We start from the raw sequence: 82,285 nt of genomic DNA, 5'->3' as shown, positions 1-82,285 counted from the left end.
GGTCCTGCGCGGCGGCGGTAATGCTGATGAGCGTGATGCCGGTGAGTCATCTAGATGACTCACCGGCATCACGCTCATCAGGTGGTGTCGCCGTCGGTCGCCTGGCGTGGCGGTCGCGAAGACGCGCGGCGTGGCACTGCGTGAGCCGGTTAAGGCCGGCCCGCCTGGTCGAGGACCAGGCGGGCCGGATCACTGCGTCAGCGCTTCGGGGTCAGCACCGAATCGGCGCCAACCCGAAGTTCTCCACCGTGGGAGTGGTGGTGCTGATCTTCGTCTGACGGGTCTGGGGCTTCCAGCCGTCCTTGGCGACGATCAACGTGAGCGGGTTGTTCCGGCGGTCCATCCAGTAGGCGTAGTTGCCGGCGGCGTCGGTCGCGAAGGTGAACGACATCGCCCACGAGTCGACCTGCACCACCGCACCGGCGATCGGCGCGGTCGCGCCCGCGCAGCTCGTCCCGGTCACCGTACCCATCAGCTTGCCCCAGGTCTTCGGGGGCGTCACGATCATGGTCACCGCCACCGGCGGCACCGAGTACGGCGTGTTCTCCCGGATCGTGACTCCGGCCGAGTAGGTGCCCGGCTGGTCCACGTTCGCGGTCAACCCGACGGTGACCGTGACCTTCTCCCCCGGCGCGAGGGTGGCCGTGGTCTTGTCGATCGTCATCCAGCTGACGTCGGCCGCCGCCTCGGCGCACCCCTCGAAGCCCGGCAGCGCCTCGCTGTCCGGCGCCGCGTCGAAGCTGCCGGACGAGCCACCGATCTTGTAGAAGCCACACGCCGCGCCACCCCGGTACCGGGCGGTGTTGGCGTTCGGCAGGTTCGACCACGAGCTGGTGGCCGGGTCGAAGGCGAAACCGGCGTTGGTGATGGCGCCGCCCTGCGAACCGCCCACGACCAGCAGCTTGCCGCTGGCCACCGCGTACGAGCTGGCCCAGTTGTCGGTCGGCGCGTCCGCGATCGCGGTCCAGGTGTTGGCGCCCGGGTCGTAGGCGTAACTGGCCTTCTGCGCCGCGGTGCCGTCGTTGCCACCCGTGCAGTAGAGGACGCCGTCGATCCCGCCGCAGGAGGCGAAGGCCACCGACTTCGGGTAGTTGGCCACCGTCTCCCAGGTGTCGGTGCCGGGGGTGTAGCGGACCACGGTGTTCGACATCGGCACGCAGGCCGCGGTCGTGCACCCGCCCACGGCGTAGAGCTTGCCGTCGACGACCGCCTGCCCGGCCGCGGCCCGTGGCGCGGGGTTGTCGGCCAGCTCGGTCCAGGTGTTGGCCGCCGGGTCGTACGACCAGGTAGCGGCGTCCGGACCGGAGTCGCCCCAACCGCCCGTTGCGATGATCTTCCCACCGACCACGCCGACGGTCAGCGCGTTGCGGGCGCCGGGAAGGTCGGCGGCAGCCGTCCAGGCCTGCGCGACCGGGTCGTAGGCGTAGGTCTTCGCGGTGGAGGCGGTTCCGTCACCACCACCGATCGAGTACACCTTGCCGTCCAGGGTGACCACCCGGTTGTCCATGATGTTGCCCGGGTAGTCGGCGATGTCGGTCCACGGCGCGGCCTGCGGACCGGCCGCCGCGGGCGTCGCCGTCGCCGCCTTGCCGGACGACCTGGCCGCGACCGACGTCGGGACCGTCAGCCGTTGCTCGGCCGCACCAGCCGCGCCGAGCGCCTGCTGCCGGGTCACCCGCGAGCCGTCGGCCCGCAGCAACTCGAAGCCGTCGTCCCGCTCACCGAAGGCGACCTCCACGGGCGCGCCGCCCGTGTTGGTCACGGTGAACGTCCTGGTCGCCTTGCCGCTGGGCATCTGGAGCGTCGCGCTCAGCGCGGCGGGTGCCACCGACAGGCGGCCGGCCGCGAGGACGAAGTTCGCGGTCGTCGCCCAGTCAGGCTCGACGTCGACCTGCTTGCTCTGGCTGACGTAGCTGCCGGCCGTCGCGGTGAACTTGTGGGTACCGGTGAGCGTCGAGTAGATCCAGTAGAACCCGTCCGGCAGCCCCGGGTCGTCCGGGGTCGCCACGGTCACCGCCTTCTCGGCGGGCCGGTCGTTGCTGGTGACGGTGGCGCCGTTGAGGTAGCTGTCGTCGTTCTTGTCGCGGACGTTGCCCACGACCAGGCCGCCGTCGACCGGCACGCAGGTGACCTGGCTGCCGATCAGGACGTTGTCGACCTCCCACCACCAGTCGTACTTGGCGTCGTAGTAGTGGAACCGCACCTGGACCTGCGACTTGCCGGCCGCCTGCGGGATCGGGATCTCGGTGAGCTTCGGTCCCCGGACGTCGGTCTCCTGCCGCAGGACGTTCGTCCAGGTGGCGCCCCCGTCGATGCTCAGGTCGACATCGGCGGTGTCGTCGTTGAGCTGGTTGAAGTCCTGGTTGAACCGGATGACCGGGGCGCTGACGGCGGTCAGGTCGACAACCGGGCTGACCAGGGAGCTGTCCTGGGTCTTGCCCGCGCCGTAGTCGTCACTGTCGATCATCGCGAAGTTGCCGGCGCCACCGGTCAGGTTGCCCCGGCCACCGTCGTCGGTGAACTTCCACACCTGGCCGCCGCCGACGTTGTCCACCACCGACCAACCGGCCGGGGTGGTCGTCGCGTCGAAGGTCTCGTACTCGCCGTCGGAGCCGAACGTGTAGCCGGGGGCTGTCGTGCACCTGGTGGTGTCCACCGGCACCGCGACGTTGGCCGTCACGTTGCGGGTGCCGACCACGACCTCCTTGGTGACCTTCTGGTAGCCCGGGTACTGCACCTCGTACGTCAGGGTGTACGTCTGCCCGGCCGGCACCGTGATGCTGTAGCGGCCGTTCGACGGGGTCGTGTAGTCGTACACGCCCGCCGGGCCGCTCACGGTCACCTTCGCGTATAGCGGCCAGCCGTGGCCGGAGCCGTCGGTGACCGAGCCGGTGACGTTGACGCGCGGCACCGCCGTCAGGGCGACGTCGAGCGTCGTGGTCGTGCGGTTGGTGACCGTCGCCGTCTTCGTGGCGCTGCCGTATCCGAACGCGGACACGACGACCTGGTAGTCACCGGTCGGGAGGAGGGTCGAGTACGTGCCGTCGGCGCCCGTGGTGATCTCGCGCGAGGTCGGGCCGGTGAGCGTCAGGGTCGCGCCGGCGATCGGGGCGCCGGTGGCCGCGTCGGTGACCGTGCCGGCCAGGGTGCCGACGTCGCCGGTGGGGGCGGCGTTGAGCAGCGCGAGGGCGTCCAGCCGGCCCTCACCCCAGACGTTGTTGTCCGCGGCGGTGCCACCGCACTGGTCGTCGGCCTTGTCGATCGCGGTGCCGTTGAGCAGCGCGCGCGTCGCGTCGACGTCACCGACCAGCGAGGGTGCCGCCGAGTACAGCAGGGCGATCGCGCCCACCAGGTGCGGTGCGGCCATTGACGTGCCGCTGGCGGTGCCGTACCCGTTGCCGGGGACGCTCGACCGGACGTTCACGCCGGGCGCGGAGATGTTGGGCTTGATCTCGCCGTTCTGCCCGACGCCCCGGGCCGAGAAGCTGGCGATGTTGTTGTTGACGTCGTACGCGCCCGCCGAGTAGTTGCTGGCCAGGCTTCCCGGCGAACCGCTGGTCTGGCACGCCGGTCCGCTGTTGCCGTTGGAGAACACCCCGAAGATGCCCGAGGCGGCCCAGGCCAGGGTCACGTCCTCCATGAACGGCTCGTTGGACGGCAGTCGGGTGCCCCACGAGTTGTTGATGATGTTGGGGCGCTTGCTGGCGTCCGGGTTCTGGCCGTTCGAGTCGGTCGGCTCGAGCATCCACTGACCGGATTCGATCAGCGCCTCGTCGGTGGGGCAGCAGCCGTTCGCCGCGATCCACTTGACGCCGGGCGCGACACCGATCTGGTTCGCGCCGGCGGAGCCGGCCATGGTGCCCATGGTGTGCGTACCGTGGCCGTCGTCGTCGCAGGGCGCGCCGTCGCACGTCCCGGCGGCGTCGAACCAGTTGTAGTCGTGGTCGAACGTGCCGTCGCCGTTGTTGCCACGGTAGGAGTTCACCAGGGCCGGGTGGTCGTACTGCACACCGCTGTCGATGCTCGCGATGGTGACGCCCTCGCCGGTGACGCCGTACTGGGACCAGACGTCGTCGGCGTTGATGTTGGCGACGCCCCACTCGACCGCGTTGACGGTCTTCTCGTCGGTCCCCTTGGTCAGTTTCGGCAGCTCGTAGGCGACCGGGGCGTAGAGGCCCTCGACCTCGCTGCGGGCGGCGAACTGCTGGGCCATCGCCAGGGAGCCGCTGTTCACCTTGATGGCGTTGGTGGCCCAGAAGCTCTGGTACTTCGTACCGGAGCTGTCGAGTTCGGCGCGGACCTTGCTCTGGCTCCCGGCGGCGCTGTCCCGCAGCGCCTGCGCCACGGCCGCGCCCCGCTTGGTCCAGTCCTTGATGGCGCTGGCCTTGCTCAGGTCCGCGCGGTCCTTGAACCGAATCCAGAAGTCCCCTGCGCTCTTGGCCTCGAACTGCTTGGCGAGTTCCGGCCGGATCTTGTCCCCGACGGCGGTACCCGTCGAGCCGGGCGCGGCCTGCGCCCCGGAGCCGAAGCTGGCCAGGCACGTGGCGGCGAGGACCAGCGCCGCGCCGGCGCTTACCGCCGATCTGGCCGTGCGTCTCCATTGTGGACGTCTGAACATCGGTGCCGCCTTCCTCAGAACGACCCAGGGGTGTACGTGGGCCATGGTGGGAAGTGCACGAGATCCACTCGACGGAACCGAGCGAACGGACCCCTTCATGCCTCCCCCATGCACCGCGCGGGTCACGCCGGTTGCCCGAGTGGACACTATGATCGAGAGGAAAGGACGATCAAGAACTTGCTGTGAGCATCTTGTCGCTACCGGTTGCCCTGCTGGTGACGCGCTTGCCAAACATTGTCAGGACCATGACGATAGGTGGGCAGGGATGCCCATCGATTCCAGGCGGTGCGGTGGCGGAGACCGACGACGCGGCGTTGGACGGGGGCGACCCGGCCGACGAGGAGTTTCCGCTGCTGATCGCGGTAACGCCGTCACCGCGCGAGCGCATTCGACTCGCGGAGCGGCTCGACGGCGTCGCGCCGCTGCTGCTGGTGGCCGACCTCGACGAGCTGCGCCGGCTGATCGGAGCGCCGCAGCAGCGGACCGGGCCGCCGAGCGAGCCGTCGCCGGGTCGTCCGCCGACGGCCGAGTCCCACCCCGCCCTGGTCGTCGACTCGGCCCGCTCCACCGCCCGCTACGCGGCGCGCGAGGTCGGCCTGACCCGGTTGGAACATGACCTGCTGATCTGCCTCACCACCGAGCCGGTCCGGGTGTGGAGCTACGCCGAGCTGCACCGGTCGGTGTGGCACGACGAGGGGCGCGCGCAGCGGGCGGACGTCCAGTCCCTGGTGAAGCGGCTGCGGCGCAAGCTGGTGGTCCTCGGCACCGGCGCCACGATCGAAGTGGTCCGTGGCGTCGGGCTGCGGCTCACCGACCGGCAGGACCCGCGGATCGGGCGTGCCTGACTGCCGCCTGATTCAGGCAGTTCGTCAGCACGGGCCGACCGCCACGGCCCGGGTCAGCGTGTTTTCCCGTATCCGGGAGGAGCGCCGTACGGGCACGTAACGTGAACTACAGCCGATCAACGGCGAACGCCGGACGCGCCCGCCGCCTGCCCGCTCAGCCGCAGGAGGTGAGAGTTCCATGCTGTCGGTATTCGATCCCCGGCACACCGTCGCTCCCCCGGGATACAGCCGCTGGCTCATCCCGACCGCGGCGTTGGCCGTGCACGTGTGCATCGGTCAGGTCTACGCGACGAGCGTCTACAAGAACTCGCTCATCGCGCACTTCGACGCGAGCCAGACGGCGATCGGGGCGATCTTCAGCATCGCCATCGTCATGCTGGGATCGTCGGCGGCGGTGGGCGGCCGGTGGGTGGAGCGCAACGGCCCGCGCCGGGCGATGTTCGTCTCCGCCTGCTTCTGGGCCACCGGCTTCCTGGTCGGCGCGCTCGGCATCGCGACCCAGCAACTCTGGCTGCTCTACCTCGGCTACGGCGTCATCGGCGGCATCGGACTGGGCATCGGCTACATCTCGCCCGTCTCCACGCTGATCAAGTGGTTCCCGGACCGGCCGGGACTCGCCACCGGCCTGGCGATCATGGGGTTCGGCGGTGGCGCTCTGGTCGCCGGTCCACTCGCGCGCCAACTGCTGTCGCTCTACGACCCCGACTACAACCCGGCCAACCCGGCGGCGGTGGCGTCCGGGTCCGCCCTCGTGGGACTGTTCGTCACGTTCGGCATCGGCTACTTCGTGATCATGATGTTCGGTCCGTTCAACGTGCGGGTGCCACCGCCCGACTGGCGGCCCGCCGGGTTCGACCCCGATCGGGTCGCGGCCCGACCGCTGGTGACGAGGGCGAGCGTCTCCGCGTCCAACGCCGTACGCACCCGCTCGTTCTGGCTGCTGTGGATCGTGCTGTTCTGCAACGTCACGGCGGGCATCGGCATCCTGGAGCAGGCCAGCCCGATGATTCAGGACTTCTTCCGGGACAACGGGTCCACCGCCGTGTCGGTGTCGGCGGCGGCCGGCTTCGTGGGTGTGCTGTCGCTGTTCAACATGGCCGGCCGGTTCGTCTGGTCGACGACGTCCGACGTGATCGGCCGCAAGCCGATCTACCTGGTCTACCTCGGTGTCGGCATGGTGCTCTACGCGCTGCTAGCGGTGGCCGGGCACGCGGCGACGGCGCTCTTCGTACTGATCGCCGCTCTGATCATCTCCTTCTACGGCGGCGGCTTCGCCACCATGCCCGCGTACCTGCGGGATCTGTTCGGGACCTTCCAGGTCGGCGCCATCCACGGGCGGTTGCTGACCGCCTGGTCGGCGGCGGGCATCGCCGGCCCGCTGATCGTCAACCGGATCCTCGACACCCAGGGCAAGCCCGGGACGCTCACCGCGTCGGCGTACCGGCCCGCTCTGTTCACCATGGTCGGCGTGCTCGCCATCGGCTTCGTCGCCAACCTGCTGGTCCGTGCCGTCCCCGACCGGTTCCACGAGCCGGACCGGGGGTCGGCCTCGCCCGTGGCCCGGGCGAGCGTCACCGAGCCGGTCGCCCTCGGCCCGCAGAGCACACCACCCGTGCCCGAACACGTCGGCGATCAGACCGGGCGGCTCTGGCTGTCGTGGCTGCTCGTCGCGGTGCTGCTCGGCTACGGCATCGTCGAGACCGTCAGCACGGCCGCGAAGCTCTTCACCGGCTGAGGCGGCCGGAGCGGCCGGCGCTCACCGCGCGGGGCGGTCAGCGCCGGCCGGCGCCGGCGAGGCGTTCCCGCTGGGGTACGACCGTGTATCTCGGATCGCGCGCGGACACCGATCCGGCCTCGAAGATCCCGAACCGGGTGGCCACCGACGAGGCCACCAGGGCCGCGCCGGAGAGCACCGACAGGAACCGGCTACGTCGGGAGAGCAGCGCGGCGACCGCGCCAACGCTGATCAACACGTTGCCCGCCCGGACCAGGCGACCGCTGTGACCGCTGCGGTAGGGCTCGCCCGTGACCGGCAGCCGCTCCATCCGGTGACCACCGACCAGCTTGAGGGCCGCGCCGGCGACGGCGAGCCGGCGCAGCGGGGCGGTCTGGGCGGGGGGCGCCACGATGAGGCCGACCCCGGCGGCCGCGACGAGCGCGCTGCCGCCGAAGACGAACGGCAGATCGGGGTACGCGTCGTGCCAGGCCGGTACGGCGGTGTCGGCGAGCAGGACCCCGGTGTACGTGGCCAGTGCCGGAGCGGTGGCCGCCGCGGCGAGACCGGCGATGTCACCGACGCCGGGCGCCAGCCGACGGGCGAGGCCCAGCACACCGTGCCGTGGCAGCCGTGGCGCGAGTTCGGCGACCGCGGCCACCCCGGCGGCCGGGCCGAACGCGGTGAGGATCCAGGTGCCCATCGACATGGGCGAGGTCGGTTTGGCGACCCGGAGCATGTGGTGGAACCGCGCCGGCCGACCGAGGTCGTGCACCAGCAGGTACGCGCTGGCGAGGGTGCCGCCGAGAGCCGTCCAGCGGCCCACCCGGCGCAACTCGGGACGTCCGGTCAGTTGGGCGCCCGCGCCGATCAGGGCGCCGCCGGCGGCGAGGCCCCCGGTGAACAGGTATCCGGCGATGTCGCGCTTCCACACCGGCGCCTTGAGGATCGGCCGACCGTAGTAGGAGCTGAAGTCGGCCGGTGGCACGGTCAGCTGCTCGCGCGTCATGACCGCCTGCCGAGGAACGCGCCAACCGTGACGGCGGCCATCGTCAGGGCGGCGATGCCGGCGTGTTTCCACATGGCCGGTAGGTCCCGGGTCGTCACCACCGGGTCCGGCGGCAGCCCGTACACCTCCGGCTCGTCCAGCAGCAGGAAGAACGCCCCGTCACCACCCACACCATCGTCCGGGTCGTGCCCGTACAAGCGGGCCTCGGGAACACCCCGGCCGTGCAACGTCGCCACCCGCACCGCCGCCCGCTCCCGCAACTCGTCGAGGGGCCCGTACTGGATCGACTCCGTCGGACACGCCTGCGCACACGCCGGCGTCATCCCCACACCCAGACGGTCGTAACACAACGTGCACTTCCACGCCCGACCATCACCCTTACGCTGATCAATCACCCCGTACGGACACGCCGAAATGCAGTACCCACACCCATTACAGATGTCCTCCTGCACCACCACCGTCCCGAACTCCGTCCGGAACAACGACCCCGTCGGACACACATCCAAACAAGCCGCATGCGTGCAGTGCTTACACACATCCGACATCATCAACCACCGAAAATCCGACCGACCCTCCGCGCCAGAACCACGCCCCGGCGGCTGCGCCCCCGGCATACCCAGGAACTCCGGGCCGCCCGACATGCGGGTCGCCGCAGCGGGCTCGCCAGGTGCCAGACCCGGGTCGGTGCCGGTGTCGGCGGCGGTCCGCGCCCCGACGGCCGCCGTCGCCGGGCTGACCGCCGGCCCGTCCGGGTACCCGGCGAACGCCGGGGTGGTCCCACCGAGTGGGCGCGGCTGCTCCACGAACGCCACATGCCGCCACGAGTTCGCCGTCAACGCACCCGTGTTGTCATACGACATCCCCAACAGATCCAGACCACTTCCCGGGACGTCGTTCCACTCCTTGCACGCCACCTCACACGCCTTACACCCGATACACACACTCGTATCGGTGAAGAACCCCATCCGCTGCGGCGCGTCCACATAACCCGCGTCCGGCGCCGGATCGAGCGGCCCGTACAGGGCGTTGGCATGCGGCATCGCTCAGTCCTCCTGGTCGCTGCTGCTGTCGGCGACGTCGGTCGTGACCAGCGGCGGATAGCGGTGGCTCAGGTTGCCCGACCGTCGCCGGTAGTCCAGGACAAGATCCAGCAGGTCCTGTCCTCTCGGTCGCCGGCCGGGCCGTACGTCGCACGTGCCGACCTTGCTCTCCTGGATGAGGACGTTGGGGTCGAGGGTGATGCCGAACAGGTCGTTGGCCGAGTCGCCGGTCACCAGACCCTCGAACCCGAAGTGGTACGGCAGCCACACCTGGTGCAGGATCCGACCGTCAACCCGCAGGGGTGTCACGCGGTCGGTCACCAGGACCCGTGCCTCGATGGCCGCGCGGGTGGTGACCAGGTGCGCCCAACCCAGGTGAGTCAGTCCCCGGTGCGCGGCCAGCTCGGGCGACACCTCGACGAACATCTCCGGTTGCAGCTCGGCGAGGTGCGGCACGGTCCGGCTCATGCCGCCGGCCGTGTGGTGCTCGGTGAGCCGGCTGACCGTGAAGACGTACGGGAAGACGTCGCTGTGCTGCTCCGGTGGGCTCGGGTTGAGGTTGTTGATCGGATGGATGTAGACCTTGCGGGTCGGGTTGGCCTGCTGGCGGTAGAGCGGGTTACGCACCGGCGACTCGACCGGCTCGTAGTGGGTGGGCAGCGGCCCGTCCAGGACGCCGCTGGGCGCGTACAGCCAACCCTTGCCGTCGCCCTGGAGGATGAACGGGTCGTCGCCCGCGATGCCCGCGACGCCCGAGGTGTTCGGCGGGGGCCGGTACGAGGGCGCCTTGGTCTTCTCGAAGTCCGGCACGTCGTAGCCGGTCCACTCGGATTTCTCCGCGTCCCACCAGACGTACTTCTTGCGTTCGCTCCACGGGCGGCCGTCCGGGTCGGCGGAGGCACGGTTGTAGAGGATGCGCCGGTTCGACGGCCAGGCCCAACCCCATTCGGGCGCCACCAGGGACTGTTCCGCGCCGGGCTTGCGGCGGGCGGCCTGGTTGACGCCGTCGGCGTACACCCCCGTGTAGATCCAGCAGCCCCCCGCCGTGGAGCCGTCGTCCTTCATCTCCGTGTAGCTCGCCAACGGTCGGCCGGTCGTCACGTCGTACCCGTTGATCTCGCGCAGCACCGACTCGGCGCTGGGCTCCGCGTGCGGACCGTGCGTGGGGTAGTCCCAGGTGAGGTCGAGCAGCGCCCGGTCGCGCGGTCGGGTCGAGCGCGCGAGGCGTTCCCGGATGATGCGACCGAGGTGGTAGAAGAACCACAGCTCGGAGCGGGCGTCGCCCGGCGGCTCGACGGCCTTCTCCCGCCACTGCAACAGCCGCTGGGTCTGCGTGAACGTGCCCTCCTTCTCCACGTGCGACGCGACGGGCAGGAAGAACACCTCGGTGCGGCACTCCCGCGGCACGATCTCGCCCGTCTCGATCTCCGGACCGTTCTTCCAGAAGGTCGCGCTCTCGATCATGAACAGGTCCCGCACGACCAGCCAGTCGAGGTTCGCCATGCCCAGGCGCTGCGCCCGGCCGTGCGCGGACCCGACGGCCGGGTTCTGACCGAGCAGGAAGTACCCCTTGATCTTCCCGTCGATCATGTCCAATACCTGCTGGTACGTGCCGTGGTCGCCGGTCATCCGGGGCAGGTGGCCGTAGCAGTAGTCGTTCTCGGCGGTGGCCGCGTCACCCCAGTACGCCTTGAGCAGGTTCACCCCGTAGGCGCGCGCGTTGCCCCAGAAGCCCTTCTGCTCTGGATGGGCGATGCTGCCGATCCACTCGTCGAGGGTCGGGTGGTCGGCGTGGTGAGGCATGGGCAGGTAGCCGGGCAGCAGGTTGAACAGGGTCGGGATGTCGGTCGAGCCCTGGATGCTCGCGTGCCCGCGCAACGCCATGACCCCGCCACCCGGACGGCCCACGTTGCCCAGCAGGAGCTGGATGATCGCCCCGGCACGGATGTACTGCACGCCCACGCTGTGCTGCGTCCAACCCACCGAATAGACAAGCATCCCGGTGCGTTCCCGGCCCGAGTTCTCCGTCCACGCCCGCGCCAGCTCCAGGAACTTCTCCTGGGGAATACCGCAGACCCGCTCCACCATCTCCGGCGTGTAGCGGGCATAGTGCCGCTTGAGGATCTGATAGACGCAGCGCGGATGGTGCAACGTCTCGTCCCGCTGGGTCTGCCCACCCACCGGCGCACCGTGCGACTCGTGCTCCAGCCCCGCCGCCGTCTCCCGCTGCGTCTCGGTGTCCCGGGTGGAGATGTTCTCCGGGGCGCCCTCGTACTGCCAACTGCTCTGGTCGTAGCTGGCGTTGGCCTCGACGAAGCCGGAGAAGAGCCCGTGCAGGTCCTCGGTGTCCTGGAAGTCGTCGGTCACGATGGTGGCGGCGTTGGTGTAGGCGAGGACGTACTCGCGGAAGTCCAACTCGTTGTCGAGGATGTACCGGATCACCCCACCCAACAACGCGATGTCCGTCCCCGCCCGGATCGGCAGGTACGCGTCCGCCACCGCGCTCGTGCGCGTGAACCGCGGGTCGACGTGGAACACCTTCGCGCCCCGACGCTTGGCCTCCATCACCCACTGGAAACCGACCGGATGCGCCTCGGCCATGTTCGAACCCTGGATGATGATCACGTCGGAGTTCGACAGGTCCTGCTGGTACTGGGTGGCGCCGCCGCGACCGAAGCTGGCCCCCAGACCGGGGACGGTGGCGGAGTGTCAAATACGCGCCTGGTTCTCGATCTGCAACGCCCCCATCGCCGTGAACAACTTCTTGATGAGGTAGTTCTCCTCGTTGTCCAGCGTCGCCCCACCCAGGCTGGAAATCCCCAGCGTCCGGTGCAACGGCCGGCCCTGCTCGTCCACGTCCTCCCAGGTCTCGTCCCGGGCGGCCAGGACCCGGTCCGCGATCATGTTGAGCGCCGTGTCGAGGTCCAGGTCCTCCCACTCGGTGCCGTACGGACGGCGGTAGCGGACCGTCGTCTGGCGCAGCGGACTCGTCACCAGGCTCTTGCTCGCGGACCCCTTGGGACACAACCGACCGCGCGAGATCGGACTGTCCGGGTCACCCTCGATCTGCGTGACCTGCCCGTCGGCGACGAAGACCCGCTGACCGCACCCCACCGCGCAGTACGGACACACCGACCGCGCGACACTCTCGGCGGTCTCGGTGCGGGCGGTCAGCGACCGGGATCGGGCCGACTTGGCGGCGGCGCCGCGACCGAGCGGGTCGGTGCCGCTGAGCTGGCGATAGAGCGGCCAGCTCTCGATCCAGCGGCGCACCCCCATCGCTGCACCTTCCCGACGAAAGACCCAAAATATGAATACTCCGACAGTAGCTGAGCGGACGGGCCCGCCGCAGCGAGATCAGCAGAACGATGCCTCCCCCGGCCGGGTCACGGCGGCCGAGGGAGGCATGGTGGACGGGGTCGTCGACTACGGATGCCCGGCGGCCAGATGGTCGCCGAAGGTCCGGTAGCGGCGCAGCTCCCAGAGCAGCCAGCCGATGCTCACGATCGCCACGGCGACGAAGACGAACGAACCGGTGAAGGTGTCCCAGAGCGTGTGCAGGACGACGACGCCCACGAAGGTGCCCAGGAACCCGAACAGGCGGCGGACGCTCGGGGTGGCCAGCAGCGCCCACAGCGCGCCGGCGGTCAACCCGGTCCAGGCGGTGTGCCCGGCGGGCGCGGTCAGCCCCCGGATGAACAGGGTCTGCTCCACCGCGCCGATGTTGCCCTTCGAGCTGAGCAGGGCGGTGAAGGCGTACCCCATCGTCTCCAGCGCGGCGAAGCCCATGCCGGCCGCCACGCCGATGACCAGACCGTCGGACGGCACCCGACGGCGATGCTGGGCCAGGGCCGTGAACAACAGCACCACGGGGACGATCAGCTTGGCCGACTCCTCGATCAGCGCCACGAACAGCATGGGCAGCCCACCGAGGCCGCGCAGGGTGTCGTACTCCAGGGTGCCGGCCACCACCGTGCCGATCACCCCACCGAAGAACGCCGACGTCACCAGCACCGACGCCGGCACCTGCCACCGCCCGGTACGGGCCTGGGCGAACGTCAGGAACGTCAGGGGCGCCAGGGTCGCGCCGAGCAGGATCAGCGCCGGCACGAAGTTCGGATTCTGGGTGCGGACCAGGGTCCGCAGCACCGCCACGTAGAGGATCAGCCCGACAAGGAGGACACCGACCCACGCCCACCGGCGAGAACGATCACGCATACCGGGGAGTCTGGCGGATCCAGGTTACGAAGACCAGCGCGGGTGCTGAGATGACTGCGATGAATCGCCACGCACCGCAGCGGCCACTGCTGCGCGACCGGACGGCTCCGAAGCAGCCGGCGTTCATCGAGCTCTTCTTCGACCTGGTGTACGTCTTCGCCCTGACCCAGCTCACTCACCTGCTGGTCAACGACCTCACTCTCAAGGGTGGGTTCGAGGCGCTCGTGCTGCTGCTGGCGCTGTGGTGGGTCTGGATCCTGACGGCGTGGATGACCGACCAGTTCGATCCGCAGCACGCGTCGGTCCAGTGGTACGTCGTGCTGGTCATGTTCGGCGTCTTCCTGATGGCCATCCAGGTGCCCGAGGGATTCCACGGCAACGGCCCGTTCTTCGCCGCCACCTTCGCCCTCATCAATTTCGGGCGCTTCCTGTTCGTCATACGGGCGGCCCGCAAGACGCCCGTTCTGAACCATGTGCTGCGGGCCCGGTTCTGGTCCCTGATCTCGACGCTGCTGTGGATCCCCGGAGCATTCGTCGACGGTTGGGCCCGCGGCATCCTGTGGCTGGGGGCGCTGACCGTGGACTACGTCGCGGCGGCACTGCGCTGGCCCACCCCGAGCCGGCTCGGACACGAGCGGGGAGCGGCCCTGGAGATCACCGCCACCCACATCGCCGAGCGTTACCGGCAGGTCTTCATCATCGCGCTCGGCGAGATCGTCCTGGCCATGGGCATGACCTTCACCGCCACCAGTTCCTACGGGTTCACGCCCCGTCGTACCGTGGCGCTCGTCCTCGCCTTCGCCAGCGCCGCGCTCATGTGGCGGCTCTACATCTACCAGGCGGGGAGCCAGCTCGGGCCAGCCATCAACGCCGCCCGCGATCCCCACCGGCTCAGCCAGTGGTCGGCGTACGCCCACATGACCATGGTCGCCGGGACCCTCCTCGCGGCGGTCGGCTTCACGCTGGCCATGGACCGACCCGCCGCCCACACGCCAGCGCCCTGGAGCGTCGGCATCATTGGCGGTCCCGCCCTGTTCCTGCTGGGCCGCGTCGGCTTCGAATACGTGATCTTCGGCCGGGTGACCGTACCCCGGTTGATCGCCATCCTCGTGCTGGCCGCCCTGTCTCCCGTTGCGGTCCACCTGCCGCCGGAGGTGCCATTGGCCTTCACGACGCTCGTCCTCGCGGCGCTCGCCGCCGAGGACACGGCGCGCGGCCGGCGCAGCCCTCCGAACCAGGCGATGCCACCCGCCTGACAGCGGCCCACCGTCCACCGCAAGCCCTGCCGGTCACGGTCACGGCGGACGCGGTGGGCAGCAGAGCGGAAGAGCAGCGTGACAGGAGTCGGGCAGGGTGAAATGGTCTCGTGGTGGCCACCTACGACGTCGCCCTCGTTCTGCTCGTCGATCCGTCCGGAGCCGTGCTCATGCAGCATCGCGATGAGCACGCGCCCGTCTCGCCGAACCAGTGGAGCCTTCCTGGCGGCCACGTTGAGCCCGGCGAGTCGCCCGAGCAGGCGGCCCGCCGCGAGCTGCTGGAGGAGACGGGCCTGACAGCCGGTGAGCTGCACCTGCTGTGGAGCGGTCCACGTCCGTACGAGGCCGCTTTTCCCCACACCGTGACGGTGCACGTGTTCCGTGGCGCCACCACCGCGCGGCAGAAGGACGTGGTGCTTGGCGAGGGGCAGGCCATGGTCTTCGTGCCGCGCGACGAGGTGTTCGATCGTGAGCTGGCGGTCTCGACCGTGGCGGCGCTGTCGATGCACCTCGGGGACGCCTGATCCAGGGTTCGGCCAGGCATCCCCGAGGCTCTGGAACGGTGCTCAGCGCTCGCGGCGCAGCACGGTGAACGCGCCTGCCTCGACGGCTTCCACCTCCTTGAAGCGAAAGTCGGCCCGCGCCCCGGGCGCGAACAGTCGCTCGCCCGCACCGACGATCGTCGGGAACGTGATCAGCCGGTACTCGTCGATCACGTCCGCGGCCGCCAGCGTCCGGACCAAACTCAGGCTGCCGATCACCACGACGTCGCGCCGCGTCCGCTCGTCCGCCGCCCAGGCCACCGGGTCGCCGTCGATCGGGGCCGAGTTTGACCAGGCCGCCGCGTCGATGCCGGTGGTGGTCGCCACCCGCTTGGGCACGGCGTTCATCAGCGAGGCGTAGCCTCCATCGCGTTTCGGCCACAGTTGGGCGAAGTGCTCCCAGGTGCGCCGGCCGTAGAGCTGGACGCCCTGCTCCATCCGGGCGCCGAGGCGGAACTTGTCGTCGCTGACCGGCCCTGGCCCGTACCGGAACGCCCACCCACCGTGGTCGGTGCCCCAGCGCCCGTCCGGGTCGGAGACCACGCCGTCCAGCGTGGCGAACTGAATGACGATGATGTCGCCCATGCGGATTCCTCCCGCCGTGGCGGTCCACCGCGGACCGCTCCTACCGCACACCTACCGACGCCGCGCCCCGAACTCATCGGCCTCGGCTGGGAAATCTCGACGGTGGTGCGGCGTACGCTCTGCGGCGTGGTCGAGGCGGCGGCGCAGGACCGGGACGAACGGTACGAGGCGTACCGCGCCGATCTGCTGGCGCACTGCTACCGGATGCTCGGATCCGTCGACGAGGCCGAGGACCTCGTGCAGGAGACGCTGCTGCGCGCCTGGCGGGCGACCGACCGGTACGACCCGCAGCTGTCGTCGCCGCGTACCTGGTTGCACCGGATCGCGACGAACGTCTGCCTCACGGCGCTGGCGGGACGCGCGCGCAGGCCGCTGCCGAGCGGGTTGGACCCGGCCGGCGATCCGGAAGCCCCGCTGCTCCCCCGCCTCGACATCCCCTGGTTGCAGCCGTTCCCCGATTCGCGGCTCGGCGATCCCGCCGACGCCGTTGAGCAGCGGGCGGGTCTGCGGCTCGCCCTGGTCGCGGCGCTGCAACTGCTGCCCGCTCGGCAACGCGCGGTGCTGGTGCTGCGGGAGGTGCTGCAACTGTCGGCCGTGGAGGTGACGCAGATCCTCGGCGGCAGTGTGGCTTCGGTGAACAGCGGTCTGCAGCGGGCCCGAGCGACGCTGCGGGCCGCCGGTCCGACGCTGGAGGAGTTACGCGAGCCGGCCGACCCCGACGAACGTGCCGTGGTCGAGCGCTATCTGGCGGCGTTCGAGGCCGCTGATGTGCCCGGTCTGGCCCGCCTACTCGCCGACGACGTCGTGTTGGAAATGCCTCCGGTGGCGCTCTGGCTCGCCGGCAGATCGCACTATCAGCGTTTCCTGGAACGCGTCTTCGGCATGCGGGGGACGGGGTGGCATCTTCTGCCGGTGGCGGCGAACAGCTCCACGGCCCTGGCGGCCTACGCGCCCGACCCGGACACCGGTCGCGTCCGCGCGCACTCGCTCCAACTCTTCAGCGTGACGGACGGCCTGATCCGGCGATGCGTGACGTTCGTCGACCCGGCGCTGTTCGGCCTCTTCGGACTCCCGCCGAGCCTGCCCTGCCGTGCACCGGTGCGGCAGGGGCATCGGCCGACGACGGACAGCGGCGCCCGCGGTTGATCGTTACGATCTCCGCCCATGCGTCGCCTCGCTCCACCCCTGGCACTGGTCCTCCTGCTCGGCGTCTCCGCCTGCACCTCGAAGCCCTCGAAGCCGGCGGAGTTCACGAAGGTCGCCCTGACCGTCTTCCTGGAACACGACATCACGGCGGACCGGAAGACCACCGTGGAACAGCGGCTGAGGTCGATGCCCAGCGTCGAACAGGTGACGTTCGAGAACCGCGAGCGGGCGTACGCGCGAGAGAAGGAGGCGCTGAAGGACAGCCCCGACCTGTTGGCGGAGATCAAACCGGAGTACCTGCCGGAACTGTTCCACGCCACGGTCACCGACGCGCCGATCGCCGAGGCGGTCGAGCTGGTGATGGCCGACGTCGCGGGCGTCACGGATGTCGTCCTCAAGGTCGCGGACGTCGATCCCCTGCCCTCGCGGATCGGCATCGTCGTCCGGGTGAAGCCGACCGTGACCGACGGGCAGCGGACCGCCGTGGAGCAGGCGGTACGGGCGCTGCCGACCGCTCGGTCGATCGCCTTCGAGGACCGGGCCGCCGCGTACGAACGTCTGCGTGAGCGCTGCCAGGGCAAGGGCGACCTGACCACGCAGCTCGATCCGCAGATGGGACACGAGTCCTGGCGGTTCGAGATGCCCTTGGACAAGAAGGGCGCGGGAGTGTCCGAGCTGAGGAAACTCGACGGCGTCGACACCGTGCAGCTCGTCCCGCTGGCGATGCTGTAGCCACGTGCCTCCCTCGACAAGGCTGCGAAATGGGTTGTTGGTGTGGCGACGCGGGCCTACCGTCGTGGGGCACTTCCCGGTGCGCAGGCAACGGCTACTTCCGCTTCAAACGGGGAGACGTAGGTTCAAATCCTACCGCCACTTCGGGTGGCGTCGACCAGCGGCCTAGGTCACCTTGGCCCGCGAGGGCCGGTCGCCGTCGCCGCTTCGATCTCGGGAGGTGCGCTCGCCGCACGCCCGGTGCGACGGATACGGCTACTTCTGGTAACGGCCCGGCAAGGGCCTGCGGTTCGAACCCGCGAAGCCGTGTCCACCTTTGATCTCGGGCGTGCGGCGCGTACGCAGGGCGCTCGTAACGTGATCACAAACTCCGTTGCCCGCCCGGCGCCACCGCCGCTACGGTCGTGACCGCACTTCCCGGTGCGTAGGCGACGGTTACATCTGGAGGGGTTCCGGCCCCGGTGAAGGACCTCCGTCGCCGACCTCGATCTCGGGAAGCGCGACCACACGCACACCCGGTGCGCAGGCAACGGTTACTTCGGGATCCGCAGATGGGGGTTCGAATCCCCCGACACCTTCGGGTGGGTAGTTCAACGGACAGAACGGCGGACTGTTCCGTGGCCGACTCTGATCTCGGGTGTGCGCGGTGGTGGCGCCTTCTCGGCCGACCGACGTGGGGGACGTCATGGCCAAGTTCAACCTCAAGCCGCGCACGAGCCAGCAGCGGCCGGTGACCACCGAGGGCGCCCCCGGTTTCGTCCGTGAGCCGCGCCTCGAACTGTTCCTTCTCGGTGTCTCGAACATGGTTGGCGAGGCCACCTTCTACGAGGGCTCCACCGATCGGGACGCTCGTTTCCGGGACCTGGTCGCCACCGTCGCCGTCGCTGATCCCGACTGGTTCGGCCGGTTCGTGTCGTGGCTGCGGACGGGCGCGATGATGCGCTCGGCGTCCGTGGTGGCGGCCGTCGAGGGCGCCCGCGCCCAGGTGGCGGCCGGCATACCGGGTTCGCGCGCGGTCGTCGACGCCGCGTTGCAGCGTGCCGACGAGCCGGGCGAGGCGCTCGCGTACTGGCTGGCTCGTCACGGCCGGGCACTGCCCAAGCCGGTGAAGCGGGGCATCGCCGACGCGGCGGTCCGGCTCTACACCGAGCGGAGCCTGCTCAAGTACGACTCCGTCGGCCGCCAGGTGCGCTTCGGTGACGTCATCGACCTGACCCACCCCACCGCCAGGGACGAGCGACAGGGTGACCTGTTCCGGCACGCGCTGGATCGGCGGCACCACCGGGACAACCCGGTCCCGGAGTCCCTGCGGATGCTGAGGGCGCGGGACGCGCTCATGGCGATGCCGGTCGAGCAGCGCGGGGAGGTCTCCGACCGGGCCGTGCTGGACGAGGCGGGTATGACGTGGGAGGCCCTGGCCGGCTGGCGACAGCGGGCGATGGACGCGGCCGCGTGGGAGTCCGTCATCCCGACGATGGGCTACCTGGCGCTGCTGCGTAACCTGCGCAACTTCGACCAGGCCGGGGTCGGCGACGCCGTCGCGGAGACGGTGGCGGCCACGCTCTCCGACCCGGCGCGGGTGGCGACTTCGCGGGTACTGCCGATGCGCTTCCTGTCGGCGTACAACGCGGCACCGAGCCTGCGCTGGGCGTACCCGCTGGAGAAGGCCTTGCAGCACGCCCTCGCGAACGTTCCCGCCCTGGACGGACGGACGCTGATCCTCATCGACACGTCCGGCTCGATGGAGAGCGCGTTCAGCAAGGACGGCACGCTGCGCTGCTGGGACGCCGCCACGGTGTTCGGTCTCGCGCTGGCCGCCCGCGCGCAGGCGGCCACCGTGGTGTCGTTCTCCGATCACAGCCGGGTGTTCCCCTCGGTGGCGGGCGAGTCGGTCCTCGCGGCGGTGCGGCGGTTCAGGGAGGGCGGCTACTTCCTCGGCCGGGGAACCGACACCGAGAAGGCGGTCCGGGAGCACTTCGGCGCACACGACCGGCTGATCATCCTCACCGACGAGCAGGCGCACTGGCACGGGTCGGCGGATGTGGCCGCGTCGGTGCCGGCGGAGGTGCCCGTGTACACCTGGAACCTGGCCGGATACCGGGTCGGGCACACATCGACGGCGACCAGGCGACACACGTTCGGCGGGCTGTCCGACGCGGCGTTCGCGATGATCCCGCTGATCGAGGCCGGGTCCGACGAGCAGTGGCCCTTCTGATTCGCGCCGCGCGGGGGCACGACTGCCCCGCGGCGCGAATCAGGGCAGGAACTCGCCGGTCAGGGCGATGAGGGCGCGGGCTGCGGCGCCGACCGGGCGGTCCACGGGCGTGGCCAGCGACGCGGTCCAGTCCAGGTCGGCGTCGGTGACGGTCAGGGTGCGGACTCCGGGAGCGTCGGCGACGACGAAGCGGGGCAGCAGGGCGATACCGAGACCGTGCCGGACGTGGTCGGCGCCGGTGGCGATGTCGGGGATCTCGATGGTGACGCGCCGGGACAGGCCGGCGGTGGCGAACGCCCGGTCGGTCACGGTGCGGTTGCCGTAGCCGATCGGAGAGTCGATGAAGTCGAGACCGGCGAGGTCGCGCAGCGACACCGCCTCGTTCGCGGCGAGCGGGTGACCGTCCGGCACAACGAGGTCGATCACCGACCGGGCCAGCTCGGTGAGGTGGATCTGCGCCGGTGGCGTGCCGGGCAGCGAGACGAAGGCGAGGTCGAGTCGGCGCTCGGTGAGCGCGTCGATGAGCCCCTGGGAGCCGGACGGCGCGACGCTGGTGTGCAGCAGCACTCCGGGGTGCCGGCGGTGGAACTCGCCGAGCAGGGCCGGCAGGTGCAGGAGCCTGATCGAGGTCATGGTGCCGATGCGCAGGGTGCCCCGGAGGCCGCCGTGCACCTCGGCGACCGCGTCGCGGGCGTCGCGGGCCGCGTCGAGGGCGATGCGGGCGCGCGGCAGCAGCGCGACGCCGGCGTCGGTCAGGAGTACGCGTTTGGAGTTGCGGTCCAGCAGGGGTGCGCCCAGTTCACGTTCGAGCGTCTTCACGGCCGCCGAGACGGCGGACTGGACGACGTGCAGGCGGGCGGCGGCGCGGGTGAAGTTCTGCTCCTCGGCCACCGCGACGAAGTACTCGAGCTGACGCAGTTCCACGCCCCAAGTATCACTCGCAGCGATGGTGACTAGCGTCAACTTTCGTTGGACGTGATGATCGAGTGGGGTGACAGTGGGCTCATGTCGTCAACGACCCTGCCCTCCCGTCGGCCCGTCGCCCCGGCTGGCCCCGGCGAAGGATCATCCCGCCACGGCCGTGGCTTCTGGGCGATCGCCCTGGCGTTCCTCACCGCGATGGCGTTCTGCACCGTTCCGTCCCCGCTGTACCCGCTCTACATGGCGCGGGACGGCTTCTCCACGTTCACGGTCACGATCGTGTTCGCGGCGTACGCGGTGGGTGTGGTGATCAGCCTGCTGCTCGCCGGGCACGTGTCGGACTGGGTCGGCCGCAAGAAGATCCTCATCCCGGCGCTGGCCCTGGAACTGGTCGCCGCCGCGCTGTTCCTGGGCGACGCGTCCCTGCCGGTGCTGCTGGTCGCCCGCCTGGTGAGCGGGCTGGGCATCGGCATGATCACCGCGACCGCGACCGCGTACCTCCAGGAGTTGCACGCGGCGCACCGCCCCGGCGCGTCCCGGCAGCGCTTCGAGGTGGTCTCCACCGCCGCGAACATCGGCGGCCTCGGCGTCGGCGCGCTGGTCGCGGGCGTCCTCGCCCAGTACGTCGACGCGCCGCTGCGCACCCCGTACCTGGTGTTCGCCGTGCTGCTGGCCGTCAGCCTCGTGGCGGTCGCGGCGACACCGGAGACCGTGTTGGAGCGGCCGGTCCGGCCCACCTACCGGCCGCAGCGGATCAGCGCCGACCACGGCGACCCCGCCGGGTACGTGGCGGCGACCGCCGCCGGCTTCGCGTCGTTCGCCGTGTTCGGCCTGTTCACCTCCGTGGCGCCGGGCTTCGTCGCCGGCGCCCTGCACCTGCCGTCGCGGGCGCTGGCCGGCGCGGTCGTGTTCGCCGTGTTCGGCGGCGCGGCCGTGGCGCAGAGCCTCACCACCCGGCTGCCCGCCCCGGCGAAGGTACGGCTCGGGTTGCTGGCGCAGGCCGTCGGCGTGCCCGTCGTGCTGGTGGGGATGCACACCGCGAGCCTGACCGCGTTCCTGCTCGGTGGCGTGCTCGCCGGCGTCGGCGCGGGTGTGCTGTTCAAGGCCTCCGTCGGCACGGTCGCGGCGATGGCCGCGCCGGCCCGGCGCGGTGAGGCCCTGGCCGGGCTGTTCCTCATCGCCTACCTCGGGATGAGCCTGCCGGCCCTCGGCATCGGGATCGCCACCCGCACGGTCAGCACGATCACGGCCATGAACTGGTTCACCGGCCTGCTTCTCGTCCTGCTGGCCGGCGTGACGGCGCTGTTCCGCCGCAGCTCCGCGAGCCGCTGACCGGACCGGGGCCGGGCCGGGCCCGGCCCGGTCCGCCGCGTCACCGTGGATCGGACCAGAACGGTTCCAGCAGGGCCGGGTCCGCGACATAGGCCGCCACCTGGGTACGCTCCGACTCCGTCAACGTGAGCGCGCGCAGCCGGGCCCCCCACTCGGGCACCCGGTCGGTCTTGCCCAGCGCCACCGACAACTCAACGAGCGCGGCCAGCGCCATCGCCTGCTCGACCACCGGGGCGTCCTCGGCACGGCGGCGCATCCCCGAGTCGAGCGCCCGGTAGGCGGCCCGGTCGTCGGTCTTGAACTCGCGCAGGATCCGCGCGTTGTCCAGCACCCGGGCCAGCCCCTGCAGCTCGGACGACCCGCCGTACTCCACGTCCTTCGGCTCGTCGCGGCGGATGAAGACGATGGTGTTGCCCGACGGGTCGACGATGCTGAACCGCGACGCTCCCGCCCGGAAGCGGGTCATCCGGGGCAGGCCCTTGACGAGCACCTTGCCGTACACGCGGCGCATCGCGTCGGCGAACGCCGCGTGGTACGGCGCGACCGCGTCGACCATGACCAGGGCGCCGCCGGACTGCTCCCGGGCCGGGTCGAGGTCCTTCGGCGCGGGGCCGTAGTGCAGGTCGAACCCGCTGAACCGGAACGCCAGATAGACGTACGGTCGCAGTTGCTCGTAGGTCACCTCGAAACCGAGGGCCCGCCAGAACGCCAGGGTCTCCTCGGGCGCTGGGCAGGGCAGCAGCGGCACGGTGGCCTCGTTCGGCTGGACACGGTCCTCGCTGGTCGTCACGGTCACTCCCCCGGTCGGCAGGCCGGCCATTGTGCCAGCATCGGCGGCGGATCGCGCCCGATCTCACCTCCTACCCAGGGAGGAGGCGGGCTCCGACCCGGGGCCGCGACCGGGGCCCGAGGTCGGACGCGTACGGCACGGGCGGCCACGAGCATCTACAGGCATGACTACCGTTCTGCGCCGGGCGGCGCGCTGGAACCGCCCGCTGACCCTCTTCGTGGCCGCGTCAGCGGTGCTCGCCGTCGTCGCCGCCGTCGGCGTCCTCGTCGACCCCCGCGTCCTCACCGGGGCGCCGATCTGGCTCAAGCCGTTCAAGTTCGCGGTCTCCTTCGTCGTCTACGGCGCGACGCTCGCGTGGATGCTGTCGCTGCTGCCGCGTCGCAGCCGGGCCGCGGAGTGGGCGGCGGCGACCATCGTCGCGCTGGCGCTGGTGGAGATGGTGGTGATCGTCGCTCAGGTGATCCGGGGTACGACCAGCCACTTCAACGACACCACCGCGCTGAACGCGATCCTCTTCGCGGTGATGGGCGCAGCGATCATGGTGCTGTTCGTCGCGCACCTCGTCCTCGCGGTCGTCCTGCTGATCCGGCGGATTCCCGACCGGGTCGCCGCGACCGCCGTCGGGTGGGGGCTCGGCCTGTCCCTGCTCGGTATGCTCGCGGCCGTGCCGATGGTGCTTCCGACGCAGGACCCGGGCATCGAGGGCGTCTCCGGGGCGCACAGCGTGGGCGTGGCCGACGGTGGGCCGGGGCTGCCCGTGGTCGGTTGGAGCACCACCGGCGGCGACCTGCGGATCGGGCACTTCGTGGGGCTGCACGCCCTGCAGGCCCTGCCGCTCCTGGCGATCCTGCTGACCCGGTACGCGTCCCGGCTCGACGCGCGTACCCGCGTCCGGCTGCTGGTCGTCGCGGGCACGGCGTACGGCGTACTCACTCTGGTGTTGACCTGGCAGGCCCTGCGCGGGCAGCCGCTGCTGCGCCCGGATGCCCTCACCCTGGCCGTCGTCGCGGCCCTGGCGGTCGCGACGGCGACCGCCACCGCCCTGGTGCTCGCGCGCCGCCGCCCGGAGCTGGCGCTCGCGGCATGACCGGGGCGCTGTTCTCGCTGACGTTCGCGCTGGCCGCGCCGTTCTGGGCGCTGATGATCCTGCTGCCACGCTGGTCGTGGACGGCCCGGATCGTCGGCTCGCCGCTGATCGTGCTGCCGGTCGTGGTGATCTACGCGCTGCTGGTGGTGCCGGCGTTCGGCACGGTGCTGCCCGCCGTCGCGTCGCCGACCCTCGACGGGGTGCGCGACCTGCTCGGCACACCCGACGGCGCGGCGGCGGGCTGGGCGCACATGATCGCGTTCGACCTGTTCGTGGGCCGCTGGGCGTGGTTGGACAGCCGGGAACGGGGGGTACCGGCGCTGGTCATGGCCCCGGTGCTGCTGCTGACCATCCTGCTCGGGCCGCTCGGCCTGACCGCCTACCTGGGCGTACGGGCCAGGTGGCGGCGGCCGGCGGTCGCAGCCGTCGACACCGGGCACCTAGGCTGACGAGCGTGGCGTGGTGGGGGCGGCTGTTCGACGCGCGGGACGCGCGCGGGCGGATGCTGCTGCTCGACCTCAGCGGATTGGGCTACCTGCTCTTCGTGCCCCACTCCGCTTCCGTGCCCTCGCCGACACAGTGGACCCTCGCGGTGGCCGCGTTCGCCGTGGCGGTCGTGGCGTACCGCCGGCCGGTGGTCAACCTGGTGGCGCAGACGGCGTTGCTGGCGGTCGCGATCTGCCTCGTCGACGACGTCACCATCAACCAGGTGGGCGCGAGTTGGGCTCTGCTCGAGGTCACCATGCTCGCGGGTCGCGCCCGCACGATCTGGCTGGCGGCCGGGCTGCTGACCGTGGTCGACCTGACCACCAGCATCGGTGCCCCGCTGCGCCAGGTCGGCTCCGGCGTCGTCGGTCTGGGCCTGGAGGTCGGCGTCCCGGTGCTGCTCGGCCTGGTCATCCGGGCCAACCGGGAGGTGGGCCGGCAGGCGTTGGAGCGGGCGCTCGCCGAGCAGCGACGCCGCGAGTCGGAGGGCCGGGCGGCGCGCGCCGACGAGCGCGCGGCCATCGCCCGCGAGCTGCACGACGTCGTCGCCCACCACGTGGCGTCGATGGTGCTGCGGGTCGGTGTGGCCCGGCACGTCCTGACCGACCTCGATCCGCGGGTGGACGAGGTGTTCGACGACGTGCACGGCACGGGCACCGCGGCGCTGTCGGAGCTGCGCCGGCTGGTCGCGGTGCTGCGCGACCCCGACGGGGTACGCGGCGACGCCGCGCTGACCGCGATCGAGCCCGCGGCGCTCCCCTCGGCGCTCGGCGCCGCCGTCGACCGGGCCCGCCAGAGCGGCATCACCGTGGAGGCCGACGTCGACGCGGCGATCGGCTCACTCGACGCGGTACGGGGTCTGGCGGTGCTGCGGCTGACCCAGGAGGCGTTGACCAATGTGGCCCGCCACGCGGGGACGTCCGCGCGGGCACGCCTGGTGGTGGCGGTCCGCGACGGGGCCGTGCACTGGGAGGTCACCGACGACGGGGGTGGTGTCGACGGCGACCGCACGTCGACGGCGGTGCCGGCCGGCGGCGGTCACGGCGTCACCGGGATGACCGAACGCGTCGAGGTCCTCGGCGGCCGGCTGGAGGCGGGTCCGACCGGTACGGGCTGGCGGGTGCGTACCGTCCTGCCGAACACCCTGCCCACGCCGGCTCCCCGGGCCCGCGCGGCCCCGCCCGGAACACCCACCCGGAGGCCGGCGTGATCCGTGTCCTGCTCGTCGACGACCAGCACCTCATCCGGGCGGGCCTGCGCATGCTGTGCGACGCGCAGACCGACATCGAGGTCGTCGGCGAGGCCGACAACGGCCGCGAGGCGGTCACCCTCGCGGCGCGGCTCGTCCCCGACGTCGTCGTCATGGACCTGCGCATGCCGGGCGTCGACGGGATCACCGCGACCGGGCGCATCCTCGCCGAACGTCCCGCCACCCGGGTGCTGGTGCTGACCACGTTCGGCGACGACGACCACCTTTACCCCGCCCTGAGCGCCGGCGCGTGCGGTTTCCTGCTCAAGGACGCGCCGCCGGCCGAGCTGTTGGACGGCATCCGGCGGGCCGCCGCGGGCGACAGCCCGTTCAGCCCGGAGGTGCTGCACCGCCTCGTCCAACGCGCGGTGCGGGCCCGCGTCACGCCGCCCCGGCAGCATGACGGGCTCACCGCCCGCGAGCAGGACGTGCTGACCCTGGTCGCCGAGGGCCTGTCCAACACCGAGATCGCCGAGCGGCTCCACATCGGCGTGACCACCGTCAAGACCCACATCACGAGCCTCATGACCAAGACCGACAGCCCCAACCGGGTACGCCTCGCGCTGTTCGCGCGCGGCGCCTGACCGGCGTCTCCTACCGGCCGCAGGCGTAGCCCTGCATGCCCCTCGGGTTCGCGCCCGCGGCGAGCACTCCGGTGGCCGGGTCCCGGGACACGGCGCAGAGCCGACCGAGGCTCCACGCGTCGGCGAGCCGCACCTCGTGCCCGTACGCCCGCAGGGCCGTCACCACGGCGGCGTCGAGCCGGTCCTCCACCAGCAGCACGCCGGGCTCGCGGTCGCGGGGGTAGAACGACGACGGCACGCCGAGGCTGTGCCAGGCGGGCGCGTCGATGGCCTGCTGGAGGTGCTGGCCGCCGACGAGGTGGCGCAGCAGGAAGGGCAGCTGCCACTGGTCCTGCTGGTCGCCGCCGGGCGTGCCGCACGCCAGGACGGGTTGCCCGTCGCGCAGCACCAGGGTCGGGCTGAGCGTGGTGCGTGGCCGGCGGCCCGGGGCGAGCGACGCGGGCAGTCCCTCCTGAAGCCAGCACATCTGCAACCGGCTGCCCAGCGGGAACCCGAGCTCGGGGATCGTGGGTGAACTCTGCAACCACCCACCGCTCGGCGTCGCGGAGATCATGTTGCCCCACCTGTCGACGACGTCGACGTGGCAGGTGTCGCCCCGGGTGACCCCGTCGGACCGTACCGTCGGCTCGCCCGTGGTGGGGTCCGGCACGTCGGCCCGGTGGGTGACGCCCGACCGCAGGTGGTCCGGCAGACGCGGTTGGGCACCGCCGGGGCTTCCGGGTCGCAGCTCGCTCGACGCGCGGTCCCCGATCAGGGCCGCCCGGTCCCGCGCGTACGCCGGGTCGAGCAGCGCCGGGGCGGGCACGTCGGCGCTGTCGCCGTACCACGCCTCGCGGTCGGCGAACGCGAGCGTCAACGCCTCGGCCTGGGCGTGGATGCCGGCGGCGGTGGCCGTGTCGTACGCGCCGTCGTCGTCGAGCGCGTCGAGCACGGCGAGGGTCTGCAGCAGCACCGGGCCTTGGCCCCAGAAGCCGGTCTTGGCGACCGTCCAGCCCTGCCAGTCGAGGGTGGTCGGCGTCTCCCAGGTCGCCGAGAACGCGGCCAGGTCGTCGCCGGTGACCAGCCCGGCGTGTGCGCGTCCGCTGGAGTCGCGGAACGGCCGTCGGCTGAACGCGTCGATCGCCTCGGCCACGAAGCCCGTGCCCCAGGCTCGGCGGGCCGCCTCGATCTGCGCCTCCCGGTCCCCGCCGGCCGTCTGCCCCGCCTCGACGAGTCGGCGCAGTGTGCACGCGTACACCGGGTTGGCGAACCGCTCCCCCGCGACCGGCGGCCGGCCGCCGCGCAGCCAGAGCTGGGCGGAGGTGGGCCAGTGCTCCTCGAACAGCGATCGCACGGCCGCCACCGTCGCGCCGACCGCGCCCACCAGGGGGTGGCCGGCGGCGGCGTAGCCGATCGCCGGTTCCAGGACGTCGGCGAGGGAGAGCGTGCCATGGTCGCGCAGCAGCAGGAGCCACGCGTCCACCGCGCCGGGCACGGCCGCCGCGAGCGGGCCGGCGCCCGGGACGAGGTCCAGGCCGAGCGACCGGAAGTGGGCGATCGTCGCGCCGGCCGGCGCGGGGCCCTGCCCGCACAGCACCGTCGGACGCGGATCCCGGGCGGTGGCGACGATCGCCGGCACCTCACCGGCCGGGCCGTTGAGGTGGGGTTCGACGACGTGCAGGACGAACCCGGCGGTCACCGCGGCGTCGAACGCGTTGCCGCCGCGTTCGAGGATTCCCATCGCCGACTGGCTGGCGAGCCAGTGCGTCGACGACACCATGCCGAAGGTGCCCTGCAGGGTCGGTCGGGTGGTGAACGACATGACAACACCTCACTGGGGGCCGGGAGGCGGCCCTCGGCGGCCGCCTCCCAGCGGGCAATGTTAGGCCGCGTTGTACGCCTGGGCGGTCACGGTGGCCTTGCGGGGCAGGCCCGGCCGGGCCGGCCAGGAGATCCGCACCTGACGCGTCTCCCCGGGCAGCAGCCAGAGATAGTTGTCGTCGAAGCGGGCCGGAAGGATCCGCTTCCCGTGCTCGTCGCGCACGGCGAGCCGGACCATGGCGGCGACCGTACGGCCCTGGTTGCGGACCGTCGTGGTGACGGTGTTCCGGCCGTCCACGATGCGTGCGGTACTCGTCGACGTCGACAGTCGCGCGCCCGCCAGGGTGGTGAGCGCCCGCATCTGCTCGGCCTTGTCGTAGCGCCAGTAGGTGTTCTCCGCGAGCAGCCGGTCCCGGCCGTCGCGCAGCTCCAATCGGACCAGGTGCAGCCCACCGCCGTCCGCCGACGCCACGGCGAACGCGGGCGTCGTCGACGAGCGCGGCACGTCCACCCGCTGACGCTGCGCGGCGCCCAGCGACCGGCCGTTGAGGTCGTACCGGCGGGCGGTGACCGTCACGCCGGTGAGCGCGGCCGTGGTGTGGTTGACCACCCGCGTCTGCCAGGTGCCCGGGTCGGCCTGGACGTGCACCGGCTCGCACCCCTTGCGGGCACCGAAGTAGGCGCCGTTGACGTCCAGGTCGTAGTCGTACGTCTGCCAGACCGTGCTGTGCCACGCCGGGTGCGACATCCACAGCAGCAGGCCGGTGGCGTCCTGCCACAGGTTGGCGTTCCACGCCTCGAACATGGCCCGGTGGCTCTCGTAGTTGACGAACTGCGCCCGGGCGGCGAACTCGTCGAGCGAGCCGGACGCGCCGAGCCGCGTGTCGATCGCGTCCTGGTACGTGCCGACGCGCTGGTTACCGATGGTCGACCAGTCGTGGTAGTTCCACACCTCGCCGATCGGCCACTCGGGAGCGTCGCCCACCAGGTTGCGCATGCTCTCGGCCACCGACACGACGGGCATGCCGATCTCGGTGTGGAAGCCGAACGAGTCGGCCTCGTAGATCGTCGCGTCGGTGTAGGTGGTCGGGTCGACCCAGCCGTACGGTCCGCGTCCGCTCACGATGCCGCTGGCGGAGTTGGGGATGTACAGAATCTCCGGGTGCTCGGTGGCAACGGCCTGCTTGAGGCCGGCGTCGACGATCGGCGGCGGGTCGCCCTCGTTCGCGCCGCACCAGACGACGATGCTCGGGTGGTGCCGGAACCGCCGGATCGTGTCGGCGGCGATGTCGACGTAGCCGGGCGGGTTTGGCAGGAAGCCGCCGGCCTGCCAGAAGTCGTTCCAGACCAGGATGCCCTGCTCGTCGCAGGCCCGGTACAGCTCCTCCCGGTTGCTGCTGCCCAGCCAGTTACGGATCATGGTGAAGTTCATGTCGCGGTGCATCTCGACCGTGTCGGCCAGCCGGTCCGGCAGCACCCGGCGCAGCAGCTCGTCCCAGCCCCAGTTGCCGCCCCGGACGAACACCGGCACGCCGTTGACGCTGATCTTCAGCTCGGTGATCTTGTTGCTGACCGCCTTGACGTCGGTCCACGACTGCCCGTCGTCGGACACCTGGATGACGAAGTCGCGGGCGTACGCCTGCTCCCAGACGATCGTCACCTGGTCGAAGGCGACCGGAGCACCGAGGTCGACGGCGATCCACTGGTTGTCCTCGAACGCCGACGACCACCGGGTCCGCGGGTTGCCGTCGACGGCCCGGTCCGGCCCGTTGGAGTCGCCGTCGGACGACGACGCGGTCGCCGTCCGGTGCAGCGCCAGGTCGACGTTCGGCTCGGCCTGCCGTTGCACCGACAGCCCCCACATCGAGACGCCCCACGAGGTCACCCGCGCGCCGGTCCGGACGCGCAGGTGCCGGGCGGTCCGGCTGGCGAACGTCTCGACCTGGGTGGCGCGGCTGCCCAGCGGGGTGTCGTTGCTGACCGACGTGACGTCCGTCCACTCCTGCCCGTCGGCGGAGACCTGGACGCGGTAGTCCAGGGCGTACGCCTGCTCCCAGACGATGGTGACCCGGTCGAAGTCGACGGCGGCGCCGAGGTCGACCTGGATCCACTGGTCGTCCTCGGCCTGCGAGGCCCAGCGGGTCGACATGTCACCGTCGACCGCCTTGGCGGGCACGTTGCTGTCGTTCTCCGCCGACGAGGCGGTCGCGTCGCGGCGCAGCGCGAGGTCCGGGCCCGAGCCGTCGGCCACCGACAGCGCGTACATCGAGATGCCCCAGCCGGTGGCGCGCTGGCCCGCCTGGATACGCACGTGCCGGGCGTGCTGCCGGTCGAACGTGACGGTCTGCGTGGCGGCCCCGTCGACGAAGTCCAGCGGCGGCTGGCCGGGTGGGGAGATCACGACCGGCTGGTGCCAGTCGTAGCCGAACTGGCGGACACCGAAGCGCAGCTCACGCCGGTCGCTGACCGCGCGCCCGACGGTGGCGGTGAGCGTCAGGTCGTAGAGGTGCGGCTCGCCGTAGCCGTTTGGCCACCACAGCCGGGGCTGGGCGAGGCGCAGCGCCCGGAAACGCTCGGGCGCGAAGGTGACCGTCGTGGAGGTGTGGGCGGCGATGGTCACCGTCGACTCGACGCGTACCTTGTCGAACTCCGCGCGCACGGTGACGGTGGTCGCGGTGGCCGTGGCGTTGCGCACGGGCACCCGGATGGTCACCTCGGCCGTGCCGGTGTCGGGCAGTTTCGGCAGCGTGGTCTCGACGTGCGGGTCACCGACGACCACGGCGCCCGTGCTGCGCAGCCGCACGTGGTCCCACAGCCCGGTGACGCGGTCCCGGACGGCGGGCATCCAGTCCCAGCCGGACACCGCCAGGTAGGTCGGCGCGTCGAGGTAGTGGTGGGCGGACTGGAGGAAGGTACGGCCGTCGGGGCCCTTGTCTCCGGGGGTGCCGACGTGCGGCATCGGGGTCACCCGGACGGCCAGGACGTGGTCGCGGTGGCCCGCGAGGGCGTCGGTGATGTCGAAGGCGGCCCGAGCGAACGGGTGCTTGACGCTGCCGACCTGCACGCCGTTCACCCAGACGGTGGCCTCGTGGTTGATGCCGTCGAACTCCAGCCAGATCCGGCGGCCGGCGGAGGTGTCCAGGCCGCGCGGCAACCGCAGCGCCCGCCGGTACCACCAGGTGTGCCGCGACAGCGCCTCGGGGATGCGCAGGTTGTTGAAGCCGGCGACCGGGTCGGGCAGGTGGCCCTGCTCGACGAGGGTGCCCAGGACGGTGCCGGGCACGGTGGCCGGCAGCCACGAGCCGACGTCGACACCGGCCCGGGACAACTCGGCCCCGTCGGTGGTGCCCGCGAAGTCGTCCATCGTCAACGACCAGCCGGATTCCAGCGCGACCGTGCCGTTCGGGGCCACCGTCAGCTCGGGCGGCCGGCCGGTGTTGCCGCCCTCCCAGCTCGTCCAGCCGTCCGCCTTCGGGCGAGGTGCCAGAGCGACGCCGTAGACCTGGAAGCCGTTCAGGCCGACCGGATTGGTGTTCGACCGTTTGGTGACCGTCATCCGGACCCAACGCGCGGTGACCGGCTCTGGGAGCTTGATGGCCTGTACGCCGCCCTGGCCGTCGGTGGTCTCGTACACCGACCGCCAGTCGCGGCCGTCGGTGGAGACCTCGATGCGGTACGCCGTCGCGGCGCTGGAGAGGATCTCGTCGCCGTCGGTGTCGGTGTAGTTGCCGTCGAACGGCCCGTCGGCGAGGGTCGCCTCGAAGACCAGGGTGACGGCCTCGACGCGGCACGGTGCCTGGAGGTCCACCGAGATCCACTGCGGATCGCCGTTCGCGGCCCGCCATCCGCTGCCCCGGACTCCGACCTGGGGCAGGCCGTCCACGGCGAACGCGGCGGGCGTCGGCGCGTAGTCGGTCGAGGAGACCGCCACCGGCCGGTATCTGGCCAGGTCAGTGGTGGTCGACGGGCCGCTGGCCGACGGCGCGGCGGCGGCAGCGACCGCGTCCGGCAGGACGGCGGTCACCCCGACCGACGCCAGCAGCGTCGCTCCGGCGGAGAGGAAGGTACGCCGCGAAACGGGCGATGGCTCGGACATTGCGCCTCCAGGGTGGCAACGTTGTCAGAAGGGACGGGGGTATGTGACAACGTTGTCAGATGGTGGCCCGATGTTTCCCGGGAGTCAAGAGGCGGTGTCCTATCCACTGGGGGAGCGGGCGTCAGGTCGCCGCCCGCTCCCCGAGGAGCGTCACTCCGGGTACGACGGTCCCGGCTCGGTGCGCAGCATCCGCTTGAGCATCCGGTCGGCGGCCCGCATGTCGTCGGTGATCAGACGGGTCCGCACCGTCCCCTTGCCGGTCAGCTTGCCGCCCACCTCGAACACCGTGCTCTCGCCCGGCAGCGGCACCGCCTGGCAGCCCGTGTACGTCTCGGCGGGCAGCCGACCGTCCAGCAGGTAGGCGTAGACCGGGTCGTCCACGCACGGGGTGTAGTACGGGAAGACGCCGTGGCTGCCCTCGTTGTCGACGCTGATCATCGACGCGCCGGGGAGCTTCTTCGAGGCCGCCAGCGCGCCCTCGTACGCGGTCGCCACGTCGAGCTCGTCCTGGAGCATCAGCACCTTCGGGAACGTCCTGCGGTCGAACTTCGGCATCCGGTTGCTGGTCGGCCAGTACGCGCACGCCGGCGGGTTCTGCAGGTACGGGGCGACCAGCGGCGCGTCCCGGGTGAGGCGTCGGCTGAACGCGTTCCAGTGCGCGATGCTGTCGTTCCACTGCCCGTCCTGGCAGCGGATCACCTCGAAGACGTAGTCGATGTCGTACGTGTACTCGTCCGTGCCCTGGGCCAGCAGGGACCGGTCACCCTGGGTCTTCAGCGTCGCCTGGGCGGCGACGCGGGACTGCTCGATGTACGCCCGGCCGTCGGCCGTGATGCCCGGCGCGGCGAGCAGCTTCGCGGTCGCGGCGCTGAGGATCTGCTCGGGCGTCCAGCCGTTCCACTCCTCGTAGTACTGGATGACGGTGTTCACCGCCGCCGCGGCCGTCGGATAGTTCTGGGTGTCGTAGAGCGCGCCGAGGATGAACCAGCCGAACATGAACGGTCCCATGCCGACGCGGGTGCCGCCGGCCCGCTCGAACATCTCCCGGATCTTCATCGGGTCGCTGCCCCGGCCGTACAGGTCGTCGTGGCGGGCCATGTACGGCAGCAACTGCTCCTGGAACGCCCGGTCCCGGGTGAACGGTTGCAGGTCCCAGGTCTCCTGCAGCGTCGGCGAGCCGACCGCCGCCACCGAGTCGAGCACCATCCGGCCCGTCCGGCTGCCGAACGTCGCCGCGTACCAGGTGCCCAGCCAGGTGCCGTACGAGTAGCCGAGGTAGTTGAGCTTGCGCTCGCCCAGCAGCACCCGGATGAAGTCCATGTCGTACGTGGTCTGCTCGGTGGTGATGTACTTCGTCAGCTCGGTGCTGCGGCACCCGCGCACGTTGGCCTGGGTGATCAGGTCGTTGGTGTTGTCGGTGTCGCGGTAGGTCACCGTGCAGAGCAGCGGGGTGCTCTGCCCCACCCCGCGCGGGTCGAAGCCGATCACGTCGTACCGCTCGGCGAGGGCGGGCGCGGACCGCGCCACGTACGGCGCCAGCGACAGGCCGCTGCCGCCGGGGCCACCCGGGTTGACCAGCAGGATGCCCGCCCGGTCGGGGCCGGACGCGGCGGTGCGACTGATCCGGACCTGGATCGTCTCTCCGTCGCGCGGGTGGTGCCAGTCGCGCGGCACGGTGACCGTCGCGCAGGACAGGCGTAGCTGCGCCTCGTCCTCGGGGCTGACCTCGGTCAGCCCGCACGGCTCCCAGGCGAGCCACTGGGTGGCCAGGGACGCGGCCAGGGCGGCGGTGTCCGGCTCGGTGGCCGTGGCCGCGTTGGCGGCGGTGCCGGCCGCGCCGCTGGTCAGGGCCGCCGCGACCAGGGTCACGGCGAGCAGGGCGGCCGGCCGGCGCACGCGGCGTGGGTGGCGCGACCCGGTCGTGGGATGGGGCATCGTCCCGTCCTCTCAGACAGCGATTGATCGAACGGACTTCACCCTGGCCCAGGAGTGTTTCGCCGCCGCCGTCCCGCCGTGACGAAGACCGGTCATGGCAGGATCCGGCCAGTTACAACCAGCCGCGGCGGGTGGCCTGCACGCCGAGTTGGAACCGGCTGCGCGCGCCCAGCAACTCCTGGAGGCGGCTGACCCGACGGTGCACCGTACGGTTGCTGACACCCAGGTCACGGGCGATCGCCTCGTCGGTCAGGCCGGCGGTGAGCAGCGCGAGCAGCCGCTGGGTGGCCACCGTCGGCTCGGCGTCCGGTTCGGCGGTGTCGGCGGTGGCGTGGATCGGCGCTCCGAGCCGCCAGAACACCTCGAACAGCTCGGACAGCCCCTCCAACAACCGGGAGCGGTGCACCAGCACCGCGTCGGCCTCGTCACCGCTGGCCCGGGGCAGGACGACCAGAGCACGCTCGGCGTCGGCGAGCATCATCTTCAGGGGCAGCTCGGGAAAGACGCGCGCCTGCTCACCGGCGGCGACCGTGGCGCGCACGGCCGCCAGCATCGCCTCGTCGTGCAGCAGCTCGCCCTCGTACACGCACCGGTACCGCCGCCCGCGCCGCAGCGCGTCGTACTGCACCTCCTCCGGCACGCGGGTGGTGTCGCGCAGGTACGGCCCGCGTTCCAGACCGCGCACCTCGGCGTGGGCGCCGGCCTGCAACTGGCGGAACAGCTCGCGGACGGCGTCCTTGCCCTCGATGACCTCGACGAACGCGGCGCCCGCTCCGTGCACGGCGGTGTAGAGCCCGGAGAGCGTCTCGGCGGCGGCGCGCGCCCGGGCGGCCTCCATCTCCCGCAGCGCGGCCCAGTTCTCCAGGGCGGTACGCGGTGGCCGGACGTGCAGCACGCCGGCGTCGTCGCGGTGCACGGCGCCGCTGCTCAGCAGGCCGGCGAGCGCGCGCGTGGCCCGTGGCGAGGCGGTGGTCAGGAAGGTCCGCTGCGCCACCGGCGCCACCCGCAGGAGGTTTTGGTAGACGTCCACGGCGTCCGCCGTGAGCGGGAGCGATTCCACGTCCAGGGCGGGCGTCACGGCGGGGGGACCGATCCGCATGCCGGCGATCGTAGAGCGCGTCGATGTCGACGGTTCACGCAGGTCGGAGGGCATTTATTGCGATCATTCCGGGGCCGCGTCCCCGCCCTGGCCGGGCTCGCGACGGTACTCGGGTTGCAGCCGTGCGCTCGTGAACGCCGACTTCACCGCCGCCGTGAGCGCGGCGATGTCGTACGCCCCATGGTGGCGCTGGCCGTTGACGAAGAAGGTCGGCGTGCCGGTGACGCCGCTAAGGTCCGCCGACTCGACGTCCTCGGCGACCCGGTCGACGCCCATCCGCTTGACCATGTGCTCCCGGAACTCATCGAGATCCAGGCCGAGCTGCTCGGCGTACCGCAGCAGGTCGGTGGGGTTGAGCGCGTCCTGGTGGGCGAGCAGCAGGTCGTGCATCTCCCAGAACGCGCCCTGGTCGCCCGCCGCCTCGGCGGCCTCGGCGGCGACCTGCGCGTGCGGGTGGACGTCGGTGAGCGGCAGGTGCCGCCAGACGTACCGAACATTGGCGAAGTCGGCCAGCAGCTCCCGGACCGCCGGCTCGGCCTGCCCGCAGTAGGGGCACTCGAAGTCGCCGTACTCCACCACCGTCACCGGCGCGTCGAGCGATCCGCGCAGGTGGTCGCGCTCCGGATCCACCGGAAGTTTCAGGTCGACGATGCCCATGGCCATGCCGAGCAGCGCACGGGCGCGGCGGGTCGGCGAGAGCCGGGCGACGATCCGGAACAGCAGCCAGGTGAGGACGGACGCGCCCACCGTCGCGACGAGGATGCCGAGCTTCGCCTCGTCCAGCGCCGGGCCGTGCAGGGCATGGTTGGCGATCAGGAGCGCCACGGTGAACCCGATACCGGAGACCGTGCCGACCCCCACCACGGCGATCCAGCCGACCGGCGGCCGGAACCGCTCGCCGCTGAGCCGGGTCACCAACCACGAGGTGATCACGATGCCGACCGGCTTGCCGACGACATACGCCGCCACCACGCCGAGCGTCACCGGAGACGTCACGGCCCGGCCCAGCAGCTCGCCGTCGATGACGATCCCGGCGTTCGCCAGCGCGAACAGCGGCACGATCACGTAGCTGGCCCACGGATGGTAGAGGCTCTGTAGTCGTTCGTTCGGTGACAGCGCCGCGGTGAGCCCGGCCTGGGCCATCCGGGCGAGCTTGGGGGTGGGCTGCTCCCGGAAGAGGCGGAACTGGTCGCTCGCCCACTGCAGGTCCTTGCGGCCCGGGTCGTACGCGTAGGTCAGCAGCCCCATCAGCAGGCCCACCACGACCGGGTCGACGCCGGACTCCGACACCGCGAGCCAGGCCGCCACCCCGAGCAGCGTGTAGAACCACCCGTGCCGGATCTTCCAGACCCGCAGGAGCAGCACCACGGCGAAGATCAGAGCCGCGACGAGCAGCGCCCTCGGCGAGGAGTGCGACGGGTAGGCAACCGCCAGCACCGCGATCGCCACCAGGTCGTCGACGACCGCGACCGTCAGCAGGAAGGCCCGCAGCCGGTCCGAGAAACGCGGCCCGAAGACGGCCAGCGCGCCGAGCGCGAGGGCCGTGTCCGTGGCCATCACCGCACCCCAGCCCACGGCGGTCGACCGTCCGGCGTTGATCGCCAGGTAGATCCCGATCGGCAGCAGCATGCCGCCGAACCCGGCCAGCATCGGCAACCACAGCCGACGCCGCTCACGCAGCTCACCGATGTCGAACTCGCGGCGCAACTCCAGGCCGGCGACCAGGAAGAAGAACGTCATGAGGCCGCTGTTGACCCAGGTACGCAGGTCGTGCGAGACGGGCCAGTCGCCGAGCCGGACCGACAGGCTGGTGCGCCACACCGACTCGTACGACGACGGGTGCAGGTTGGCCCAGGCCAGGGCCACCACGGCGGCGAGCAGCACCACCCGCGCGCCGCCCGTCTCGGTGCGCAGGAACGCGCGCAGCGGGGCGTTGATCCGCCCCTGCCAGGCCGTCCGGGCGGACCACCCCCGGTGCGCGTTGTCGCTCGTCACGGAGGCAATCTTCCTCGGCCTGACCGACTCCCGGCGCGGATTCGCGATCGTCTCGGGCATGCACGGAACGCGACTGGTTGGTAGCGTACCGGTGATCTCGCTGGCGGTGGCCGGCGGTGGTCCCCTGGGGAGGGTCAGCATGTGGGCGGACGACGCCGCGCTCGACGCGGCGGAGCGCCGGCTCGACGAGTGGGAGTCGTCGCTCGCCGAACGGGCGGAACGGGCCAAGACGCTGTCGACGCGGATGCGGGAGCTGACCGGCACCGCCCACACCCCCGATCGGACGGTCCTGGTCACCGTCGACTCGGCGGGCCTGCTGATCGACCTGCGGCTCGACGAGCGCACCCGGCACCAACCCGCGGCACGCACCGCCGAGCAGATCGTGCACACCACGAGAGCCGCCCGCTCCGACCTGCTGCGGCAGGTCGCCGACGTGACCACGGAGTCCCTCGGCGACGACGCGGGCGCGCGGGCCATCATCGACTCCTACCGCAGTCGGCTGCGCCACGATCCGGGGCCGAACGATGCCCCGCGGTGACGGCATCCAGGTCGACCCCGACGACCTGACCGCCCACGCCGCGCGCCTCGATCGCTGCGCCGGCAGCCTCGACACGACCCAACAGGCAGGCCAGCACGTCCGGTTGGGCACCGACGCGTACGGGCAGCTCTGCGCACTGATGCCGACACTGCTCGACGGCCTCCAGCGGACCCTGGTCGACGGCATCGGCGTCGCCGCGGGCTCGGTGCGGGACACCGCCGGAAAGCTGCGGACCAGCGCCGACCGCTACCGACACTCCGACGCCCACGCCAAGCACCTGCTCGACGGGGTGCGGCAACGCCCGTGACGTCCAACCCGCTCGTCGCCACCGCAGCGGACACCCCGCCCAGCGCCTGGGCGGGAGTGTGGATCTGCGAGGACATCGAACTCATCGCGCAGGGCATCCGCAGCGGCAGTTGGATCGACGGCAGCCTCGGCGTCGTGAGCGCCGGCCTCGACGCGCTCGCCTTCGTCTCCGACCCGGTCGGCGCCCTGCTCCAGTACGGAATCGCCTGGCTCATCGAACACGTCAAGCCGCTCAGCGAGGCGCTCGACTGGCTCGCCGGCGACCCGGCGCAGATCACCGCACACGCCCAGACCTGGCGCAACGTCGCCACCTCGCTCCGCGAGGACGCAGCCGAGCTGACCCGCGCCGTCCGCGACGACGTCGCCGGCTGGGGCGGCAGCGCCGGCCCCGCCTACCGCGCCTGGACCGCCGAACAACACCAGGCCATCACCGGCCTCGCCCAGGGCGCCGACACCATGGCCGCCATCACCGAAGGCGCCGCCGGCCTGGTCGCCGCCGTCCGGCTCCTGGTCCGCGACGCGATCGCCACCTGCGTCTCCCGCCTCATCACGTACGCGGGCGAACTCGTCTTCACCGGCGGACTCGCCACACCGCTGGTGGTGGAACAGGTGACGACGCTTGTGGCGTCGTGGGGGGCGCGGATCGCGCGGATGCTTCGTGCACTGCTGGCCAGCCTGCGACGGTTGATCCCGGAGGTACGCCGGCTCGGCGACCTCATCGAGAAGCTCAAGCAGGCGCTCGGACGGCTGCAGAAGCAGTCGCCCGGCTCGCAGAGGCCCGACAGTCCCGAGCCGACAAAGATTCCGAGTGACCCCAGCCGACCGGACTTCAGTGAGGCCGAGATCGACCCACGGAAGATCACCGCCTACGCCATGAACCCGGAGCACCCGGTCGGCAAGAACAAGTATCGCGTCATCAACTCGGCCACCGGCCTCGGTCCGGACGACGCCGACGTGATCATGCAGCAGATCCGCGAAGGCGTACTCGCCGGCAAGCCGCTGCCAGGTAAGGCGGACGATTTCGGCCAGCGGTGGTCGGTGGACCTTCCTCTGACCGGGCCGGATGGCACGATCACCGTCCGCACGGCCTGGATACTGGAGAACGGGGCATCCGCACCTCGGATGGTGACCATCTCGTTCCCGCCAAAGGAAGGATGACATGTTGGAGTTGTACGACGTGGTTGAGCTCCGAGAGCCCATTCCGGAGGAAGAACTGCCTGCCGGGTCAGTGGGAACAGTCGTTCACATTTTCAGCGGTCCCCCGGCAGCGTACGAAGTCGAGTTCGCCGATGCCGATGGCCGCACCGTCGCCATGGTCACGCTCCGGGCCGATCAGGTAGTTCATCGAGGCGAGTAGCCGTTCCGGCGGACCATGGCCGGTGCGGATTGTGGCTAGCCACGGGGCATCCTCCCCGCCCGGATTGCCACCCGATCCAGATTCGGCACGCTCCTGCACCACCCGTTCGGCCCGTACTGCGGAGGCCGCCCCAACGGATAGCCTGACACTCACCAACTTCGATGTCCTGGTCTCGACTCGGCGCGGAGCACGTGCACTGTGGACGGTGACGGAAGGAGACTCCATGCGCGGACGCAGATGGGCGACGCTGGCGGTGGCGGCGACGCTCGCAATCGGTGGACTCGTCGGAACCGGCGCCGCCGCGGCGGCAGCCGACCCGCAGGGCGGCACACTCCGCGGCGTCTACTCCGATGGCCAGTTCTGCAACAGCTACGGCAGCGAGGGTGCCCGCACCGGCCAGTGGAGCTGGTACTACTGCGAGTACCGCCAGTACGGTCCCAACGCACCCGGGTTCTACTTCCTCTGGACCTTCACGTACTGAGCGTTGGTTCCGCCGCCGGCCCCGCTCGGCCGGCGGCGGCTCCCCTCATCTGCGTAGGCGGCGGGAGCATTCGCCGTCGTGGCCGTCGCGCAGGAGGCAGCGCCGGCCGCCGGGCAGCCGCAGGTCGCAGAAGACCCGGTGGCGCAGGAACTGCTGATCCTCCTCCGAGACGGTGATCTCCCCCGGGTCGGCCATCGGCAGCACCAGCATCCATCGACCGATGACCCGAGCCAGGCGTTGCGCGGCGGGCAGGTCGGTGGCGACGACGGGCAGGTGGATGACGTACCGCTGGCTCACTGGGCCTCGTCCCGCTCGTTGCGGGCACGGGCCTGATCAGTCTGCCAGCGACGCAGCCCGGCCTTGATCCGGACGGTCTCGCGGCGACTTTCGGCGAGAGCGGCGTAGACGGCGGCCATGTCGGCGGCGACCCGGTCAAGGAAGGCGTACACGTCGTCGGGGTTCAGACCGCGACGTCCGAGCCCGGCCGGCGTGAAGCGGCGCTCACGCACCTGCCACGGCAAGAGACCGGTGTACGCGCCGGAGCGATCGGTCCCACCACCGCTCGCCGCTCTGGGTCGCTCGTTTCTGGCGTTCATGTCTGCCTGCCTTCCTGACGCGGAGGGGCGAGGGTGTTCGGGGAGCACGGCGGCCGTTCGGGGGGACCGGCCGGCCGCCGTGCTGTGATCAGCCTGCGACAGTCCGCATCGGAAATGCAACGTTCAATACCGCGATTTCCCCGTTGTGCATTGACTTTCTTTGCTGAAACCCGTAGGAGTTGCAGGAACAGGTAACGCAGTGTTGCGTGTTGGAACCAGGGAGTGTGCGGATGCCCGACGACATTGGATCGACCGTGCCGCGCCGGCAACTCGGCCGGCTGCTACGCCAGTTCCGCAACGAGGCCGGGGTGACACTCGATGCCGCCGCCGAAGCGCTCGAATACAGCCGGCAAAAGATCTGGCGTCTCGAATGCGGCCAGGGCTCGGTGCGGGTGCTCGACGTCAAGGCGATGTGCGAGCTGTACGGGGTGTCGTCCGAGATGACCGAGGCGATGCGCGGACTGGCCGCCGAGACGAAGTCGAAGGGCTGGTGGCACGCGTACGGCGATGCGGTACCGAGCTGGTTCGAGCTGTACGTCGGCCTGGAATCCGCCGCCGCCCACCTTCGCCGTTACGACGAATCGCTCATCCCTGGGATCCTTCAGACCAAGGAGTACGCCCGCTCGCTCTACCGCCTCGGCGGGATGCTGAACGAGGAGGAGCGCGAGCGGGCGGTACAGGTCCGACTTCAACGGCAGGCATTGCTCATTCGACGCTTGCCGGCTGCTCCCAGGCTTGAGTCCGTGCTGTCTGAGGCGGTACTCCGTCGCAGCGTTGGTGGCTCGCCGGTCATGATCGAGCAGCTCGCTCACCTCACCAAACTGTCCGAGCTAGCAAACGTCAGCGTCAGGGTGCTGCCGCTGGCCGCAGGCCCGCAGCCGGGCGCGGTTGCGGGGTCCTTCGTAATTCTGGACTTCCCGGCGACCAAAGGCGGTCGTGCCGCCCCGGAACCGTCGGTGGTCTACAGCGAGTCGTTGACCGGGGCGCTGTACCTCGACAAGCCCGACGAGTTGGCCGCCTACCAGCGCGTCTGGCGAGGGCTGGATGCGCTGGCCCTCAGCGAGGCAGAATCGACTGACATGATCAAGCAGATTTCCGGGGAGATGCGGCATGACTGACCTGACCGGCGCCGCTTGGCGCAAGAGCACCCGCAGCGGCGACAACGGCGGCGACTGCGTCGAGGTCGCCACCAACATCCCCGACATCGTCGCCGTCCGCGACTCCAAGGATCCGGCCGGACCAGCTCTCACCTTCCACCCAACCGCTTGGTCCGCCTTCGTCGGCAGCACCCATGAGAACGCGCTGATCCACTGAACTCAGATGCAGACGCGCCGGCGCTAATGACCGTCGCGGCGCAGAGCCACTGATTGTCGCCACCGGGACCGGTCCCATGCCATTTGCCTCTGCGGGAATTGCGGATCGAGGATCGCGATTAGTCACGGCTGTCCAAAAAGTCGGCGAATACTTGTCGAACATGCGACCTCGGGAATTCGGGCCGGATAGACGACAGCGTGCTTCTTCGCCCACCGGGCTAGCCTCCTCTCGTCCGTCCAATAAGGCAGCGAGCCCGGAGGTGCATGTCATGTTCATCGTGGCGACCCAGGACCCGAATACCCGCCGTCAATCGGAAGGAGCCGAATCGGGCGCCGCCGCATGGGGTGCACTTCTGCCCATCGACGCCGGACTCACGCAGGCCGAGGCGGATCGGCAGTTGGCCACCTACCTGGCTGGGGTGCAGGCAGGGGAGCCTCTGTGCATCCGCGCCCACGGCAACGACGAGGAGATCGGTGACGCCGAGGCAGGTGCCAAGGACTGGGGGTGGACCTACAAGAAGCTGGCCCGGATGCTGGCAACCCACCTGACCGCCACCCCGAGCGTGGTCCTGATCCGGTCGTGCGCCGAGAAGGTGACCAACTTTCCCACTCGGATGGCGGTCCGCCTGGAGTCGGACTGGCCGGGCGCGAACCACCTCGACGGAGTGGACATCTACGGCTACAACCTGTCTGTCAACATCAGCACGCCTGTCCCCTCGCCTGAGCAGCTGACCAAGAACGTCCAGGTCCAACCGGTCGTCGTCTCGCTGTAACGGGCGATCACACCGCGATATTCATCCCGAAGGGCGCTAGGCCGTGTGTCAAGGTCCTCGGTCGAGCCGAGGGGCGGACGGCGGACACCAGAATGAGCGTGATGCCGGTGAGTCATCTTGATGACCCACAGGCATCACGCTCAATGGAGCGGGCGGCTCCGATCCGGCCGGACCACGGGCCCGCGAGCGGCGGTTCACCAGCGGCCGAAACGGCCGGTCCTCTCGGCCTCCGCAGGCCGGCCAGGGGCTTTGACACACGGCCTAGGGGGACGAGGGCAACCTGCCATGACGCCGGTTCATCTGGCTGCCGCGCTGACGGCTTGGTCCGCCTTCGTCGGCAGCGCCCGCGACAACAGGCTCACCCGCTGAAATTGACAAGGCGGTAGCGTCCACCGTCGCGAGTGAGGTCCGGATAGCGGACGGCATGGTGAGCTGGAGCGTCCACGCACATACGCGAGACGACGTGAGTGCGAATCGTGCTCGCTGCGAAGACGCTTCCCCTGTTGATCAGCAGGCGTACGACGTCCTCGGCGGTGAAGCTGCCGTCGATGCTTCGAGCAGCCAATTCGTGAGCTGCTTCAAGCACCTCATCACGACAGGTCCGTGCGAGCATGGCGTCGACCGTATCTTCCGGTGCGCCAACGGTCCACAGGCCAGCAACAGGAACTTGGATGAGGGCTACAGACGAAGCTTGGGCGGGACGAGGCTGTTGCTGGTGACCTGTCCCATCTCGGCGTCACAAACCAACACCTGATGCCAGCACTCCTCAGCAAGATCCTGCTGGCCGCCTGACTGGTCCAGATCGTGGGCCAACGCCGCGAAGGCGCCTCGGGCCCGTTGGAAATCACCTGCCAGCATTAGGAGATTCGCAATGTCTTCGCGCACCGATACTGCGTCAACAGCTAGGAGCTCGCCCTCGTCTTCCGGCAGCGAGTGAAGGGCTCGCTCCAACACTTCGGCAGCCTGCACGAAGAGCTCATTCTCGGCGAGTTGTTGTGCCCGCGCCCGTGATTCCGCAAGCCCTTCCTGAAAACTCTTGGGCGGTGCCGAGACCGTCCGCGCTGTGGCATTGAAGTTTCTCTTGCCGACTCGCTCGGCCGCAAAGCCTGGCATGTCGTCGCCATGAACGAACGGAGTGAGGAGCCGGTGAACCTCGCCCGCCGACGCCGGCCTCTCCGCCGGATCCTTGGCGAGCAGGCAGTACAAGACATGCGCTAGGTCGTCGGGCACATCCGAGCGATATTCGCCGATGATGGGAATCGGCGAATACAGGTGACGACGCATCATGTCTGGCGCGTTCGCCGCCTCGTAGGGAGGGCGCCCGCCGAGCATCTCGAACAGAATGCAGCCCAAGGCGTACAGATCGGCGGCGGGCCCAACCGGTCCGCCCTGCGCTTGCTCGGGTGCGATGTAGGCAGGGGTTCCGAGCGTGCGGCCAGTCGCGGTGAGGCGGGACGCCTCGGTCGGGCTCAGCAGCGCGGCCACACCGAAATCGAGCACCTTGACCACTCCCGCCGGCGTGATCATGAGGTTTTGCGGCTTCAGGTCACGGTGTACGAGAGAGGCGGCGTGTGCGGCCTCGAGCACCGAACAGACCTGCGCGGCAATGACAACCGCCTCACGAAGAGACAGACGCTCCTGCTCGGCGATGTGGTCGGCGAGGACGATCCCCGGCACGAGCTGCATGACGAGGAAGAGGTCTTCACCGTGCACACCCAGGTCGTGCACCGCCGGAACGCCGGGGTGGTCGAGCCTCGCGGTCGCTCGGGCCTCCCGCCGGAAGCGCTTGGCTGCCGTCTCACGCTCGTCCTCCGGCACCTCCGTCTGCCGAAGAAACTTGATGGCCACCGGCCGGTCGAGTCGCTGATCGAAGCCGGCCCAGACCTGACCCATTCCCCCGCGACCGACGGGATACGTCAACTCGTACCGGTCACCGATGCGATCCCCCGCCTGCACCTACGGCCTCCCCTGCATCGCATACCAACCCGCCTGAGCAGGATCGGCGTTCAGGCTAGCTGCCGCTGCACGAGCCGCGCGGTCAGGAACGGGCTCGGCGTGCCGTGCCAGAACACCGCGAGCTCGTCCCGGGCCCGGGTGGCGGCAACGAAGAGCAATGACCGGTCGCGCTGGCGTTCGCGCTGGTAGCGCTTGGGGTCAGCGTCTCGGTACCGGCTGATCATCTGCCGGGGCATCAAGCCGTCGCTGACCCCAGCGATGATCATGCGCTGGTATTCGAGGCCCTTGAAGCGGTGCATCGTGCCGATGTGCACGCCGTCGGGCCGCTTCGGGCCATCCGGCCCGATCTCCACCACCGCCAGGCCGTCACGTTCCAGCTGGCTGATGACGTCAGCGGCCAGGTCCTTGGTCGGAACGCAGATGGCAACCGAGCCATCGACCGGGTTGCCCCAACCGCGCAACTGCTCGACGATCAGATCCCGCTCCTGCGCCCAGGTCGTGGCGCCACGGAATACCGGTCGGCCGCCACGCAGCAGCGACCGGTAACCGGCCAAGTTCTCCTCGCCGCCATCGAGGTCGTCGTACACCTCCCCCGTCATGATCTGCAGAGCGTCGGCGAGGATCTGCCGGGTAGTGCGGTAGCTCAGCGTGAGTTTGGACGACCGCCCGCGGATGTTGACGCCGAGGCTGCCCAACGTGACGTGGTTGTCGTAGATGCGCTGGTGGGTGTCGCCGGTGAGGAACATGTCGTCCGGACCGGGCGCGACCATGGCGCGCAGCATCTTCCAGTGCGCGGCGCTGAGGTCCTGCGCCTCGTCGACCACGACGTGCCGGTAGCGCGGTCGGTAGAACCCGCCGGATGACTCACCTGCTGCGCCCGGGTTCTGGGCGGTGCGGTCCATTTCCAAACGGGCGGCCCGTTGCGCCACCTGTCGCCAGGTCCAGACGCCACGATTCTCCAGCCAGGTGGCGAAGCGCTCGGTCAGCTGCCAGATCTGGTCCCGCTCTACCCGAGTGAGATTGCGGCCCCGGTTAGGGCGGCGGGCCTTGAAGTAGTCCGTCCGCGAGTTGAGCACCTGACCCAGAATCACCTGGGTCCACTCGGCGGCCAGGAACTCCGCATCCCAACCGGTCTCGCCGGTCTCCAACAGAAACTCGTCCCACAGCTCAAGGACACGGTTGTCGTCGACCATCCGGCGTCCGCCACCCGCTTTTGCTTCCGCCACGACCCGGCTGGCCAGGCGGTCGATGTTGACGATGTCGACGCGCGACACCAACTCCTGTCCGCCCAGAGCCATCAGGCGGGTGCGGAGGTCAGCGGCCAGGTTCCGATTGAAGGTCGTCAGCAGGATCGGCTTGTCCATGCCAGGCGGCAACTGCCGTGCGAGGTGAGCTACCCGGTGCAGAGCGACGATGGTCTTGCCAGTGCCGGGACCACCCCCGACCCGTGCCGGGCCGCTGTAGGTGCGCTCGACCAGCTTCCGCTGGGTGGGGTGCAGGAAGATCTGCCAGCGCTCGAAGGCCTCGCCCAGCATCGCCTGCAACGCCTCGTCGTCGGAGGTCACCTGCGTGGCAGGGCGCTCCACTGCCGCCTCGAAGTCCTCGGGGTCGACCGGTTCGTCGGCCCGGACCGGGTCGGTGACCTGCTGAAGCACGTCGTCGTAGGGGGTGCCGTCGAAGAGGGCGAAGAGCACGTCGGTGGTGAGCTGCGGTGCCCGGTCGAGTAGTTCCAGGAGCTGCGCCTCGGTGGTCAACTCGCGGATCTGTGGCAGCAGCGGCTCCGAGACACCGAGATCCAGCAGTTGCATGTCGGTGTAGGTGTCAAAGAGCGGCTTCTGTGCGGGCTCGGGCTCCACCTCCGGCGGCACCACCCGGCCGATGATGCTGTCACCGACGGGCGCCATGTCGACGACCTCGATGCCCCCGGTGATCCGGTTGATGCGGTAGGCGTACCGGCTGAGGTCGTCGTACACCTCGCCACGGTGCTTGACCGCGACGAGCAGGTAGTCGCGCGCGGCGATGTGCAGCAGCAGCGCCCGGTAGTCCTTGTTGACGCGGGCGGACATCAGCCGGGATTCGCTGTTGAGCGCCTTGAGGTTCAGGCCGGGGTTCTCCGGGTTGTGCCGGAACTTGTGCATGAACTCGTAGACCGCTCCGATGTCGGCGCGGGTGAGCTTCATGACCTCCTTGTCTGCGCGGTCCAGCATCCGCAGAGTCGTTGCTCCGGTGCTCATCGGCGTTCTCCCCCGGTCGTCGCCTTGATCTCTGCCGCCAACTCGTCAACCGACCACTCCCGCGCGGTACGGGCGTGCCAGCCCGCGTCCGCGTACGCCCGATCGCGGTCTTCGGTCTCCGGGTCGTCGGACGGGCCGGTCAGCACGATGGCGATCCGCCGGTCGGGCCAGGCCAGTTCGGCTGGCCAGCCCTGGTCGCCCAGCTCGTAGCCGACGATCGGGGCGGGCAGGTCCTGTTGGGCGAGTTGCTGGACGAGTTGGTCGAGAGTCTTCTCGTCCGGGTCGAGGTAGCGCAGGACTTCCCGCCACGGTGACTCCGTGTCGAGGCTCCCGGGCTCGGCGGCCACCGGCTGCGCGACGACGCCGAGCCAGGTGGCCGTCTCCTCGTCGAGCGGCAGCACGCGGTGGGCCAGCACGAGCCCGGTGCCCTCGGTGACGGCCATCGAGGCCGGCTCGAACGTGTCGAGGGTGGACACGGCGAGCTGACCGGCATCGCCGCCACCGTTGCCGAGAAACTGGATGACGTTGCCCCAGGCGAGCCACGCGGCCCAACGGTCCTTGTGGCCCGCCCCGGTCACGGCGGCTGGCAGGTCATCGAGGACAGTCAGCGCGGACCAGGTCGGCAGCGGTTTGCTGCGCCCGTCGACGACGAGGGTCACCGGGCAGTCAGCATTGTCCCGGGCACGGGCGATCATGATTTTGCCTGCGACCGGACCGGGTAGCGGCTCGCCGCGCAGTGCCGCCACGAGCCGCTCCGCGACGCCACCAGAGTCGGTGGCGGTGTTGTCCCGGGCCTGTTTGATCATGCCGGCCAGGGTGGCTTCCGCCCGCCGCTGCCACCGAGTGAGGTCGGGGTCGGCGAGGAAGCGCATCAGCTGCTCGATCGGGTTGACCCAGATGGTTTCCTCGAGCTCATCGGGGTCGGCGCCGGGGAGGAACTGCCGGTACCGCTCCCGGGCCGCCTGCTTGCTGACCCCGCCGTACGGCGTCCATCGCCCCTGCCCGTCGGTGCTGCCCCAGGTCTTGACGTCGTCCCACGTAGCGGCGAAGACCAGGTAGCCATGCGCGCGCAGCCGGGCCCGCTTCTCCACGTCGTCTGCGAGCCGGTTGTACTGGGACGAAGCGTGGTACTTGAAGCCGTCGAGGTAGACGGCCACCTCGGGCGAAGGGGCATCGAGGCGTGTGAAGTGGACGTCGGGGCGGGTGCCGCGAACGGTGTTCTGCAGCTTCATCTGCCAGTGGGTGACGCTCTGACCGTTGTCGCGGACGAACCGCAGGTCGGCGATGCGGGCACCGTCGTGGTCGGTCCGTCGATCGATCCGCAGGCCCGAGTTGGGTGTCTCGCCAAGCGCCAGCAGCTTGGTGAGAAAACGCATCTCCAACTCGCTCTCCACCTGGTGGATCAGCGAGATCTCGTCCGTCCGGGTGCCCTCCTCGACGTCCCAGTTGTCGAGGAGCTTGTCCAGCATCCCCAAGGCCTCGTCGCGGCTCATCAGGGCGAAGTGCTCATTGCGCGCGTGGCGTAGGAGGCAACGGTGACAAACCGCCCTGCCTTCGTGTCGACACGCGCAGTCGGCGATCCGCTGCCGCGCGAGTTCCAGGACCGCGCGAAACTCCCCAGGTTTGGCGAGGCGGTGCAGGTAGCCGGTGCCTTGCGGCTGAGTGTCGTAGACGACCACGAAGTTGCGCGTCCCGTCGCTCTGCCCGTCCGGCATGGTGGCCGACACCGCCTGAAGATGCGCCGGGTCCCCGCCGTACTGCGCGGCGATGCCAAGTCGGATCGCGGCGGCGAACGACGCGATGCGTTCCTGGACCACGGCGGAGGCGGCCGGGATCAGGATGCGCAGCGCCTCGGTCTCCAACTCATGGGCGAGGATCAGGTCGACGTGGGCGTCCGGGGCGGCGGGAGAGCGCCGGTAGGGGCACCAGGGCCGGTGATGCTCAGCGCCCTTCACGACGGTCGACCCGGAGGCCTCCGCGGCGAGTTGTTGGCTCACCGCAGGGGCGCCATCAACCGTGGTCCCACCGCAGGAGGTGCAGGTGTGGAAGCGGTTGATCCGCACCTCCTCGCCCGCGAACAACTCGGCCGCCCGGTCGTAGCGCTGCGCGCCCAGGTTGAAGTGCCGGATCATCGCGTGCCGGCTGTAGTCGACGCCGAACGTGTCACGGGCGTGCCGCCAGGACGAATCAACCTTGGCCGGGTCCACGTCGACGGCGACGGTGGTCGCGTAGAAACGCCGGTCCCGGTCGTCGCTGTCGTCGCGGATGCGGGCATCGTCGCGCTTGTCGCGGCTGAGCACCCGGGCCGGTTGGAGCACCTGGAACAGTCGCCCGTGGTCGGCGATGCCCGGGTCCGCGCAGCGCGGGCAGGCGCTGGTGTCCTCCTTGGCGAGGTGGGTGCGGACATAGCCGCACTGGGCGCAGATTCGCCACTGCTCGTACGCCGGCCGGTCCGCCGGACCGACGTCGAGCCCCGAGATCTCATGCTTGTAGCCCCGGACGTAGTAACTGTTGCCGGGAGCGATCTCGACCAATGCCTGCCTGGCGGGGCGGGCGTACTCGCGGAGTTCGCTGTGGAACCGACGGTCGCCGTCGGCCTTGTCCTCCCAGGTCAGGGTGGCTTCGAGGTCGGTTCGACTGTCGATGAGCGCGTAGTTCGGCAGCAGTCCGAACTCGACCATCGTGCCGTGGGCGGCAGCCGAGCTGACCTCGCGCAGCCGGCGACGGACCGCCCCCTCCTCCGCTTTCAACATCTTGATCTCGCGGGCGTGGTCCGGGTCGCTGGGCACGAGCGCGCCTCGGGCGGTGGCGAGTTCCTGCATCCGGCGACGCAGGTCGGCCAACCGGGAGTCCCAGATCTCGTCGGCTTCCTTGACCCGGTGGACGATGCCATCGGCGGCGAACTCGCGCAGTTGGTCGGCGGCAAGTCGCAGAACCTTGTCGCCGAAGAGGGTGAGGAACTCCTCCACCAGTCGAGCGCCGTCGCGACGCGCGGCCTCGGCGAGGCCGGTCAGCCAGCCGGTCGGACCGAACAGCACGTGCGCCCGCCGTGGCATCGGCAGCACCCCGGCGAGACGGCCACGCGCGGCCAGGTCGATCAGGTGGGCGAGGTACTGACGGCGCAGGATCTCCACGGCGGAGAGGAAGCAACCGGGCGGCACGATCTGGCCGGCGATCATGTCGCGCGGATCGGCCAGGTAGTAACGGTCCCGTTCGGTCCTCCCGACCAGGGTCAGCACCAGTGCATTACCGCTCTTGCGGCCGGCGCGGCCCGCCCGCTGAACGTAGTTGGCCGGGCCGTGCGGGAGTGACGCGAGCACCACCGCCGAGAGGGCGCCGATGTCGATACCCATCTCCAGGGTGGGCGTGCAGGAGAGCACGTTCGGGTCGGTGTAGCGCACGCCGTCGCGGAACTGCTTCTCCACCGTCTCCCGCTGAAAGCGCGTGAGCATGCCGGTGTGTTCGCCGGTGACGACCCGGAACACCGGGCTGTCCAGGTAGAGCCGGCGGTAGTAGTCGTCGGCGGCGGTGTCGTCGCGGGCGGCCTGGAGTTGACCCCGGCAGCGGTACTGCCGGCACGGCTGGCCGATCCAGTCGGCCACCCGGTCGGGGTGCTCGGTCTGCTGCCAGTGGCAGGTGTCGCAGCCGACCCCGGCCATCGCGGCGGACGAGTCGTCGAGTCGGGTCACCCGCAGATGGCCGGGCATCAGCCCGTACACCGTGTTGCCGTCCTCGGTGTCGCCGGCGGCGACCACGTCGGCTACGGCGAGGGCCGGCAACAGCCGGCTGAGGAAGCCGGCAGCGTCACCGGATTCGAGACCGAGGCAGCGCGACGTCCAGTCCTGGTACCAGTTGCCCCGCGCGGTGATCACGTCGAACTCCGTGCGGGACTTCGGCGTGGCGAGGAGGAACGCGGGCGCGGACAGCCCCTTCGGGAACGCGGGCATCCCGGCCGGCCGGCCACCCCAGATCTGCCACCGGGTGCCACCGCGCTTCAGGTACGGCACCAGCCACTCGTGGAACACCGCGCCGCGGACACGCAGCCGTTCCAACAGGCCGCGAACGAAGGCGAGGTAGCGGGCGTCGTCCGGCGGCGCCACGGCGAGGTGGCCGGGACCGGTGAGGTGGACATCCCGGCAGATCGCAGCGGCTCGCGTCCGGTCGTCGAGGGCCACCTCGACGGCGACGCTGCGGGTCAACTCCAGGGTGCGGCCCTGGCGGGAACGCAGCCCGGTCTCCATCACGGTGGCGAAGACGAGTCGCTCGCTGATCAGCTCCCAGGTCTCCCGGCTGCCGCCGTGCTCACCGGAGAGCAGGTTGTCGACACCGGGCTGGTCGTGCAGATCCGGCGGCACGACGGTGGAGAGGATCTCCGGCTTGGCCGCCTCTTCAATCATCCTGACGAAGAGGCCGTCGAGCCCGATCGACTCTCCGGCCTTCAACCGACCGGCGAGCAGGGAGCGCAGAGAGAACGAGTAGGACCGGTTGGCGACGAAACCGGCGCGGTGCGCGGCGTCCTGGACCGAGTCGTTGAAGAGCAGCGTCTTCTTCTCAGCCTCGTCGAGCTCCCCACCGGTGAAGAGCTGCGTGATCGCCACCGAGGCGAGGGTGGCCAGGCCGGCGCCGAGGAAGCGGATGCCATGGTCCAGCTCGCAGGACGGGCAGCGGTCCTTCTCGGCACCGTCGATGTCGAGGACGTCACCGAGCACGACGACCGCGTCGTCGGTGGGCTCGCGGTCGCGGTGCTCGTCGAAGGGGCGCACCCGACGCCCGTACTCCAGGACCAGCAGACCGCGGGAGCGCTGGCGTACCTCGTCGTCGGTCGCGGCGATCAGCGCGCGGACCCGGCGCTTGTCCCGGCCGACGCTGGCCCGGTAGATCTTGTCCGGGTCGGTCTCCAGCTCCTGCGGATCCTTCTCCGGCGACAACGCCATCCAGCCCGAACGACCGCAGTGCCGGCAGTAGATGGCCGGTAACCGTGGGTAGCGGTTGTCGGCCACGACCACGTCGGCGTCGGTGGCGTACGGGTCCAGCTCGCGCGGCGCTTCGCCGTACCAGCCGAAGGCGGCCTGGTGGGAGGTGCCGCGCAGCAGGCGGGAGACGGCGCGTACCCAGAGGTGGGTTTCGATGTTGAGCAGCGGACGGCCGGGAACGTCCGGGTTCTGCGCGACGGAGAGTAGCCCGACGACCCGGGCGAGAGCCTTCGCGGTGACCTCGGCCGGGGTCTTCATCACGCTGCCCCAGCCGGTCGCGTTCTTGCGCGGCAACACGTCGATGATCTCGTCGAGGGTGCACGGCCGCGTCTGGAGTGAGTCGAGCACCGCCTTCGTCAACGGGTGCTGGCGGAGCAGCTCACCCAGTCGCGTCGGGGCGTCAAGACAGCGCTCGCCGACCACCAGCTCCGCGACCTCGGCCATCATCGCCTCGGGGTCGCGGTCGTCGACGGCCGCGAGCTGCTCCGGGCTGGGCAGCGGCAGGCTGAAGTCCTGGCGGGCGACGAACTCGCCGGCCTCGTACCGGTCCTCCCCCACCAGCGACCCGGCGTCGAAGGCGACGCCGAAGACCTGCTCGGCGACCTCACGGATCGCGGTACGCCCGTCCCGGCCGCCGCCCTCACCGAGCGTCGCGGAGGTCGCCACCGGGCAGATCGGCCCCAACGGCCGCTCCGGCTCGTCGAGGTCGAGCGCCGCTGCGAGCCGGCGCAACAACATCGCCACGTCGGTGCCCTGCGCGCCGTCGTAGGTGTGGAACTCGTCCAACACCACGTACGCCGGTTCGGCGCCCTCCCACAGCGGCAGGTCGTCGGCGCGCTGGAGCAGCAGGTCCAACATCTTGTAGTTGGTAATCAGGATGTCCGGCGGCGTGCGCCGCATCTCCGACCGCTTAGTCAAGACATGCGCGTACTCGATGGCCGCGACGTCGCCGATGTACAGACCGGCGGTGACCTGACTGAGCGCCGGGTCGGAGAGCAACTCGTTGATGCGCTGGGTCTGGTCTGTGGCGAGCGCGTTCATCGGGTAGAGCAGGATCGCCTTGACGCCGGCTTTGCCCTGCTGCTTCTCTCGCCGGCAATGATCGAGCACCGGGATCAGGAACGATTCCGTCTTGCCCGAGCCGGTGCCGGTGGTGATCAGGGTCGGCTTGGCCGCCTTGCCCTTCGTCGACAACCGGGCGAACGCGTTCGCCTGGTGCAGGTAAGGGGTGAAATCCGCCGGGGCCCAGTCGAGGTGCGCCCGCCAGTTACCCTTCGCCGGGCGAAAGGGAGTGCGGATCCGCAGGTACGGGCCGCGGAAAATGCCCTGAGCCGGGTGGGAGAGAAAACCCTCCAGACCCTGGCGTATGCCATCCTCGGTCAAGCCGAAAGTGGTGGTCAGGTACTGGGTGAGGGTCCGACGCAGTGTGTCGGCGGCGATGGTCGGCCTCATGAGCGGATCACCGCAGCATGCTACTGCACGCCTTACCTGGGCTGACCTGCGCGACAGCCCGCCAGCGGGGTGAGTCGGATTCGCGACAAATACATTCCAGAGCGGGCGCTGAGCCCGACTCTCACCACGGCTTACATCCGACCAGGCGCACCTACCACCTCACCGGCAGCGGTGAAAGGGTGTACGGCTCTTTGTGATCCGCCTTATGATCGCGTGCCGGAACGGCTCCGGAACGAATGAGGTGACGGCTACCCAATGGTCGCAGCGGCAGAGACCACCCTGCAAGGACTGCTCGAAGGCACAAAGCAGTATCAGGTGCCCCTCTACCAGCGCACCTACTCCTGGCAGGGTCACCAACTGGAGCGGTTGTGGGACGACATCGTCCGACTCGCCGAGGACAGGGTCGAGAACCCGAAAACGACACACTTCATTGGGTCGCTGGTGCTGGCACCCAGCCCCAACAACGGTCCTGCCGGCGTCGGCGTTTTCTTGGTGGTCGATGGTCAACAGCGGTTGACCACCCTGTCCATTCTGCTCTGCGCCGTCCGGGACCATCGGGTAGCCACCGAAGACGACAGCCACCGCGACCGACTCACCGGCCAGTATCTGGTCAACCAGTGGGTGCCCGAGCGCCGTCTGAAGCTCGTCCCCACCCAGGCCGACCTCGACGCTTATCTGGCTTGCGTGGACTCCTCGGCGCAGGCCGGTGGGGGTGAGGTCGGCGCTGCGTACAAGTTCTTCCGTGACAGGCTGGCGGCTTCCGCCGACGCGACACAGGTCAAAGGCCTCGAAGATGCGGTGCTCTTCGGGTTAGCGCTGGTCTCGGTGATCGCGCACCCCGACGACAATGTCTATCGAATCTTCGAGTCGTTGAACAACACCGGCCTCAAACTGACCCAAGCCGACTTGCTGCGCAACTACCTGTTCATGCGTCTGCCCGACCGCAGCAAGACCGTGTACGACGCGCACTGGCTGCCGTTGCAGCAGCGGTTCAACTCAACGGAGTTGGAGACCCTGTTCTGGTTGGACCTGGTGCAGCGCGACCCGCGAATCACACAAGGCGACACGTACGCGCGACAGCAGGCGCGGCTCGACCGGCTCGGCACGGAAGATGACATTGAGGCCGAGGTGCGACGGTTCGGTCGTCTCGGTCGGTTGCTGGAAATCATCCTGCATCCCGACAAGGAGCAGGACTCGGACGTACGTTTCCGGCTGGAGCGATTGCACGCCTGGGGCACGACCACCGTCTACCCGCTCCTGCTGCACTTGCTGGACCGTCGCAGCCTGGGCACTGCGACCAGCGCGCAAGTCGCGTCGGCGATGCGGTACGTGGAGAGCTTCCTCGTCCGACGGCTGCTGATAGGCCGAGCCACCGCGAACATCAACCGCAATCTGCTGTCCATCGTCACCGAGATGAACAAGGACCTGCCGGTCGACCATGCGGTACACGCCTACCTGTCGGCCGGCCGCAAGTACTACGCGACGGACGCCGACGTACGCCACGCAGTACGTTCGCTGCCGTTCTACACCAACGGAAGGGCATCTCAGCGTTCACTGGTGCTGCGCTGGTTGGAGGAATCGTACGACAGCAAGGAGCCGGTCTCTCCAGCAAAGTTGACCATCGAGCACGTCCTGCCGCAGAGCATGGGTCCAGAGTGGCAGCGCATGCTCGCTGCGGATCTCGAACCGCACGAGAACGTCGTAGAGGTGCACGACGCTCTGAAGCACACGTTGGGCAACCTCACGCTGACCGGCTACAACGCCGAGTTGGGCAACAGCCCGTTCGCCGTCAAGCGGGTCGACCTCGCAAGGAGCGGCGTACGCCTCACTCGGGACATCGTCGCCTGTGAGCGCTGGGGGCGACCGCAGATCCATGCCCGCGCCGACGCCCTTGCCGAGCGAATCATCAATCTGTGGCCAGGGCCGACCGGACCTACCGTCGATCAGTCCGAGGTCCGCTGGGACCTCATGGAAGCGGCACTCTCGGCAATGCCGTCCGGCTCCTGGACGACCTACGGAGACCTCGCTGCGTTGATCGGCACCGCGCCCCAGCCGGTCGGCAACCGACTACGCGCCGTCCCGGTACCCAACGCCCATCGGGTGTTGCAGGCCGAAGGAACCAAGGCCGGGGGGTTCCGTTGGCCCGACGGACGCATGGAAGACCCGGTCGCAGTGCTCAAAGCCGAAGGGGTCGAGTTCGACCAGCACGGCCGCGCCGATCAGACCCAGCGCATCGACCTCGACGAGTTGGCACAACTGACCGGGCTGGCCCCCGACGAGTTGCCACGCCGGCTGCCCCAGCCTCGACCCGGTGACGGGCAGTCGCTCGCCGAACGCTTCACCGAGCAGCTCGGGGTACTACAAGGCCCGGTCGTTGCCGGAGCCACGCTGACACTGCTCGACCGATGGACCGAGATGGGCGGCACGCTCCTCTACGGCGGCGGAGCGGAAACATCCTGCTTCCTGATGGCCCGCGAACGTGGTCACCGCGACGGCGACATCTGGCCGGTGACCGTTTACCCCAGCGGGAAAGTTGAGGTGGTCTTCCAACACATGTCCAGCCGTCTGCCGTTTGACGCCTTGGCGCTGCGTGAACAGTTCCGGCAACGACTTAATCAGGTGCCCGGCGTGAACATCGCCGCCGCGAAACTCTCACTGCGACCCGGCGTCCCACTGACCGTCCTCGCGGATCACGCAGCCGCTTCGGCGCTTGTGGAGCACTTGCAGTGGTTCTACGACCAGGCCCACCTGTCCGAGCAGGCGGACGAGACGCTCACGGTCTAGCAGGAGGGCAGACGCCTTATCCGATATGTCGACCTGCCTTCGCGGCAATCAAGGTGGTAGTCGTGTCTGCGTTAACCAATGAGGTAAAGACCGCCAAGAGCCCGGTGGCCCGTTGGCTCCGCGCGACGTTTCCGCACCACCACGGCGTACAGGCCGATTACCGAGAGGCCATCGGCCCGGGCCAGGTACTGCCACCCCCGAGCGTTGCGCTCTGGACGCAGGGTGCTGCTATCGATTGGTGGTTGCGGTTCCTGATCGACCCGGCCCCATCAATCGGGCTCGCAGTGACCGGGCTGAGCACGCGGCGAGCGCCGTGCGAACGAGCTGGCCTGGAACTGCTGCACGACCTGGGTGCGGTCGATAGCGACGGCAATCACGTGGGGCCACTCCACCCGGCCCGGTTCAGAGAGCGGTCTGATGAGTGGTGGGCACGGATGTCCTACGCGCTCGCACTCTTGGTCGAGCTGTACCGGGCGGCTCGGGTAGACGAGTCTCGCCTGATGCAACTTGGTCCGGACAGTCGGGCACCCGACCTGCTGGCACTGGCGAACGCCGACGAGGTCGCCGACCTGATTGCAATGCGCGACCTGGCAGTGGGGCACCTGCTACCAGTGCTGCCGGTCGGGCCCGTGGCCACAGGCGCGACCTTCGAGGGCAGCGCCGATCTCAACGCCGACGCCGATCTCATCGTCGGCGGCGTGCTCGTCGACTTCAAGGCCACCCAGGGAAGGGCCCGGCCGGACGGCAGCCGTGCGGTCGGGCTGACGAGGGCCGAAATCGATCAGTTGCTGGGGTACGTGCTGCTGGACTACTCCGATGCGTTCGCACTGCACTCGGTAGCTATCTACACCGTCCGCTACGGACACTATGCCTCGTGGCCGCTGGAGGACTTGTGCGCAGAGCTCGCCGGAAGGCCAGTTGACCTCCCCGCGATGCGGCAGGAGTTCAAGCATCTGGTACGGGTCGAGCTGCCGGTTCATCGCAGGGCGTCGATCGTCGACAGGATCCGGCGGCAGGTCGCCGCCAGTTAGCCAGTCAGCAGTCGAGGACTCATTCATTGGCGGTATGACGTCGGCGGGTCCAGCGGATTTGAGAGCGCAACGCCTAACTCCGATCTCCGTCGAACTCCCGCAGTAGTCAACCATTCGTCACCCCGGCAGGACGAACGGCTACTTCCGGGGCAACGTCACCGCCAATAGCATCGAGTTCCTCGGATGGAGGGACGAGCTTGCGCTCGGCTTTTCTCTGCCAGATCCCGGTCCGACGGCATCGGAGGCGGCGTGGTAATCAGGCGAACTATCAGCGACTGGTACACCAATGCGGAGGGCCGAGGTTCAGCTGATTCCCGGCATGACTGGGAGAATGACGACCAGCCCGACCGTACGCCTGATGTCTGGCTCGACCGCCTCCAACCTGTAAGTCGCGCAGGCTACACCCGCCCCTCAGGCGGATCCGCCTTCAAGGCCGCTCCGGCCAACGCTGGTCTCCTGACCGAACGCAATAGGCGAGACCTGGCAGACGCCGCCCACGATCTCCGGCACCGAATGCCGAACATCAAGGATTCAACGATTGCTCGGCACCTTCGTCAGGACGGGTGGCCCCAGGTCTCTGTTGACCAGATTCGCGCAGCTCTGCGTGCCTATCCTTCTCCGCGTCACAGGCAGCAGTCCCCTGCTCGTCCTCCGGAGGTCCGGAAAACTGCGACGAAGAAGCCTGGCATCGCTACCGTCAGTAGTTCACCCAGCGCGATCAAGCCAACGGGAAGCCCGGCGGCCGCACGAGGCCAACAGAGCCTCGCCGAGGTGGCGCATGCCATGCGTGCGAAGTTTCCGCACCTCGATATGAAGAAGCTGACCAAACACGTACGCGGGCGCGGCTGGCCGATGGCGACCGTCAAGCAGGTGGAGGCCGCTCTTCAGCGACCGCGACCCAAACAGCCGGTCAGCAGCCGGCCGATTGCATCTCGGGCCGTCCGCTCTCCTCAACCAGACACCTGTTTCGCCTGCGGAGTGGTGCCGTCGCTGCTGGGAACCTGCCGCTGCTCCTGACATCACACGAAGCCCGAACTCGTTACGTCGGCAGCTGGCGCGCGTGCCAGCGCTGGATGGTTCGTTTGTAGGGCTCGGGCATGTGCAGTCGCGGCACCTCGTCGTACGCGAAGACGCTGAGCTCTTTGTGTTCGGCCGAGTAGATGAGCTCCTCATCCCCGACGTACGTCGCGCCGAAGCTCACGATGAACACGTGCCGGACCGGCGTGATCATGTAGATCCAGGAGTCGATGATGTCGACCTCGGTGATGGTCAGCCCAAGTTCTTCGGCAACCTCCCGGCAAACACCGTCCTCCGGTGTCTCACCTACTTCGAGCTTGCCGCCGGGCAACTCCCACTCGTCGCGTTCGTTCCGCAACAGCGGCACGCGGCCGCGGTGGTCGACGACCAGCTTGACCGAGATCGGCAACTGGTACTCGAAATACCCCGGGTTCCGCTCGACGAGGTACGGCGGTCGCTCCGTCATGCGGGAAGTCCTTTCGTGGTGCGGCATCAATTAGCGGTCAGCAGCAGAGCAGCGATGTCGTCGGCCCGCTTGAACCGACCACCGCTGCTACCGGGTTCGCTTTCCGCGTCCCGGATCAACTTCTCCAGGTAGTGCAGCCCTCGATCACGCGCATCGGGAATAACCTGAGCCCACGAGCGGTAGATCTCGTAGTCGGTGACCAGCCGGGCGAAGCCGTCAGTGCACAGCAGCATGCAGTCGACGTGCGTCCACTCGCCGACGGCGCTGTGTGGTCGAAGTTGGCGATTCGGGTGCCCGGAGAAGATCGATTCGACATCACCGGCGGTCATCGTGTGCAGCCGACGCTGGTGCATGGCCGCGATGACCCGGTCTGCCTCGCCCTCATCTGTCGCGACCGCCGCGGCTTCGCGTCGGTCGAAGAAGCCGGTCGACAGCAGCACCGGCCGAACGCCGTGGACCACGGCGGTGGCGTCGCCGATTCGAGCGAGGTCGTAGCCGATGCCCTGGTCGACGCAGACCGCGATCGAGCAGGCCGGCTGGCACCCGGCTCACGGGGAACGAGAGTGCTGCCTGCTCGCGGGCTACACCATCGGCAATCGACGTCAGGAGCGCGGCGGCGGTGCCCTGATAGTTGTCTGCGCCAGCCTGAATCAAGCGCTCACCGATGTGGTCAACAAGCCACTGCACATCGCTGTCGGCGGGCAGTGCGGTGTCACCGTACAGATCGGTGGCGCCATCAATGACCCAGGCGAGGGTGCCGCGGTGGCCGACGCGGTCTTCATTCGCCCGCGTTCCACCGGCCGAGGTGATCGCTTCTCCTACCTTCATGGGCTGTCCAAACTCTCATGACATCCACGAGGCTGGCACGAACAAACCGGCCCCGATCATGGCGCATCCGATGACGACCGCCGCGATCACCCGGCGAACGCGGCTGTTGTTGACGAGAGAGAACGTACCGAAAACGACAGCTATCGCGCCGGACGCCACGAGCATGAGACGGAGCCCCTCGACGCCGGTGCTCTGGCTGGCAATGTTGGTGGCTGTGGCGATGAAGGCCACCACGGCCGCCACCAGGCCCAGCAGTTGCAGTTGCTGGCCCTTGAACTCGGTCAACTCGGTGCGGAAGCGGGCATGGGCCTGGGCCCACCGGGCGCGCTCCTGCATCAGATCGATCCGGATCCGGCTCGACTGGTACTGGGTGAGCCGACGCAGGTGGTCCCGGGAATCGCGCGACTCCAGTTCGATGGCCTGCGCGACGGCGGCCCTGGCCGCCTCGAACTCCCCACGCAGTGCCAGCACCCGGCCTCTCGTCTCGTAGTAGTGGGCGACTCGCCCCTGGGTGAGGGTTACCGCCCGGTCGATGTGCCGCTCCACCTCGTCGAGGTCACGCGCCGGGCCTGGATCCTCCAGGCGTTCGAGGTACTCGACCCAGAACGCCGCCAGCTGATGGGTCACCGCCGCGACGTCAGGCATGGCGGCGACGGCCTGGCGGGAGTATTCGACTGAGCTGCGAAGTGAGGCGAGGTCGCCCTTGGCTCGGGCCACGATCGCGCGGAAGGTGTGGAAGTAGGGCTCTGCCCCAAACTCGTCCTCATGGTCTCGGACGACCAAGGCGTACTCGGCGTGGCGCTCCTCGCGTCGTAGCCGCAGCAGGAGTGCGTAGAGCGCCGCGAAGCGGGACCGGCTGCGATTGGCGTGATCGTCGAGAGCGGCGCGCAGCAGCGGCTCTGGATCGGGGTATGCCTCGACGACGGCCCGGATTGCCTGCGGAAAGGCCGCGTCGGACGGTGGCGGCACCTTCGACAGCGCGGCGACGAGGTGGCTGCGGTCGGGCGCGGAGGACGCCGGCTGGCGCGATCTAGGAACCCGCAATCGAAAACCCCCGGTTCAACCAGGTGTACGGATGGTCGCTGTTGACTCTCGCCAGGAAACGCGCCAGGCTCCGGTCCCCGGTGAAGGCCGTGCGCCCGTGCAAAACCGGTAATTGTGTACGAGGTAACCGTCGCCCGTACCCAGGTGCAGAGTTTGGGCCGTCTCAGCGATCAGGCGACGGGGTGTGACCACGAGGTCCGTGCACCCATTGGTGCTGTACGGGCCGGCGATCCGGTCGTCGCGATAGCGGATGCGGGCGTGGCCGACACTGATCTCGACAACCGCCGGGCCTGGCCGACCGGTTGCCGTCCTCAACCGCAGATCGGCGATCTCGCTATCCCCGACGTGTTGGCGGACGACACCCAGCACTCGTGCGCCGTCGACCAGTGTGGCGTCTCCCCCGGCCATCGCCGGAGTCAGCATGAGGGTGGCGAGCACGCTGGGGGGCTGCGCGTGCAGACTGCGATCGGTATGCGGCGACAGGCCCAGATCGGTGAAGCCGGCCTCGTTTTCGTCCTCTCTCCTTTGCAACCGAGGCTCGATGACGGTCAGTCCGCCGGCCACCTGATGCGGATGGTCGACGGGGACGGTCCAGCGGTCGAGCAGAGCGCGGACCTCGGCGATCGACCCCTGCCGGATCAGGACGACACCGTCTCGGGCGAGTACGCCGGGCATCAGGTCCGGACTCACCTCAGCCTGGCGCCCCGCCTCCACCAGCCGCACACGCCCTGCCTACGCGCCGTCAATCCTCAGGGTCATCGAGATCGGCGGCCGCCGGAAGCTCCGACCGCGCGGGGGGCTTCACCGGGGCCGGCGTGGGCAACGCACCCAGACCTGCTCGGTCCAGCGCCGTGTGCAGGTTGCCGACCAGTTCCTTGAGCACATCTTCCCGGGCCTGGTTGTAGGCCAGTTGTGCGGCCGCCCCAGCGGCGGCTCCGGCACGCTCATAACCGCCCCAGGTGTCCAACCACTCGTAAGAGCCGTTGACACGGCGCATGCGGGCGACCCAGTAGACGGCGCCCTGCTTCCGAACCGTCCAGTAGCTGCCATCGGCCGTGTAGTTCCGGTATGCCATGCCGACCAAGGTATTGATGGAACCCAGCAGGTTGCTTCAGCCGTACGTCCACTTCAGACAGCGGCCGAGCGCCCGGGGACGAGGCCCTTGCGGCGCAGCTACCGGCACCGGTCCAGGCCCGCCAGGTCGAATCCGCCACGGGTGCCCGGGCGACAGCGGCGACCGGACAGAGTGCGCCGCCGGCCTACGTGGCCATCCTGGGCCAGGCAGAGGCACTGGCTACTTCGTGCTGAATTCCGGACCGAGCGCGAGACATGGTCCAACCTAGCCGATCATCGGAAGAGGGGCGGCTGGACATCGATGATCGGCCGTTTCGCTTCATCTGCCGGTGGCAGCATGCCTAAATCCTCAAGCTTTGTCGCCTTCAGAAGAGGTCCATCGAGGATGGCTTTCAGCACGTCGTCCTGCTGCGGCTCGAGGAGCACGCATCCATGGAGCACGGCTAGCAGGTTTCGCAAATCGTCGGTGAAGTCCCACTTACTGGCAACAATTTCGTTCAGTGGGGACGATTTGCGCACGCGGGGCCGCTTGGAGCGGTAGTCGAACCACTTCTTGACGACTTGCGTGCCACAAACGTCATAATCCCAGACTGCTGAGGGGACGGGACCGAGGGCTCCCTCGCCCACATACAGGGTCAAACTGTCCCGGTCGTACGTGATGCTTTCGGGCATGCGGTCCGCCACCCCTGGTACGGGCACGAGGACATCAGGGCGCAGTTCCCGCGGTGGTCCTGGTGGACGGCCAGCCGACGAGCAGACATAACGCTCACCGTGGGTCTGAAGCCAGATCACCCGTTCACCAAGGCCGACTGCCGCACGCCAAAGGTTTGGGTTCAATGTCAACGGGATCCGCACTCCCGGGGTGCGAAGCTCCGATCGAAATCGCGTCGAGAAGCCGGGGTGCGACGCCACGGCGGCAACATAGGCGAAAACGTCTCCGCAGGTAACGTCGCCACCGAGCTGGCGAGAAAGCTGCTCCATCAGACCAGGGGCGATGTTGGGATGATGACCGCTGACGTCACGGTACCGCGGTAGTACCTTGCCTCCATGATGACCCATGTAGTGGTCGTTATCCGGCACCTCTGCGGCGAACACGACGGCCGGTCCGGAGGTCACCGATTCCGCGAACAGTGTCGTCAGATACGTCTGATGTTTTCCGTGTGTAGACCACAGATCGGGACGGGCTCGATCGACAACCCTCCGGTCGGCAATAACATACTGCCGATCGAAGCTCCGGAAAGATACGCGCATGATGGAAACCTGAGGGTCAATATCGCCAGTCAGTGACGCAGGCTGACCGGTGCCGTCGAAGTGCGGCGAGAGTACGACGGCGATTGCCCTATCCTTAGTTTCCTTCATAAGATCTGGCCGTTCCACCACGGGAGCCAGGCTTAGACGGCGCCACCGCTCGGCCAACGTTTCTTCGTCCGGAGCGTAAACCCATGTTCGGTTCGCCTTGATACCTGGCGATTGCCACGGCATCAGGTCGGCGAGCGCGATGCAGTCGTTCCATATGGCCTGCGACGCGGGACGGAAGGGAGCCGACCACTTCGTTGGGCAGTCCAACCACCGACCGCTTGCGGCATTCAGAGCCTGGAGGGCGTCGAATTTTTCTTGCCTGGTCCCGGAGAGGGCAACGTAACGGATTCTGGCGGGTGTTTCCGTATCGGCCGTCTTGGCCCGTCCGAATACGCCGATACACAATGGCTGCTGCACGTCTGGAAAAATGCGTGTCGGCACCTCGGGCTGATGCCCTTCAGGAGATAGATCGATGATCCAACCCCAGTCGGCCTGCCGTCGCAGGTACTCACGCATGCCGGCGAAGCCTGGTCCGGTCGTATAGGCCGATGTGCAAACGAAAGCCACGACTCCCTCCGGGTGCTCAGGATGCGCTTCGAATACCTTCCAGGTGGCCCAGCGCCAAAAGTAGATGTTCAAGTTGTGCAGTTTGAACTCGAGTCTGCCGGTACTGGTGCCTCGAAAAGCGTCGAGCATGCTCGACTTTCCCTTGTTGCTGGCAAGTACGAGCCCTCCCTGGTCCTTGGCGCGTTCGAGGTAGGGCGGGTTGCCGAGAACGACCATGACCCGTTCCTCGGTCTTGACCTTGATTGCTTGCGCCCGGGAGTCAGCAATTGGCCGGTACACGTACGGGCTAACAAGTGTCTCTACGTCAGGATCCTCCAGGGTATCGGTGACGTAGAATCTGACCTTCTCGTCGGCAACCTCCAGTCCCCGCGCTGCGAGATCCTGGTGCAGCCGTAGTTCCGCTACGGCGAAGGGCGCGATCTGGCGTTCAAATCCAACTAAACGACCGAGGAGAGCACGAAGTTCAGCGGGCTCGTCCCCGTGGTCGGCCCTAACCGTCTTCGCTACACGTGCAATGACGCTCAACAGGAAGGTGCCTGTACCCATTGCCGGGTCGACGACCACTACGTCGCGGTCAGCCAGACCTAGCCGTCGGTTCAGCTTGTCGTGCAAGATGCTGTCGACAAACTGGACCATGAAGTCCGCAACGGGCTGGGGCGTGAAGTAGGAGCCACTTCCCCGTCGAACCGCTGGATCGTACAACTCCAAGAAGCGCTCATACAGCTGGTCCGATGTGTCTGTCCGCCAATCTGTCCAGTCACTGGCCTCGATGGCGCGCCGCAGCGTTTGCAGAGCCACGCTGCGCTGCTCAATGCTAGGACCACCGTGGTCCTCGGTGAGGATAGCCAGCGCTCGCCCAACGAGCAGGTGGTTCTTGGCCAGCTCTCGCCCGAGCGTCGGCAGTTCCTTGCCTTCGAACTCGATCCCTGACCGACGCGCCAACAGCAGCCCAAACGTGACGGTCTGCGCGTAGGCGTCGGCGAACAACTCCTCGCTCAGGTGGGGAAATAGCCAGGTGCGCCAGTCGGCTAGATGTTCGCTGAAGAGCCGCACCCTCCCACCGAGTCGCTCTTGACCAAGGGTGTCCAACACCTCGTCGCGCAACAATCGGCAAAGTCGTGCCGCGTCTCGGACCAGATGTTCGAGGCGGCGATGTGGACGTGGACGCCACGCAAGGAAGGCGTGGAGCACGAGCGCCAGGTTGCCGTCGGCGGGCCGAAGGCGTGCACCGGCCCGCTGCAGGTCGCCGTCCATCCGTGCCACTGGCCCCTGCAATTCTCCCCACCGATACACCGCGAAGGACTGACCATCGCTATACAGAACGTTCGGAAGCAACTGAAGCTGGACCCATTGCCTACGCTCCCGGGCCGTGGGATGCCAACCGTGGCCGGGAACACCCCTGCCCGGCGCCTTGAGTTCCACATACCCGATCGGGGCTCCGTCGACGTCGATCAAGTAGTCAGGGCGGATAGCAAGCTCCGGGAGGCGGACCTCGCCGTGCGCCCTGACCGGGCAGCCAATCGCTTGTCCAGCCGCAACGAGAAGTTCGACCATTGGCGCCCGCAAGGTGTCCTCCCGAGCAGCCAGTCCCCGCTGAAGGACCGGCGCGACGGAGGCACCGAAGTGAGAAACAGCTGCCTCCAGCACGGCGCCGTACGCTTCAGCGGAACCCCGAGGACCGGGCACGTGGGCCGCACTGCGCGTGCGGGCGCTCCTGTCCATGCGCCCTCATCTCGACCGGTGAGTCGTAAACGTGCCGCCACCACCCAGCTCGCCAGGGCTACTCAGAGTCATTGGCCAACCTCCCGCCGTATCGCCACAGCATGCGACAGGCAGCGAAATAGATCAATGGCGACAGTGCACGTCTGACCAACCGCATGATGCCGGTAGGTACGCACGACAGAGAACGGAGGCGCCGAAGGTGACTGGCCCGACCGGCCCGCCGACGGGGCTCACATCAACACCTGATCTTGCACGTCGTGGCGGAACGGGCCTTCACGCTCCTGCCGAAGGATCTGCACACGCGCTTCGGTAAGCAGCAGGCCACCGTCCCTAATGGTGGACTGCTGGAAATCCCGCTGAACGATGAGGCTGAGCTGGTGGCCGAGCTACGGCGGCGCGGCTGCGAGGTGCACCGCGACGACGGCCTGATCAACGTGCTCGACGGCCGCAGCTTCAGCCCGCTGACCGGCTGACCCGACTCCCCGCCTCGACCGCCGGCTCCGGCCGACACACCTGAGCCGGCGGGGAATTCCGATCACCCCGAAAAACATACAGAACCGCCGTTGGTACGCCGACAATCGCCGCGTGGGAATTGCGCGTACATGACTGTTGTCGGGAGTGTCTTGGATGGTCAGACGGGTATCGCTATTGATGCAGTGGCGCCGCCGAAGAATGGCCGATCGGCAACGGTTCCACGTTTCAGCGATGGCGTTGGGATGTAACACCGTGCAACACGGAGAGGGGGTGGCGGATGGCCGACGACATGGGATCGACAGTGCCGCGACGGCAGCTCGGGCGAGCGTTGCGCGAGCTACGCACCGAGGCGCGGATGACGCTGGACGGCGCATCCGAGGCGATGCAGTTCAGCCGGCAGAAGCTGTGGCTCATCGAGACCGGCCTCGGCCCGGTCCGCGCCGTCGACGCCAAGGCCATGTGCGAGCTGTACGGGGCGACCGCCGAGCTGACCGGCGCGCTCACCGCCCTAGCCAACGAGACCAAGGCCAAGGGCTGGTGGCACTCGTACGGCGACGCCATCCCCGACTGGTTCGAACTGCACGTCGGCCTGGAATCCGCCGCGTCTCGGCTGCGCGGATACGACGAGTCACTGATTCCCGGCCTCTTGCAGACAGAGGCGTACGCCAGGGGGGCCTATCAAAATCGAACCGAGATGAGCGAGGACGAGATCGACCAGCTCATCAGCATCCGACTTCAGCGGCAGGGCCTCCTACGGCGACGGCTACCGAAGGCACCCCAGCTCAGCTCGGTGCTCGCCGAGGCGCTCCTGATCAAGCAGATCGGCAGCCGCAGGGTGATGGCCGATTAGCTCCGACACCTGAATGACCTCACTGGCCTGCCGAACATCTCCATCCGGGTCCTGCCACTATCCGTCGGGGCGCACTACGGCGCGCTCGCCGGCCGCCTTCATGATGCTTGACTTCCCTTTGACCAACCGGGTCGTCCCGGAGCCGTCGGTCGTCTACAGCGAGTCGCTGACCGGTGCCCTGTATCTCGATCGGCCCCGAGGAAATCGCCACCTACGAGAAGGTCTGGGGGAGTCTTACGTCCCTGGCTCTCGATGAGCAACAATCGAGGCAACTCGTCAGCAAGATCGTCGAAAGGTTCATCATGACTGAACTGACCGGTGCCCAGTAGCGCAAGAGCACCCGCAGCGGTGACAACGGTGGTGCGTGTGTCGAGGTCGCCGACAACCTGCCCGGCCTCGTCGCGGTACGCGACAGCAAGGACCCGGCGGGACCAGCCCTCACCTTCTCCCCCGCCGCCTGGACCATCTTCGTTCAGGTCACGAAGTCCGAGCACTGACATGCACGGCGGACGGGAGCGCAGCTGGGCGGACGCGCCGGATGCGCTCCCGTCACGCAATCGGTCAGGAGGTCGCGTCCCCAATCGCTGGCTGAGTCACGTCCTCGAACAACGACCACCGGTTCCGCCACGCCTCCACGTCCTTCGGGTAGATGGCCGTGTGACGGCTTTCCGGGTTACGCGGGCGAACACCGCCGACGCTCGCCATGAACTCGTCGTGCCGCTCGCGCACCCCGGCACGCAGGTCGTCTCCGGGCACGACATAGAAGTCCCGACGTCCCTCGGTCACGTCCACGAGGATGTAGACGTCAATCGACATCGCCGTCATCCGGTCGATGTCCGCGATCATCCAGGTGCCCTGCGCAGCAACCTGCACGGCCGCCTTCCGTCCGTTAATCGTTACGAAGGTCTGCGGACCGTTCAGGCTCGCCGAATAGCCGTACAACAGAGCCGCAGCCACCGCTAGGTGTCGCCCAGCCTGGTGCTTCTGGTGGTTGCTGGGAGCCATCTGCTCTCCTTCGGGGTCGAAGAGGGGTAGCGGGCGGACTACGACGGCTGCCAGCCAGCGTCGATCGAATCCTGAAGCCGCTTAGTGAACACGGCATGCGCCTGCCGGTACTCGGTCTCTCGATCCGCCTTAAAAAACGGCGCCACGTACCCTTCCGGCACCGGGCTCCGCGCCGGATCATCGAGATACGCCAACAACTGCAGAAAATGCTCTTTCTTCTGGCCCACTCCGTATGCGTTGTGGTCTGCCGCGATTTTGCGCCCTCGACTATCGAACCACATCATTGATTCGTAGTCGGCCATGATTGGGTAACGGGACTGATAGATTGACAAAAACTCCGACAACCCCAGTCCCAACCAAGTCGCAACGATGGCATCTATCTCGACTAGCGCGGCCCGTCGCTCCCACTCCGAGCGCAACGGTACCTCCGGCCGCCAAGGCCCGCGATTTGTAAGCAATGGCGTAGTTCCGGGCCAGGCAATTGCCCATTCTTCAGCAGCACCCCATGATGCGTCGAAAAGCTGTTTCCAAAGATCAGAATAGGCGGACGTAAGGCAGTTAAGTTTCAGCGTTCGCAGCAACAGTGCGGGGGCAAGAGGGTGATCACTCGCTGGCGCAGGCATTGCATGTGCCTCTCGAACCTGAAGATCTCCCCGGCCCGCGATGCGGAGCAAGTAGTCGAGAGGAAGCGAAGACCAAAACCCCGCAGCCAGTGCAGTAACTCTGCTGTCGCTGAAGGCCATAGAGTGGACGGTGTGAACGTGGGTCGGACCTGGTGGAATTAGAGCGGCGAACAGGCTTCGCTCATTCCCGCTTGGGATACGCCGCCTCCAGGCCACCCGGTAATGCTCCAGGTAACTCTTTCCCTCGTACGTTTCCTCGGTTGAAACATGACGACCAGTAACTTGATAATTAGTGCGCGGGAGGATGGAATCCGGCAGGACAGGAAGATTGAATGCAGTCCAGTCGCCCTTGCTCCGACAGGCCTCATTCGGCTGCTTAAAGAAGGGGTTGCCTACATGGAGATGAGGTCCCTGTATAACGACTGCGGCCAACGAGGACGGTGTGGTCGTCTGCCATCGTATGACCCCTTCCACCTTCGCCATCTTCTCGTGAAGGCCAGCGCTGATGTGTGGTCGCAGACTCCCAAGCCTCACATCGACTGCGGCAAGCGATTCGATCGCGCGCTGCTCGAACCTGGTAATTGGATACAGAAGTGGGGAAGTATCAGCGGCCGAGTCGTTGCCAAAGATTAACTTTGACCAAACACTAAGAACCGGGAGCGTGACCTCAATTAATCGATCTGAATGAGCCCGAAGGTCCCACTTCCCATCATGCTTGATGCCTGGCAGGGCACCGACACCGTCATGAGCCAGAGAGTCGGCAAGCGTCTTCGGGTCGAATAGCCAACTTGCATGAAGAAACGCAACATTTCTCGGATGCGAGTAGATATGAATTCCGAAACTAACGGGATGACCGATCTCGGGGAATATTGATCGTTCGTTCACGAAGTGCGCATGTAGGCGCAGATGACGATATGCGGCGGCACGAAGATTAGTCTCTTTCGCTCCAACGAAATGCGAATCGGGATGGACTAAGCCAACAGAGCCGCCTTGAGCCAGGCAATCCCAAACTTTTACCATGAATCCACGGTAGAGATCCGGCTGCGTTCCTTCCAACAGTCGGTAGGTAGCAGGGTTGGCGATGAACCTGCTTAGGCCTGAATTGCTCGTCAACTCGTTTAACGCATATCGGAGCGTGCCAACTGAATTCAGAGTGTGGACCTTGCGTTGCCGCCAAACGCCCTCCGTCGCTCTTTCCGCCAGAGCGAACCAAGGATCAACCTCAGCCAAGACGGCATCTTCCCGCCACGTTGGCCGAACCCATGGCGGGTTACCTACCTGAAGGTCAAATCCGCCCTTGCCGAGCGATTGAGCGAAAGTTAGTTCCCAATGGAAGAAGCCCTGCTGTTCGGCGATCTGGTCGACGGCGAGAAGCCAGGGGAAACGATCGGACAGCGTCCACGGTGAGTCGACGCCGATCACGCTGTCGAGCTTGCCCTCGAAATCGCTCATCTCGCTAAGGCTGGTCAGCTTCCGGCCGTAGAACCTCTCGGTGTTCTCGTCAAGATCGCGCCGGCCGATGAGCGCTTCTGCGAACGTCAACCAGTCGTCCAGGTTAGACAGCGGCACCTGCTGGCGGAGCTGTTCCGCCACCGTCATCCGCCGGGTGCCGGTCGCCTTCGTCGGCATCTTCATCTGCTGCGGCTGCACGTTGCCGTAGAGATCCCGAGTCTCGTAGACCACCGGTTCCTCGTACGCCGGTTCGTCCTTGATGTGCGAGACCTGGACGGGCGTGGCCGGGTAGGCCGGGTCGGAGCCGTCGAGTAGCCCGACCTTGTCCAGCGGCCAGAACCACAGCGCGCACCAGACGTCCATCAGTGTCTTAAGCCGCCAATACGGCGTCCCTGGCGCGGTCAGGTCGGCGAGGATCTCGTCCCGGGGCACAGCCTCGGTGACCGGCGGCAGGTCGTCGGCACCCCAGACCGCGATGTCGCGGCGAATCTCCTGTTCGGAGATGGCCAGCCGCTGCTGCACCAGCCCCCACAGGAACTCCACCCGCCGCGCGAGCGCCTGCAACCGCTGGACCTGCGAGTTCTTCCCCTTGGCCGACGGCGTGCGCTTCATCGCTGTACGCCAGGCTTTCAAACGGGCGGTCTCGGCCGGCGCCAGCTCGCGGGCCTCTTTCTCCCCCGCGACCGCGCCCCAGCCGTCGGCGGGGAGCAGGAAGTGGTGGATGGTGCCCTCGTCGATCGGCCCGTCCCGGAAGGGCTGCTCCTTCGGGGCGGTGGTGAGCCACGACTTGTCGGCGAGTTGCTTCGGTGTGTAGGTCTTGCGGCCGGCGCCGATGAGGGAGTTGCCGCGTTGCAGGTGCAGGCCGAACCAGGGGGCTTGGAGGCCGGCGTGCATGACGTTTAGCCAGAGTGACACCTCGGCCAGCTCGACGGCGGTGCGGTTGAGGTCGACGCCGTAGCTGTTGTGCAGAGCGATGTACGCCTTCACCCGCTGGAGTTCGAGGTGGTAGTCCTCCGGGTCGAGGGTGACGTCCAGTTCCTTCTGCCGGCGGCGCAGGTATTCGGCGGCTACCTGGTTGATCGCCTCGTTGAGGAACGCACCGGAGCCGAGCGCCGGCTCGCAGATCGTCCAGTCCAGCAGTTCGCGGGCGGGGGTGATGGTGTCGTCCTGGTCGAGCCGGTACTTCAGGGCGAGTTGGACGGTGACCTCGGTCAGCGACTGTGGGGTGTAGTAGGAGGCGCTGGTCTGCCGGTCGCGGCCGGCGAGCCGGTAGACGAACTGGCCCGCCTCGTGGCAGACCCGGCTACGGACGCCGGTGTACGGGTTCTCCTTGTAGACGAAGACGTTGTCGTCGTACTCGTCGGTCTTGGAGGCCGGGATCATCCACGAGCCGTCCTTCGGGTCGCCGTTCTTGGCGACCTCGTAGAGCTGCTCGGTGGCGACGAAACCGGTGTACGACATCAGGCCCTCGTAGACCGCGCCGAGCTGGTTGATGCCGAGCTGGGCGTACGAGATGAGGCCGCCGCGGCGCTTCTTGCCGCCCTTGGTGAGCATTAGCCGGCGCAGCACCTCGTAGAGGACCTTGTTGCGCAGCCGGGTGTCGATCTTCGGGGCGTCCTCGTCGTCCATGTCGTCGTCAAGGTTCGGCACGGGGATCAACCGGCCGATGAGCTTGGTCTTCTCCGGCAGGAACAGGTCCGACTTCATCGGCTCGAAGCGCAGGCCCTCGCCCTCGCTGGCCTTGTCGGCGATCTCCGCGCCGCCGCGCGCCCGGTGCCCGTCGTTGACCATGCGGAAGAGCAGGTCCAGGGACTCGTACAGGTGGGTGCCGTCCTCGGCGGAGGGGGCGAGGCGGCGGGAGACGAGGTCACCGAGGCGGGCGAGGCTGTAACCCTCGACGTACTGGGGGTCGTTGACCGGCAGCACGCCCAGCTCGGGGCGGGCCTCGGCGTAGAGCAGGAACAGGATGCGGTACAGGTAACGCAGCGACTCCCGGCCCAGCTCCTTCGCCAGCTCGTCGAGGGCCATCACCTGCTGCGGCTGGTAGCCGGCCCGCCGGATCTGGTCGAGGACCTCGTTGGCGATGAGTTCGACGGAGACCTTCAGGCCCTCGCGGAGTTCGCTGGAGACGCCCACAGCGTGCTGGCGGGAGCCGGCGACCAGGTCGGCGAGGGGTTCCGTGCCACCCTCGGCGGGTGGGCGCAGCGAGTCGGCGCCGAAGAGTGCGGCGACGACGTCTAGTTCCTTGTCGTCGTTGCGGGCGTACGCGGTGTCGAGGCTGACGGCCAGGTAGCGGCCCTCACCCCAGACCGTGCGGTCGGCGAGGGTTACCACGCCACCGCTGAGGATCAGCACGTAGCGGGGCTTCGGGCTGTCGGCGGCGAAGAGCAGCGAGGCGAGCTTGGCGCCCGTCTCGATGGTCTCGGTGCTCGACAGGGTGAGCGGGTCGAGCAGGCGGCCGGCGTCGTCCGGGTCCTGGGCGGCCTCGGTGTCGACCGCCCAGCCGCAGTCCAACGCCACGATGCCGTGCGCGGTGCCCAGCTCGGCGTGCGCGACGTGGACCTCGTACTCCTGGGCGTTGCGCTCGACGGTGATGGTCTGCGGCTGCGGGTCGAAGCCGAGCGCCCGCAGCACGTCCTGGTGCTGCTTGCGCAGCCGCTCCGGGTCGAAGAGTTCGGCGTCGGTCAGCTCGGTCTTGGCGTCGAAGAAAGGCCGGCGCATGCGGCGCAACTGGGTGCGCGGGGTCTGCTCGCCACTCTTCTCCGCCGCGGTCCATCGCTTGATTAAATCGCTGCCCTTGAGGGTGGTCGGCAGGATCTCGGCCAGGTAGTGCGCGGAGAGGTACTCGCCACGGTTGGTCAGCGACTCGAAGCTCATGCGGCGTTCTCCTGCGACGGTACGAGGACGGCGAGCACCCGCAGCAGCGGGTCGCCGGTGGTTTCCAAGCGATCGAGCAGGTCGTGCTGCTCCTGGACGGTGGTGTCGACGCGCTGGCGTCGCTTCTCCCGATGCGCGCCGGGCAGCTCATCGAAGAGGCTCGCCTGTTGGAAGGCGCTCAGCTGCTCGCGATATTTGCGCAACGGCTCGGCGTTCGCCTCGGCCCACTCGTCGCGCTTGCCCTCCAGGTACCGCCGGGCCACCTGGACGGCCTCCGGCAGCAGCTCCTTCAGTGGACCGATGGCGATGGCCTCGGCGCGGTTGACCATCGTGGGGCCGACATTGGCCTCCCGCAGCACCTCGTCCATGGCCCGGATGGTTGGCGCGGCGGGGAGATCGGAGACGGCCATCCACTGCACGACGGTGGGTTGGCCGAGGCGGTTGGCGTAGACGCCCTGGATCAGGAACGTGGGTGCGGCCACGTCGGCGGTGAGCACCGGGGCCTGCTGGCGGCCCAGCCGGATCAACACCTTGTCGACCAACCAGTCGACCATCGGGTGCACGTCGCTGAGGAAGGCGATGTCCGGCCACATCGGGGTCTTGCTCTGCCGGGCCTGGTCGAGTTTGCGCTGGGCGAGCGGACGGTCGAAGGTGACCTTGAGCCGCAGGTCCTCGCCCTCCCGATGCGCCCGCAGGTAGGAGCGGGGCAGGTCGGTGAGCCGGTGCACCAGGTCGTGAGGCGCGAGGAACGTCAGCAACTCGTCCTCGCGGCGCAGGTCGATGTGATCCTCGGGGCGGTCCTCGTAGATCTCGTAGAGGGCCGTGTCGACGAAGTCCTGCGTCGAGTCGAAGAGCTTCGGCACCCGGGCCTGCAACACGTCCGACGTCGCCGGTGCGGTGCCGACCTCGCCGAAGAGGTCGGCCATCACGTCGACCTCGGCGTGGGCCGCCTCGTAGGACTCGTCCACCGACTTGCCGGCGAGCAGGTCGCGGACCAGCCGGTCCTCCTCGGCCTTGGCGTCGAACTGACCGGTCAGGGCCTCGACGCTGCCGAGGCTGCGGTGCGCGGTCTCCTCACGGTTGAGCAGCTTCTCGGCGACCGTCCGGTCGTCCTTCGCGTCGTCGCGGTCGGAGGTGAGGATCAACGCGCGGAACTGCGGTTGATGCTTCTGCCCGTACCGGTCGATGCGGCCGTTGCGCTGCTCGATCCGGATCAGGCTCCACGGGATGTCATAGTGGATCAGATGGTGGCACTGCTGGTGCAGGTTGACGCCCTCGGAGGCGACGTCACCTGTGAAGAGCAGCCGGACGTCGCTGCCGGCCAGCTCGAACTCCTGCAGGATCGTCTGTTCGTCCTTGTCGGCCACGCCCCCGTGCAGCACCCGAATCGCGTTCGGCTTGAGGCCGAGCAGCCCGGGGACCACCTCGGCGAGCCACTTGATGGTGGGCACCCGCTCGGAGAAGACCACCGCCCGGGTCTCGCTGCCCTTAGCGACGCCGATCTTCCGCAGCTCGTCGACCAGCCCCTTGAGCTTGCTGGAATCCTGGTCGGTCATCGCCGAGGTCAGCTCCGCGAGCCGGTCCAGCGCCGCCCGCTCGGTGCCGGTGGCCTTCTTACGCCGGTTGGTCACCGTCTCGTGCAACGCACGGTGCGAGGAGAGAAACGACTTCAACAAGGTGTACGGGAAGAGTCGGTGCTGCCCGGTGATCGCCTCGTCGGTCCACTTGCCGGCCAACCAGACATCGGTCAACTCGTCGAAGATCTGCTCCTCGATCGGGGTCGCCGCGCAGTGCAGCGCCTCAGACGGGCCGCGGTCGGCCCAGCGGTCGCCGATCTGGTCGCGTACCTCCGGGCTGATCTTCGTGCGGCGCAGGTAGAGGTGCGCGATGTCGCTGGCCTGATAGTCCTTCTCGTTGGCGATCGCCGCGGGGTCGAGCAGCGAGATCAGCTGGGCAAAGGACTGCTTGTCACCGTTGTGCGGGGTGGCGCTGGCCAACAGCAGCGCGTCGGTCTTCGCGGCCAGCCGGCGGGCCAGCTCATTGCGCTGAGTGCCCTTGTTGATGAGGTTGTGCGACTCGTCGATGACGACCGCGTCCCAGGTCGTGGCATCAAGGTGGTGGCCGAACTGGCCGGCGTCCTTGAGGGTGTCGACCGAGATGATGGCCCGCTTGAAGTAGGTGAACGGGTTACGCCCGGCCGGGATCTCCTGCTGGATGCGCTGGATGCCGGTCGAGTCCAGCCGGACCAGCGGGATCGCGAACCGGGTCCAGAGTTCCCGCTGGAACTGCTCAAGCACCTGCTGCGGCGAGACCACCAGAATGCGCTCACCGCGACCCCGGCGGATCAGCTCGGCGAGGATCAACCCGATCTCCAGGGTCTTGCCCAGGCCGACCACGTCGGCGAGCAGGATCCGCGGCCGCAGGCCGGAGAGCGCCAGCTCCACCGGTCGTTGCTGGTAGGTCAGCGGGTCGAGCAAGAACCGGTCGGCGAGGGCCAACCCGCGCTCGGTACGCGGCAGCGGCGTACGCCGCAGCACGGCTTCCAGGAAGAGGCGGCTCTGCCGGAACCGCGACGAGGTGTCCTGGATGAGGTCCGTCTCCTCGGGCACCAGCGGCGTGATGTCCTCAAGTTTGGTGAAGAAGGTCGCCTCGACGTCCTGCACGAACTCGGAGACGCCGACCGCCTTCACCATCGTGCCGTCTGCGGTGCCGGTCTTGACGCTGCGGATCAACCACTCCTCGTCGCGGACAACGATGCGGGAGCCCGGAGCGAAGGTCGCGGCCTGGGTGGTGGTCATCGGTGGTGCCTTCCTACAGGGTCGAGCGGCGGGCGTACTGGCGGCGCACCTTGTCGACCAGCCACGTCACGTCGGTGGACGCCTTGGCGGGTGGCTGGCGATCGGGCTTGGCCGGTTCCGGAGGGGTCGCATCCTCGATGACCGGCGTGTCCTCCGGGTCCTCTCGCGGATCATCCAGGTCCGGGGGGACCAGCAACTCCGTGCCACCGTCATAGGTGAGGTCGGCGACTTCCTGGCGCAGGGCATGGACGCTCTTGCCGCTGGTAGCGGTGGCGACCGCGAGCAGCCGGGCGCGTACGTCGGTGAGGCCGGGCCGGGCGGTGGGGTCGTAGGCGAGCATCGCGCCGAGCAACTGCACCAGCTCGGCCGGCACCCCGGAGAGGTCGGGAAGATCGCTCGGCTCGCTGATGCGCAGCAGCAGATTCCACGAGTTGGTCGGCGGGTAGAGCCCACGCCCGGTCAGCGCGAAGACCAGCGTCGCCGCAAGCGCATAGACGTCCACCGCCGGGGTGAGGTCCCGCTCTCCCTTGACCTGCTCGGGCGACATGTAGGCGGGAGTGCCGACCAGCGCGCCGGGCTCGGTCAGGTAGTCGTTCCGGTCGATCAGCACCGCCAGCCCGAAGTCGATCAGCTTGGGACCGTCGGGGCCGAGGATGATGTTCTGCGGCTTGAGGTCCCGGTGCAGCAGCTTGACCTCGTGCACCTTGGCGAGGCCTTCGGCGAGCATCGCGCCGGCCATCGCGGCCAACGGCAGGGAGAGCGCCCCTCGGGCGTCGACGTGCTGGCGCAGCGTGGCCCCCGGGACGTACTCCACGGCGAGCCATGCGGGGTCCCCGTACGCATCGGCGCCCTCCAGGCGGGCTACCCGAGAGCCGAAGACCAGCTTCAGGCTCTCGACCTCGGTAGCGAACCGCTCACGCAACGTCGGCGCCTCAATCAGATGCTGCTTGATCACCTTGATGGCGACTCGCTCGGCGGTCGGCGACACCGCGAAGAACACGTCGCCCATCCCACCTGAGCCCAATGGCCGGACCAGCTCATAACCGCCGATTTTGCCCAGCGTCATTCGTCCCCCTCACGAAGACACCCACCGAAGCTGCCCGTCCGCCTGTCAGCTCAACGCCTCGGCGGACGCATGACCGTACAACGTTGAACTTTCATGAGGAAGCGTCCGAACGGCGGTTCTTGTTGGGCGCTGCATTCATGCTTGGTGTGGCACTGAGGTCTAGCGTCGCTGTCCGATTTCCGACTGACGTGCGGCCTGTCAACCGTTCCAGAACATCAGATCGCGCGCCTGCCGCGAACAGGCCGCCAGCTCCGGCACGTCACGCCTAGGGACGACGTAATCCCGCTCACGGATGAGCGCGAGAAAATCCTGTGGCAATGCGATGCGGTGACGTCTTACGTAATAGGCGAGGTCTTTCCTCCAAAGCCAGTCACCGTCAGTCACGACGGTCGAGCCGTTCATTACTTGCCGGGTCGAGTCGAAGGCGTCGTTGGCGACGTCCATCACGTCGATGAGGACATGTCCCGAGGTCAGATAGGCGACCACCCGAGTGCGGTCGGGCAGTTCCTCGTCGGCGATGCTGTCGAAGATGCTCTCCTGCGGCTCGGCAGAGCGGACCGGTCCGAATTCGCGGAACATCCCCGCCGTCTTCACCTGACCGCCGCCCATCAACGCCCGCCGTTCGGATAGAAGGTCTTCCACTCTCCGTTGCCCCGGATCATCGGGGTCTGCCCCACGGGACCATACCGGTCGACACCGACGGCATCGGTCGGAGCCGTCACCTGCACCCCGAGAGCGTCGGCGACCCGTTGCGCCGCTGGTGGCACTCCGGCCTCGGGGTTGACTGCGCCGGTGTGACAGGACACCAGGCGCACCGGGCCACCGTCGTAGTGCGGGTTGGCGCGGATGGCATCGGCGATCTGCTGTGGGTCGGTGAGATTTGCGGGATGATCGGCACCGTCCGCACCCACGAGGCCCGGCCGGAACAGACCTGTGGGTTCACCGTGTACGACCACATCGTGATGGCCAGGGATGGGCGCGACGGCATCGAAATTGCGCATCGTGGCGCTGTCATAGCCGATGGCCGTGCTGTTCGGCCGGTGATAGACCGGGTCCCCCGCTGGGAGATTCGCATCGGGCGGTGGCGGCACCTGAGGATGCGCGGAGGGATCCTCCCAATCCGACCGACGCCCCATCGAGTCGAGATCAGGCTCTCCCCACGGCGCTGTGCGTCCATCGGGTGCGCCGCCGTGCACCGGGTTGACCGGGTCTGTGCGGGCAGCCCGCCGGAGCAGGCCGTTGAGATCGGCGATGAGGTCGCCCATGCGGCTGAGCAGCGGGGTCAGCCGACGCAGACTGCTGATCAGCGCGCTGATCAGCTTGCCGATCCGCGCCGCCCATTTGGCCACCAGGCTGCTCACCTGGGAGATCACCAACGGCGTCGCGATGCCCAGCGTCCCGCCGGCCTCGGCCAGCCAGAGCGGCAATCTGACCGCCAGCAGCGAGACGAAGTCCGCGATGAGGTCCCTCACCAGCTCGCGGACCAACGCAACCAACAGGCCGGCGCCCTCCACAAGGGCAGCGATGCCGCCGGCAGCCCGAGCGATGCCCTCCATCGCCCGCACCTGACCCGACATGTGCGCCCGGTATGCCCGTGCCGAGGCGCCCTCCCATTCGCCGAGCTGCGTGGAGACTGCCGCTTGCAGGTCCGCCAGCGCGTCGGTGCTCTGCTTGGCGACGTTGCGCCATGTGTGCGCGTAGGCGTCGATCTGGTCCGGGTCGCCGGCCAGCCAGTCCAGCACGTCGGACAGCGGCTTGACGTGTTCGAGCAACCAGCCGAGGCCCCAACTGATCAGCGACCCGAGCGGATCGAGCACGGTGGCCAGAGCGTCCATCGACGTGGCGACACCACCGATCGTCGAGTCGATCCAGCTGCCCGACTCAATTCCCGACATCGTCTCGGCGACGTCCTCCACCAATCCGAGCCCGGTGTACCACCGGGTCGAGTCCTGGCGTTCGACCACCAACGGGTTGGCCGCCATGTCGGTCACAGCGGCAGTTCCAGCCGGCCGGCCCTGTCGGCAAATCGTCGTGCGCTCGCATCGTCGGTGGCTTCGGTCGAGGCAGCAGCCAATCGCAGGCCGGCCGCCGCCTCGCGCAGTGCTTCAGCGGACTCTCCCAGCGCGGTCGCTGTCCTGTCCGCCACGGGGTCGATCAGACGAGGCAGGAACCCGCAGATCTGGCCGTAGGCGTTCGCGCCCATCTGCACGTACGCCGCCGCCCCACGAGCGGTTGCCATCCTGTCGGCGGCGTCGTCGACCGCGGCGGCGTGGCGACTGACCGCCGAAACCGACATCTGCATCTCCGCGTCACCGGCCACCACTGAAGCCCCGCTCCCAGCGACCGGGCTGCTCGTCACCGGGCTTGGGGAAACGCCTAGCAGAGGCGTCGGTGACCGCCCGTCCGATTCTCGAATCGATGAGCACGGTGTCGTGACCTCCCCCATCGCGCTCGCGGCGTTCCGCTCAGCCCTCCACTGTGCCGCACGATCGCGATGGACGGTGTCCCAGACATCAGGCGCCTGGCCGCAGGACCCCCCGTGCCAACCCGTCTGCGGTGAGTTGCGCCAGCTCCGCCCCGAGCGACGCGGCCTGACGGATTGCCGACTCGAAGGCGTCCAAGCGCCGAAACGCCTCCCCGTGCGCCCGCTGGTCGTCAAGCGACAGTCGCCGCACCTGCGCCCGTCGGATGTCGAACCGCATCGTCCCCGAGAGGCTCGACGCCTGCTTCTCGTTCGCCGACGTCCGCAGCTGACCGGCCAGGAACCACGGATCCAACGCCGCCGGGTTAGGCCGCAGCAGGTAGAGGTTGCGCCCCAACAGCGCCCCCTCGGTCGTGACCACCCGTGCGGTGAGTTGCCGCGCGATCATCGGCACCACGACGTCCCCTACCGCGAGGGAAATCTCCTGGCCGAACCGGTCGTCGACCCGCCCGGAGGCCTCTACCCCGGCGAGTACGTCCGGCACGGTGAGCACCGGCGGACCGTCCGGTGCGGGTGTGGACGTGCCGGAGCGGACCGGCCCGATCAGTTGCAGGGCCCCGGTCTTGGCCAACTCCCCCACCGTCAGGAACGCGCCGTCCGGCCCCCCGGGCGCGGGCGTGACCTGCGGCAGCAGCGCCGGCAGCTCGCCGACGATGGCGGCCAGGCGTTCTCTGGTGCGTACCAGATGCTCGCCGGAAGCCTCGCCCACGACGGCGGGTTGCCTGCGGGCGGGGGTGAGGTCGACGTCCTCATCGAGCAGCTCGATGACCGGGACGGCGCGGGCGAACCCGGCCTCCTCGACGTCGCCGTCCGGGGCGGCGGCGAACGCCCGCCACGCGGCCAGCACGCGCGGCGCGGTGTCGCCCAGGTCGCCGCCGGCGGCGTCGATCAGCAGCGCCCGCGCCGGTGGCGGCGCGTCGGTCGCGGCGCGTCGCAGCACCCACAGGTGCAGGGGTACGCCGTGTGGGGCGGCTACGCCGGGCGGGAGGGCGATGACGGCCCGCAGGTGGCCTCGGCGGAGCAGTTCGCCGCGGATCCTTTTGCCGGCACGGCGGCTGGCGACGGTGGGTGGCATCAGCAGGACTGCGTGCCCGCCGACCCGCAGGTGGGCCAGGGCGTGTTGCACCCAGGCCAGCTCGGGTTCGGTGCGGGGTGTGGTGCCGACGATCCAGCGAGGGTCGTGGCCGAGTTCGTCGTCGCCCCAGTTGGTGGCGCCGAACGGGGGGTGGCAGACGACGGCGTCGACGGCGCGGCCGGCGAACGCGTCGGCGCGCAGGGTGTCGCCGGGGCTGACCTCTCCGGGTACGTCGTGCAGGGCCAGCCACAGGCCGGCGAGTTCGGCGAGGTCCTCGTCGAGTTCCTGCCCGTACACGGAGGTGCTGCCGGCGCGGACGGCGGCCCGGAGGATCGCGCCGGAGCCGGCGGCTGGGTCGAGTGTGGAGCCGCCGCCGACGTTGGCGAGCCCGATCATCAGGTCGGCGAGGTCGTCGGGGGTGGCGAAGGGGCGGCCGGGCCCGGGGGCGGAGAAGCGCTGCCACAGCTCGTCGAACGCGCCCTGCGGGCCCAATTGGTCGGCCAGGGCGTCGACGTCGGGCAGTAACGGCGCGAGATGCCCGTCGGGGTGGCCGGTTCGGGAGCCGCGTTGTCGGGCCAGCAGCACCGCGCCGACGGCGGCGAGCCCACCGGCCGGGGTGTCGCTGGCGGCGGCGAGGTGTCGCCAGAGCCGGTCGGCGGTGGCCAGCTCGGGAAGTTTGCCCTGGGCGCGTAGCCACTGCTCGACCTGGATCAGGTCGAACTCGGGGCTCGCCGTCGTCCCGCCCACCGGCGCGGGGAAGTCGGGATGCCGCTTACGCCAGTTGCTGACGGCAGCGCGACCGACACCGGCGAGCCGGGCGATCTCCGCTGCCGTGATGGTCGGGTTCTCCTGCACTCCAAGAGTCTCGCACATCCGTCAAGCACGAGATTGTCCGTTGACACCGTTCTAGGACGATGCTCTTATTGACACCGCAACGCTCACATCAGGAGGACAGCGATGCGCAAGACGACGACTCTCGCCCTGATCGCCACCGGCCTCATCGCCCTGGGCTGCGGCTCCGGCACCGCCGACAAGGCGAGCGACTCCAGCAGCGACAGCAAGGCGAGCGGCACCATCAGCGACGAAGGCGGCGCCAAGGCCGAGGAGAAGCCGGCCAAGACCGCGAAGATCGGTCAGCCGGCCCGGGACGGGAAGTTCGAGTTCACCGTCAAGTCGTCCAAGTGCGGCGTGGCCAAGATCGGCAGCGACATGCTCGGCGCGAAGGCGCAGGGCCAGTTCTGCCTGGTCACGGTCAACGTGAAGAACATCGGCAAGGAAGCGCAGATGTTCGACGGCAGCAGCCAGAAGGCGTACGCGGCCGACGGGACCGAGTACTCCGCCGACACCGGAGCGGCCATCTACGCCAACAAGAACGCCGAGACGTTCCTCAACGACGTCAACCCCGGCAACCAGGTGACCGGCGTCGTCGTCTTCGACATCCCGAAGAACGTCAAGCTCACGAAGCTCGAGCTGCACGACTCGCCGTTCTCCGGCGGCGTCGACGTCGCCCTCGGCTGACCTCCCCCACCCCCCCGGGGCGGGTCTGGACGATCCGCCCCGGCTGTTCACACCATCCCTGTTCACAGAGGGAACCCGGTGATGACCAACCTGATCACACCAGATCTACGCGAGAGCCCCGAGTGTCTGGAGTCGACCGCTGGCACCTCGGCCAACCCTGCGAGTGACGCCTCCAGTGCGAGCACAGCGATCATCACCCCTTCGGACTGACTCGTTGCTCTTTATGGCGGTCCAGCACTCGGCCGTCCCGCTGTCCTTCCGCTCTTTGGAGACGACCATGGCCCTCCTACACCCTTACGGCATCCCCCGCTGCTCGGCGAGGACCGTCCACCTGCGTCGAGCCGTCCGCGCCACCGGCGCCCTGCTCACCACTGCCCTGCTGGCGACGACGCTCACTGGCTGCGGCGACGAGAAGAGCTCCACCGCCACGTCAGCGACCACCTCACCGAGCGCGTCCACCTCACCGAGCGCGTCCGCCTCCCCCAGCGCGTCGCCGACGCCGCCGCCCGACCGGGACGGCGACGGTGTCCCCGACTCGAGCGACACCTATCCCGACGACCCGAAGAACACGCCGCAGCAGCCCCCGGTCAGTCTCGAGTGCGACACGGGTAACGACTGGGATGCGCTGCTCACAGTGCGGCCCGGCAAGGACGGCCGGCCGGACTTCAGTGAGGTGTGGGCGGCGAAGCCGACGGCCTGCGACGCCCAGGCGGAGATCTACCCCGTGACCGACACCGAGAAGGCGGCGCTGAAAACGTCCAAGTACGAGGACGGCAACATCACGACCCTGTACGAGATGTGCGCCGCCGTCGACCCTGAGGACACGTACCTGGAGGCGGACTACGCCGCCAGCAGCGAACAGATCCCGGAGATCAACGGGGCCCTCCTACTCTGTCCCACCTACCCGTACGTGAAGAAATGGCGCGAGGCGGTGAAGCGCGGGCAGGCCGACGTGGACCT

At 68.9% G+C, this 82,285-nt stretch carries 60 protein-coding genes and 1 pseudogene (1 of these 61 running past the window's edge); 28 read left to right on the top strand and 33 right to left on the bottom strand.

Annotated features, from left to right (window positions below; translation table 11 throughout):
* Nucleotides 1–211: 211 nt before the first annotated feature.
* Nucleotides 212–4,618 (bottom strand): S8 family serine peptidase, encoded by a 4,407-nt coding sequence (locus AB0I89_RS28845; protein WP_357133201.1) that lies wholly within the window; start codon nt 4,616–4,618, stop codon nt 212–214.
* 290 nt (nt 4,619–4,908) lie between these two features.
* Between AB0I89_RS28845 and AB0I89_RS28840 the strand changes: the two genes are divergently transcribed.
* Together AB0I89_RS28840 and AB0I89_RS28835 are read left to right on the top strand one after the other, a co-directional pair.
* Nucleotides 4,909–5,463, top strand: coding sequence for a winged helix-turn-helix domain-containing protein (locus tag AB0I89_RS28840; RefSeq protein WP_357133199.1), 555 nt, complete (start codon nt 4,909–4,911; stop codon nt 5,461–5,463).
* Nucleotides 5,464–5,641: 178 nt separating this feature from the next.
* Entirely contained in the window at nt 5,642–7,198 is a 1,557-nt protein-coding gene (locus AB0I89_RS28835; protein ID WP_357133197.1) for an OFA family MFS transporter, read from the top strand.
* A gap of 37 nt (nt 7,199–7,235) precedes the next feature.
* On the opposite strand, the gene nrfD is transcribed toward AB0I89_RS28835, so the two are convergent.
* The 4 genes from nrfD to AB0I89_RS28815 all read right to left on the bottom strand — a co-directional run bounded on the left by nrfD (nt 7,236) and on the right by AB0I89_RS28815 (nt 13,444).
* On the bottom strand, nt 7,236–8,186 hold the full coding sequence (gene nrfD, locus AB0I89_RS28830) for an NrfD/PsrC family molybdoenzyme membrane anchor subunit (RefSeq protein ID WP_357133195.1): 951 nt from the start codon (nt 8,184–8,186) through the stop codon (nt 7,236–7,238).
* Complete coding sequence (locus AB0I89_RS28825; RefSeq protein ID WP_357133193.1) at nt 8,183–9,226, bottom strand: 4Fe-4S dicluster domain-containing protein; 1,044 nt, start codon at nt 9,224–9,226, stop codon at nt 8,183–8,185. Before AB0I89_RS28825 ends, nrfD begins: the two co-directional genes overlap by 4 nt.
* Before the next feature lie 3 nt (nt 9,227–9,229).
* Entirely contained in the window at nt 9,230–12,505 is a 3,276-nt protein-coding gene (gene fdh, locus AB0I89_RS28820) for a formate dehydrogenase (protein ID WP_357133191.1), read from the bottom strand.
* A gap of 147 nt (nt 12,506–12,652) precedes the next feature.
* Entirely contained in the window at nt 12,653–13,444 is a 792-nt protein-coding gene (locus AB0I89_RS28815; protein ID WP_357133189.1) for a PrsW family glutamic-type intramembrane protease, read from the bottom strand.
* Between the two features lie 59 nt (nt 13,445–13,503).
* On the opposite strand from AB0I89_RS28815, the gene AB0I89_RS28810 reads away from it, so the two are divergent.
* Together AB0I89_RS28810 and AB0I89_RS28805 are read left to right on the top strand one after the other, a co-directional pair.
* On the top strand, nt 13,504–14,700 hold the full coding sequence (locus AB0I89_RS28810) for a low temperature requirement protein A (protein WP_357133187.1): 1,197 nt from the start codon (nt 13,504–13,506) through the stop codon (nt 14,698–14,700).
* A gap of 113 nt (nt 14,701–14,813) precedes the next feature.
* A complete protein-coding gene (locus AB0I89_RS28805; protein WP_357133185.1) occupies nt 14,814–15,224 on the top strand; it encodes an NUDIX domain-containing protein in 411 nt (136 codons plus the stop codon).
* 42 nt (nt 15,225–15,266) lie between these two features.
* On the opposite strand, the gene AB0I89_RS28800 is transcribed toward AB0I89_RS28805, so the two are convergent.
* Nucleotides 15,267–15,827 (bottom strand): dihydrofolate reductase family protein, encoded by a 561-nt coding sequence (locus AB0I89_RS28800; RefSeq protein WP_357133182.1) that lies wholly within the window; start codon nt 15,825–15,827, stop codon nt 15,267–15,269.
* Between the two features lie 126 nt (nt 15,828–15,953).
* On the opposite strand from AB0I89_RS28800, the gene AB0I89_RS28795 reads away from it, so the two are divergent.
* The 3 genes from AB0I89_RS28795 to AB0I89_RS28785 all read left to right on the top strand — a co-directional run bounded on the left by AB0I89_RS28795 (nt 15,954) and on the right by AB0I89_RS28785 (nt 19,920).
* Nucleotides 15,954–16,973 carry an RNA polymerase subunit sigma-70 gene (locus AB0I89_RS28795; protein ID WP_357133180.1) on the top strand — a complete coding sequence of 340 codons (1,020 nt, stop codon included), beginning with the start codon at nt 15,954–15,956 and terminating at the stop codon, nt 16,971–16,973.
* A gap of 18 nt (nt 16,974–16,991) precedes the next feature.
* A complete protein-coding gene (locus AB0I89_RS28790) occupies nt 16,992–17,705 on the top strand; it encodes a permease-like cell division protein FtsX (protein WP_357133178.1) in 714 nt (237 codons plus the stop codon).
* A 685-nt stretch (nt 17,706–18,390) separates the two neighbouring features.
* Nucleotides 18,391–19,920 carry a TROVE domain-containing protein gene (locus AB0I89_RS28785; RefSeq protein WP_357133176.1) on the top strand — a complete coding sequence of 510 codons (1,530 nt, stop codon included), beginning with the start codon at nt 18,391–18,393 and terminating at the stop codon, nt 19,918–19,920.
* A gap of 39 nt (nt 19,921–19,959) precedes the next feature.
* Here AB0I89_RS28785 and AB0I89_RS28780 read toward each other — a convergent pair whose 3' ends face one another.
* Nucleotides 19,960–20,844 (bottom strand): LysR family transcriptional regulator, encoded by an 885-nt coding sequence (locus AB0I89_RS28780; protein WP_357133174.1) that lies wholly within the window; start codon nt 20,842–20,844, stop codon nt 19,960–19,962.
* An 81-nt stretch (nt 20,845–20,925) separates the two neighbouring features.
* Here AB0I89_RS28780 and AB0I89_RS28775 point away from each other — a divergent pair, with 81 nt between their 5' ends.
* Entirely contained in the window at nt 20,926–22,173 is a 1,248-nt protein-coding gene (locus AB0I89_RS28775; RefSeq protein ID WP_357133172.1) for an MFS transporter, read from the top strand.
* A gap of 40 nt (nt 22,174–22,213) precedes the next feature.
* Here AB0I89_RS28775 and AB0I89_RS28770 read toward each other — a convergent pair whose 3' ends face one another.
* Nucleotides 22,214–22,963 carry a glyoxalase gene (locus tag AB0I89_RS28770; protein ID WP_357133170.1) on the bottom strand — a complete coding sequence of 250 codons (750 nt, stop codon included), beginning with the start codon at nt 22,961–22,963 and terminating at the stop codon, nt 22,214–22,216.
* Between the two features lie 163 nt (nt 22,964–23,126).
* On the opposite strand from AB0I89_RS28770, the gene AB0I89_RS28765 reads away from it, so the two are divergent.
* From AB0I89_RS28765 to AB0I89_RS28750, 4 genes are read left to right on the top strand one after another with little or no spacing between them, the layout of a single operon-like run.
* The gene (locus AB0I89_RS28765) at nt 23,127–24,050 is read left to right on the top strand and encodes a hypothetical protein (RefSeq protein WP_357133168.1); all 924 of its coding nucleotides are present in this window, start codon (nt 23,127–23,129) and stop codon (nt 24,048–24,050) included.
* Nucleotides 24,047–24,499 (top strand): ABA4-like family protein, encoded by a 453-nt coding sequence (locus tag AB0I89_RS28760; protein WP_357133166.1) that lies wholly within the window; start codon nt 24,047–24,049, stop codon nt 24,497–24,499. Before AB0I89_RS28765 ends, AB0I89_RS28760 begins: the two co-directional genes overlap by 4 nt.
* Nucleotides 24,500–24,504: 5 nt before the next feature.
* Complete coding sequence (locus AB0I89_RS28755; RefSeq protein WP_357133164.1) at nt 24,505–25,746, top strand: histidine kinase; 1,242 nt, start codon at nt 24,505–24,507, stop codon at nt 25,744–25,746.
* Nucleotides 25,743–26,369: a response regulator transcription factor gene (locus tag AB0I89_RS28750; protein ID WP_357133162.1), complete on the top strand. Its 627-nt coding sequence runs from the start codon at nt 25,743–25,745 to the stop codon at nt 26,367–26,369. Before AB0I89_RS28755 ends, AB0I89_RS28750 begins: the two co-directional genes overlap by 4 nt.
* 10 nt (nt 26,370–26,379) lie before the next feature.
* Here the strand turns inward: AB0I89_RS28750 and AB0I89_RS28745 are convergent, their stop codons facing one another.
* From AB0I89_RS28745 to nhaA, 5 genes are all read right to left on the bottom strand, one after another.
* Nucleotides 26,380–28,170 carry a gamma-glutamyltransferase gene (locus AB0I89_RS28745; protein WP_357133160.1) on the bottom strand — a complete coding sequence of 597 codons (1,791 nt, stop codon included), beginning with the start codon at nt 28,168–28,170 and terminating at the stop codon, nt 26,380–26,382.
* 60 nt (nt 28,171–28,230) lie between these two features.
* Nucleotides 28,231–32,265 (bottom strand): discoidin domain-containing protein, encoded by a 4,035-nt coding sequence (locus tag AB0I89_RS28740; protein ID WP_357133158.1) that lies wholly within the window; start codon nt 32,263–32,265, stop codon nt 28,231–28,233.
* 150 nt (nt 32,266–32,415) lie between these two features.
* Nucleotides 32,416–34,200 carry an alpha/beta hydrolase gene (locus AB0I89_RS28735; protein ID WP_357133156.1) on the bottom strand — a complete coding sequence of 595 codons (1,785 nt, stop codon included), beginning with the start codon at nt 34,198–34,200 and terminating at the stop codon, nt 32,416–32,418.
* Nucleotides 34,201–34,312: 112 nt separating this feature from the next.
* Nucleotides 34,313–35,299: a LuxR C-terminal-related transcriptional regulator gene (locus AB0I89_RS28730; protein WP_357133154.1), complete on the bottom strand. Its 987-nt coding sequence runs from the start codon at nt 35,297–35,299 to the stop codon at nt 34,313–34,315.
* Between the two features lie 63 nt (nt 35,300–35,362).
* A complete protein-coding gene (nhaA, locus tag AB0I89_RS28725) occupies nt 35,363–37,294 on the bottom strand; it encodes a Na+/H+ antiporter NhaA (protein WP_357133152.1) in 1,932 nt (643 codons plus the stop codon).
* A 58-nt stretch (nt 37,295–37,352) separates the two neighbouring features.
* Between nhaA and AB0I89_RS28720 the strand changes: the two genes are divergently transcribed.
* The 5 genes from AB0I89_RS28720 to AB0I89_RS28700 all read left to right on the top strand — a co-directional run bounded on the left by AB0I89_RS28720 (nt 37,353) and on the right by AB0I89_RS28700 (nt 39,976).
* Nucleotides 37,353–37,832 (top strand): YbaB/EbfC family DNA-binding protein, encoded by a 480-nt coding sequence (locus AB0I89_RS28720; RefSeq protein ID WP_357133150.1) that lies wholly within the window; start codon nt 37,353–37,355, stop codon nt 37,830–37,832.
* Nucleotides 37,819–38,139, top strand: coding sequence for a type VII secretion target (locus AB0I89_RS28715; protein ID WP_357133148.1), 321 nt, complete (start codon nt 37,819–37,821; stop codon nt 38,137–38,139). Before AB0I89_RS28720 ends, AB0I89_RS28715 begins: the two co-directional genes overlap by 14 nt.
* Nucleotides 38,136–39,296, top strand: a complete 1,161-nt coding sequence (locus AB0I89_RS28710; protein WP_357133146.1) for a WXG100 family type VII secretion target — start codon at nt 38,136–38,138, stop codon at nt 39,294–39,296. Before AB0I89_RS28715 ends, AB0I89_RS28710 begins: the two co-directional genes overlap by 4 nt.
* Nucleotide 39,297: 1 nt before the next feature.
* On the top strand, nt 39,298–39,495 hold the full coding sequence (locus AB0I89_RS28705) for a DUF4926 domain-containing protein (protein WP_357133144.1): 198 nt from the start codon (nt 39,298–39,300) through the stop codon (nt 39,493–39,495).
* A 223-nt stretch (nt 39,496–39,718) separates the two neighbouring features.
* Nucleotides 39,719–39,976, top strand: coding sequence for a hypothetical protein (locus tag AB0I89_RS28700; protein ID WP_357133142.1), 258 nt, complete (start codon nt 39,719–39,721; stop codon nt 39,974–39,976).
* 45 nt (nt 39,977–40,021) lie between these two features.
* Here AB0I89_RS28700 and AB0I89_RS28695 read toward each other — a convergent pair whose 3' ends face one another.
* A complete protein-coding gene (locus tag AB0I89_RS28695; RefSeq protein ID WP_357133140.1) occupies nt 40,022–40,273 on the bottom strand; it encodes a hypothetical protein in 252 nt (83 codons plus the stop codon).
* On the bottom strand, nt 40,270–40,572 hold the full coding sequence (locus tag AB0I89_RS28690; protein ID WP_357133138.1) for a DivIVA domain-containing protein: 303 nt from the start codon (nt 40,570–40,572) through the stop codon (nt 40,270–40,272). Before AB0I89_RS28690 ends, AB0I89_RS28695 begins: the two co-directional genes overlap by 4 nt.
* A gap of 230 nt (nt 40,573–40,802) precedes the next feature.
* On the opposite strand from AB0I89_RS28690, the gene AB0I89_RS28685 reads away from it, so the two are divergent.
* The 3 genes from AB0I89_RS28685 to AB0I89_RS28675 all read left to right on the top strand — a co-directional run bounded on the left by AB0I89_RS28685 (nt 40,803) and on the right by AB0I89_RS28675 (nt 42,658).
* Nucleotides 40,803–41,690 carry a helix-turn-helix transcriptional regulator gene (locus AB0I89_RS28685; protein ID WP_357133136.1) on the top strand — a complete coding sequence of 296 codons (888 nt, stop codon included), beginning with the start codon at nt 40,803–40,805 and terminating at the stop codon, nt 41,688–41,690.
* The gene (locus tag AB0I89_RS28680; protein ID WP_357133134.1) at nt 41,683–41,886 is read left to right on the top strand and encodes a DUF397 domain-containing protein; all 204 of its coding nucleotides are present in this window, start codon (nt 41,683–41,685) and stop codon (nt 41,884–41,886) included. The genes AB0I89_RS28685 and AB0I89_RS28680 overlap by 8 nt, the downstream gene beginning before the upstream one ends.
* 268 nt (nt 41,887–42,154) lie before the next feature.
* On the top strand, nt 42,155–42,658 hold the full coding sequence (locus tag AB0I89_RS28675) for a hypothetical protein (RefSeq protein ID WP_357133132.1): 504 nt from the start codon (nt 42,155–42,157) through the stop codon (nt 42,656–42,658).
* 358 nt (nt 42,659–43,016) lie between these two features.
* On the opposite strand, the gene AB0I89_RS28670 is transcribed toward AB0I89_RS28675, so the two are convergent.
* The 4 genes from AB0I89_RS28670 to AB0I89_RS28655 all read right to left on the bottom strand — a co-directional run bounded on the left by AB0I89_RS28670 (nt 43,017) and on the right by AB0I89_RS28655 (nt 53,273).
* Nucleotides 43,017–43,271, bottom strand: coding sequence for a hypothetical protein (locus AB0I89_RS28670; protein ID WP_357133130.1), 255 nt, complete (start codon nt 43,269–43,271; stop codon nt 43,017–43,019).
* Nucleotides 43,272–43,336: 65 nt separating this feature from the next.
* Nucleotides 43,337–44,614 (bottom strand): serine/threonine-protein kinase, encoded by a 1,278-nt coding sequence (locus tag AB0I89_RS28665; RefSeq protein WP_357133128.1) that lies wholly within the window; start codon nt 44,612–44,614, stop codon nt 43,337–43,339.
* Between the two features lie 50 nt (nt 44,615–44,664).
* The gene (locus AB0I89_RS28660; RefSeq protein WP_357133126.1) at nt 44,665–46,848 is read right to left on the bottom strand and encodes a UvrD-helicase domain-containing protein; all 2,184 of its coding nucleotides are present in this window, start codon (nt 46,846–46,848) and stop codon (nt 44,665–44,667) included.
* On the bottom strand, nt 46,845–53,273 hold the full coding sequence (locus AB0I89_RS28655; RefSeq protein WP_357133124.1) for a DEAD/DEAH box helicase: 6,429 nt from the start codon (nt 53,271–53,273) through the stop codon (nt 46,845–46,847). Before AB0I89_RS28655 ends, AB0I89_RS28660 begins: the two co-directional genes overlap by 4 nt.
* 255 nt (nt 53,274–53,528) lie before the next feature.
* Between AB0I89_RS28655 and AB0I89_RS28650 the strand changes: the two genes are divergently transcribed.
* Both AB0I89_RS28650 and AB0I89_RS28645 read left to right on the top strand, forming a co-directional pair.
* Nucleotides 53,529–56,057, top strand: a complete 2,529-nt coding sequence (locus tag AB0I89_RS28650) for a DUF262 domain-containing protein (protein WP_357133122.1) — start codon at nt 53,529–53,531, stop codon at nt 56,055–56,057.
* A 62-nt stretch (nt 56,058–56,119) separates the two neighbouring features.
* On the top strand, nt 56,120–57,088 hold the full coding sequence (locus AB0I89_RS28645) for a hypothetical protein (protein WP_357133120.1): 969 nt from the start codon (nt 56,120–56,122) through the stop codon (nt 57,086–57,088).
* Between the two features lie 1,039 nt (nt 57,089–58,127).
* Here the strand turns inward: AB0I89_RS28645 and AB0I89_RS28640 are convergent.
* Both AB0I89_RS28640 and AB0I89_RS28635 read right to left on the bottom strand, forming a co-directional pair.
* On the bottom strand, nt 58,128–58,571 hold the full coding sequence (locus tag AB0I89_RS28640; RefSeq protein ID WP_357133118.1) for an NUDIX hydrolase: 444 nt from the start codon (nt 58,569–58,571) through the stop codon (nt 58,128–58,130).
* Between the two features lie 26 nt (nt 58,572–58,597).
* Nucleotides 58,598–59,032 (bottom strand): hypothetical protein, encoded by a 435-nt coding sequence (locus AB0I89_RS28635; RefSeq protein WP_357133116.1) that lies wholly within the window; start codon nt 59,030–59,032, stop codon nt 58,598–58,600.
* Between the two features lie 37 nt (nt 59,033–59,069).
* Between AB0I89_RS28635 and AB0I89_RS28630 the strand changes: the two genes are divergently transcribed.
* Complete coding sequence (locus AB0I89_RS28630) at nt 59,070–59,420, top strand: hypothetical protein (protein ID WP_357133114.1); 351 nt, start codon at nt 59,070–59,072, stop codon at nt 59,418–59,420.
* Here the strand turns inward: AB0I89_RS28630 and AB0I89_RS28625 are convergent.
* The 4 genes from AB0I89_RS28625 to AB0I89_RS28610 all read right to left on the bottom strand — a co-directional run bounded on the left by AB0I89_RS28625 (nt 59,415) and on the right by AB0I89_RS28610 (nt 64,937).
* Nucleotides 59,415–60,443 carry a hypothetical protein gene (locus AB0I89_RS28625; protein WP_357133112.1) on the bottom strand — a complete coding sequence of 343 codons (1,029 nt, stop codon included), beginning with the start codon at nt 60,441–60,443 and terminating at the stop codon, nt 59,415–59,417. The two genes, AB0I89_RS28630 and AB0I89_RS28625, sit on opposite strands and share 6 nt — an antisense overlap.
* Before the next feature lie 15 nt (nt 60,444–60,458).
* A complete protein-coding gene (locus AB0I89_RS28620; RefSeq protein WP_357133110.1) occupies nt 60,459–61,166 on the bottom strand; it encodes a TauD/TfdA family dioxygenase in 708 nt (235 codons plus the stop codon).
* A gap of 19 nt (nt 61,167–61,185) precedes the next feature.
* The gene (locus AB0I89_RS28615; protein WP_357133108.1) at nt 61,186–61,518 is read right to left on the bottom strand and encodes a hypothetical protein; all 333 of its coding nucleotides are present in this window, start codon (nt 61,516–61,518) and stop codon (nt 61,186–61,188) included.
* A 272-nt stretch (nt 61,519–61,790) separates the two neighbouring features.
* A complete protein-coding gene (locus AB0I89_RS28610; protein WP_357133106.1) occupies nt 61,791–64,937 on the bottom strand; it encodes a type ISP restriction/modification enzyme in 3,147 nt (1,048 codons plus the stop codon).
* A gap of 425 nt (nt 64,938–65,362) precedes the next feature.
* Between AB0I89_RS28610 and AB0I89_RS28605 the strand changes: the two genes are divergently transcribed.
* The 3 genes and pseudogenes from AB0I89_RS28605 (at nt 65,363) to AB0I89_RS28595 (ending at nt 66,926) form a co-directional block, all read left to right on the top strand.
* Entirely contained in the window at nt 65,363–65,578 is a 216-nt protein-coding gene (locus AB0I89_RS28605) for a hypothetical protein (protein ID WP_357133104.1), read from the top strand.
* A 278-nt stretch (nt 65,579–65,856) separates the two neighbouring features.
* Entirely contained in the window at nt 65,857–66,429 is a 573-nt protein-coding gene (locus tag AB0I89_RS28600) for a Scr1 family TA system antitoxin-like transcriptional regulator (protein WP_357133102.1), read from the top strand.
* Nucleotides 66,430–66,731: 302 nt separating this feature from the next.
* A pseudogene (locus AB0I89_RS28595) lies at nt 66,732–66,926 on the top strand (DUF397 domain-containing protein).
* Between the two features lie 64 nt (nt 66,927–66,990).
* Here AB0I89_RS28595 and AB0I89_RS28590 read toward each other — a convergent pair.
* The 8 genes from AB0I89_RS28590 to AB0I89_RS28555 all read right to left on the bottom strand — a co-directional run bounded on the left by AB0I89_RS28590 (nt 66,991) and on the right by AB0I89_RS28555 (nt 80,662).
* Entirely contained in the window at nt 66,991–67,434 is a 444-nt protein-coding gene (locus AB0I89_RS28590; protein ID WP_357133100.1) for a hypothetical protein, read from the bottom strand.
* 38 nt (nt 67,435–67,472) lie between these two features.
* On the bottom strand, nt 67,473–72,386 hold the full coding sequence (locus tag AB0I89_RS28585) for a class I SAM-dependent DNA methyltransferase (protein ID WP_357133098.1): 4,914 nt from the start codon (nt 72,384–72,386) through the stop codon (nt 67,473–67,475).
* Nucleotides 72,383–75,184, bottom strand: a complete 2,802-nt coding sequence (locus AB0I89_RS28580; RefSeq protein ID WP_357133096.1) for a helicase-related protein — start codon at nt 75,182–75,184, stop codon at nt 72,383–72,385. The genes AB0I89_RS28585 and AB0I89_RS28580 overlap by 4 nt, the downstream gene beginning before the upstream one ends.
* Nucleotides 75,185–75,197: 13 nt before the next feature.
* On the bottom strand, nt 75,198–76,250 hold the full coding sequence (locus AB0I89_RS28575) for a serine/threonine-protein kinase (RefSeq protein WP_357133094.1): 1,053 nt from the start codon (nt 76,248–76,250) through the stop codon (nt 75,198–75,200).
* 198 nt (nt 76,251–76,448) lie between these two features.
* Nucleotides 76,449–76,892 (bottom strand): hypothetical protein, encoded by a 444-nt coding sequence (locus AB0I89_RS28570; protein WP_357133092.1) that lies wholly within the window; start codon nt 76,890–76,892, stop codon nt 76,449–76,451.
* The gene (locus tag AB0I89_RS28565) at nt 76,859–78,232 is read right to left on the bottom strand and encodes a WXG100 family type VII secretion target (RefSeq protein ID WP_357133203.1); all 1,374 of its coding nucleotides are present in this window, start codon (nt 78,230–78,232) and stop codon (nt 76,859–76,861) included. The genes AB0I89_RS28570 and AB0I89_RS28565 overlap by 34 nt, the downstream gene beginning before the upstream one ends.
* Nucleotides 78,233–78,237: 5 nt before the next feature.
* Complete coding sequence (locus AB0I89_RS28560) at nt 78,238–78,570, bottom strand: hypothetical protein (RefSeq protein ID WP_357133090.1); 333 nt, start codon at nt 78,568–78,570, stop codon at nt 78,238–78,240.
* 193 nt (nt 78,571–78,763) lie between these two features.
* On the bottom strand, nt 78,764–80,662 hold the full coding sequence (locus AB0I89_RS28555; RefSeq protein WP_357133088.1) for an N-6 DNA methylase: 1,899 nt from the start codon (nt 80,660–80,662) through the stop codon (nt 78,764–78,766).
* Nucleotides 80,663–80,764: 102 nt separating this feature from the next.
* Between AB0I89_RS28555 and AB0I89_RS28550 the strand changes: the two genes are divergently transcribed.
* Nucleotides 80,765–81,325, top strand: a complete 561-nt coding sequence (locus AB0I89_RS28550) for a DUF4352 domain-containing protein (protein ID WP_357133086.1) — start codon at nt 80,765–80,767, stop codon at nt 81,323–81,325.
* Between the two features lie 277 nt (nt 81,326–81,602).
* Nucleotides 81,603–82,285: the 5' portion of a hypothetical protein gene (locus tag AB0I89_RS28545; RefSeq protein WP_357133084.1), read on the top strand. It continues 235 nt past the right edge of the window; only the first 683 of its 918 coding nucleotides appear in the window; its start codon is at nt 81,603–81,605; the stop codon falls past the right edge of the window.

This window comes from Micromonospora sp. NPDC049801, from assembly GCF_040656575.1.
GTDB lineage: Bacteria > Actinomycetota > Actinomycetes > Mycobacteriales > Micromonosporaceae > Micromonospora.
The sequence above is the reverse complement of the archived record's forward strand: the minus strand, read 5'-3'. Positions and strand labels throughout refer to the sequence as shown.

Excerpts from the sequence above, each read along its gene's own strand:
- AB0I89_RS28845 (WP_357133201.1), bottom strand. The coding sequence starts at position 4,618 with ATGTTCAGACGTCCACAATGGAGACGCACGGCCAGATCGGCGGTAAGC.
- AB0I89_RS28835 (WP_357133197.1), top strand. The coding sequence starts at position 5,642 with ATGCTGTCGGTATTCGATCCCCGGCACACCGTCGCTCCCCCGGGATAC.
- nrfD (WP_357133195.1), bottom strand. The coding sequence starts at position 8,186 with ATGACGCGCGAGCAGCTGACCGTGCCACCGGCCGACTTCAGCTCCTAC.
- AB0I89_RS28825 (WP_357133193.1), bottom strand. The coding sequence starts at position 9,226 with ATGCCGCATGCCAACGCCCTGTACGGGCCGCTCGATCCGGCGCCGGAC.
- AB0I89_RS28815 (WP_357133189.1), bottom strand. The coding sequence starts at position 13,444 with ATGCGTGATCGTTCTCGCCGGTGGGCGTGGGTCGGTGTCCTCCTTGTC.
- AB0I89_RS28810 (WP_357133187.1), top strand. The coding sequence starts at position 13,504 with ATGAATCGCCACGCACCGCAGCGGCCACTGCTGCGCGACCGGACGGCT.
- AB0I89_RS28800 (WP_357133182.1), bottom strand. The coding sequence starts at position 15,827 with ATGGGCGACATCATCGTCATTCAGTTCGCCACGCTGGACGGCGTGGTC.
- AB0I89_RS28790 (WP_357133178.1), top strand. The coding sequence starts at position 16,992 with ATGCGTCGCCTCGCTCCACCCCTGGCACTGGTCCTCCTGCTCGGCGTC.
- AB0I89_RS28785 (WP_357133176.1), top strand. The coding sequence starts at position 18,391 with ATGGCCAAGTTCAACCTCAAGCCGCGCACGAGCCAGCAGCGGCCGGTG.
- AB0I89_RS28775 (WP_357133172.1), top strand. The coding sequence starts at position 20,926 with ATGTCGTCAACGACCCTGCCCTCCCGTCGGCCCGTCGCCCCGGCTGGC.
- AB0I89_RS28765 (WP_357133168.1), top strand. The coding sequence starts at position 23,127 with ATGACTACCGTTCTGCGCCGGGCGGCGCGCTGGAACCGCCCGCTGACC.
- AB0I89_RS28760 (WP_357133166.1), top strand. The coding sequence starts at position 24,047 with ATGACCGGGGCGCTGTTCTCGCTGACGTTCGCGCTGGCCGCGCCGTTC.
- AB0I89_RS28745 (WP_357133160.1), bottom strand. The coding sequence starts at position 28,170 with ATGTCGTTCACCACCCGACCGACCCTGCAGGGCACCTTCGGCATGGTG.
- AB0I89_RS28740 (WP_357133158.1), bottom strand. The coding sequence starts at position 32,265 with ATGTCCGAGCCATCGCCCGTTTCGCGGCGTACCTTCCTCTCCGCCGGA.
- AB0I89_RS28735 (WP_357133156.1), bottom strand. The coding sequence starts at position 34,200 with ATGCCCCATCCCACGACCGGGTCGCGCCACCCACGCCGCGTGCGCCGG.
- AB0I89_RS28730 (WP_357133154.1), bottom strand. The coding sequence starts at position 35,299 with ATGCGGATCGGTCCCCCCGCCGTGACGCCCGCCCTGGACGTGGAATCG.
- AB0I89_RS28720 (WP_357133150.1), top strand. The coding sequence starts at position 37,353 with ATGCACGGAACGCGACTGGTTGGTAGCGTACCGGTGATCTCGCTGGCG.
- AB0I89_RS28715 (WP_357133148.1), top strand. The coding sequence starts at position 37,819 with ATGCCCCGCGGTGACGGCATCCAGGTCGACCCCGACGACCTGACCGCC.
- AB0I89_RS28705 (WP_357133144.1), top strand. The coding sequence starts at position 39,298 with ATGTTGGAGTTGTACGACGTGGTTGAGCTCCGAGAGCCCATTCCGGAG.
- AB0I89_RS28700 (WP_357133142.1), top strand. The coding sequence starts at position 39,719 with ATGCGCGGACGCAGATGGGCGACGCTGGCGGTGGCGGCGACGCTCGCA.
- AB0I89_RS28690 (WP_357133138.1), bottom strand. The coding sequence starts at position 40,572 with ATGAACGCCAGAAACGAGCGACCCAGAGCGGCGAGCGGTGGTGGGACC.
- AB0I89_RS28685 (WP_357133136.1), top strand. The coding sequence starts at position 40,803 with ATGCCCGACGACATTGGATCGACCGTGCCGCGCCGGCAACTCGGCCGG.
- AB0I89_RS28680 (WP_357133134.1), top strand. The coding sequence starts at position 41,683 with ATGACTGACCTGACCGGCGCCGCTTGGCGCAAGAGCACCCGCAGCGGC.
- AB0I89_RS28675 (WP_357133132.1), top strand. The coding sequence starts at position 42,155 with ATGTTCATCGTGGCGACCCAGGACCCGAATACCCGCCGTCAATCGGAA.
- AB0I89_RS28670 (WP_357133130.1), bottom strand. The coding sequence starts at position 43,271 with ATGCTCGCACGGACCTGTCGTGATGAGGTGCTTGAAGCAGCTCACGAA.
- AB0I89_RS28660 (WP_357133126.1), bottom strand. The coding sequence starts at position 46,848 with ATGAGCACCGGAGCAACGACTCTGCGGATGCTGGACCGCGCAGACAAG.
- AB0I89_RS28655 (WP_357133124.1), bottom strand. The coding sequence starts at position 53,273 with ATGAGGCCGACCATCGCCGCCGACACACTGCGTCGGACCCTCACCCAG.
- AB0I89_RS28650 (WP_357133122.1), top strand. The coding sequence starts at position 53,529 with ATGGTCGCAGCGGCAGAGACCACCCTGCAAGGACTGCTCGAAGGCACA.
- AB0I89_RS28640 (WP_357133118.1), bottom strand. The coding sequence starts at position 58,571 with ATGACGGAGCGACCGCCGTACCTCGTCGAGCGGAACCCGGGGTATTTC.
- AB0I89_RS28630 (WP_357133114.1), top strand. The coding sequence starts at position 59,070 with ATGCCCTGGTCGACGCAGACCGCGATCGAGCAGGCCGGCTGGCACCCG.
- AB0I89_RS28615 (WP_357133108.1), bottom strand. The coding sequence starts at position 61,518 with ATGGCATACCGGAACTACACGGCCGATGGCAGCTACTGGACGGTTCGG.
- AB0I89_RS28610 (WP_357133106.1), bottom strand. The coding sequence starts at position 64,937 with ATGGTCGAACTTCTCGTTGCGGCTGGACAAGCGATTGGCTGCCCGGTC.
- AB0I89_RS28600 (WP_357133102.1), top strand. The coding sequence starts at position 65,857 with ATGGCCGACGACATGGGATCGACAGTGCCGCGACGGCAGCTCGGGCGA.
- AB0I89_RS28590 (WP_357133100.1), bottom strand. The coding sequence starts at position 67,434 with ATGGCTCCCAGCAACCACCAGAAGCACCAGGCTGGGCGACACCTAGCG.
- AB0I89_RS28585 (WP_357133098.1), bottom strand. The coding sequence starts at position 72,386 with ATGAGCTTCGAGTCGCTGACCAACCGTGGCGAGTACCTCTCCGCGCAC.
- AB0I89_RS28580 (WP_357133096.1), bottom strand. The coding sequence starts at position 75,184 with ATGACCACCACCCAGGCCGCGACCTTCGCTCCGGGCTCCCGCATCGTT.
- AB0I89_RS28575 (WP_357133094.1), bottom strand. The coding sequence starts at position 76,250 with ATGACGCTGGGCAAAATCGGCGGTTATGAGCTGGTCCGGCCATTGGGC.
- AB0I89_RS28565 (WP_357133203.1), bottom strand. The coding sequence starts at position 78,232 with ATGGCGGCCAACCCGTTGGTGGTCGAACGCCAGGACTCGACCCGGTGG.
- AB0I89_RS28550 (WP_357133086.1), top strand. The coding sequence starts at position 80,765 with ATGCGCAAGACGACGACTCTCGCCCTGATCGCCACCGGCCTCATCGCC.